Consider the following 112,237-nt stretch of genomic DNA (forward strand, 5'->3'; position numbering starts at 1 on the left):
AAAATACAGCAGCTTCAAACGATCGCCACGCTTGCCGCGAAAGGCGAAGACCGCGCCGCCAGTCGGCTTCTGACGCAAAACATCCTGCGCAAGCGCGGCAAGGCCTTCTACTCCCTTGCGCATGTCCGTGATCCCGCACGCAAGATACACCCGAACGCCGGTCCCAGGCCCAATCATGCTGCTTCCACTGCCCGGATAATCTGCGTCAGGACATCGGGAGCCATAGAACTCTCGAAACGAAGCGTGCGGCCGCAGATCAATCGTAGCTCAATCATCCCGGAGCAGCTCTCCCTCAATTCAGGGGCATCGTTCTGCACGGCATTCAGATCGACGGGAATGAACAATGCATTCGAAGACACCGGGAGCAGCCCCTTCTTCTTGAGCTCGCTACGCCAGGCGTATATCTGCTGCCGCGTTACATCATGACGATGAGCAATCTCTGTGATCGTGGCTCCAGAAACCCCAACCGACATGACAATCGCAAGCTTGTCGTCTTCGCGCCACCGCCGTCGACGTTCCTGCCCAAGAATTTCAACGCGCATCGCAATCCTCGCCTAAGACACGTCGCTAACGACGTCGTTAAACACGTGTCTTAGGCCATCAGGGCGCTAGGCGGCAGGCGGTGCCAATCGGGCGGTTACACAAAAACTCGGAAAGTGAACGCCAAGAGCTTGTGACTCGGTTTTTCATTTACAGTGATCGGTACAACGATTTTTCGCACGACGTTCGCAAGTTTCTCGATCGACATTTTAGAGAATTTAATAGTCAACTCACTAATGCGGAGCTAGCTGCCAAGTCTTCCGAGTTCGATACCGTGATGAATTTCATTCATGCGGTGGCACCACGTGCATTCTTCAGACCAGGTAATAGTAAGCAAGTGCCAAGAGTACGGTTCGAAGCTATTGCTGTAGGGACATGCCTTGCTTTGCGGCTAGGGCCAAATTTGAAAGCTCAGGCATTCGATTGGCTTGATGATCCGGAATTTCTTCAAATGATTAGGACAGATGCCAGCAACAGCGGCCCCCGTCTCCGTAGTCGGGTGGAATTTGTCAGAGACAAGTTGCTAGGTGCCATATGAGTGCTCTCCCTGAATTCAATCGCCGTTTCGCGGACATTAAACAAATTCTTGAAACGCTTAGAGACATGGAAAAGCGTTTAAAGGGAAATCCGCGTTCGCATTTGCAGCGGAGCCGTCTGGTGGCATCCTCGCGTGCTTCAGCGTATGTGATGATGTATAATGCTATCGAGTCTGCCATGAGGGAAGTATTCAACTCTATGCGGAGTGCTATCGAGGCCGAGCAGCTCCAGCCTCACTCAGTTTCGGAGTTTTGGCGTCTTGACATTCTGCAATCAAAATTCTTGAGAAAGATGCAAGACGGTTTCAGTCATGGAACTGTCTTAACAAATATTGTTCCCGTTGTATCCGATACTTTGCAGTGGACAGAGGCTGAGCGCGGACGCTTACCATTCAGCGGCAACTTCGGGCAAGACCACGTCTTCCGTTTCAAGGATGTACTCGGAATCGTATGGAGCGCGCCACCCGGTACTTTAGGCGGGGCCGATCTCGAAAACATTCGTAAGCGAAGGAACGCCCTAGCGCATGGACTAGAGACTTTCGAAGAGGCTGGAGCTTCTGTTACTGCCAAGGAGCTGCTCGACACACTCTACCGCGTCAACCGATTCATGGCATCTTATATCTCTGCGCTTGAAACTTATCAGAGCGGAAGAGGATATGTTAACCTGGTTCCTCTGCCTGCAGGGCTGTCCGCAGGTCTCTTAGAAAGTCGGGATTCTTCCTAAGTGGAGCGACTTCAAGCCTAGAGGTAAAGCCCGCTAGAGCTCTGCGGGAGACTGCTTTGGACGCTTTGAAGCCAAAGTCACTCAACGTTACAACAAGTGAGTCGGAAGGTCCTTCTCGGGTAGGATCGAAGAATTGCCGTTGTTCACCCTGTATCTTTTTACCAGCTTTCGTGAACTCACGCGAGACTTCCTCAGGATGCCCGTCTTCCGTCCGTTGTGCTGTGGCGGCAGTCAGCTTCTTTCCAATCCACTCTACTACTGGGACGCTGACTGCATTCCCGACCAGCATCCATCGCTTTCTTTCGCCTTTCGGTAGCGAGGCTGCCGCCCCCGTCCAGCCTGGCATGAATCCTTGAAGGCGTTCTGCGTCCTCAATGCCGGGTTGGTAGAAGTTTCCGTTATCCCGATCCCATACCGCGGGCGGTGAAGGGATACCCACGGACGAGCCGCCCTTGAGGGGGGGGATTGCATCTGGAGACCATCCAGTGCCTCTATTCCCCTCGGTCCAATAGAAGCCAACTTGCTTGGCATCGGAGTTTGGTTCAAGTTTAGGCGCAGACACTCCATCAAAGAGAATGTCAGAAGGATCGCCGACTAGCGATGCTAGAACGTAAAGCCGTCGTCTTCTCTGCGGCAGGCCGAAGAGCCGAGTATCCAGAATCCTATAAGCCCAATTGTAGCCGAGCTGCTCAAAGCGCATGGTGACGTATCTAACGGCCTCAGCTTTCTTGAGCTCAACTGCGAAAGCGACATTTTCTAATAAGACAAACTTCGGCTTTCGCGCCGTACACTCCAGCAGCCTGAAAACATCCTCGATCAGTGAAGAGCGTTTGCCTGAAAGTCCCTCGGTCGATCCCGCCAAGCTTATATCTTGGCAGGGCCAGCCAGCTGTGACGACATCGCAATCCGGGAGGTTCTTTAGGCGAGTAACGTCGGGATGTAATTCGATACCGGGGAACCGATCGCGCAATACTTCTTGCGCGAAGGGATCGCTCTCGCACATGAGGACCGTTTGATGTCCGGCTCTGTGTAAGCCTACTTCGAACCCCCCAATCCCGCTGAACAAACTCGCTACGCGGAGGGGGGGTGCTCTTCTGGTGGGGGCGCATATTTCATGCGAGACTACTAGCGTAAAACATCCATAAACTCGAGGCTTTTTTTATCCTATCAACACCAGATAGGGCGGAGGCCCTATCTAGGATATATTACTCTTGGCGTTTATCCGACAGTCGCGCTCGCGTGAGGCTGCGAAAAAGAATCATGGTGGGGAATGCGAGGACCAGAATCCAACTTGCAGAGTATGGCGACCGGTGGGAACCCGACCCTGGCAGCTCACGCCTTCAAGTTTGACATAAAGAAAATCACAAGAAAAAGAAGAAGAAATGGTGCCGCTTGCAGGACTCGAACCTGCGACCCCATCATTACGAATGATGTGCTCTACCACCTGAGCTAAAGCGGCCTCTCGCGGCCGAAGCATGCGGCCTGCGATTTGCATGGCGCTGATACAGGCATTGTTGGAAGAATTCAAGCACCCTGTCATGGCTTTGGCAAAAAAGAGGGGAGGGGCGGGAAGGCGCGCCTCAGAGTGCCAGCCTGGCGCGCGCTGCCCTATATTCGGCTTCCAGCCGGTCGACGAGTTTGGCCACCGGCTCGACGGCCTTCATGGCGCTGATGCCCTGGCCGCTGCCCCATATGTCCTTCCAGGCCTTGGCGCCGCCGACAGCCTGCTCGAAATCCATCTTCGAGACATCGGCTAGGGGCAGGTTGTCCGGGTCCATGCCGGCAGCCACGATCGAGGGCTTGAGATAGTTGCCGTGCACGCCGGTGAAATAATTGGAATAGACGATGTCGCTAGCGGCACCCGCGACGATCGCCTGCTTGTAGGCGTCCGCGGCGCGGGCCTCTTCAGTGGCGATGAAGGGCGAGCCGATATAGGCCATGTCGGCGCCCATCGCTTCTGCGGCAAGGATGGCGCCGCCGGTGGCGATCGCGCCGGCCAGCAGAAGAGGCCCGTCGAACCATTCGCGGATTTCCTGGACGAGCGCAAAGGGCGACAGCGTGCCGGCATGGCCGCCGGCGCCGGCGGCGACCGCAATTAGCCCGTCCGCACCCTTGCGGATCGCCGAATGGGCGTGGCGGTTGTTGATAATGTCGTGCAACACGATGCCGCCATAGGAGTGCACGGCGGCATTGACCTCCGGCACGGCGCCGAGCGAGGAGATGACGATCGGCACCTTGTATTTGACGCAGAGCGTAAGGTCGTGCTCCAGCCGCTTGTTCGACATGTGGACGATCTGGTTGACGGCAAAGGGGGCGGCCGGCCGCTCCGGATGGGCGGCGTCGTGGCGGGCAAGCTCCTCGGTGATCTCCGCCAGCCACTCGTCGAGCTGGCTTTCCGGCCGGGCGTTCAGCGCCGGAAACGCGCCGACGATGCCTGCCTTGCATTGCGCCAGCGTCAGCGCCGGGTGCGAGATGATGAACAGCGGCGAGCCGATGACCGGCAGTCTCAATCTGTCCTTGAGGATCCGGGGCAGGGCCATGGTTCGTCGGTTCCATTGACGTTTACGAAAACGTCAATCTCATAACAGAGATGACAAGGCGATAAAAGAGCGGCTGCCATGCCTTCGTCGATTTCAGCCCGAATATATACGTCCGAGAAAGCTAATAGAATAAGGCCCGCAAGCGGTGAAACCTGCCGATATCCCTGCCGATCGATGGCGGCCCACCCTCGCAAGGCTTGCGGTTTGCCGCACTTGACGCTACCGAATTTTGATGGAGAACGGCGGGGATTGCAGTCCGATGCCGAATTCAAGGTGAAGGACTGAATGTGAGCGGATTAGAAACGGCCATCAGAACTGCGCTCGAGAATTCCGATCGCGATAATCCGGAGGTTCGAGCGAGGATCTATCAGTCGGCCCGCCAGGCGCTGGAAGCCGGGCTGCGCAAGCAGGATATCACCGACACCGAGGTCGTCGCCCATCACCGCCACCGCCTGGAAAGCACCATCCACGCCATCGAAGGCGAGGAGCGCGACCGCCTTCATCCCCGCCAGAGACCGCCTGAAGTGCCCGTGCCGCCGGTCGTGGAAATGCCGGCGCCGCCGGTTCACCAGGCCGAAGCCGATGAATTCGACGGCCCGATGGTGTCAGGCGAGACCCGCGCGCCTGAGGTTATGCACCGCGGCGACGAGTCCAGCCTCGACGACGTGCATGCCGGCAATACAGATCATCTGGCTGCCGCCCCCGTCGGCGAGGAGCGCCTTGCCCGTGGTCAGCGCGCCACCAATATGGATTTCCGCCCGGAGCGGGCGGCGGGCCGCCGCAAGCCGCGCAAATTCTTTTCGAGGCTGCTCGTCTGGTGCGTCCTGCTGGCCTTCATCGGCATCGGCGCCTGGTGGGCGCATACGTCAGGCCTGCTGATGACGGCGGCCGAGCGCGACACCAGCGTCGCCAATCCGCCGGCAAGCACGCAACCGGAGGATTTTACCGGCAATGACGACAGCGCCGGCAATGCCGCTTCTCACACCGATGAGCCGGTGACCATCGATCCGCAGAACAGTTTCTCGGCCGATTGGATCCCGCTGTTCAAGCCTGAGGACGCCGACAAGATCCAGAGCGGCCCGCGGGCGCGCACCGAAAAAATCGCCGAGAATGACGGTCCTGCCGTACGGCTGATTTCCGAAAGCGGTGCGGCCGATGGCAATGTCTCGATCAGCGTGCCGCCATCGGTGCTGCAGCAGCTGGCCGGAAAATCCTCGACGATCGCGCTGACGCTGCAGTCCACCACCGACGAGCCGACGCAGATCACCGTCGAATGCAATTTCCAGACGCTCGGCAATTGCGCCCGTCACCGCTTTACCGTCACCCGGGAAAAGTCGGATGCGCTGCTGCAGGTGAAGTTCGACCGCTCGCTGGCGCCGAATTCGCCGGGCACGCTGACGATCAACAGCGATCTCGACGGCAAGGCGCGGGGCATCAACCTCTTCGCCATACGCATCCTGCCGGGGCAGTAAGGCCGGTCCCGGCGGAGCCGGTGACGATTGCGGGCCAGCCTGTTCGGAAAGCCCTATTTCAGGAAGCCTAGCCCTGAGCCGATGATCTCCTCGTCGACCGTGCCGAGCGCCTTTTTGTCCTTGCCGTCATAATCCATCTTGTTCAGCATGTGGCGGATGAGTTCGAGGCGCGCCCGCCGCTTGTCATTGGCGCGGATCACCGTCCAGGGCGCGAAATCCGTATGGGTTTCCTTCAGCATCCGGTCGCGCTTTTCGCTGTAGTCGCCCCATTTGGTCAGCGCCGCGATATCCATCGACGACAGTTTCCAGACTTTCAGCGGATCGTGCCTACGGTCGTGGAAACGTTTGAGCTGCATCTCGCGGCCGATATCGAGATAGAATTTGAAGAAGAAGATGCCCTCATGGGCGATGATCTTTTCGAGCTGCGGCGTCTGCTTGAGGAAATCCTCATATTGCTGCGGCGTGCAGAAACCCATGACCGGCTCGACGCCGGCGCGGTTGTACCAGGAGCGATCGAACAGCACGAATTCGCCAGCGGTCGGAAACTGCGCCACATAACGCTGAAAATACCATTGCCCCTGTTCGCGCTCGGTCGGCTTTGTCAGCGCCACGACGCGCGCAAGGCGTGGGTTCATATGCGCCGAGGAGGCCGAGATCGCGCCGCCCTTGCCGGCCGCATCGCGGCCCTCGAACAGCGCCATCACCCGCTTGCCGGTCGCCTGCAGCCAGAACTGCACCTTGACTAGTTCGATCTGCAGCTTCTCCAGCTCCTCCAGATAGTCCTCTTCCTTGAGCTTCTTCTTGTAAGGGAAGTCGCCGGATTCCAGCGCGTGCTCGTCCACCCAGTTCGGCAGGGCGGGGTCGTCGACATCGAAGGTGCGTTTCTTTCCGCGGATCTCCAGCTCCACGGCCCTGTTTTCGACGTCCTCGTCCATATCAGCCTCCTCAGCCCGATCGCTTCTCGTCCTCCAAGCGAACATATTTACCGTTGAAAATCAAATCTCTCGCGGCCGGCCGGCCATTTTTCATGGGTTTCGGCTGCTGCCTTTCGCTTGGGACGCGGCAACCCGAAAACTTCTGTCATGAATTGCCGCTATCAGGCAGAGTTCAATATAACGAAAAACGAATCGACGCCGCGAGGGCACTTGCCAGACGAAACTCCATGGAGAAAAAGCCTGTTGGCGCGCATAAGGCGCGAACGGCCGGTGCTGCTTGCGGCGATCCTCAGCGCGCTGGCGGCGCTTGCCGCCGGCATGAACAAGTGGGTTGTGCTCGCCCTGCTGCTTATGATGATCCTCACCGCGCTGTTCAATGAGGCGCCCGTCATCGAGGCAGAACCCGCCCTGCCGGTGGAAATCAAGCCGGAGGCGCCGCCAAGCCGCCTGCCGGAAGTTTCCGCCACACTTTCGGGCCTCGATATCCCCGTCATGCTGCTGTCGGAAGACGCCTCGGTGCTCTTCCAGAACCGCGCTGCCGAAAAGGCCTTCGGCGAGGTGGCGCTCGGCGCCCATATATCGGCCCGTATGCGTTCGCCCGGCGTGCTCGACATGGTGCGCGAAACCATCGCCACCAACGCGCCGAACCAGATCGAGCATTCCGAGCGGCTGCCCTCCGAGCGCGTTTATATCGTGCGCAGCGCCCCCATTGAATTCGCCGCTGAGGACGGTCCACGTGAGCGCTATTTCATCCTCTCCTTCCGCGATATATCGGAGGTCCGCCGCATCGACCGCATGCGCTCGGATTTCGTCGCCAATGCCAGCCATGAGCTGCGCACGCCGCTTGCCTCGCTGCGCGGCTTCATCGAGACCATCCAGGGGCCGGCGAAGAACGATCTGAAGGCGCAGACGCGTTTCCTCAATATCATGCTCGATCAGGCGACGCGCATGAGCAGGCTGGTCGACGACCTGCTGTCGCTCTCCCGCCTGGAATTGAAATCGCACATCGCGCCTGATGAGAAGATTGACCTGGTGCCGCTGCTCGGCCATGTCCGGGATTCACTGGTGCCGCTGGCAAAGGATGTCGGCGTCGACATCAACCTGCATTTGCCGGAAGGCAAGGTCGAGGTGCTGGGCGACCGCGACGAACTTGTCCAGGTCTTCGAGAACCTGATGGAAAATGCCTGTAAATACGGCCAGGAGGGCGAGATCGTCGATGTCTGGCTGAAGAACGGCACCGGCCAGCCGGTCGAGGTCAGCATCGTCGACAAGGGTCCGGGCATACCGGCCGAGCACGTGCCGCGCCTGACCGAGCGCTTCTATCGCGTCAGCATCGAGGATAGCCGCTCGAAAAAGGGCACCGGCCTCGGCCTTGCCATCGTCAAACACATCCTCACCCGCCACCGGGCGCGACTGATCGTCGAGTCGGAAGTCGGCAAGGGCACCGATTTTACCGTCCGTTTCTGACAAGCCTGTCCCCCTCTCCCCGTAAAAGACGGGGTGAGGGGATGTGCCACGCGAGAGCGAAATGGGAACGGAGATGTTGCGGCATATCCCCTTCGCCCCGCGAGCGGGGTCCGGAGGACGGGTCGAGACCGATGGCTCGACCCCGGTCGGTGGCGGTAGCCGGATGAGGGGCAATCACGCGGAACGACTTTGATGGAAGGCGCAAGCGGAAAGTGCCCGCAACCGATCGCTTATCTATAGACAATCTTACAACGCGAGGTGGATTGACCACCGAACTTTGCTGGTCGCCCGACACGATCGATTGGCTTGTTTAAAATATAATATTATATATCAACAACTTAAACTGTCACAAATGTTTCACGGCTTTGACATAAAAGGACGGTGCTTACAGCGCTAAGAGAGTCTCGCCGATGAAAAAAGGCAATGCGAGGGCCTCTCTAAGGCCGCACTCACACAAGCCCAAATGCCGGGAGATTTACATGAACACCTTCAAGCTCACCGTTGCCGCACTCGCCGCAACTGCTGCTTTCGCTGGCGCTGCCGTCGCCCGCGACCAGATTCAGGTTGCTGGTTCGTCCACCGTCCTGCCTTACGCAAAGATCGTTGCCGAGTCCTTCGGCGAAACCTTCACCAACTTCAAGACGCCGGTCGTTGAATCCGGCGGCACGGGCGCTGGTCTGAAGGAATTCTGCAAGGGCGTTGGCGAAGACACCATCGACGTTGCCAACGCCTCGCGTCCGATCAACAAGAACGAAGCCGAAGCCTGCAAGGCTGCCGGCGTTACCGACATCCAGGAAGTCAAGATCGGCTACGACGGCATCGTCTTCGCAACCGACGCTTCCAACCCTGACGTCGCCTACGTTCCTGCCGACATCTACAAGGCCCTCGCAGCCCAGGTCGTCGTCGACGGCAAGCTCGTCGCCAACCCCTACAAGAAGTGGTCGGAAGTCAACCCGAAGCTTCCGGCTGTTGATATCGCTGCCTACATCCCAGGCGAAAAGCACGGCACCCGCGAAGTCTTCGAACTGAACGTTCTCGCTGCCGGCTGCAAGGCCGCTGGCGCTCAGGAAGTCATCGCCAAGGAAGTTGCCGACAAGGCTGCCCAGGCGAAGGCCTGCGTCGCAGTCCGCAAGGACGGCGCTGCTGTCGACATCGACGGCGACTATCCGGAAACCCTCGCACGCATCGCCGCCAACAAGACCGGCGTCGGCGTATTCGGCCTTTCCTTCTATGAAAACAACGCCGACAAGCTCAAGGTTGCGAGCATGAGCGGTATCGTTCCGTCCACGGAAACGATCGCTAACGGCACCTACCCGGTGTCCCGCCCGCTGTTCTTCTACGTCAAGAAGGCACATCTCGGCGCCGTTCCGGGCCTGAAGGAATACGTCAACTTCTTCGTATCCGACCAGATGATCGGCCCCGACAGCCCGCTCGTCGAATACGGCCTCGTTGCCGCTCCGGATGCCGAGCGCGAAGCGATCCGCAAGGAAGTCGAAGCAGGCAAGTCCATGTAATGATGATCTTGCCGGCGCGGTGCCTTTTGGCCCGCGCCGGCATTGCTTATGTCCCTGCGCCGGCATGTCCGCTGCAGGGTTGAATTCCTTCTCCATGATTGGAAGCCGAAGGCAGGCTGATGAAGCTGCCGGGCTTTTTGGGGGCTATGGGCCTGGGGACGTAACGAATGAGCACTTCCATCATACTTTTGTGCCTTGTGGTGATCGGTGCCGCCGCCTATCTGGTCGCGCGCAGCCGTGCCACGGCGCTTGCCGGAGGCCGATCCTCCGCATTGCATTCACGGCCGGCCTATTACGGTGCCTATGCGGCGATCTGGGCAGTTCTTCCCGCCCTGCTCGTCCTCTGCCTCTGGCTCTCCATCAGCCCCGGCATCATCCAGTCCTCGGTTCGCGGCGCGTTTCCCGACGATATCAAGGCGCAAGCCGCAGTCGAGCAAGATCTCGGCTATTCGACGGTGGCGACGGTTGCCCGCGGTATGACAATGCTGACCTCGGATGAAACTGCCGCAGTCGCCAACGATCCGGCTGCGCTGCAGGCCAAGCTCCTCGAAAAGGGCGTGCCGCTTGCCAGCCAGCCGCTGCCTTACATGCTCGACGCCGCCAAAAAGCTCAACGCCATGAGCATGACCAGCCGCATCGCCATGACGGCTGTTGTCTTCGCACTCGCCGTTGCCGGCGCCTTCTATGCGTTGCGTTCCATCGCTCCGCGCTTCCGCGCCCGCAACCGGGTCGAGCGCGTCATGCTCTGGGGCCTGCTGCTTGCCTCCTCGATCGCCATCCTGACGACGATCGGCATCGTCTTCTCCATGCTGTCGGAAGCCGCCCGCTTCTTTGCGGCCGTTCCCGCCATGGACTTCTTCTTCGGCACCGTCTGGGATCCACGCTTTGCCGGCGCCGGCAGCTCGTCCTTCGGCCAGTTCGGCTTGATCCCGCTACTGCTCGGCACGGTCTATATCGGCCTGGTCGCCATGCTGGTCGCCGTGCCGGTCGGCCTCTTTGCCGCCATCTACATGGCCGAATACGCCTCGCCGAAGCTGCGCGGCGTCGCCAAACCGCTCCTCGAAGTGCTCGCCGGTATTCCGACGATCGTCTACGGCTTCTTCGCGCTCGTCACCGTCGGCCCGTTCCTGCGCGATTTCTCAGCCCAGATCAGCGGCCTGCTCTCCGGCAACTACAGCAACTTCATCCAGGCGCAGAGCGTTCTGACGGCCGGCATCGTCATGGGCATCATGCTGATCCCTTACGTCTCTTCGCTGTCGGACGACATCATCACCGCCGTGCCGCGGACCTTGCGTGACGGTTCGCTCGGTCTTGGTGCCACACGCTCCGAAACCATCAAGAAAGTGGTCTTGCCCGCAGCCCTTCCCGGCATTGTCGGCGCATTGCTGATGACGGCCTCGCGCGCCATCGGCGAAACCATGATCGTCGTGCTGGCCGCCGGTGTCGCCGCCCGCATCCAGATCAACCCCTTCGAGCCGATGACGACGGTGACCGTCAAGATCGTCAACCAGCTGACCGGCGACCTTGAGTTCACCTCGCCGCAGACGCTGGTTGCCTTTGCCCTTGGCATCACCCTGTTCTGCATCACGCTTTGCCTCAATATCTATGCGCTCTACATCGTGCGCAAATACCGGGAGCAGTACGAATGACGGATATTGTTTCTCCCACATCAGGCGTCACCGTTTCCAAGGCGCCAGTGCGCCGCGATATCGGCATCAAGCGCCGCTACGCCGCCGAGCGCCGGTTCCAGGCCTATGGCATCGCCGCCATCACCTTCGGTCTCGTCTTCCTGTTCATCCTGCTGTGGACGGTGATCGGCAAGGGCTACACCGCCTTCCAGCAGACGGCGATCACCCTGCCGATCGAATTCTCCGAGAAGACGATCGACCCGAACAACAAGCGTGCGACCGACCCTTCGGTGCTGATCGCCGCCAACTACCCGGTTCTGCTGCGCGACGCGATCGTCAAGCAGCTGAACGTCAATGCCGCAAGCCGTCCCGACGTGCGCGATGCATCCGCCATGCTCTCCAAGGGTGCGCCGGTCCAGCTGCGCGACATGGTCGTTGCCGATCCGTCGATCATCGGCAAGACGGTCAATGTCACGGTGCTCGCCGACGCCAATGTCGACAGCGCCAATAAGGGCCAGATCGATCTCTCGGTCGATGAGAAGAACCGCAAGGTCAACGATAAGCAGGTCGGCTGGATGAACGAGCTGAAGGCGAGCGGCGCTCTCCACAAGCAGTTCAACACCGGCCTCTTCGTCAACGGCAACTCCAGCCGTCCGGAGGCCGCAGGCCTCGGCGTCGCCCTCATCGGCTCGCTCTACCTGATGCTGATCGTCCTCGTGCTCGCTCTGCCGATCGGCGTTGCCGCCTCGATCTATCTCGAGGAGTTCGCGCCGAAGAACAAGCTGACGGACCTGATCGAGGTCAACATCAACAACCTCGCCGCGGTCCCTTCGATCGTCTACGGCCTGCTTGGTCTGTCCGTCTTCATCAACTTCATCGGCCTGCCGCGCTCGGCCTCGCTGGTCGGTGGCCTGGTGCTGACGCTGATGACCCTGCCGACGATCATCATCGCGACGCGCGCCGCCCTTCGCGCCGTGCCGCCGTCGATCCGTGCCGCAGCCCTCGGCCTCGGCGCTTCGAAGATGCAGATGGTGTTCCACCATGTGCTGCCGCTCGCCATGCCCGGCATCCTCACCGGCACGATCATCGGCCTGGCGCATGCGCTCGGCGAAACCGCGCCGCTGCTTCTGATCGGCATGGTCGCCTTCGTCGCCAACGCGCCGACGACACCGCTCGATCCCTCGACGGCTCTGCCCGTACAGGTCTATATGTGGGCCAACGAGGCCGAACGTGCCTTCGTTGAGCGTACTTCGGGTGCCATCATCGTCCTGCTCCTGTTCCTGATCGTCATGAACATGGGCGCCATCCTCTTGCGTCGTCGCTTCGAGCGCCGCTGGTAAACGGAGTTACAAGATCATGAACATGTTGACGGAAGCTGCAGTTGAAAAGGCGCTGGATCACAAGATGAGCAACGTCCCGTATAAGATGATCGGAAAGGATGTCTCGGTTTACTACGGCGAAAAGCGCGCGCTATTCGATGTGAACCTGAACATCCGCGAAAACACCGTAACCGCCCTGATCGGCCCGTCCGGCTGCGGCAAGTCGACCTTCCTGCGCAGCCTCAACCGCATGAACGACACGATCGACGGCTGCCGCGTCACCGGCAAGATCACGCTCGACACCGACGATATCTATGATCCCGATATCGACGTCGTCGAACTTCGCGCCCGCGTCGGCATGGTCTTCCAGAAGCCGAACCCGTTCCCGAAGACGATCTATGAAAACGTCTCCTACGGCCCGCGCATCCATGGCCTCGCCAAGTCGAAGGCCGATCTCGACCAAATCGTCGAGACCAGCCTGCAGCGCGCCGGCCTCTGGAACGAGGTCAAGGACCGCGTGCACGAGTCCGGCACCGGCCTGTCGGGCGGTCAGCAGCAGCGCCTCTGCATTGCCCGTGCCGTCGCCGTCAGCCCGGAAGTGATCCTGATGGACGAGCCCTGCTCGGCGCTCGACCCGATCGCCACCGCCAAGGTCGAGGAGCTGATCCACGAGCTGCGCGAGAACTACACGATCGTCATCGTCACCCACTCCATGCAGCAGGCCGCGCGTGTTTCGCAGCGCACCGCCATGTTCCACCTCGGCAATCTCGTCGAGGAGAACGACACCGACAAGATGTTCACCAATCCCGACGATCCGCGCACCCAGGACTACATCATGGGTCGCTTCGGCTGATTTTGGCGTCACCAAGCCTTTCCGTTATTCGAGGATAAAGCCCCATGGCATCGACACATATTTATTCTGCCTATGATGATGATCTGAAGTTCCTGTCCAGGCGGATTTCCGAAATGGGCGGCCTGGCCGAGCAGATGGTCGCCGAAGCCGTGCGGGCGCTCGTCAACGGCGATACCGCGCTGGCGCAGAAGGTCATCTCCGACGATGTGATCCTCGATCACGCCGAACGCGAAATCGGCGACAAGGCGATCGTCACCATCGCCCGCCGCCAGCCGATGGCCGCGGACCTGCGCGAAATCATGGGTTCGATCCGCATCGCCGCCGATCTCGAACGTGTCGGCGACCTCGGCAAGAACACTGCCAAGCGCGTCATCGCCGTCCAAAGCACCGGCGTTCCCCGCAAGCTCGCCCGCGGCCTCGAGCATCTGTCCGAGCTGGCGCTCGTCCAGCTCAAGGAAGTGCTCGACGTCTACACCAATCGTTCCGCCGACAAGGCGAATGCGATCCGCGAACGCGACAACGAGATCGACGCGATGTACACCTCGCTGTTCCGCGAGCTCCTGACCTACATGATGGAAGATCCGCGCAACATCACCAGCTGCACGCATCTTCTCTTCTGCGCCAAGAACATCGAGCGCATCGGCGACCACGCCACCAACATCGCCGAGACGATCTATTACATGACGACAGGCGCGCAGCCGGAAGGCGATCGGCCGAAGGACGACAGCGCCAACACCGTCGGCGCGGTCACCGAATAACTGCCCACACCCCGCCGCTTGCGTGCGCGCCCGTCCGGGCGCGCAAAGAGGTCGCAGCCAATTTTTAAATTTGCGCAGGATGCATTGCTTAAATCACCCTGGTTTAAGGATCATGCGCGAGGAGACCGACACGCATGATCCCGAGAGTTGCAGTTGTTGAAGACGAAGAAGCCCTCAGCGTGCTTCTTCGCTACAATCTCGAAGCGGAAGGCTTCGAGGTCGATACCATCCTTCGTGGCGACGAAGCCGAAATGCGGCTTCAGGAGCGCACGCCCGATCTTCTCATCCTTGATTGGATGCTGCCCGGCGTCTCCGGCATCGAGCTCTGCCGGCGCCTGCGCATGCGGCCGGAGACCGAGCGTCTGCCGATCATCATGCTGACGGCGCGCGGCGAAGAGAGCGAGCGTGTCCGCGGATTGTCGACGGGCGCCGACGACTATGTCGTCAAGCCCTTCTCGACCCCCGAGCTCGTTGCCCGCGTCAAGGCGATGCTGCGTCGCGCCCGTCCCGAGGTGCTGTCGACGGTGCTGAAATGCGGTGACATCGAACTTGACCGTGAGACCCATCGCGTCCATCGCAAGACCCGCGAAGTCCGCCTCGGCCCCACCGAATTCCGCCTGCTGGAATTCCTGATGTCGTCGCCGGGCCGGGTCTTCTCCCGCTCACAGCTGTTGGATGGTGTCTGGGGCCACGATATCTATGTCGACGAGCGCACCGTCGACGTCCATGTCGGCCGCCTGCGCAAGGCGCTGAATTTCTCCAACATGCAGGACGTCATCCGCACCGTCCGCGGCGCCGGTTATTCGATGGAAGCCTGAGGGCTTTTTCGTCATGCTCGGGCTTGTCCCGCTGCTGTCCGGTTCGCGGCGATGGACTGCCCCTCATCTGGCTGCCGCCACCTTCTCCCCGTAAACGGGGCGAAGGGGATATGCCGCGACCTCTCCGTTCCCCACAACCTCGTGCAGGGCACGTCCCCTCGCCCCGTTTACGGGGAGAGGGTTAGGGTGAGGGGCAGCCATCCCCGCAATGAGCGCTTCCATCCGCGCATAAAAAAACGGGCCACTTGGCCCGTTTTCTGCATTCTAACGATGGTCAGCCCGTTCAGCTGGCCCGCGCCGCTGCCCGGCGGCGTTCGTTCACCGGCTGGTAGGCGAGCTTCTGGTGATAGCTGCAATATGGCGAATTGTCGGGGGATTCGCAGCCGCAGAAATGGAAGTCGTCCTTCAGCGGATCGCCGACCGGCCACTTGCAGGTGCGTTCGGTCAGTTCCGTCAGGCCGAGGCGGCGGGAAATCGGCACCACCACATTGCCTCTCGGCACGTATTCCATTTCCTCGATCGTTTCGATCTCGATCTCTTCCTTCAGCATCGTCGCGCCCTGCTGGCGGGTAACGGTGCGGGTGGTGATCCGAGAGGCGAAGTTCGGCGCGCGCGGCGCCGATGTATTGCGCTTCGGCGTTCGCGCCGCGGTGTTGGTGCCGCCGGCCTTGGCACGGCCGGGAAGGCACAGCCGGTGCACTTTACCGATGACCGCGTTTCGGCTGACACCGCCAAGTTGTGCCGCGATCTGGCTCGCGCTCAGTCCTTCGGCCCAAAGCTTCTTGAGTTTCTCGACCCGCTCGTCTGTCCAGTTCATGCCCTGTCTCCACCTTTTGCGTTGGTGATGGCAGAATCCCTCACCGTTGTCCCGGGAGCTCCGAAACAAGAAACGCTTGATCAATTTTGGTGACTAGTTCCGCCGCATGCAGTCTAGTAATTGATCTTTAACCTAGTGTGAGCCTGACTCCGTGACAAGAGTCGCATGAATCCGGATGAATCGAATTCGTAGTTTTCCCCAACTTGCTGTCCCTGCGTGGCATTTCTGCAATAATGCCTGTTGAAGACTGAAAATGCCGCTGTACACCCGTGCTGCATACGCTAAGGGCGCCGTTTTGTTGACATTGCAGCGCGAAAGGGAAATAGTGCCACTCGCCGCCGCAAGGCGGCATTTTTGATTTTTCGGGCCTGGTTTCCTTAGCCGGAGTCATTGCCCGGCAACTTTGATGGAGATCGCGCCATGGCTGAAGCCGCGCCGCTTTATGACACCTATTCTCGTGCCCCGCTGCGGTTCGAGCGAGGCGAGGGCGTATGGCTGATTACCGAAACTGGCGAGCGATATCTCGATTTCGGCGCCGGCGTCGCCGTCACCTCCGTCGGCCACAGCAATCCGCATGTGGTCGGCGCGCTGAAGGAGCAGGCCGACAAGGTCTGGCACCTGTCGAACATCTACGAGATCCCCGGACAGGAGCGTCTGGCTAAACGCCTGACCGACGCCACCTTCGCCGACAAGGTGTTCTTCACCAATTCGGGTGCCGAGGCGCTTGAATGCGCGATCAAGACGGCGCGCCGCTATCAGTTTTCCAAGGGCCATCCCGAGCGCTTCCATATCATCACCTTCGAAGGCGCCTTCCACGGACGGACGCTGGCGATGATCGCCGCCGGTGGCCAGGAAAAATATCTCGAAGGTTTCGGCCCCAAGGCGCCGGGTTTCGATCAGGTGGCTTTCGGCGATATCGAAGCGGTCCGCGCCGCGATCACCGAGGCGACGGCCGCCATCCTCATCGAGCCGGTGCAGGGCGAGGGCGGCGTCCGTCCTGCCACGCCTGAGTTCATGAAGGCGCTTCGCCAGCTCTGCGACGACAACGATCTGCTGTTGATCCTCGACGAGGTCCAGACCGGCGTCGGCCGCACCGGCAAGCTCTTCGCCCATGAATGGTCGGGCATCACACCCGACATCATGGCGGTCGCCAAGGGCATCGGCGGCGGTTTCCCGCTCGGCGCCTGCCTTGCCACATCAGAGGCCGCCTCCGGCATGAAGGCCGGCACCCATGGTTCGACCTATGGCGGCAATCCGCTTGCCATGGCCGTCGGCAGCGCCGTGCTCGACATCATCCTGGCCGATGGCTTCCTCCAGCAGGTGCGCGACGTCGCGCTTGTCTTCCGCCAGGGCCTCGCCTCGCTGAAGGATCGTTATCCCGATGTGATCGAAGATGTGCGCGGCGAGGGGCTGTTGCTCGGCATCAAGGCCGCCGTTCCCTCAGCCGAACTGCTGCAGGCGATCCGTGCCGCCCATCTGCTCGGCGTGCCTGCCGGCGATAATGTCATCCGCCTTCTTCCGCCGCTCGTGGTCACCGCCGAGGAAGCCCGTGAGGGCCTTGCCCGCGTCGAACGCGCCGCCGAGAGCATTCGCGCCTCCAAGGTCAAGAAGACGGCTTGAAGAGATTGCCGCCTTCGGGCGCAGCACAGGTAAGAAGACGATATGAGCCCTAAACATTTCCTCGATCTTTCGGCAGTCACATCAGCCGATCTCAGAACCATCATGAACGATGCGCTTTCCCGTAAGCAGGCTTTCAAGGCAGGCCAGGGCGACAAGCCGCTCGCCGGCAAGATGCTGGCGATGATCTTCGAAAAGCCATCGACCCGCACCCGCGTCTCCTTCGACGTCGGCATGCGCCAGCTCGGCGGCGAAACGCTGTTCCTCTCCGGCACCGAGATGCAGCTCGGCCGCGCCGAGACGATCGGCGACACCGCCAAGGTGCTGTCGCGTTATGTCGATGCGATCATGATCCGCACCACCGAGCATTCGCGGCTGGTCGAGCTGGCTCAGCATGCGACCGTGCCTGTGATCAATGCGCTGACGGATGACACCCATCCCTGCCAGATCATGGCCGATATCATGACCTTCGAAGAGCACCGCGGCCCGATCAAGGGCAAGACCATCGCCTGGACCGGCGACGGCAACAATGTGCTGCATTCGCTGGTCGAGGGTGCCGCTCGCTTCGGCTACCGCATGAACATGGCCGTGCCCCTTGGCTCGGAGCCCAAGGATCACTATCTGAACTGGGCCCGCAATGAGGGCGCCGAAATCATGCTTTGCCATGATGCCGACCGTGCGGTCGCCGGCGTCGATTGCGTGGTGACCGATACCTGGGTCTCCATGAATCAGGAACATCGGGCCCGGGGTCACAATGTCTTCCAGCCTTATCAGGTCAACGCGGCCTTGATGGCGAAAGCCGGCAATGATGCATTGTTCATGCATTGCCTGCCCGCTCATCGCGGTGAGGAAGTGACGGACGAAGTGATCGACGGTCCGCAATCCGTGGTCTTCGATGAGGCGGAAAACCGTCTTCATGCGCAGAAGTCGATTCTTGCTTGGTGCCTGGGCGCGATCTGAACCATAATCGGACGTCGCGAGAGACAGACTCGCGACCGCGTGAGCGAAGGGCACGCTGGCCCATCGCTCTGAAACTAGGAGTTAAAAGCCATGGCAGAAGCTGCAGCCGCCCTCGGCCAGTTTGATTTCGCCGGCGATGACCATGTCGTCCCCTTCCAGGTGGAAGGGCTGGATGTGCGCGGCCGCGCCGTCCAGCTCGGCCCGATGCTCGACGCGATCCTCGAGCGTCATCATTATCCCGCACCCGTTGCTCGGCTGCTTGCCGAAGTCGTCGTGCTGACGGTGCTGCTCGGCACCTCGCTGAAGTTCGACGGCAAGTTCACGGTGCAGACCAAGGGTGATGGCCCGGTCGATCTTCTCGTCGCCGATTTCTCGACGCCGGAAAATGTCCGCGCCTATGCCCGTTTTGATCAGGCGCTGCTCAACAAGGCGATCGAGTCAGGCGAAACCGAGCCGGAGCAATTGCTCGGCAAGGGCATTCTCGCCTTCACCATCGACCAGGGCAAGTTCAGCCAGCCCTACCAGGGCATCGTTCCGCTCGACGGCACCACGCTGGAAGACATTGCCGGCGTCTATTTCCGCCAGTCGGAGCAGATCCCGACGCGCGTCCGTCTTGCCGCGGCCGAACTCTTCGACCGTGACGATGCGGGCAAGCCACGCCATCGCTGGCGGGCCGGCGGCCTCGTCGCCCAGTTCCTGCCGGAAGCGCCAGAGCGCATGCGCCAGCCGGATCTCCACGGCGGCGACGGCGACACCGGCAGCCGCCCGCATGGCGAGGACGACGCCTGGCTCGAAGCCCGTTCACTGGTCGAGACCATTGATGCCGATGAACTGACCGATCCGCTTGTTGGCACCGAGCGGCTGCTGTTCCGCCTGTTCCACGAGCGCGGCGTGCGCGTCTACGAACCGCGCGCCGTCTTCGACCGCTGCAGCTGCTCGCGCGACAAGATCAAGGGCGTGCTCAAGGGCTTTTCGGCCGAGGAGATCGAGGCCAGCCAGGAAGATGGCGAAATCGCCGTCACCTGCGAATTCTGCTCGACCACCTACCGCTTCGAGCCGGCCGAACTTCAGCCGGCGGAATAGGCGCGGTTAAGGACACGCACAGCGAACAATAAAAGATTAGCGATGATGCAGCACGGTGACTCGACTTCGCGTAGTCACTGTGCACCTATTCTGTTTCATTGGTTCTGGCCTAAGAAAGCGGATGGGGCGTTGATGCGACTTTTGTTTTTTGTACTCGCGCTCATAGCTGCGATGCCACCAGTGAGCTTGGCTGATGACCAGACAGTCCCATGGAAAGAGGTCGGGGGCTGGAGCGTGGCTGTCGACCCGACTTTAGACAATGGCTGTTTTGTTCTGACTTCCTTTGATGACGACACCATTTTTCGTCTTGGCTTCAATTTCCGCAAAAAGGACAACCCTCTTTACATTCTGCTCGGAAACCCAAACTGGAAATCCTTGGAGAAAGGTAAGCATTATCCCATCGAACTCTCGTTCGACCAGTCTAAACGGACGGCTGATGGGAGAGGTCTGGATCTCGATGGCCTCAAATCATTATGGATTGATTTCGAGGATCCCGACTTGATTGAGGAGTTCGCTGGTAAACTGAGTTTCCGCGCCAGCTTTGGAGGAAAGCAGATTGTGGCTCTCGGTTTGAAAGATTCCGCCAGTGCAGCGGATGAGTTGCTCGCCTGCCAAAAGGCGGTAAACGATGCGGTCGCAAAACATCCGGCGCCGCCACAATCAAAAGATCCGTTCGAAGCAAAGCCAGGCACCCAGGCCTCGGATCCTTTTGACCTTTAGTAGATTGATGACTGGGCAAGCCCGAGGATCTACGACCGAGGGTACGGCGTCCATGCTGGTACTGACTGGAAGGCTGTAGCCGGCCGGATCCACGCGCCGTGCTTGCACCGACGAAACGACCGCGAACCTACGCTCTCAATTAAGCACGCGCAGCAGCCCAGGTGAATCCAGCGAGAAGGCGGGGATGTCGACATCGAACATCTCGCCGTCGTCCGTTTCCATCTGGTAATGGCCGAACATCAGCCCGGAGGGTGTGTCGAGTGGGCAGCCGGAGGAATATTCATAGGTGTCGCCGGGGCTGAGCCGCGGCTGCTCGCCGACGACGCCGGGGCCGGTCACCTCGTCCACCTGTCCATTCTGGTCGGTGATGTTCCAGTAACGATTGACCAGTCGAACGGCTATGCCGGAATTGTTGCTGATAACAATCCGGTAACCCCAGACATAGCGATCGTCGTCCGGATCGGATTGCTCCTCCAGATAGAACGGTTCGACGACGACTTCGATGTCTCTTGTGAGGGCGCGATACATGCCTTGCACCTTAGTCAAGATATCTTACCCGTATCTTATAAGAGGCCCTGTCCGTCAAGAAACGGAACAATTATCATCGCTGAAATGGCTGTGATCCGAAGGGTTTTCGATCGTTAAGCCTAATTGTCAGTGTTAATTCCGTTTCGGAACGCCGCGGCGGGCAAACTTGTTCCCCCGGTCTCACCTTGGTGAGATCCGGCCTCACCTTCCAGCACGGCCGAACCCCGAGCATGTCGCGCAAAGATCGCGACGCGCTTTAGTGAGATCCGGCCGAACCCGGGTGGGGTCCGGCCGCTCTGGCTGTCGATCAGGCCAAGACCTTGTCAAGCGCCTTGGCGAAATCTTCGATCAGGTCGTCGGTATCCTCGATGCCGGCCGAAAGGCGGACCGTGCCCGGGGAAATGCCGAGTTCGGCGCGCGCCTCATCCGTCAGGTTCTTGTGCGTCGTCGTCGCCGGATGGGTGATCAGGCTCTTGCTGTCGCCGAGATTGTTGGAGATCTTGACGATATCGAGCGCGTTCTGCAGCGCAAAGGCCGCATCCTTGCCGCCCTTCAGCTCGAAGGCGACCAGCGTCGAGCCGCCGGTCATCTGCTTGGCGATGATATCGGCCTGCGGATGGTCCTTGCGGCCGGGATAGATCACCTTGGCGACCTTGCCCTGCTCGGCCAGGAAATCGGCGATCTTTGCCGCATTCTCGGTCTGCTGGCGCACGCGCAGCGGCAGCGTCTCGATGCCTTTCAACAGTGTCCAGGCATTGAACGGCGACATGGCCGGCCCAGTATGGCGGAAGTAGTCGTGCAGGTTCTCGTCGATCCATTCCTTGTCGGAAAGAACGACACCGCCGAGGCAGCGGCCCTGGCCGTCAATATGCTTGGTGGCGGAATAAACGACGATATGGGCGCCGAGCTCCAGGGGCTTCTGGAAAAGTGGCGTGGCAAAGACATTGTCGACGACGACCTTGGCGCCGACCTGGTTGGCGAGCTTGGCGACGCCAGCGATATCGATCACTTCGAGCGTCGGGTTGGTCGGGCTTTCCAGGAAGAACACCTTGGTCTTCGGCGTGATCGCCTTTTCCCAGTTCGCCAGATCCCGGCCGTCGATCAGCGTGCAGTCGATGCCGTATTTCGGCGCCAGCGTCTCGACGACCCAGCGGCAGGAACCGAACAGGGCGCGCGCGGCGACGATATGATCGCCTGATTTCAGCTGGCAGAGGATCGCCGCGGTGACGGCGGCCATGCCGGAAGCGGTGGCGCGGGCGTCTTCGGCGCCTTCGAGCATGCACATGCGCTTTTCGAACATGTCGTTGGTGGGGCTGCCGTAGCGGGCGTAGATGAAGCCCTCCGTCTCGCCCTTGAAGCGGGCTTCGGCCGCCTCGGACGTTTCGTAGACGAAGCCTTGGGTGAGATAGATTGCCTCGGACGTCTCGCCATATTGCGAACGCAGCGTGCCACCGTGGACGAGTTGGGTTGCCGGGCGCCAGGTCTTGCTCATGCCATCACCTTCACATAACAAAAAAACCGGTCGCAAAAGCAGACCGGTTTCAACCCGGTCTTTTTAGCCACTTGTTTAACGTGGCTGCAAGCCGACCGGCCAAATCACCACGGGATAATTCTGCAATACTGCTGTTAGCTGCTTGCGTCAATTCCCCGAGTTTGGTTTTGTCGGCGGCAAATGATGGATGAGGCATGATGGCTCGCGAAACGGGAATTCTGGCGGATCGCGCGATCTCCGCGCTGTTCGAAACGGGGCGTCTGATCTCCGAGCGGGAGCTGGACCGCGACCAGATCCAGCCGGCAAGCCTCGACCTGCGCTTGGGCGGCAAGGCTTTTCGGGTGCGTGCCAGCTTCATGCCAGGCCCCTCGCATCTGGTGTCCGACAAGCTTGACCGGCTGAGCCTGCACGTGATCGACCTCTCCGAAGGCGCGGTGCTCGAAACGGGCTGCGTCTATATCGTGCCGCTGATGGAGAGCCTGGCGCTGCCGGCCGAGATGTCGGCCTCGGCCAATCCGAAGAGCTCGACCGGGCGCCTCGATATCTTCACCCGCGTCATTACCGACTACGCCCAGGAATTCGACAAGATCCCATCAGGCTATTCCGGCCCGCTCTATCTCGAAATCAGCCCGCGCACCTTCCCGATCGTTGTGCGCCGCGGCTCGCGGCTGTCGCAGATCCGGTTCCGCGTCGGCCAGGCGCTGCTCGGCGAGCCGGAACTGTTGAAGCTGCATGAGAGCGAGACGCTGGTCGCCAGCAAGCTGCCGAACGTTTCCGGCGGCGGCATCGCCCTGTCGATCGACCTCGCCGGAGACAAGGACGGCCTGATCGGTTATCGCGGCAAACATCACACCGCCGTCGTCGACGTCGACAAGAAGGCCGAGCACGACCTCTTCGATTTCTGGGAGCCGCTCCACAGCCGCGGCCGCAACGAGCTGATCCTCGATCCCGATGAATTCTATATCCTCGTCTCGCGCGAGGCGGTGCACGTGCCGCCGGATTACGCAGCCGAAATGACCCCCTTCGATCCGCTGGTCGGCGAATTCCGCGTCCATTATGCCGGCTTCTTCGATCCGGGCTTCGGCCATGCGCCTGCCGGCGGGCGCGGCAGCCGCGCGGTGCTCGAAGTGCGCAGCCACGAGGTGCCCTTCATCCTCGAAGACGGCCAGATCGTCGGCCGCCTCGTCTACGAACACATGCAGGAAAAGCCCGCCAGCCTCTACGGCTCCGGCCTAGGCTCCAATTACCAGGCCCAGGGCCTGAAGCTCTCGAAGCACTTCCGCATCTGAGGCTTCCCGGCGGCCGCGACTTGACAGCGGCCCCTATCTGTTGGAAATCTCGCTTCATCGCGGGTGTAGCTCAATGGTAGAGCAGCAGCTTCCCAAGCTGAATACGAGGGTTCGATTCCCTTCACCCGCTCCATTCACCCTCAGGCCGTTCGCCGCCTTTTGAAGGCGCTTCGTGATCTTTTATGAAAAGGGTTGCGCGCAGGCATCGGCTCCTACAAGGACACAGATGGCGCCTCGGCCGCGCGCAACCCCTAGCTTCGCCTTTATCTGGTCTTACTGACGCTCATCTCAATTCCCCCCAATTGAGACCTCACGTAGTCGCCGCGGCGAAGCTTTGCGAATTCGTCGGTGGCTTGTGCCGGTGCGCTCTTGAAAACGTACCATTCACCGTCCGGTTCGCGTTTCTGATAGATCAGGCCGCCCTTCTTGCGGTGGCTGAAGCAGGTGATTGCCGTCGCCGTTCCGGTCTTGGCGTGCCAGTCGGCGTTGAAGCAGAGTTTACCCGTTTCCGTGATGAACCAGCGGCCCGTGCCGAAGGACGGCGAGCCATTTTCCCGCGACCAGGCGGTAAAGCGACGCGCCTTTGCGGAGAAGTAGCCGGCGCCGGCTTTCCACATCCAGGAATTCTGGTTGTAGAGCCGATAGATTTCCGCGCTGCTCATCGGTTTTGCGGTCTCGATCCCCGCAGGCTCATTGGTTCCGGCAGCGGACGCGGCCGTGGCGATACCGCCGGTCAGGACCACGGCCAGGAACATTTTTTGAAGCATGGACATGTTCAGGTTCCTTCTTGTTCAATTGATGCTTTCGCGGACGATCCGCCAGTCGGGGCGGCCATAGCCGTCCGGCCACGGATAGACTTCACGGTCGTTGAAGTAGACAACGGCGCTCAGCGCCGGGAACTGGGGATAGCGTTTCGTTACGCTCTCAGCCCAGTTTCGCACGAAGGAATCGCCGCCTTCGTATCCGAGTTCGGCAACCATGATGGGCTTGCCGTAACCGGCGACACGGGCGTATCCGGGCGCAAGGTGCTCGGCAAACGTCTGGTCGCGGCCAGTCTTGTCCCTGTCGTATTGCTCCAGGCCAAAGACCGAGAGCCCGATGAGATCGACGACATCGTTGCCGGGATAAAAGGCTTGAAGCCCCTCATTGCCCTTCGGTGACCACATGTATTTGGCCGTCTTCAGGTGGACCTTGCAGACCTCCACCATCCGGCGATAGGCCTTGGCATAATCGTCGCCCTGCCAATGCGACCAGGAGAACTGGCTGTCGGTTTCGTCCATTTCCTGTCCCCAGCGAATGATGACCGGACTTTTCAGCTTGGCAGCAGTCGAGCAGACGGCGGCCATGTTCGCATCGCGCGAACCGTTGAGGATGCTGTGCAGCAGTTCCTGCGAGGTTTGGCGCGAACCGGTCGACCAGGTCCAGGGCTCGACCGAGATCAGCAGGGTGCGGCCACGCGCTTGCGCATAATCGTCGGCGAGGGCGAGCGTGCGCAGATCGACATCTTCCCAGGGCAGGAAGAGGTGTTCGATCTTCGAATCGGGCGAGGCGCCTAAATCTCCGTACGGATCATAGGCGCCGAACGTGATCGACTCCTTCGTGACGACCGGCATTTTGGTCGGCGGCGCAATGGACGATGTCGTCATTGCAAGCGGCTGCCCTTCGGCAGAACTGCCCAGAGCGGTCGGCAGGACCGCGACTCCCGACAGCAACAGGCCGGTTAACGACAACAGGGCTATTTTGGATGGGCTATGCATTGTGTACTTCCTCCACGCTCGGCCGCACATCCGGGTGAGCGGCATCCGTTCTCAGTTGGATTTCCTCCGGATCGGAAATCCATCGTGGTTTGAAGAAGATCGTGCGCAGGGCGGTCCCGCCCCGGCCTGCACCGGAGGCGGCGTAGCGCTCTTCGAACAGCTGAAGGCGGCCGCTGCCCCAGGCGAGTGCCTCGGTCGCATCCTTTCCGCGCATGATGGTTGCAGCCCCCGGCAACGCGACGAGCGCCAGAAGCACGGTCGCCATCGCCGGACGGTACAAACGCGGGGCCGCCGCAACAGTATTCTCCTTCGAATGACGCCCGACGATGACCAACAGCAGCGCGCAGTAGATTGCGGCGTTCAGGATGGTAAAGAAGTAACCGCCCTTGGAGGCGCCGGCATCGCCGATTGCCAGGGCAGGCAATACCGCCATGAGCGCCAGCACAGCGTAGGGCGCCAGGACACGCACCGGCAGCAGATCGACTTCGGACCGGCCTTTCGGCGTGACGCGGAAATCGACGAAGGAGCCTGTCACAAAATCGTGCACCGCAGCCAGCGTGCCGGCGAGCGCCCAGGGCCAGCGGGCGAAGAGAAAGAGCATGCATTCCCAGCTCAGGATCTTGGCGTCGTAGGGGCGGAACGAGCTGCTGGCGCGCCAGCGATAAGCCATCACCACGAGAGCGATAGAAAGCGGTGCGAAATGCGCCAGGAAATCGGGATAGGTCACGGTCACGAAATTCTGGCCGCGCACGAGCGCGATGATCGGCAAAGCAAACATGAGCAACATAAAGAACGCAAAAAGCGGATACCAGAGTTGCGAAAAGAGGAACTGGAACTTGAGCCGGGCCGGCAGCCGGCCGAGGAGGCTCGGCGAGTACCGCAACAGCACCATGACCAGGCTGCGCGACCACTGGAATTCCTGCGTCACGAGATCGCTGAAGGTTCTGGGGCCGTCACCATGGGCGATGGCATCCAGCGCATGCACACCTCGCCAGCCGCCGGCATTCATCATCAATGTCGTCGAATGGTCTTCAGCCAACTCCGGACCGAGGCCGCCGATCTGTTTGAGGGCGACGGTACGTACCGCGTAATGCGACCCTATGCACATCGGCGCCAGGCCGCCATTGTAACCGGCTTGGAGCGAACCATGCATGCTGGCCTCGGCATAGAGCCTTCCACGTGCCGACCAGCTTTCGGAAGCGTTCTTGTCGCAAATGCTGGGGGCCGAGACATAGCCGACCTTTGGATCGCCGAACGGACGCAGCATGTGGAAGAGATAGTCGGGCGCGGGAACATGATCCGCATCGAGTTGCGCCACGAAATCGTAGCGGCTGTAGCCGTAGTGGTCGTAGAAGAAGGCGAGGTTGCCTTCCTTGCACCGCGTGCGTCGGGGCCACGACGTCCGATGATAATCGGATCGCCCCTTGCGGGTCGAGACGAGGACCCCGTGACGGGAGCACCAGTCGAGAGTCTCGGGGGAAGGGTCTTCGTCGGCAAGCCAGGTGTCGTGTTCCACCTCCTGGGCAAGCATTGCCAGCAGGGTTTCACTGACGACCGAGAAGGGTTCGGCCGGCGCCTTGGTCACGACCATGGCCACTCGACTGCCCGCCGGCAGGCGCAAGGGACCGTTCGGTCTTGCCGCCCGATAGAAGACGACGATGAAATAGGCCGGCAGCGCGGTAACCCAGGCAAGAACGAGGCTCACCGTAATTGTGCCGAAAGCATCGACGTGATGGCGCGGCTCCAGCCACCAGATCCAGAAATAGGCGAAGGCGCAGGCCCATACGGCCGCCGAGAACAGATATTCGGTCCGCCGATGTCCGGTCAGAACCGGGACAAGAAGCGGCTCGTGGGAGGGTTCCGGAGCGTGCGTCGCTTGGATAATCGCAAGTTCGGTCACGCGCGCACCTCCAGTCCGAAGAACGGAGCCGCCGTCCGCACGATGGTTTCGAGGTCGGAATATCGAGGCTGGAAGCAGAGCGTCTCGCGGGCCAGGCTGGCGTCGGCGTAGAGGCTGGGCGGATCGCCCGGACGGCGTGGATGGATGACGACCGGGACTTCGCAGCCGGTCGTTTCCTGGATCACGCGCAGGACTTCCCTGATGGAATAACCCCGCCCGGTGCCGAGGTTGACAGCGAGGTTTGCTCCGCCTTTGGCGAGATGGGTGAAGGCCTGAACATGGGCGCGCGCGAGATCTGCGACGTGAATATAGTCCCTTATGCAGGTCCCGTCAGGGGTATCGTAATCATCGCCGAATATCTCCAGGTGCGGAATCCGGCCGGCCGCGGCCAGCAGCGCCCGCGGAATGAGATGGGTTTCCGGAACGTGCCATTCGCCAAGCTCGCCGTCCGGATCGGCTCCACAGGCATTGAAATAACGCAGGGCAACATACCGCAGGCCGTAGGCCGCCGCATAATCGGCGAGCATATGCTCGAAGATCAGCTTGGTCTTGCCGTAGGGATTGATCGGAGCCTTCGGCAACGTCTCATCGATCGGCAGCACGGACGGGACGCCGTAGACGGCACAACTCGATGAGAAGATGACGTTTTGAAGCCCCGTCTGCCGGCAGGCATCGATAAGCGACAATGCACCGCAGACATTGTTGTTGTAATATTTCGCCGGGTTTTCCACGGACTCGCCGACGTAGGCCGAGGCGGCAAAGTGGATGACGGCATCGGGAGCATATTTCTCGATGACCTCGATCAGGCATGACGTGTCGAGGACGTCACCTTCGACGAAAGGCCCCCAGCGCACGGACGAACGGTTTCCGGTCGTGAGATTGTCGTAGACGACAGGCTCAATCCCCTCCGAGCGGAGGAGCTTGGCGGTGTGGCTGCCGATATAGCCGGCACCGCCCGTGACCAGGACCCGGGGCGCATCCATCAGACCGCCTCCAGCTCGCGTGCCGGACGGGTGAGAACGCCATCGAAATAGTCGATCGTCTGACGCAGGCCGCTCGACAAGTCGATCTTCGGCCGCCAGTCGAGTTCCTGCATGGCAAGCGAAATATCGGGGCGACGCTGACGGGGATCGTCAACCGGCAGAGCGCGATGGATGATTTGCGACCGGGAACCGGTCAATCCGATCACCTGCTCGGCCAGTTCCCGGATCGTGAATTCGCCCGGATTGCCGAGATTGACAGGCCCCGTCAGCGACGACGGTGAGGCCATCATGCGGACCATGCCGCCGATGAGATCATCGACGAAACAGAACGAGCGGGTCTGCGAACCGTCGCCATATATCGTGATGTCTTGCCCCGTCAGGGCCTGGACGATGAAATTCGAGACGACGCGGCCGTCGTCCGGACGCATCCGCGGGCCGTAGGTGTTGAAGATGCGGATGATCTTGATCTCGACGCCGTGCGTGTTGTGGAAGTCGAAGAACAGCGTCTCGGCGCAGCGCTTGCCCTCGTCATAGCAGGAGCGCGGCCCGAACGAATTGACGTTGCCCCAGTAGCTTTCGACCTGCGGGTGGACGTTCGGGTCGCCGTAGACTTCGGAGGTGGATGCCTGAAGGATACGTGCGCCGGTGCGCGCGGCCAGCTCCAGAAGGTTGAGGGAGCCCAGCACGCAGGTCTTTGTCGTATGGATCGGATCGGCCTGATAATGCGGGGGCGATGCCGGGCAGGCGAGGTTATAGATCTCGTCGACTTCCAGATCGAGCGGGTGGACGATATCGTGGGCGACGACATTGAAGCGATCGACTCGCTTCAGATGGACGATATTGCGCCGCATGCCGGTGGAAAAGTTGTCGAGGCAGATCACCTGGTGTCCGGCGGCCAAAAGCGTCTCGCAGAGATGCGATCCGAGGAAACCTGCACCGCCGGTGACAAGAACTCTCTTGGGAGCGCGATGTATTCCGGAAGGACAATTTGCATCACGAGCAGAAACTTGTACAGAGCGCGCACGAATCTTACCAAGATAGTTCACGACTACCTCCCGTGTTTTCAGATGTTGCTATGGGATATTCGATATTTACTTCGACATATCGCGAAACCAAGTCGTTCGATCATGCGAATGTTTTATTCGTCCGGTTTTTCTTTTGGAATGAACCGATGCTTATTTAGATACAGCTAAGAAAGGCAATTGTCGTTATCCTCACGTCCTGGAAATTATCGCTCCGTACATTTCAGAGCGAAAAGGAATATGATAAACAACTTATGGAGGAGACTCTTCGGGCACTTCCGTTTTTCCAAACGGAGTTCTGCGGAGATTTCCGCCGCAAAAACAATTGCTTTTCTCAATTTCCATGGCTCGGGTCGGGTTATGCGCTGGAGGCATTGGATGGCTACAGGGTCTGAATCCGACGATGATCCTGCCGCGAAACAGGAACGGCCGGCGCATATGGAGCGGCGGCGCTGGCCGCGTGAACCGGCCATGCGCAAGGAACGCCCGCCCCATGCCTCCCCTGCACTCGTGCCGCTGCGATTCTCGACGCAGGACCTACCACCGGCAGAACAATTCCAGGCCTGGCGGGCACATATGGCGCCGCTCGTGGATGTTCATCTGCCGGAGGGAAAATCACCGGAAGACGGGTTCCTCGCGGAGCAGATCGGCTGGCATCTCGGCGATATCCTGATCGTCCAGCAGCGCGCGCATGCCCACAGATATGTCCGCGATCAGGCCATGCTTCGATCGAGCCCTATCGACCATTGGAACGTCGGCCTGCAGCGCAGCGGCCAGGCCTGGACCGAGGTCAACCGTCGTGTCACCGAGACCGGTGCCGGCGAGATATTTTTCATGTCGCTCGGCAGCCCCTATCGCGGACGGACGACCGATACCGAAGCTTTGCTCGTGTTCCTGCCGTATGAGATGCTGGCTCGCGATGCGAGCCTTCTCCAGAGCGCCGGCAACACGGTTCTTTCGGGCAGCCACGCCGAGTTGCTCACGGGCTATCTCACGGGCCTCGAAACGAACCTCGGCAATCTGACGATAGAGGAAGTGCCCCGGATCATCCAAACCATCGGCGATATGGTCGTTGCGGGCGCCGCATCGTCCACAAGGACTGATACCGGTCAAAACCAGGCCAACATGGGACTGATGGAGCGGGCGCACCGCTACATTCACGTCAATCTCCATTCGGAAAACCTGACACCGGACGTGATGTGCCGCGCGTTGGGGATTTCGCGTACGCGGCTTTATCAACTGTTTGAGGCGAGCGGAGGCGTGCTCAATTATATTCGCAAGCGGCGATTGCTGCAGGCCTATGCGGATCTCAGCAATTCGGCCGACCACAGGCCGATTTCAGAAATCGCAGAAGCCGCCGGTTTCGAGGTCGCCGCCAATTTTACGCGCGCCTTCATCCACGAATTCGGGCTGAGCCCGCGTGAAATCCGAAGGACGGTGGCAACCCAGCAGCGGCCGGCTCCGGCCATCCGCTCCACGCAGCGTTACGGAAAAACGATCGGTGATTGGCTGGCCCTGACGGGTTGATCCGGCTCGGGCTGAAATCCGGACTCGAAGTCCGTTAAGCGGCGGTCGACGCTTTTGCCGAAGACACAGCGGACTTGATCCAGACCCATGGCCTCTAAACCGCCTGTTGCGGTCTATGATGCCTGCTCCGCTCCTTTTCATCTCTGACCAGGAAAGGCTCTAATCCCCGAAAAACCGGATCGGCTTGTATTGCCGATGCGCGATGATCAGGCTCCGGTCGGGCTGGATGATGTAGGTTTCTTCCACCTCCCGGCCGTACTGGTCGATGAAGTCATGCGGGAAGGCGGAGCCGGGGGGTGATTTGGTGAGCTTGCTGCGCGGCTGGCCACTATAGGTGATGCTGCCGGGGATGGGTTCGAGGCCCGGTCCGCTGTAGCTGACGGTGTTGCATCCCGCCAGAACGAGCGTGCCGACGAGGCCGATGATTGCAGGTTTCATGTCCATCCCTCCCAATGCGTTGAATAATATCACTCTACACCTCGTCGGATAGGGCTCACGACACGAATGCTCATGCCGCGCTTCAATCCTTCGGGAAGCGTCGCCGGGGACGCCGTGATCGAGCGCCGGCGGGACGACATCCACCTATGGATGTTAGGGTGAAAATCCCGATCCTCCAGGCGCGATGACCCCTCCATTGCCGAAACCGGTGTCGTCTGCTAGATCGGCATCGTCGAAAAAGGCAGGATCGGTTGAGGTAAGCCCGGTCCCTTCCGTTCGAGCGTCAAGCGCGCTCTCACGGAAGCTCTGCTCCGTGCCATGGCACGAGAACCCGCGACGTGATCCGCATGAAGATGCGGGATCCCGGCGGCGTGCGGAGAGGGCAAATAGGCAGTCCCGGGATTTTTTCGAACGGAGACTGTCATGCGCTTGAACCATCTCGATTTCCACGTTCCCGATATCGCTGCCACGGCGGATTTCTTCATCCGCCATTTCGGTCTGAGGCTTAAGGATATGCGCGGCCAGAACGGCCTGGCGATCCTCGAAGACGATACCGGCCTCGAAATCGTCCTCAGCCACGCAATCGCAAAATTCGGCACCGCCGATCAGGTGGAGATGGGACGCCAGACCTATCACATCGGCTTCATTCTGCCCGAGAGGGCGGATGTCGATGCGGTCCATGCCGGGCTTGCTGCTGCCGGTGCTGCGCTGTCCGGTCGGCCGGCCGCCATGCGCGGCGGCTGGCTGTTTTATTGCACGGCTCCCGGAAACATTCTCGTCGAGATCGGCTGGCGGCCGGGTTAGACGATACCCAAAAGGAAAGGGCGGCCGCCGCCGTCCGCCCCTCATCCGGCTGCCGCCACCTTCTCCCCGTAAACGGGGCGAAGGGGGGTATGCCGCGACCTTTCCGTTCCCCATTGGCCTCTTGCATGGCACGTCCCCTCTCCCCGTTTTTACGGGGAGAGGGTTAGGGTCATATGCGCTAGGTTTAGCCCTGGACATAAGGAATCTGGTTGTGATTCAAGCTTTGGATGAAGATTCGTCCTGAGGTTTTGGATCATTGGCCGGAAGTGCGCGAGCGGCTTCCGGCGGGTTTTGACTTGGAAGCAACGGCGCGGTTGCGCGGTGCTTTTACGCGGGTGCGGGAAATCAAGAATGCCGAGACGCTGTTGCGGCTGGCACTTGCCTATGGCGGCCTTGGCATGTCGCTACGCGAGACCTGTGCATGGGCCGAAGCGGGCGGGATCGCCCGTTTGTCAGACCCATCGCTGCTTGAGCGGCTGTGCAAAGCGGCGCCTTGGCTTGGCGACATCGTGGCCGCGCTGATTGCCGAACAGGCCAAAGTGCCGACGGGGCGCTTTGCGGGATATCGCTTGCGTGTGCTCGATGGAACGTCGATTTGCCATCCAGGCGCTGACCGCACGACATGGCGGTTACATGTCGGCTACAACTTGGCAACGGCTCAGGTCGATCAGCTTGAGTTGACCGACATCCATGGTGCCGAGAACCTTCAGCGCCTTACCTACGCACCCGGCGATATCGTGCTGGCCGATCGCTACTATGCAAGACCGCGCGACCTGCGGCCGGTGATCGACGCCAGTGCAGACTTCATCGTGCGGACCGGCTGGAACTCGTTGCGCCTGTTGCAGACGAATGGCGAGCCCTTTGATCTGTTTGCCGCACTCGCCGCTCAGCAAGAGCAGGAAGGCGAGGTGCAGGTTCGTGTCCACGAAGGCATGACGGGGACGCCGCCACCACCGCCGCTGGCCCTGCGCCTCATTGTCCGACGCAAGGATCCGCAACAGGCCCAAGCCGAGCAGGAGCGTCTGCTCAAAGCCGCCCGCAAGCACGGCAAAAAACCCGATCCGCGCAGTCTCGAGGCGGCGAAGTACATTCTGCTGCTGACCTCGCTGCCGGCCACCACCTTCCCGCCGGCCGATATCCTCACCCTCTATCGCTTCCGCTGGCAAATCGAGCTGGCGTTCAAACGGTTCAAGAGCCTGGCCGGCCTCGACAGCTTGCCGGCCAAGAAGCCGGAACTGGCCCGGGCATGGCTCTACGCCAGACTGATCGTCGCCATCATCGCCGAACAGATTGCCGGGCAAGTCCCGGACTCTCCCCCCTCTGGATGTGGCAACCCCACTGGCTAGCCCCCCATTGGCAAGCCCATCGCGCTGGCGTCTCATGAAGATCGCCCTGGCCACCATTTGCGCCGCCATCCGCGGACCACTTCTGTGGCAGGCCGTCTGTAATCTCGTCACGCGAAGTCGTCGCCACCTCTGTGAGCCGCCGCGACGACGCCGAAAACAATGCGACGATCTACACGCTCGCTTAACCTAGCGCATATGAGGGTTAGGGTGAGGGGCAGCCGCGGCGCGAACCGGACAGCCGCGCCTCGTGCCGAGGTCGGCTCAGAATTCCGTCCAGTCGGGATCCTGGCTCGGCGATGTGCTGCTGCCGGCGCCGAAGGCGTTGGCGATCTTCTGGCCCAGCGCTCGGGCCGGCGAGGCGGCCGGGCGGGCGGTGCCTTCGCGGGCGACGCGGATCGGGGCTGCCCTGGCTGCCGGGCGGGCGGCAGCGCGAGGTGCTGCGGCGATTGGCGCGCTCGTGGTGAAGCCGCCGGTGCCGGTCAGCCTGAATTGGCCGAGCAGATTGTTGAGCGCTGACGCTTCCGTAGCCAAGTTATGGCTGGCGGCTGTCGATTCCTCGACCATCGCCGCATTCTGCTGCGTGCCCTGGTCCATGGTGTTGACGGCGGTGTTGATCTCTTGCAGCCCGATCGATTGTTCGCGGGAGGCTTCGGCGATCGCGTGGACGTGCTGGTTGATCTCCTGCACCTCTTGGACGATCGAATCGAGCGCCTTGCCGGTTTCGCCGACCAGCGAGACGCCGGTCTGCACATGCGAGCCGGAGGTGCTGATCAGCGCCTTGATCTCCTTGGCGGCCTTGGCCGAGCGCTGGGCGAGCTCGCGCACTTCCTGGGCGACGACCGCAAAACCCTTGCCGGCATCGCCGGCGCGGGCGGCTTCGACGCCGGCGTTCAGAGCCAAAAGGTTGGTCTGGAAGGCGATGTCGTCGATGACGCCGATGATGTTGGAGATTTCGCCCGAGGACTTCTCGATCTGCTGCATGGCGGAGACGGCCTTGCGGACGACCTCGCCGGATTTCTCGGCGCCGAGGCGGGTGCGGGCGACGAGTTGGCTTGCTTCCTCGGCCCGCTTGGCGGCGTCGCGCACCGTCGTGGTGATCTCCTCCAGCGCTGCTGCCGTTTCTTCGACGGAGGCTGACTGCTGTTCCGTCCGCTGGGAAAGCTGGTCCGCGGAGGAACGAATCTCGTTGGCGCCAGCGCCGATCGCCCGGGCATTGGCGCCGACCGTATGCAGGGTTTCGTTGAGCTTCTCGACCGAGTTGTTGAAATCCTCACGCAGCGCATCGAGATGCGCGACGAAGGGCTCCGCGATATGCGAGGCGAGATCGCCGGCGGCGAGGCGGCGCAGGCCGTCGCCGAGTGCGGTGACGGCGCGGTCGAGTTCCGATGCTTCGCGGGCCTTCTGCGCCTCGCGGTCGCGGCGCTCGCTGTCGCTGACGTCGCGGTCTGTTTCGGCGCGCGCCTCGATCCGGGCACGCTCGATCGCATTGTCGCGGAAGACCGAAACCGCCTTTGCCATCTGGCCGACTTCATCGCCGCGGTCGAGGCCGCTGACATCGCTTGTCGTATCGCCCTCGGCAAGCCGGGTCATGCGCAGGCGCAGCTGCGTCATCGGGCCGGCGATGCCCTTCTGGGCGACGACCACGCTGAAGCCGACGGCGGCGAGAACGGCGATGCCGATCAGCACGAAACAGAAGACGATCCGCCCGTTGACGGAAGCCGAGAGCGCGTCGCCGCCATCGTTGAGCATCGCCATCATCGCATCATTGTTGGCGATCATCTTCGGCGTCAGCGCATCGAGCTTGGCATTGATCAGGGCAACATTCGAAAGCGCGCCGGCGCTGTCCTTGGCTTTGCTCTGTTCGATGATCTTGTTCGCCAGGGTTTCGATCTCATCGATGCCGGCCTGAATCTCATCGATCGCCGACTTGCGGCTGGGCACCAGCGCCAGCGCCTGCTTCATGCGGTCACGCGCCTGCGGCAGCTTGCTCGGTGTGGCGAGCGCCGTCTGGAATGCCGGCGTATCGGGCTTCATGTCGGCAATCAGGGTGACCTGCAGCACCGAGGCCACCGCCGATGCGCTGGCGCGCGCGCTCAGCATCGAGGCCTGCGCTTCATGATCGATGAAGGCGCTGTAGGCCGCATCCGCACGGCGGAATTCGGAGATGACATAGATCAGCCCGGCCATCGTGATCAGCCCCATGAGCGCCACGACCGATATGATTTTTGTGCGGATTTTCAGATGTTTCAGCATGGAAATGTCACCCGATTGACGGGGCGTGTCGCGCCCGGTGCTTTTGAAATCAATTGTTGCAGAAAACGCTGCTTCAATATCGCGTTTAGGGATTACGTTTGGGCTGACGCTTGCATCATGCGATCGGCTGGCGGGGTCCGATGTCGTCGCAACAAATAAGAGGCGATATTCTTTAATTCCGCGCTAACACGAGGCGGGGGATGGCTGTGATTTTTTGGGGCTGAGAGGTTGCAGTCACCTAGCGCGTATGACGGGCACCGAGATCAAGCCTCGGAGCGCCGGCATTCAAGAGAGCCTCATCCTGAGGTGCCCCGCAGGGGCCTCGAAGGTCGAGGCGGGCATTCCGCGTCGGATAATGCAAGGAGCAGCGTTGCGGCGTGTCCTTCGAGGCTCCGGCCTTTGGCCTCCGCGCCTCAGGATGAGGGACGTCAGAGGGTGGCGCGCTGTTACGAGGCCGATGAGTTCGTGACCGTCATCCGCTCCCCTCACTCCCACACATATTCCCCACCAAGCATGACTCTGATACATCTCGCCAACGCCACAATGCTTCGCGCTTAACCCAGAGATCACAATCACGATGATGCAATCCAAGCTGGCATCCCTGACTCTGAAGGGTTTTCTCGCGTTCGGCCTGTTTTTCGGCGTGCTTTTCTCAAGTTTGGCCGCATCGGCCCAGCAGGTGTCCCCCTCGCTGCCGTTGCTCTTCGATGCGCGCGAACGTCTTGCCAGGCCCGATCTCTCCTCGCTGGTGCGATTGCGCTTCCTGACGTCGGTCGATTTTCCGCCCTTCAATTTCACCGATCAGAACGGCAAGCTCTCCGGTTTCAATGTCGATCTCGCCCGCGAAATCTGCAGCGAGCTGGAAATATCGGACAAGTGCCAGATCCAGGCGATCCCCTTCGCCGACCTCAGGGATGCGCTCGCCGCCTCGCAGGGCGATGCCGTCATCGCCGGTTTTGCTGTGACGCCGGAACTCCGCCGGCAATTCGTCTTCTCCAGACCCTATCTGATGCTGCCGGCGCGCTTCGTGCGCAATCTCGCCGTGCCGCTCGACGGAAAGACGGCTTCCGCCCTTTCCAGCCACCCGGTCGGTGTCGTCAGGGGGACGGTGCACGAGGCGATGCTGGCCGCCTTTTTCCCCACGCTCAAGGCCGAGCCGTTCGACACAAAGGACGCCCTGCTGGCGGCGCTCAGAGACCGCAAGGTCGATGCCGCCTTCGCCGATGCGCTGCAGCTTTCCTTCTGGGTTTCTTCGCCGGCGTCAGCCAAATGCTGCGCGCTGTTCGACGGCCCCTATCTTTCCGAGCATTTCCTCGGCGAGGGCATGACGATCATGCTGCGGCAGAAGGACAGCGTGCTGACGTCAGCCATCGACCACGCACTCGCCACGCTGTCGCGCAACGGCCGCCTCCAGGAAATCTATCTGCGCTACTTTCCCTACGGGCTTTATTGAAGCCGCTAAAAGCACGGGACGCGTTTTAGCTTTTAGCCCTTGCGGAACCGGGCAATCGCGCTGCGCTCGATCGCCGCACAGGTGAGCTTGTCGAGGCCGAGCCGGTCCCGCAGCAGGCTGAGCAGCCGCAACTCCTCCGCCTTGACCGAGAGATCGGCGGATGCCACCTCGACGGCCAGCGCATAGGCCGTGTCGTAGAGCTTTGCGGGGAGGGTGTCGCGCACGGTTTCGAGAACGACGTCGAGACCTTCCGGACCTGCAAGCAGCGAGGCGCAGTCGCGCGCCACCGCAATCAGTTTGTCGTCATCGAAATCCCGGAAAACTGGCAGGAATCCGATCAACTGGCCGATCCTTTCCATTTCCCTGTCGTTCATCGTGCTGTCGACGGCGGATGCCATCACCATCACGTAGATCAGCGCATCATGGGCGGAAAGCGGCTTGTTCATCTCTGATTCCTTTTTCGATCAGCCGAGATTAGGAATTGGCGGCAGCCATTACAAGGGATCGGCCCGATCCGGGACTGTCCGATCGCTGTCATGACTGCCGGTTTAATGGCGGCGCGGGTCGTCGCCGTAAAGGCCTTTTCCTGCTTGCCTGGCCTTTTCGGCGGCCGCCGTAAGCGGCGAACCCACTGCTGCTTCCGCCCAGCCGTTTTCGGCGAGCCATGCGCCGAGATCCTCTGTGCCGAGCCGGCAGGCAGTCGTTACTGTGTCCTTCCATTCCACCGTCTCGAGATCGCAGCTGACGCTGCGGTTGCGCAACAACAGGCGCAGCGCCGTCTTCGCCATCATGCCGCAGGGCCATTGCCGGCCCGCCGGCCCGCATATCCTGTCGACCGGCGTCGGCACGATCCCGGCAAGCTGAAGCCGACGCTCGCCAAAGGAAAGCATGCCGGCATTGTCGACCATCGGCCGCGCCAGCTCCACCGCCTTTTTCGCGCTCGGACTCGCTGTTTGCCCGGCCGCCGTGTCGGCTTGTTGCGGTAGATCGGCCGGTTTGGATGTCACCCCGTCGCCTGGCGCCGGAGAGGGCGAAGCCGCCGGTTCCGTTGAGCGAGCGATCATTTCGGCACGGTCGTCCGAGATCGCCGCACCTTCGTCGGCGTCGGAGGCAGCATCCACCGCTGCGGTTGCCGTCTCCTCCGCGGACGCCGTCTCTTCGCCAGCCGTGCCGCCGCCAAGCCTTGCTTCGCCTGCCAGCAGCAGGCCGGTCACCACGACCATCCCCGTGATACCTGTGATGAAGGCGGCAGGGCGCATGGAATATCTTCCTATTGGCTGGCCCAGATGATGCGGGCGATCCAGTCGACGTCGGAAAGCTCGAGGGTGCGGTTGGGATGTTCGGGATTGAGAGACAGCAGCTCGATCGACCGCGGGCTCTGGCGCAGCAGCACCTTGGCCATCACCTCGCCCTCGTTTGTGCGCACGACGACGCGGTCGTTGCGGCGCACCTGCGCCCCCGGCTCGACGATCAGCACGTCGCCGTCGCGATAAAGCGGCATCATGCTCTCGCCCTGCACCTCCAGCGCATAGACGCCGGCCTTTTGCGACGGGGCGGCCGGAAATTCCACCACGTCCCAGCCCTGGCCGGCCGGAAAGCCGCCATCGTCGAAGAAACCGCCGGCGCCCGCCTGGGCGAAGCCGAGCAGCGGAATGGAGCCGCCTTGCGGCGGAAACGCGTTTTCCTGCTGCCCGGCCGGCTGCTTGGAAAGACCGGCGTCCGGCCGCATGAAAGCCATAAACTGTTCCATGCTCGCCCCTGTGGCGTCGAGCACCTTGGCGATCGATTCCGTCGAAGGCCAGCGCAGCCGCCCATCGGCGGAAAGCCGTTTCGATTTGTTGAAGGAGGTCGGGTCGAGGCCGGCGCGGCGCGCAAGTCCGGATGGCGTCAGCTCGTGCCGTTCGGCAAGCCTGTCGAGCGCTTCCCAGATCTGGTTGTGTGACAGCATGCGCGCGATTCCGTCGCGGCATTCAACGCCGCGCTTCAACCATGTCGAATATTAATCGACCGTGCCGTCTGAGTAAAGATGAAAGAGGAATAAAATCCTGTTTCCAAAGGGAAATGTATCGTTCAGGCGACCATCGCCATATTGATCTTGCCGAGCTGGATGACGGCCTGCGTCCGGCTGTCGACGTCCAGTTTCAACAGGATCGCCGAGACATGCGCCTTGATCGTCGCTTCGGAGACGCCGAGTTCGTAGGCGATCTGCTTGTTCAGCAGCCCTTCGCCAAGCATGGTCAGCACCCGGCTCTGCTGCGGCGTCAGCGTATGCAGGCGGTGGATCAGGTCGGCGACATCGGGATCCTGCTCCTGCCCGTCGCGATAGCTTTCCGGCGTGGCGATGTCGCCGGCAAGCACCGTCTGGATGCCGCGGCGAATGTCGTCGATACCGGAGGATTTCGAAATGAAGCCTGAAGCGCCGAGCTCCAGCGCCCGGCGGATGGTCGTCGCGTCGTCGGTTGCCGAGACGATGACGATCGGCAGGCTGGCAAATTCGGAGCGCAATGCCATCAGGCCGGAAAAGCCGCTGACGCCGGGCATGGCGAGATCGAGCAGCATCAGATCGGCATCCGCATGGGCGCCGGCGGCCCGGCGCGCGGCAGCGAAATCGCCGGCCTCGACGATCGATTGCCGGCCTTCCATGCCGATCACCGCTTGGCGCAGTGCGTCACGGAAAAGCGGATGATCGTCCGCAATGATGATGGTCTGTTCGTGCATCGAAAACTCCCTCCCAAGAGCCCGATCATGCCTTGCATGCGACGCCATCCCTCCGCGTTGCATGCCGGCTTGCTCATATCGACTATATCAGATCAGGTCTTCTGCGGAAGGGGATTGGTGTTTTCCTCGGCCTGGAACTCCTTCACCATCCCCATGAAACTCTTCATCATCCGCTCCATGATGCTGATCGAACGGTCGACCTCGGCGTCGCTCGGCAGCGCGCGCTGGGCGACATTGCCCTGTTCGAGCGCCGTCACCCGCTTTGCCAGCCGGTCGAGTTCATCCTCATAGGCCGCCCGCTCGTCGGCCGCCATCCGGCAGACGAGGGCGCCGTCCTTGTCCTGGCAGATCGACATTGCCCCGCTCTGCCGGTCGAGCCGGATGAAATGATCGCCGCTCTTCTCCAGCTGGAAGCGGCCGGCATCGGCTTCGGCCGCCGCGGCCGCCAACGGCATGAAAAAAACGCCAAGCGTGATAACGAATGCCTTCATCGTCTTATCCTCCGAGTCGGCGTAAAATCTGAATCCTGTTCTGCCGGTCCCGTTTTTCGGCGCCGGGGCGTGGACATCGCCGCCTCTTTCCGGCAAAGCCCTGGTGACCAAGGAACAGCCCATCGTGAGGCCATGATGACCCTGACACCGACCCTTTACAAGATCGTGACGGAAACGCTCTGGCAGCAAGCCAGACAAACCGGCACTTTTCATGGCGCCGGCATCGATCTCCAGGACGGCTTCATCCATTTCTCGACGGCAGACCAGGTAAAGCAGACCGCCGCCCTGCATTTTGCCGGCCAGTCCGGCCTGCTGCTGATTGCCGTCGATGGCAGCCGTTTCAGTGACAAGCTGGTCTTCGAACCCTCGCGCGGCGGCGATCTCTTCCCGCATCTCTACGCCGATCTGCCGCTTGCAGCCGTGCTCTGGGAGGCGCCGCTGCCGCTCGACGAAGCCGGCGCCCATGTCTTCCCGGAGCTGCAGCCATGATCGATCCCTTCAAGCGTCTCGCCCGCAAGGGTCTCTTCCTGTTCGATCCGGAAACGGCGCACGGCATGTCGATCGCCGCCTTGAAATCCGGTCTCGTGCCCGCCTGCCAGATCACCCCCGATCCGCGCCTGCGCCAGACCGTTGCCGGCCTTACCTTCGAAAATCCGCTCGGCATGGCCGCCGGCTACGACAAGAATGCCGAGGTGCCGGAGGCGCTGTTGAAGCTCGGTTTCGGCTTTACCGAGATCGGCACGGTGACGCCGAAGCCGCAATCCGGCAATCCGCGCCCGCGCATCTTTCGCCTGGTCGAGGATGAAGCCGTCATCAACCGCCTCGGCTTCAACAATGAAGGCCATGATGCTGCTTTCGGGCGCCTCGCCGCGCTAACGGGCGGGGGCATGATCGGCGTCAATATCGGCGCCAACAAGGACAGCGAGGATCGCATCGCCGATTATGTCGCCGGCATCCGCCGCTTTTATTCCGTCGCGCGCTATTTCACCGCCAACATCTCCTCCCCGAACACGCCTGGCCTGCGCGACCTGCAGGGGCGCGAAAGCCTTGCGGTGCTGTTGTCATCAGTGCTTGCGGCGCGTGACGAGATGGCGGCGACATCCGGCCGGAAGATCCCGGTCTTTCTGAAGATCGCGCCTGATCTGACCGAGGAAGGCATGGACGATATCGCCGCCGAGGCGCTTTCGCATGCGCTCGATGGCCTGATCGTCTCCAACACCACGCTGTCGCGCGACGGCCTTAGGGATCAGCGCCAGGCGAAGGAGGCGGGTGGCCTCTCCGGTGTGCCGCTTTTCGAAAAGTCGACGGCGGTGCTCGCCAGGATGCGCAAGCGCGTCGGCCCTGATCTGCCGATCATCGGCGTCGGCGGCGTCTCCTCGGCCGAGACCGCGCTGGAAAAGATCAGGGCGGGCGCCGATCTCGTCCAGCTCTATTCCTGCATGGTCTATGAGGGCCCCGGTTTGGCCGGCGATATCGTCCGCGGCCTGTCGAAACTCCTGGACCGCGAAAAGGCCGCCTCGATCCGCGAGCTGCGCGATAGCAGGGTCGATTACTGGGCAGGGCGAAAGGTCTGATCGGCCCGTCGCTTGACGAGCATCGCCAGGAAGAAGCCGCGGAAGAGCAGGAAGGCGTTCATCGCCAGCCACAGGCCATGATTGCCGAAGAGCGGCACAAAGATCGCGAGCATCAAGAGATAACCGGCAAAAGAGATCAGCATGCGGTTGCGCATGTCGGCCGACCACGTGGCGCCGATGAAGACCCCGTCCATCACGAAGGCGAGCGCGCCGGTCAGTCCGGTGACCGCCGCCCAGGGCAGATAGGTTTCGGCCGCCTGCCGCACATCGGGTGAGGTCGTCAGCACCGAGATCAGCCAGGGGCCGGCGAGGAAGAAGAAGGCGGAGCCGAGCGCCGCCAGCCCGAAGGACCACAAGGTCGTGAGCTTCAGCCCCCGGTCGAAGGCCAGCCGGTAATGCGCGCCGATCGCCCGGCCGATGATCTGTTCGGCGGCATTGGCAAGCCCGTCGAGGTAATAGCCTGATAGTAGGAAAAAATTCATCACCACGGCATTGGCGGCTAGCGTCACCGCGCCGAAGCTGGTGCCGATCCGCGTCATGATGGTGAAGGCGCCGATCAGCACGAAAGTGCGGATCAGGATGTCGCGGTTGAGCGCGAAAAGCTCGGCCAGCCGGTGGCGGGAAAAGACCTCGGACCATGCCGGTCGCGCTGCCTTGCCGAAGCCGCTGAGCACGATGAAAAGCCCGGCGAGCGCGCCGACGCTTTCGCCGGCCATGGTCCCCCAGGCGACCCCCGCCACGCCCCAATCGAGCGTCAGGCCGAGATAGATGGAAAGCAGGATGTTGATGCCGTTGATGATCGCCTGCAGCAGCAGCCCGATCTTGCCCTGTCCGCGCCCGAGCACGAAGCCGAGGATGGCATAATTCGCCAGTGCCGCGGGTGCTGCCAGCATGCGGATCGAAAAGTAGGTGCTGGTTGCCTCGGCGATCGCTCCTTCCGCCCCCATCAGCCTCAGCCCGCCGGTGATTAGCAGCGGTGAAAGACAGAGCAGCGCCAGTCCGCAGCCGAGCGCCGAAATCATCGCCCGGGAAAAGACCGCCTGCTGCTCGTGCTGGTCATGACGGCCATAGGCCTGCGCCGTCAGCCCGGTCGTCGAGGCGCGCAGGAAGTTGAAGCTGCCGAGGATCAGATCGAAGAGCATCGCGCCGATCGCCAGCCCGGCCAGCGCTTCCGCATTGCCCATGCGGCCAACGACGGCGGTGTTCGTCAGCCCGAGCAGCGGCGTCGTCATGAAGCCGAGCGTCATCGGAAGGGCGATCGACAGCACCATCCGGTGCGTCACGTCGAATGCGAGCGCGTTGCGATTGCTGCGTGTATCCATGCCGGCCTCGTCGCGACGGCACGACGCGTCGTTTCAGACGCGCAACCGACGCTGCATCACTTGAACTGCTGCCGGCGGAATCACCTCAGCTGGAAAGCACCATGGCCCAATAGGGCAGGTTCCTGGAAGATGTATTGTGGGCGACGGCGACGCCAAGGCCGCCATAACGTCCGAGCATGTTTTCCAGGTGATGCGGCGAGTTGATCCAGGCCGTCACCACGGCATCGACGCTCTGTTGGCCCGACGCGATGTTTTCGGCCGCCGGCAACCGCACGCCGCTCGCCTTGACGCGCGCGCCGAAACTGTCGGTCATACCCATGAGATGCGCCATTTTGCCCACACTCGCCATGCGTTTTGCCTGGAACAAGGCGGCAGTACTCGCCGCCGGATCGACGGTAAGTGGCGGCAGGCCGTTTTTGGCCCTGAGCTGGTTGACGAGCGGCAGCACGCTCGCCGTCTCGTCCTCGCCGTCCGACGGCGTGCCGGCCATCCGCGGGGTCGTGGTGCAGCCGGCGATGCCGGCGGCGAGCGCAAGTCCGGAAAGGCGCAGCAGGCCGCGCCTGGAAAGATCGATGGATGTCATGTTACCGGCGGTAGCTGAAAAGACGAAGGATGATGAAGAGCGGGATGACGATCGTCGCACCGAGGAGGAGATAGTCGCCGACGCGCCCAAGCGCCGAGAAGCCGCGGTACCAGATCTCCAGGATGAAATCGCGTATGCCGTAGATGATGCCCCACGGCGTCAGGCCGAAGACGGTCATGACGAAACCGACGATCAGCGACACCACGATAAGCTTTATCAATGTGCGGCCGATCGAATCACCGAGGAACCTGTTCGCCTGATCGGACATAAGCCATCTCCTGTTTGCCCTTGGAATAAGGTCGCGGCGCGGCGCCCGCAAGCCCTTTCCGGAATTGGCCGCTTCGCCTCTGAAATAGGACTTGAGTTTTTTTGTGGCCGCCGCCAAATGCGGGCCAATGGATGTCGCCCGGAAGTGTGCAGCGGTTCCGGGAAAACGACATGCATAAAAGAAAGAGCTACAGGCCCATTGATGCAGCCCCACCAGCTTTCCTCAGGCGATGTCATCGCCGACCGCCGCGCCGATTATGCCCGGATGCTCGAAGAAGGCGGCGAGCCGGAAGCGGCCGCCGAGCTGATGGAGCAGGCCCTCGAGCTCGTGCCTGCCTGGGCCGCCGGCTGGTATCGCCTCGCCACCTACCTGGAAAAGGCGGGCAGGGGTGAAGCCGCGATCGATGCCTATCGCAGGACGCTTGCTCTCGGTCCCGATGACATTTTCGGCGCCGCCCTCAAGCTCGCCCTTCTCGGTGATGGCGCCGTGCCTGACCGGCCGCCGAGCCGCTATGTCGAGCGCCTCTTCGACGATTATGCCGACCGTTTCGAATCAGCACTTGTCGAAAAGCTCGACTACAGCGTCCCGCAGAAACTGGCCGCGCTTATCGCCTCCACCGGCAGGCGCTACGAACTGGCCGTCGATCTCGGCTGCGGCACCGGCCTGCTCGGCCCGGAGATCCGGGCCAATGTCGACCGCCTCGAAGGCTTCGATCTCTCGCAGAACATGCTGGCGAAGGCCGCCGAGAAACATGTCTATGACAGTCTCGCCCAGGCCGATCTCTCGCTCGCGCCCGATCTCTCCGTCGTCTTTGCCGATGCCGCGCGCCATCGCGCCGACCTGGTGACGGCAGCCGATGTGCTGATGTATCTCGGCAATCTCGAGAGCGTCTTTGCCATCGTCGGAGAACTCGCCGCATCAGGCGCCGACATCGCCTTTTCCGTCGAGGATGCAGGTGAGGGCGACGGCTTTCACCTCGCTCCCTCTCTGCGCTACGCCCATTCGGAAAGCTATGTCAGGATGTTGCTTGCCCGTCACGGCTTCCAAATCCTCAAGACCGTCAAGTCGGTCATTCGCAAAGATGGCGGAAAACCGGTTTCCGGCATTCTGTTCCTTACGCAGAAGCCGGCGTGAGCGAACATTTCTTGCGATTTTTTAATAGGTCAGCATTGCTTACCTATCTCGCTTGATCGGAAGACCGAAAAACCCGATACTGCACCGCATCGGCAGAGAGCCCGGCAATATTACGCCGAGGCGCTCGTGCTCCTTTCATGATCCAAAATTCCGTCGCGCCCGGGTTTTCCCAAGCGCGTTCTTGAACTCGTCTGCCGTGGAGACTGGCGACATGACACAGCTCATCAATGCCCTTGGCTTCTGGAATACGACTGCGACGCGCCACACGCCGATCGAAGACGTGCAGGGCATATTCTCCGGCAGCCTCGTTGCCGCTCTCGGCCTCTACGTGCTCGCCAGCGCCGGCCTTCTCACTGGCAGCACGGCCGGCGTCGCTTTCCTCCTGCATTATGCCTTCGGCGTCAATTTCGGGCTTGCCTTCTTCCTGCTCAACCTGCCGTTCTTCTATCTCTCCTGGAAGCGCCTCGGCATGGCCTTCACCATCAAGACCTTCATCGCCATCGGCCTGACCTCGGTGATTGCCGACGTGCAGTCGCGCTTCCTGTCCATTTCGAGCATCCATCCAGCCTGGGCGGCCCTTCTCGGCGGCCTGCTGCTCGGCTTCGGCCTGCTGGCGCTCTATCGCCACCGCGCCAGCCTCGGCGGTGTCGGCATTCTCGGTATCTACCTGCAGGAGCGGTTCGGCATCCGCGCCGGCCTCGTCCAGCTCGCCATCGATATGTGCGTGCTCGCCGCCGCCTTCTTCGTCACCACGCCGCCTGTCGTCTTTTATTCGGTTCTCGGCGCCGTCGTCCTCAACCTCTTCGTCGCCATCAATCACCGCGCTGATCGCTACATCGCGCTTTAGTTTTACGCCTGTCGTTGTAGCAAAACCGCCGCACACTTTTGCGCGACATGCTCTAACATTACCAATCGGTAAGCCATTCTAAATAAAACGTAACTTGCCTGTCATCGGTCTTGGCGCGAAACTCATCTCGCGCGGGATTTGATGAGGTGAGTTATGTCAGATTTGGAAAAACTTGTCAGACGCCGTATGCAGGAAGAATACGCCAAGGGCGCTTCCGCAGAAGAAATTGCGAAAGTCGTCCGAGACCTATTCAATAGCGTCGACCTCTCTGGCAATCGGTTTGACGCCGTTGCCGTACGGGCCACCAGGGATCACGAGTGACCCGATATTCGACCGACCCGAGATTTTCGGGTCGGTTGCAAGGATGATTTCCTCTCAGCAGATATCTCAGGCGGCCTTCGCTGCTGCATCAATCGGATGCTGCGAGCGGAAGCCGACGGCAAGCCGGTTCCAGATGTTGATCGCGCCGATCGCCACCGTGATCTTCATCATTTCTTCTTCGGAGAAATGCGCCTTCAGCGTCTCGTAGTCGGCATCGGGCGCCCCTGTTTTGGCGATATTGGTCACTGAATCCACCCAGCCGAGCAGCGCCCGTTCGCGGGCGTCATAGACAGGCGATTCCCGCCAGACGCACATCAGGTTGATCCATTGTTCGGAGAGTCCATCATGGCGGGCTTCTTTCACATGCATGTCGACGCAATAGGCACAGCAGTTGATCTGCGAGGCGCGCAGCTTGATCAGGTGGATGAAGCGGCGCTCCAGCCCGGAGGACTGGACATATTGCTCGAGCGCGGCGACTGCCTTGTAGGCATCGGGAGCGGCTTTGGCGAAATTGAAACGTGGTTGCATGCTCTTTCTCCTTTGTTATGGCTCAACGAGCCGTCTTGCGTTCATGGATTTCAAGGAAGGCGCAGCCCCTAGCTGCGATCGATCCGTCGTCGACGGCGGCAAGTTCGATGCCGATATCGGCCAGGCTCGTCTTGGCGAGTTCGGCGCGATAGACCCGTTCGGCTTTCAGCATCACCGCGTTGATGGTGCAGGGATTGGCGAACAAGCGATCGGAGACCGGGTTCGGTCCGCGCTGGCGGATTTCGGCGCAGCGGAACGCCGGCGCAGACCCCTCGACCGCGAGCACGATGTCGAGCAGCGAAATCTCCTTCGGCGCTTTTGCCAGCCGATATCCGCCCTTCGGCCCCGGTACGGTATCGAGGATGCCGGCGCTCGACAGCGCCTGCAGATGCTTCAGCAGATAGCTCGTCGAGACGCCATGGAATTCCGCCAGCGCGGCCGCCGAAAGCACGCCGCCTTCGGAGAGGCCGGAAAGCATCGCAACGCTGTGAATGGCCTGCTCGACCCCATCGCCCATCTTCATGCACATGGCCTCCTCAATTCGTGGATAAAAAATATCCATGATTATGTCAGCTGTCAAGAGGTGTCCTCTCTGCTGCCACTTGCCTTTATCCTGACCGCGGATAGAAGACGGAAACGCAGACAGGGGAACACCATGGCATCCAACGCTTTTGCAGGCCTTCTGAATTCCAGCGCCGACCGTCATTCGCTCTTCGACGACGCCCAGGGCATCGTTGCCGGCAGCATGCTCGCCGTGCTCGGCGTAACGCTTCTCTCCAGCGCCGGGCTGCTTGCCGGCGGCACGGCGGGCCTTGCCTTCCTCGCCCATTATGCGACGGGCTTCAGCTTCGGCCTCTGCTTCTTTGTCGTGAACTTGCCCTTCTATTATCTCGCCTTCCGCCGCTTGGGCCTCGCCTTCACCATCAAGACCTTCGCGGCCATCGCGCTGACCTCGGTCCTGTCGGAATTCATCTCGGGCTTTGTCAGCATGGCGCATGTCGATCCCATCGCCGGCGCGCTCTTCGGCGGCCTCGTCATCGGCGCCGGCATGCTGGCGCTCTTCCGCCACCGCGCCAGCCTCGGCGGCATCGGCATTCTCGCCCTCTATATCCAGGATCGCTTCGGCTGGCGCGCCGGCTTCGTCCAGCTCGGCTTCGACGGTATCATCCTGGCGCTCTCCTTCTTCGTCGCTAGCCCCTTCATCATCGCCTGCTCGGTGCTTGGCGCGATCGTTCTCAACCTGACGATTGCCATCAACCACCGCAAGGACCGCTATATCGCCATGTGAATTGCTAAAGCGCGTCGCGATCTTTCAGATTCGCTCCTCGCGCTTTAGCTCTTTATTTTTACGCATGTCGTTATCGCAAAACCGCTGCACACTTTTGCGCGACATGCTTTGGCCGCTCTTCTCTTTCCCCGGCGTTTCACTACTTTCAGGGCGTGGACCAGATCGATTCCGAAGCCCGTACCCTGCTTCCTGCCGCCTTTACCCGCTGGTTTGCGGAAAAGGGCTGGCGCCCGCGCGCCCATCAGCTGGAACTGCTCGCCCGCGCCGAGGCCGGCGAAAGCACGCTGCTGATTGCCCCGACCGGCGCCGGCAAGACGCTCGCCGGTTTCCTGCCCTCGCTCACCGATCTCACCCGCCGCGGCCGGATCCCGCCCGGCTCCGCCTTCACCGGTATCCATACGCTCTATGTCTCGCCGCTAAAGGCGCTTGCCATCGATATCGAGCGCAATCTGATGAAGCCGGTCGAGGAGATGGGCCTGCCTGTCACCGTCGAAAACCGCACCGGCGACACGCCGAACGCCAAGCGCCAGCGCCAGAAGCTCAACCCGCCGGATATTCTGCTGACGACGCCCGAACAGGTCGCCCTGCTTCTGGCAAACCGGGAGGCCGAGCGCTTCTTCAAGGACCTGAAATATATCGTCCTCGACGAGCTGCATTCGCTGGTCACCTCCAAGCGCGGCCATATGCTTTCGCTCGGCCTTGCCCGCCTGCGCCGCCTTGCCCCCGGCCTCAAGACCATCGGCCTGTCGGCCACCGTCGCCGAACCCATGGATCTGCAGAAATGGCTGGTCGGCCAGGAAGAGGGGAGCGAACATCATGCCGGCCTCGTTGTCGTCGAAGGCGGCGCCAAACCCGATATCTCGATCCTGTCGACCGAAGAACGCATTCCCTGGGCCGGCCATTCCGCCCGATATGCCATTCCCGATGTCTACAACAAGCTCGTCGAACATCGCACGACGCTGCTTTTCGTCAACACCCGCAGCCAGGCCGAAATGCTTTTCCAGGCGCTCTGGACGATCAATGACGACAACCTGCCGATCGCGCTCCATCACGGTTCGCTCGATGTCGCCCAGCGCCGCAAGGTCGAGGCGGCGATGGCCGAAAACCGGCTGCGCGCCGTCGTCGCCACCTCCACCCTCGATCTCGGCATCGACTGGGGCGATGTCGATCTCGTCATCCATGTCGGCGCGCCGAAGGGCGCCTCGCGTCTTGCCCAGCGCATCGGCCGCGCCAATCACCGCATGGACGAGCCCTCGAAGGCGATCCTCGTGCCGGCCAACCGTTTCGAGGTCATGGAGTGTCAGGCAGCCCTCGACGCCAATTATATCGGCGCACAGGACACCCCGCCGGTCGGGCGCGGCGCGCTCGACGTGCTTGCCCAGCATGTGCTCGGCATGGCCTGCGCCGAACCTTTCGAAATGCTGGAACTCTACGATGAAATCATCAGCGCCTCGCCCTATGCCGATCTGAGCTGGGAAACCTTCGAGCGCATCGTCGATTTCGTCGCGACCGGCGGTTATGCGCTCCGCACCTATGAGCGTTACGCCCGTATCCGCAAGACTGCGGAGGGCCGCTGGCGCGTCTCCAATCCGGCGGTCGCCCAGCAATATCGCCTCAACCTCGGCACCATCGTCGAAAGCCCGATGCTGAATATCCGCATGGTCAAGCGCGGCGAGGGCGGCAGGATCGGCCGCGGCGGCGCTACCTTGGGCAAGGTCGAGGAATATTTCCTCGAGCAATTGTCGCCGGGCGATACTTTCGTCTTCTCCGGCAAGGTGCTGCGTTTCGAGGGCATCCGCGAAAACGAGTGCTTGGCGTCGCAGGCCTTTTCGCTCGATCCGAAGATCCCCTCCTATAATGGCGGCAAGTTTCCGCTGTCGACCTATCTCGCCGAGCAGGTGCGGGCGATGATCGCCGATCCCGATCGCTGGCGCCGCCTGCCGGATCAGGTGCGCGACTGGCTGTCGCTGCAGAACGACAAGTCGATGCTGCCGAAGCGCGACGAGTTCCTGATCGAAACCTTCCCGCGCGGCAGCCGCGGCTATATGGTCGCCTATCCCTTCGAAGGCCGTCTCGCCCACCAGACGCTCGGCATGCTGCTCACCCGCCGGCTGGAGCGGATAGGCGCCAAGCCCCTCGGTTTCGTCGCCACCGATTATTCCCTTGCCGTCTGGGGCCTCGAGGATATGGGCCTGATGATCCGCAATGGCCGGCTCAACCTCTCCGACCTCTTCGACGAGGACATGCTCGGCGACGATCTCGAAGCCTGGCTGGACGAATCCTTCCTGTTGAAGCGCACCTTCCGCAATTGCGCCGTGATTGCAGGCTTGATCGAGCGCCGCCATCCGGGCAAGGAAAAGAGCGGCCGCCAGATCACCGTCTCGGCCGATCTGATCTACGACGTGTTGCGCAGCCACGAACCGGATCACATCCTCCTGCAGGCGACGCGGCAGGATGCGGCGACGGGACTTTTGGATATTGGCCGTCTTGGCGATATGCTGAGACGAATCAGGGGCCACATCACCCACCGCGCCCTCGACCATATTTCCCCGCTCGCCGTGCCGGTGATGCTGGAAATCGGACGCGAGGCGGTGCCGGGCGAGGCCCATGATACACTGCTCGCCGAAGCGGCGGACGATCTGATCGCCGAAGCGCTCGCTTGACGAGAATTGGGCCTGACTGACGTATTTGGGAATAAGAGAAGTGATGAACCGCCTGGCGCTCGCGCGCGACATTTCAGGACTGGCCGCGATACCAGGCATCGAGACATCGGTCCATGGCATTGCCGCCGTCTGCGATCCGCTCGGCGCCCTCTATCTGCCCGATGCCGGCCTGCTCGTCGTCTCCGACCTGCATCTGGAAAAGGGCGCAGCCTTCGCCCGCCGCGGCATGATGCTGCCGCCTTACGATACGCTGGCAACGCTGACCGTCCTTGCCGCCGTCATCTCGCGTTATGATCCGAAGCTCGTCATCTCGCTCGGCGACAATTTCCACGACCGCATCGGTTCCAAGCACCTGCCGGAGAATTTTCGCGTTCTGATCGTCGAGATGGCGCGCGGCCGCGAATGGATCTGGATCAATGGCAACCATGATCCGGATGGCATCGTCGACCTGCCGGGCACATCTGCCGACGAGATGTATTATGCCGGCCTGACCTTTCGGCACGAGCCGAAGAACGGCTTGCAAAGCGGCGAGATCGCCGGCCACCTGCACCCGTCGGCGACGGTCCGCCGCCGCGAGAAATCCGTCCGCCGCCCGTGCTTTGCCACCGACGGCGCCCGCCTGCTGATGCCGGCCTTCGGCCTCATGAGCGGCGGTCTGGATCTCGGCCATCAGGCGATGAAGGGCCTGTTCGACAAGGCTTTGCTGGTGGCGCATCTGCTGGGGCGGGATCGGATTTATTCGGTCAGATATGGGAACTTGAGGGGGTAGTGCCCTCCATATTTGGACGGCACCACCTAAGCTCAATCGCACTCCTGCAGCTGCCGCTGATACGTCCCTGCCATCCGCGCAAACTTCTGCGCCGTCTGCTGCAACTGCCCGTTCGAGCGCCAGTCGCCGCGTTTGTATCCCGTCGGCCCGGAATAATAGGCGAGATAGAGATTATAGGCATCGTTCAGCGGAATGCCAGTCTCCACGCTGTTCTGATAGTGATACCAGCCAATGAAATCGATCGCGTCGGCGAAGTTCGCCCGCCGCGCGGTCCAGTTGCCGGTCTGCGACTGATAGTGATCCCAAGTCCCGTCGAGCGCCTGAGAATAACCGTAGGCGGTCGAAGGCCGGGTCCAGGGAATGAAGCCGAACAGCTTGGTGCGCGGTGGCCGCGCATAGGGCTGGAAGCCGGATTCGGTATACATCGTCGCCATCAGGATCGGCACGGGCACGCCGTATTTCTTCTCCGTCCGCTCGGCGGCACTCTGCCAGCTGGAGAAAAGCCCGTCGCGCTCGTCGAAGACGGCACAGATGTTCCTCGTCTGCTTCGGCGCCGTCGCGCAGCCGGCAAGCAGCGCGAGACCCACGGCCGTCAGAACGATACGAGTACGCATGACAAAACCTCTCGTTTCCGAGAGATTACTAACTCGTAAATGTTAAAAACCGGTTTTTAGTCGAATGCGAACTTCCGCGGCTGCCTCCTTGTGTGGCCAGGGATGGATACCCTGGCCTGACCACCGGGCCGGCATCGCATCAAAATCCCTACGCCTTGACGGGCTCGTAGCGCAGGATCACCGCGCCGCCCTCCGTTGTCGAGGATTCGATGAGCTTCAGCGGCAGCTGGCCCTCTGCCTGTTTGAAAAGCGGATTGCCGCCGCCGAGGATCACCGGCACCAGGCAAACCCTGACTTCGTCGATAAGCCCCGCTTTCAGCAGGCTATCGGCAAGCTCGGCGCTGCCGAAGATCAAGATCGTCTTGCCATCCTCCTGCTTCAGCCTGGTCAATTCGGGGATCGGATCGCTGACGACGCGGGCATTGTTCCAGCCGGGCTCGCTCATCGTCCGCGACACGGCGATCTTGGCGATGCCGTTCATATAGGTTTTGATCTCACCTTCGCCCTCGGCGGTCGGCCAGTAGGAGGCCATGCCCTCATAGGTCTTGCGGCCGAAGACCAGCAGATCGCTTTCCCTACCGAACTGTTCGGCATAGCGCTGCAATTCAGGCCCCCAGGTGAGATTGTGGAAGTCGATATCCCACGGCTTCGTGCCTTCGAAATAACCATCGAGCGTCATCAGGTTCCAGACGATAAGCTTTCTCATTTCCATCCTCCTTCTGAATCGCCGTCCGTTAAAACTGGTTGCGTTTAACAACTGGTTGAAATTTAAGTCGACTGATAGCGGAATGCAAGCGGTTTTTTTGAAGCAGAACATTCGGGCAAGCAGCTGCTGCCGCAGGCCTTCGCGCTCAGCGTCTTTCCGAGCCTAGTTTCGGGAAGAAATCCTGAGCGCCTTGGCTGTGGATCAGTCCTTGCGGAAGATCAGGCTGGCACCCCAGCCGGTGATCACGGCGAGCAGCACTGCCGCAAAGCCGTAGAGGATCGGCTGATCATGCGCCGCATCGGTGATCGTCTGCTCGATGCCGGTCTTGATGACCCGCAGCGGCAGCGATTTCTCGGTCACGAAAAGGCCGCTCTTGAACAGATAGGCGCGCACGCTGTGCACCCCGTTCGGAATGTTTGCCGGCAGGCGCAGGCTGGCCTTGAAGAGGTTGGAGGAAACGAACCGTACGCCGCTCGGGTTGCGGTCATAGAGCCCGCCGCCCTGCTGCAGCCGCCGGAAGGCCTCGCGGAACTCGCCGAGATTGCTGCCGTCGCCGACGAAGCCGACCGGCGTCAGCGGAATGTGGTCGATGCCGATCCCCTGATCGGTCAGGTCAAGCGGCGTCACGATGTCGTCGATCATGCGCGAACTCGACATCGAATAGGAGTGCGGCACCGCTTCGAAGGTCATCGAGCGGGTGTTCACCCAGATGCCGAAGACGCGTTCCTTCTTGCGCACCGTCGCATCCTCGCGCGGGCCTTCCAGCACTACGACCACGTCATATTGGCCGACAGCGAGCAGCAGTTGGTCGGTGTTCGAGAGCGCTCCGAAGATGGTCAGATCCGCGCCGTGGAAATCCGAGGTGATGGCGATTTCGCTGGTCGACGTGCCGATCTCCAGCCCTTCACGCACCGCTTCCGTTGCCTGCCCCGGCAGCCACTGCGCTCCGGCAGAGGCCGGCAGCAGGCAAAGCAACGCGATGAAAGCGGCAGCCAGGCGCATCAATTGCCCGCTCCCATCACCACCGAATAGACGTCGGCCGGCGTCACCACCAGGGCGATCGCAAGACGCACGCCGACGGCAAGCACCAGCAGGCCGAGCAGGGCGCGCAGCTGCTCGCCGCGCAGCTTCTGGCCGACCCGCACGCCGTATTGCGCCCCAATGACACCCGCCACCATCAGGATGAAGGCAAGCACGATGTCGACGGAAAAGTTCGTCGCTGCCTGTACGATCGTCGTATAGGCGGTCACGAAAATGATCTGGAACAGCGAGGTGCCGACGACGACGTTGGTCGGGATACGCAGCAGGTAGATCATCGCCGGCACCATGATGAAGCCGCCGCCGACACCCATGATCGAGGTGAGGATGCCGATTGCAAAGCCGAGTGCGACGATCGGAATGACGCTGAGATAGATCTTCGATTTCTTGAAGCGCACCTTCAGCGGCAGCTTGTGCACCCAGTGCTGGTGGCCGGGCTTGCGCGGTGCGGGCGGCTCGTTGCGCGCTGCCCGCCGCATGGCATTGATGCTTTCGAGCAGCATCAGTCCGCCGACGGTGCCGAGGAAGACGACATACATCAGCGAGATGATCAGATCGAGCTGGCCGATGGCGCGCAGCAGCGAGAAGATCCAGATGCCGACCGTCGCACCGGTAAGACCGCCGACCAGCAGCACCGTGCCGAGCTTGACGTCGAGCGAGCCGCGCCGGAAATGCGTGATCGCGCCCGATATCGACGACGCCACAACCTGGTTGGCGCCGGTCGCGACCGCGACGACGGGCGGGATGTTGTAGAAGATCAACAGCGGGGTGATGAGAAAGCCGCCGCCGACGCCGAACATTCCAGACAGGAATCCGACGGCCGCCCCCATGCCGAGAATGATGAAAATGTTCACCGACAATTCTGCGATGGGCAGATAGATTGTCACAGCCGACCCCGAATGATGACCGCTCCTGCCGGGCGGTTTCTTGTCACGTCCCCGTTCGAATGCGCACCATACTGTGAAATCGTTGCCAGAGGCTTTCGATCGGCCCCATGATTAGCCATAGAGATTGGCGGAGAGATCGGTGGCAGAGGATTCGCCGAATGCGCGGATCGATATGTCCGGCATAATCCGGCTTTTTTCAGGTTTTGTGACAGGCGACGTCAAAATTGGAAAAAGCCTTGCGGCATAGTGCCGCCAGGCGTTTTTCATTGCCCGGAAGAAAGGGTCGAGACGATCCCGCGTCGATGCGACGCGCTTCAGATCGCTTTGCCGGCCTGCTTGTTGCGTTCGAGCAGCGCCTTCACGGTCGCATCGGTCACCTTGCCGTCCGGCTCCTGGCCGACCGACTTCTGGAAGTTCTTGATCGCGGTCACGGTCTTCGCGCCCATTTCGCCGTCCGGCACGCCGGCGTCGAAGCCGTTATTGTTGAGGATCGCCTGGATGTTGCGGACCGCCTTCTTCATGTCGACGCTCGCCGTCTTCGCGCCGGTGCCTGCCCATTCGTCGGGAATGTCGATGGCGTTCGTGCGGTGGTCGACCGGCTCCGGTTTCCAGAGATCGACCTTGGCGCGCGCCCGTTCGAGCTGGTCGGGTTTCATGGCTTTGGCCACTTCGTCGCGCTTCTGCGCCGCATCCTTGTCGCCGCCCTTGGCGGCGATCGCAAACCACTTGTAGGACTCTTCGAGATCCGCCGGGACTCCGTTGCCGCGGGCGCAGAGGATGGCCAGGTTGAACTGGCTGTCGGTGATGCCGAGGTTCGCTGCCTTGGTGAACCACGCGGCGGCCGTCGCATAATCCTGCTGGCCAAGCGCGCCGGAGGCGTAGAGCACGGCGAGATTGTGCATGGCGCTGGCATTGCCCTGGTTGGCCGCCTGTTCGTAGAAGCCCTTCGCCTTGGTGATGTCGCGTTCGACGCCGTTGCCCTTCTCGTACATGCTGCCGAGCCGGTATTGCGCGGGCGCAAAGCCCTTATCCGCCGCAAGCTGGTACCAGCTCGCCGCCTGCTTCTGATCGACCGTCATGCCGTTGCGGCCGTCCGAATAACGCGCGCCGATCTCGAACAGCGCCAGCGTATCGCCGCTGCTCGCCGCATCGGCAAGCGATTTCGGCTGGACGGTGTCGGGAATGGTGATGGCCGGTGCGGGTGCCGCCGCAGCCGGGGCGTTCGGAACGAAGCCCGATGTCTCCTGTGCCGCGCCCGACGGACCGGGAGGGGCAAGGGTCGCAGCCCCTTCGCCGTCAAGCGGCGCCACGTCGGTCAGATGCTCGCCGGCGTCAGGTGGGGTTGCTTCCGGCTGCGCCTGTTCGGCGGCGGGCGGTACAGCTTCCGCTGCCGGAGCGGTCGTTCCGAGAGCGGCGGCATCCGGCTGGGCAGGTGTCGCTTCAGGCAAGGGCGGCGCCGGGTTTTCCGCAGCACCCGTCAGCGCCGAGACTTCGGCTGGCGGCTGCGGCGCGCGCTCGCCGCTCGTCAGCGTTCGGGCGAGCGGAAAGGCCATGATGGCGAGCAGCACGGCGCCGACGGCCAGCAGGATCGGCCGCCGGTAGCGCGAAAAGGCGCTGGTCTTGCCCGTCTTGTCGGAAGTCTTGCCGGCCTTGTCGGCGTTCGCGCCCTTTTTCTCGGCCTTAACGGCTGCCTGCTTCGGATTGGCATCCACCTCCATCGCAGCCGCCTGTGCCGCACGGCGCGCAGCAGCGATGTAATCGGCGCGATCGGTTTCGCCGGCAGGCTTGCCGCGTGCCGCACTCTGGCTGGCGCGAACCCGTTCAAGGATCTTCTTCACGTCAGGCGCGCCCGAGCCCGGCTCGAGCAGTTCGTTTGCCGCATCCGTCGGCACCACGTCGGTGGGATCGATCGACGGCGCGGGGTCGATCATCGGACGCTCGGTCGCCCTGCTCTCGGCTTTCTTGCCGGGCAGCAGCCGCTTGCCGAGGCTGGCGAGCAGGCTGGCCTTCGCCGGGGCCTGTGCCCGTGCGGCTGTCGCAACTTCCGTCGTCCTGGTCGCGGCTTCGATGGCGATCGCGCTCGTTCCGCTCATGGCGGTGGCTTGCGCCGGGGCGGCAGGTTCGGCGGCGACCTCGGCCGTGCGAATAACAGGAGAAGCCTTCGCTGTCTGGGCAGTGGCCGGCGTCCTGTTCAGCTCGGCTTCGGCCACCATCAGGGCATAGGGATCGACATCGAAATCGACGTCGGCGACCGGCATCTGGGCGAGCGGCCGGCCGCGATCTTCCATGCCGTCGAGCCGATCGGCGATATGCACCAGCGTCTCGTGCAGCGCCTGGAAAGTCTTGTGCGTGCGTTCCTCGCTGTCGCGGCTGAGATCCTCGAGGTGGCGCAGATCCTCGGCCAGCGCCGTCAGCGCCGACATGTCGGCGGCCGGCATGACACCCTGCGGGCCGCCATGACGCGAATAGGCTTCGACCACGGCCTCTGCCGCCTGGCGTGCGGCCTCGATGATATATTCGTCGCTCGTCGCCATATAGTCTTCGATCGCGCCCATGCGCTGGTCGAATTCGGGGGGTATTACAGCGCTCTCGCGCGGCGCGCTCATCAGCGCCGACAGATTGGCGATCTGGTCTTCGAGGTTCTTCAGCGCCCGCGGATCGGTCGGCGCTGCCGATGTGCTTTCCTCCAGGCGGGCGGCAATGTCGCTCAGCCGTCCTTCGAGACGCAGGAAGGCGCTGTCGTCGGCTACAGCAGCAGGCGCCGGCGCCTGCTGCTGATGGGCCATCTCGTCGATACGCCGGGCAAGATGGTCGAGCCGCTGCGCCAGCACGTCGTTGACGGCGCCGTTCTCAAGCGCGTCGATCTTGCGGGAAATGTCGGAAAGCGTGCCGGTGAGGTCGGCCTGCGGCGCCGTCTCCTGCGTGCGCTCCAGCAGATAGGAGAGATGTTCCAGCCGTTCGTCCAGCCGCGACGTCGCTTCCGCCTTCGTCATCTCCTCGACGCGTCCCGTCAGCGCCTCCAGCCGCATCGCCAGCTCGTCGGCCGGGTTCACGCGGCTGGCCGCATCATGGCTCATCAGGTCGATCTGATCGGCCAGCGCCTCCAGCCGATTTTCCAGCCGCTGCATAAGGCCCGGATCATTCGTGGTGGCCGTGCGCCCGCTTGCAGCGATTGCCCGGCTGATCTCGTCGAGCCGCATATCCATGGCGGCGAACTGTTCGGACATCACCCGGTCGTGCGGCTGGATCATATTGCCGAAATGCTCCATCGCCGTGGCGATCGAGATCAGCTTGTCTTCCAGCGCCCGAACGGCCGGGCTCTCGCCCATGCCGCCGATATGGCGCTTGATGTCGTCGAGCCGATAGGCGAGCGAAACGAGCTCTTCCTGCAGCCCCTCGGTATCGAGCGCCGCAAGCCGGTTTTCGAAACCGTCCCAGCGGTTTTCCATATGGCGCAGCGAATCCTCGCGCGCCAGCCCGTCCATCAGCGAGCGCAGCTCTTCGAAATCCTCGCGAAGGCCGGTGGCCTCCGGTGCGACGGAGCGGCCGGTCAGTTGGGTGATGCTCTGGGCAAGGCGGCCCATATCGGCGCGCATGTCGTCGGCGAAACGGCCGTCTCCGGCATTTGTTTTGATTTCGCGCAGCTCGGCGCGCAACGCGTTCATCTCGCGGGTGACGCCCTCGGAAATGTCGCGCTTCAGGTCCTGCCGCAGGTTGACGAGCGCCTGGGCGATCTCCGTCATCGTGTCGTTGCCGGCGCGCAAGGCCGGCGCCGGCACTGGGGCAGCGGCGCGAGGCGCAGGTTCACGAAGCTGCGGGGCCTGTTCGCGTGCATAAGGCCGCTCGCGGCTAGCTTCAAGCGCGCGCTGGCGTTGACGGATTTCGGCGAGCGGATCCGGCCGCGGCTCGGGCGGGGCCTTTGCGGGCCGGGGAGCATGGGAAGCGGCATAAGGATCGCGCTCGGCCGCTGCCGTGCGCGGCCGCTGTTCGCGCCCGCTGCCCATCAGCCCTTCGATGCGCGCCTCCAGCCCTTCGATCGTGCGGTTCAGCGCATCGAGCGAGGTCCTGTCGGACTGTCGGGAAGGATTTGATCGCGATCCGTTCATCTTCTTGCTCGCTTCGACTGCTCGACCCCTCGTCAGAGCTCGATCTTTGGCTTTTCGTCTGCTGCCCGCTTTACGCGGACCTGAGCGCACCATTCATAAGACGATAGTCAATTAGACTTTCCTCAAGCTGAACGATGTAGCGGCATCCTAAGGGAACGCGAGACTGGGAAAAGGAATGCGGATCGCTACTGCTCAATCCGCACCTTTCACGAAACGTGGTAAACAAGCCGTTAATGTCGATGGGAATTTTTTAACGTTTGTGTTCAAAACGCCGTTTTTGGCGGCAATTGCCCCCGGACGCGTCACATCGAATGGCGACGCTGCGCTCAGGCGGGCCTGGGATATTGCAGCTCGATTTTCACGCCTTCGGGGCCATAGACGAAGACCTGGCCGAGATCGGTGTCGGGAATATCGTAATATTCGTAGCGATAGCCGGTCGCCTTGATGCGTTCCAGCGCCGGCTCGAATTCGTAAAGGCTGAAGGCGACGTGGTTGAAGATGCCGGGCGGAAAATCGGTGCTGCGTGATGTCAGGCTGAGATGAATGACCGGGCACTCGTCGAGATAGAGCCAATGGCCGGGCGAGGCGAAGGGTGGCCGATAGCCTTCCCTGACGCCGAGCAAGGTTTCCAGAAAACCGATCATGACGGGGGCATCACGGGTTTCGATGGTGACGTGGTCCAGGCGCGGCATTGGTGTCCTCCCAGCCAGCATTGACGGCAAAGTCTAGCCTGTTTGAAGCCGCCGCGAAAGTTGCTGTATCCGTCTATAGCAAGAGCTCAGAAGCTCTCCGTCCAGGGCCGGACTTCCACCTCCAGCGACCATGCGCTGCGGTGCTGGCGAAGCACGTCGATATAGGTCTGGGCGATGGCCTCCGGCAGCAGCGTGCCATCCGGCTTCTCCACCCGGTCCGGCCGGATCTGCGAGCGCACCGCGCCGTCGATGACGAAATGCGCGACATGGATGCCCATCGGCCCGAGTTCGCGGGCTGCACTCTGGGCAAGGCCGCGCAACGCGAACTTGCCCATCGCGAAGGGGGCTGATTGCGCAAAGCCCTTCACGCTTGCCGACGCGCCGGTGATCAGAATGGCGCCGCGGCCGCGCGGGATCATCCGCCGCGCTGCCTGCTGCACCACCAGGAAACCGCCGAAAGCGGAGGTCGCAATCGCCTTCTCGACATCGGCGGGATCGAGTTCTGCGAGCGGGCCGCGCTGACGAGCGCTGGCATTGAAGATCACCACGTCAGGCCCGCCGATTGCGGCGGCAGCCTCTTCGAAGAGTGCTGCGACGCTCGCAGGTTGCGAGACATCTGTTGTAAAGGCGCTGGCGCCGGTCTCTTCGATGAGCCCTTGCAGTTTCTCGATATTGCGGGCGGCGAGCCCGACCTTGACGCCCTGCGCCGACAATTGCCGGGCAAGCGATGCGCTGATGCCGGAGCCCGCGCCGACGATCAGCGCACTCTCATAGGGAAAGTCGGTCATGATGTCTTCCTCGATGAATCGTCCGAAAGACTTAGGAAGTCCGAACGACTTGCGCTACTGCCCGGCGGTGACTCCGTTGCGATGGACAAGCAAGATGAGATGGCGTTTGCTCCTTTCGGCGCTTTATGGCCCGCGGATTCATGCTCTCGAATTTTTTCAAGAAAAGACGGCACAAGTGCGGACTTTGACGTTTACGCAAACGTCAATATTTTGTAAGACAGTGCCCAAGGCCGGCGCGATCCGGTCAGTCGAATGGGAGGAATTTGAGAGATGCCAGTCTACAAGGCCCCGGTGAACGATACGCTCTTCGTCTTGAACGACGTGCTGGGTCTCGAACGCTACAACAATCTGCCGGGTTTTGCCGATGCGACCCCCGATATGATCGAAGCAATCCTCGGTGAGGCCGGAAGGGTTGCCGAGGAAGCTCTCTTTCCGTTGAACTATTCCGGCGATCAGGAAGGCTGCACGCGCCACGACGATGCCAGCGTCTCGACGCCGAAGGGCTTCAAAGAGGCTTATAAAGCCTATCGCGAAGGCGGCTGGATCGGCCTTGCGGTGCCGGAGGAATTCGGCGGGCAGGGGCTTCCCTATACGCTGCATACCGCCGTCGGCGAATATACCTCCGCCGCCAACATGTCGCTGATGATGTATCCAGGCCTGACACAGGGCGCGATCGCCGCACTCCTCGTCCACGGCTCCGACGAGCAGAAGGCCACCTATCTGCCGAAGATGGTGGACGGCACGTGGTCCGGCACCATGAACCTCACCGAGCCGCATTGCGGCACCGATCTCGGCATGCTGCGCACCAAGGCGGTGCCGCAGGCTGACGGCAGTTACAAGATCTCCGGCCAGAAGATCTTCATCTCCGCCGGCGAGCACGACCTGACCGGCAATATCATTCATCTGGTGCTGGCCCGCATCGAGGGTGCGCCCGAGGGCACCAAGGGCATTTCGCTCTTCATCGTTCCGAAATTTCTCGTCGGCAAGGACGGCGCACCGGGCGCCCGCAACGCTGTCTCCTGCGGCGCCATCGAGCACAAGATGGGCATCCACGCCAACGCCACCTGCGTGATGAATTACGACGAGGCGACCGGCTTCCTGATCGGCGCCGAAAACCGCGGCCTCAACGCCATGTTCGTGATGATGAACGAGGCCCGCCTGATGGTCGGCCTGCAGGGCATCGCCATTTCCGAGATCGCCTATCAGAACGCCGCCAGCTACGCCCGCGACCGCATCCAGGGCCGCTCGCTGTCCGGCCCCAAGGCGCCCGACAAGAAGGCCGATCCAATCATCGTCCATCCGGACATTCGCCGCACACTGATGACCATCCGCGCCTTCAACGAGGCCGGCCGCGCCTTCCTGCTCTGGACCGCGCTGAAGTCCGATATCGCTCACCGCGCCAGCGACGAGAAGGAGCGCCAGACGGCCGACGATATTCTCGGCCTCGTCACCCCGATCCTTAAGGGCGTGATGACCGACAAGGGCTTCGATCATGCCGTCATGGCCCAGCAGGTCTTCGGCGGCCACGGCTATATCGAAGAGCACGGCATGAGCCAGTATGTGCGCGATGCCCGCATCGCCATGATCTATGAGGGCGCCAACGGCATTCAGGCGCTCGATCTTGTCGGCCGCAAGCTGGCGCTGAACGGCGGCCGCGCCGCGATGGCCCTCTTCAAGGAGATCGGCGATTTCTGCGAGGAGAACCGCGGCAACGAAAAGCTCTCCTTCTTCACCAAGCATCTGAAGAAGGGCTTGAACGATGCCCAGGGCGCGACCATGTGGTTCATGCAGAATGCCATGGCCAAACCCGACAATGCCGGCGCCGGCTCGACCGACTACATGCACCTCTTCGGCCTCGTCATTCTCGGCTATATGTGGGCGAAGATGGCCAAGGCCGCCGAGGACGGCCTTGCATCCGGCGATGCCGCCCGCGAGGAGTACCTGAAGAACAAGCTGGTCACCGCCCGCTTCTTCATGGAACGCCTGATGCCGGAAACCGCGCTTCGCAAGGCCCGCATCGAAGCCGGCGCCGACACGATGATGGAACTGGCCGCCGAAGCGTTTTGATTGTGTCCCTCTTCTCCCCAGCGGGGGTCCGAAGGACGGGTCGAGACCGGTGGCTCGACCCAGGCAGAGGTGGCCCGCTGGGGAGAAGAGGGAAGAACGAAATTCACCGGCGCCGCCGCGCCGTCAGGGAGATGAGACAATGACCGAGGTTTTCATTTACGACCACGTGCGTACGCCGCGCGGCCGCGGCAAGAAGGACGGCGCCCTGCATGAGGTGCCCTCCGTTCGCCTCGCGGCAAAGACGCTGGAAGCGATCCGCGACCGCAACGGGCTCGACACGGCCACGGTCGACGACATCATCATGGGCTGCGTCGATCCGGTCATGGATGCCGGCGCCGTCATCCCCAAGGCCGCCGCCTTCGAAGCCGGTTACTCCACCAAGGCACCCGGCATGCAGATCTCCCGCTTCTGCGCCTCCGGCCTCGATGCCGTCAATTTCGGCGCCGGCAAGATCGCCCAAGGCGCCGACGATATTGTCATTGCCGGCGGCGTCGAAAGCATGTCCCGCGTCGGCCTCGGCATGTCCGGCGGCGCCTGGTTCATGGACCCTTCTGTGAATTTTCCGGCCTATTTCATGCCGCAAGGTGTCTCGGCCGATCTGATCGCCACCAAATACGGCTTCAGCAGAACCGATGTCGACGCTTATGCGGTCGAGAGCCAGAAGCGTGCCGCCCATGCCTGGGAAAAGGGCTGGTTCGACAAGTCGGTCATCCCGGTCAAGGACCAGAACGGCCTGACGATCCTGGCAAAGGATGAGCATATGCGTCCCGGCACCGATATGCAGGCGCTCGCCTCCCTCAATCCGTCCTTCCAGATGCCCGGCGAGATGGGCGGCTTCGAGGCCGTCGGCATCCAGGCCCATCCGGAGATCGAGCGCATCAACTATGTCCACCATGCCGGCAATTCCTCCGGCATCGTCGATGGCGCCAGTGTCGTCCTGCTCGGCTCCAAAGCCGGCGGTCAGAGCATGGGCAAGAAGCCGCGCGCCCGCATCAAGGCTTTCGCCAACATCGGCTCCGATCCGGCCCTGATGCTGACCGGGCCCGTCGACGTCACAGAGAAGCTGTTGAAACGATCAGGCATGAGCCTTTCCGACATCGACCTCTTCGAACTGAACGAGGCCTTCGCTGCCGTGGTGCTGCGCTACATGCAGGCATTCGACATCGACCATGACAGGATCAACGTCAATGGCGGCGCCATCGCCATGGGCCATCCGCTCGGCGCCACCGGCGCGATGATCCTCGGCACGGTGCTGGACGAGCTTGAACGCCGCGACCTCAACACCGCGTTGGTGACGCTCTGCATCGGCGCCGGCATGGGCACGGCAACGGTTATCGAAAGGGTCTGACGATGGGCTTCAACACCGGCACGATCGAAACCGAATATGCCGAGGTCAGCGAGCACTGGTCGCCCCGCGTCATCGCCGATCTCAACGGCCAGAGCGTCAAGCTCGCCAAGGTTAGGGGCCAGCTCGCCTGGCATTCCCACCGCGACGAAGACGAGCTTTTCCTCATCTGGAAGGGAGCGCTGACCATCGAATATCGCGACCGCCCGCATGTGCATCTCAAGAGTGGCGATTTTCATGTCGTGCCAAGGGGTGTCGAGCATAATCCTGTTGCTGAGGAGGAATGCTGGATCGTGCTTTTCGAGCCGTCGCTGACCAAGCACACCGGCGATGTCGTCACCGAAAAGACGAAGACCTTAGACGCGCAGCGCAGCCATTTGCCGGCCTGATCGGGGAGGAAACCCAATGACCTACACCAATTTCACGCTCGAAACCGACGCCGATGGCATCGCTCTCGTCACCTGGGACATGCCTGGCAAATCGATGAACGTCTTCACCGCCGAGGTGATGGCCGAACTCGACGCCATCATCGACGCTACGACCGCCGATGCCGCCGTCAAGGGTGTCGTCTTCACTTCGGGCAAGTCCTCCTTCTCCGGCGGCGCCGATCTGTCGATGATCAAGTCGATGTTCAGTTCTTATCAGGAGGAGAAGGCAAAGAGCCCCGAGACGGCGGTGCAGAACCTCTTCGGTCTGGTCGGCCGCATGAGTGGCCTGTTCCGCAAGCTCGAAATATCGGGCAAGCCCTGGGTGTCCGCCATCAACGGCACCTGCATGGGCGGCGCTTTCGAACTGTCGCTCGCCTGCCACGGCCGCGTCGCCTCCAATGCCAAGAGCGTCAAGATCGCGCTGCCCGAAGTGAAGGTCGGTATCTTCCCCGGCGCCGGCGGCACGCAGCGTGTGCCGCGGCTGGCGAACGCCCAGGATGCGCTGCAGATGATGACGACCGGCCAGTCGCTGACCGGCTCCCGCGCCAAGGCGATGAACCTCGTGCACCAGGTGGTCGAGCCGGATCAGCTCATCCCCGCCGCCAAGCAGATGATCAAGGATGGCCTGAAGCCGGTCGCCCCCTGGGACGAGAAGGGCTTCAAGGCGCCCGGCGGCGGCATCTGGACGCCGGCTTCCGCCCAGCTCTGGCCGGCAGCTCCGGCAATCCTGCGCCGGGAAACATCGGGCAATTATCCGGCGGCACTCGCCATTTTGAAATGCGTCTATGAAGGTCTGCAGGTGCCTTTCGACACCGGCCTGAAGATCGAGCAGCGTTATTTCACCGAGGTGCTGCAGACCCGCGAAGCCTTCTCGATGATCCGTTCGCTGTTCATCTCCATGCAGGAGCTCGGAAAAGGCGCCCGCCGCCCGGCGGGTCATGCGAAGACCGAGCTGAAACATGTCGGCGTCGTCGGCGCCGGCTTCATGGGCGCCTCGATCGCTTATGTCACCGCCGCCGCCGGCATTCCGGTGACGTTGATCGACCGCGACATCGAAGCGGCGACCAAGGGCAAGACCGTCTCCGAAGGCCTGGTCAAGGATTCTATCGGTAAGGGGCGTCTTACGCAAGATGAGGCAGCCGCATTGCTCTCCCGCATCACCCCCTCGGCAGATTATGCCGACCTCGCCAATGCCGATCTCGTCATCGAGGCGGTGTTCGAGGATCGCGAGGTGAAGAAAGCGGTCATCGAGGCGGTCGAAGCCGTGCTGCCGGAAGGCGCGATCTTCGCCTCCAATACCTCGACCCTGCCGATCTCAGGTCTCGCCAAGAATTCGAAACGCCCGGCCGATTTCATCGGCATCCACTTCTTCTCCCCTGTCGAGAAGATGATGCTGACCGAGGTCATCCTCGGAAGCGACACCGGCGACAAAGCGCTGGCCGTCGCTCTCGATTATGTTGCAGCCATCAGGAAGACGCCGATCGTCGTCAACGACACCCGCGGCTTCTTCGTCAATCGCTGCGTGCTGCGTTACATGTCGGAAAGCTACGATATGCTGATCGAGGGCGTGCCGCCTGTCATGATCGAGAACGCCGCCAAGATGGCCGGCATGCCGGTCGGTCCCTTGGCGCTGAACGACGAGGTCGCCATCGACCTCTCGCTGAAGATCCTCAAGGCGACGGTCGCCGATCTCGGCGAAAAAGCCATCGACCCCAGGCATATGGATCTCATCTCCAGTATGGTGGAAAAGGAGGGTCGTTTCGGCCGCAAGAATTCCAAGGGCTTCTACGACTACCCGCCGAAACCGGCGAAGAAGTCCCTCTGGCCCGACCTCAAGTCCTTCTATCCGCAGAAGCAGGCAGATGAGGTTGATGTCAACGTCCTCAAACAGCGTTTCCTCGTCACCATCGCGCTGGAAGCTGCCCGCACAGTCGAGGAAGGCATCGTCACCGATCCGCGCGAGGCGGATGTCGGCTCGATCCTGGGCTTTGGCTTCGCGCCCTATACCGGCGGGGCGCTGAGCTATATCGACGGGATGGGTGCGAAGGCTTTCGTGGAATTGGCGGAAAAGTTAGCAGGTACTTACGGAAAACACTTCAAGCCGACGCCGCTGCTGAAGGACATGGCCGCCAAGGGCGAGACGTTTTACGGTCGGTTCGACCCCTATGCGAAGGTGGGGAAGGCGGCTTAGGCCGTCTTTGAGTCGTGCAGCTCTTGTCGGGTTTCAAACGTTGAATGGGGCAGGTGGCGATGGCAATCTGAACCGTAAGCAACCCGCGCCTCGCTGTCACCCGGATCGGACCGCCCATGCAACCGTCAACCGACATCCTCGCCTTCGCCGATCCGATGGAGTGGGAATCCTGGCTCTGCCTGCATCACGCGGCATCGACCGGCGCCTGGCTGAAGATCGGTAAGAAAAATCCGAAACGAACTCTCATCACCATCGACGAGGCGCTGGATGTGGCGCTCTGTTACGGCTGGATTGACAGCCAGCGCAAGGGGTTTGACGCGCATTCCTACGTGCAGCGTTATTCGCCCCGGCGCGCCAAAAGTTCGTGGTCGAAGCTCAATGTCGATCGGGTCGCAGCACTCGCAGAAACCGGGCGCATGCGGCCCGCGGGCCTTGCCGAAGTCGCTGCCGCCAAAGCCGACGGACGCTGGGCTGTCGCCTACGCTCCGCAGCGCGATGCCGGCCTGCCGGACGATCTGGCGGCGGCGCTCGCTGAGAACGCTGCCGCCGATGCTGCCTTTGCGCGGCTCGACAAGACCGGCCAATATGCAATCGTCCTGCCGCTCCTGAAGGCTACCACCCCGGAAGTCCGGGTTGCCCGCCTCGGCAAGGCGATCACCAGGTTGGCGCAGGCCGAATAGGCGGTATTTCAGCTTCTGCAAAAAAATCTCGCCCTCGGTTTTCCGCGCCGCGCGGCAGGCAAAGACCTGTCCGCGGTGTCTGAAACGTCACCGATTTCCCTGGCTGCGGCCTTGTCACGGACACAATTTCCGATTACATATCCGCGCATCGATCTTGCTAGATGAACTTTGAAACGGCCTCGTGTCGTTCCTGGCGAACTTCCTCCAAAATCGGTTTTCATCGCCGTTCGGCATTTATCCGGGCTGCATTCTTCTATGAACGATTCGAAAAGGATATCGTCATGAGCACAGGTACCGTAAAGTGGTTCAACGCAACCAAGGGCTTCGGCTTCATTCAGCCGGATGACGGCGCAGCCGACGTTTTCGTCCACATCTCTGCCGTTGAACGCGCTGGCATGCGCGATCTCAAGGATGGCCAGAAGCTGTCTTACGAGCTCGTCCGCGACAACAAGTCCGGCAAGATGTCGGCAGACCGCCTCCAGGCGGCCTGAGCCTTCAAGGCTCTAAATATCATCTCCGGATCGTGACCACGGATGTACTGGCGCGGTTCGTTGAGATAGCAGGGAAGGTCGGGTTCACCCGGCCTTTTTTCGTTTCCGGCCGGTTGATGTTGTGCCCTTTCCCAAGAATTGCGTCCGCGACACCCCCCTCTGCCCTGCCGGGCATCTCCCCCACAAGGAGGGAGATTGGATGGGCTCGATGGTTTCCCCAAACAACTGGCCGTCACATGAATCGTAAATTGAGCGCGAGGCATGGCTTCTTGCCGATCTCCCCACCTGTGGGGGAGATGCCCGGCAGGGCAGAGGGGGGCGGCCACGGCACGACCTTAAAGAATCTTTCGTTTCGCCAAGCTGAGAGCGTAACCGGCGACAATAAGCCTCGTAAGACAGGTAAGTCCCTTAGCCGCCTTACGCCTCGCCACCTTCCAGCATCTCCATAACCCGCGCCATCACCACCCGTGCCGCATCGAGTTCCGCTGACGTGAAAGCAGCGCCCAGCCCGTCGGCCCATCCGGCTTGCGCGATCTCGATGACGCCGAGCCGCGCCGCCCCTTCTTCCGTCAATCGTACCAGCTTGGCGCGCTGGTGCTGCGGGTTGTCGGCATAGGCGATCAGCCCTTCATTCTCCAGCACATCGGCAAGCCGCTGCACGCCCTGGCGGGCGACGCCGAGCGCACGGGCGATCTGCGCCACCGACATGCCGCCGCGTCGCGCCGCCGCCAGCACCTGCCAGCGCGCGCTCGTCTGTCCTGCCGGCTTTGCCAACTGGTCGCCCGCCGCCGTCAGATGGCCGGCGAGGCGAAGAGCGGTGATTGCGAAAGCGGAAAAGGCATCCCCCTCCATCGTTCGCTCCGGTCGATTTTGTTTGACAACATGTTGTCGATTTTGTATCTCATCCATAATGACAACATATTGTCATATTTGGAGACTGAAGGCAACGCCGAAGGAGGAGATCGCCATGAAGAAAACCTACAGAGGAAGCTGCCATTGCGGCAAAGTGCACTACCAGGTGGACATGGACCTCGAGGAGGGCACCGGCCGCTGCAATTGTTCGATCTGCGCCAAGCGGCGCTATTGGGGCGCCAACGTCAAGCCGGAGGATTTCCGGCTGATGTGCGACCAGGCGGAAACGTCCGACTATCAGTTCAACACCATGAGCGGTCATCACCGCTTCTGCCGCACCTGCGGTGTGCCGGCCTATGGCGACGGTTATGTCGAACAAATCGGCGGCGCCTATGTCTCGATCAACATCGCCTGCCTTGACGATATCACCCCTGAGGAACTGGCAGCACTGCCTGTCCGTTATGCCGACGGCAGGCACGATGCCTGGTGGAACGAACCGGCGGTGACGAGTTATCTCTGACGCAATTCCAAAAGTGCGCAGTGGTTCTATCGCTGATGTCGGATCGTCGTCCTCCCCTTCGTCCTCTGTCCATAACGGAGAAGGAGAACGACCGTGAAAGACGAAGCGAATGCGAAGATCGAGGAAGAGGCGATCATCGCCATGCTGATGATGCGCGCCAAGGCGTTGGGTGAGAAGAACGCCAGCGACGCGCTTTCCTATGAGGCCGAGGATTCCGTCGAATTTTCACTGGCGCCGCGCTCGTCTACCACGGCCAGGACGAAGCGGGTCTGCAGGCCTGGTTCGATACTTGGGAAGGCCCGATCGGCGGCGAGGTGCGCGATGCCAGACTGACCGTTGGCGAGGATGTCGCTTTCTGGAGCGGCCTCACGCGCATGACCGGGACCAAGACCGATGGCACCGCGGTCGATCTCTGGTTCCGCCAGACCCTCGGTCTCGTCAAGCAGGACGGCCGCTGGCTAGTTGCCCACCAGCACGCCTCGGTGCCCTTCGCCATGGACGGCAGCGGCCGGGCGCTGCTCGATCTCAAGCCGTGAAGGAATGTCAGGCGGCACTCCCCGCGATCTTCCGCCGGTCGGCGCGAATGCTCATCAGTCCGACGCCCATCAAAAGCAGGATCGCCGTCGCATAGATATCCGTCGTCAGCGCGTAACCGGCCGATTTCGCCAGGAACCCTGCAAGGATCGCCGGCAGGCTGAAGGCGAGGTAGCTCTGGACGTAGAAGGCCGATAGCAGTCCGGCCCGCTTGCATGTTCAATTTGCACTGATTGTTGGATGATCGGTGCGCACTCCGGCGGATGGCCATCCGCCGGAGTGCGGACGGCCGGGACCGCAGGCCCCTTGGCTTGAACCGGGGATGAGATTGGTCCGGCCGTCCTCGCGTTTGTCCTGAACAGATGATGGGGAGCAAGTCCCGCATGCAAGGCAAGGTTTCGTTCCAAGAAGACGCGATGCCGGTAGTTTATGCCGGTGTGGACGTGAGTAAAGAGTGGCTCGATATTCATCTGCATCCGCTGGGCGAAAGCCGGCGGTTTAGCAATGACAAGACCGGCATCCGCCAGCTGAAACGGCTGCTGGCCAGGCATCGGCCCAAAAGCATCGTGATGGAGGCAACCGGCAAGTTCCATCGCCCCGCCCATCGCTCGCTTTGGCTCGATGGCTTTGCCGTCGCCGTGGTCGATCCGCTGCGCGCCCGCATGTTTGCCCGTGCCTGCGGCTATCTCGCCAAGACCGACCGTCTCGATGCCCGTTTCCTGGCGCTCCTGGCCGAGAGCCTGCGCCCGCCGGCCGACACGCCACCAAGTCCTCACGTTGAGGCCTTGCAGGAGCTGGTCAATGCACGATCGGCAGCCAAATGCGACATCACCGCCCTGCAGAACCGCAGCAAGACTGCCACCACCGCCCTTCTGCGCGGCGAACTCAACCGTCTCGTGCGTCGGCTGGAACAGCATGTCGAACGTCTCGACAAAGAGATCGAGCGACGTGTCGGCGAGGATCCGCAGCTCTACCGCAAGGCCGAGATCCTCACCTCCATTCCCGGCATCGGCCGCGTCACGGCCCTGGCATTGATGGCCGGCATGGACGAGTTGGGCAGTTGTTCGGGCAAGCAGGCCGCCATGCTGGCAGGGCTTGCCCCAATCGCTAACGACAGCGGTGCCCGAACCGGACGTCGTTCCATCCGCGCCGGCAGGCCCGCACCCCGGCGCGCGCTCTACATGGCCGCCTTGTCTGCCTGTCGCTACAATCCCACCCTTGCTCGTTTCGCAGACACACTCAAAGCCGCAGGAAAACCAGCGAAGGTCATCTTGGTCGCCGTCATGCGTAAATTGCTCGTTCTGGCAAACTGCCTTCTATCTCAGGATCGCCTCTGGACCCCAAATCCCCCTTGACAACCAACACAGATTCTCATCCGGTTTGGCGAGCGGCATGATGGTGCCGATCGAACCGAGGAAATTGGTGCCGAAACCGACGCCGGTAAAAATCGTGCCGACGAGCAGCAGCGGCACATTGGCAAGATGCACGCCGGCAACGACGGTCAGGATGCCGAGCGTCTTGGCCGACACGCCAAAAACCAGATTGGCCGATGCCGTCTTGCTGCGCCTGAGATAGACGGCGATTGCTCCGCTCACCATCAGCGCGGTGACGACGGCCCCGCCCGTCAGCGGCGCCCGGCTGCCGGTCGTGCTGGCGACCAAGGACGGGACCAGCGAGAGATAGAAGCCGGCAAGCGTCCAGTTGGCAATGTTGATCGGCGTCACCAGCGACAGCGGCCGCTTCACCTGCTGGGGAATGGTGACCCGCGGTATCAGCGAGCCGAGAGCCCCCGGCCGCGTGCCGCCGGTCTCGCCTGTCAGCCAGATGGCAACCGCCTGCAGCGTGAAGGCGACAAACAACAGCGCATAGACCAGATGCATCGGGAAGGGGCCGTATTGGATCAGGGCGCTGGTGCCCACTGCCCCCACCGCCATGCCGCAAAGCGGCGCGATCGAATTGACGATCTGTCCCTTTGCCCGGTCGACATCGACGAGCGCTGCTCCGATCGAGGCGCCGGCGATCCCGGTTGCCAGCCCCTGCACGATCCGCGCCGCGATCAGCCAGGCAGGACCGCTCGCGACGACGAAGAGGCCCATCGCGGCGATTTCGAGCACGAGGGCGAAAAAGATCACCGGCTTGCGGCCGAGATGATCCGAGATCGAACCGGCGATCAGCAGCGCCGCCAGCAGCGCGAAGGCGTAGACCGCGAAGATCACCGTGATCAGCACCGGCGAGACGGAAAAACTTTCCTGATAGATCCGGTAGAGCGGCGTCGGCGCCGCGGAGGCGGCGAAGAAGGTCGCGAGCGTCAGCGCATGAAAGCCGATCGAGGGACGCGGCGAATTCTCGGTGGATTTGGCTGCGGCGAACATATATAAGCCCCTTAAAGCTAAGCTGTTGCGTTAGCTTAAGTAGAGCGGGCACTTCGTAAAAGCAATTTATTTGCGTTAATAGGTCTATCAAAGATTTTGAACCAACGGTGTCAAAGGGCGAAAGTCGGGTTGCGCGCATGACAGTGAAAGAGAATCTCCGTCCGGGCGGCAGAAGCGCCCGGGTTCAGGCATCGGTGCACAAGGCGGTCCGTGAGCTGATGGCCGAGATGAGCCGCGCCGAGGTGACGATCCCGCTGATTGCCGGCAAGGCGGGGGTAACGCCGTCGACCATCTATCGCCGCTGGGGCGACCTGCAGGAGCTTCTTGCCGATGTCGCCGTCGATCGGCTGCGGCCGGATATGCAGCCGATCGATGCCGGCAGCGGCAAGGCCGATCTCGAAACCTGGGCCGAGCAATATGCCGAGGAAATGTCCTCCGGCCCGGGTCGCGAAATGATCCGGGACGTGCTGGCGGCGCAGGCGGGCGCGAATGCCTGTAAATGCGCTGAATTTACCCGCCAACAGGTCGACGTCATCGCCGAGAGGGCCAAGGCTCGCGGCGAGGCCTTTCCGGATGTCGACCGCGTCATGGACCAGGTCGTGGCGCCGATCATGTACAGCATCCTGTTCGGCGATGTGCCGGCGACAGCGCGTGTGCGCGATCTGGTTGCGCGTGTCATGAGCGCGACGGACTAAGAGCAATTCCAGCAAAAGTGTGTAGCGGTTTTGCGTCCGGAATTGCGTGAAAACAAAGAGATAGAGCATCTCCGTGATTCGGAGAAAAACGGAAATGCTCTGAGTTTTCTGTTACTCCGCGGCGGCGCGCTTGAGGCCGGAAATCTGGGTGATATAGGCGCGCAGCGCCGCCGGCCGCACCGGCTTGTGCTGGACGGCGATACCATCTCGCTCGGCCTCGCTGCGCACCTCCGGCGTGCGGTCGGCCGTGATCAGCAAAGCGGGGATATCGGCGCCGAACTGCCGGCGCAGATGCAGGATGGCGGCAATGCCGGTGCCGTCGCCGAGATGATAATCGGCGATGACGATATCAGGTGGTCCCTCCTGGCCGTCGAGGGCGGTGACGTCGGCGAGGCAATCCAGCGCCTCCACCTCGCAGCCCCAGCCGCTGATCAACAGCCGCATGCCTTCGAGGATCTTCGGCTCGTTGTCGATGCAGAGGATCTTCAACCCGCTCAGCGGCTGGCCGGGACGGTCGGCAGGCGTGATTGCCGCCGTGGCCGCGGCCGGGCGCGAGACGTCGAGCGGCATGGCGATACGGAATTCCGTGCCCTTGCCATGCGTCGACTGCAGCTCGACCGGATGGTTGAGCACGCGGGCGATACGGTCAACGATCGACAGGCCGAGCCCGAGGCCGGAGGCGGTTTTCGCGCCTTCGTCCAGCCGCGCGAATTCCTTGAACACGGTGCGGAATTTCGACGGCGGAATGCCGATGCCGGAATCGATGACCTGGATGATCACCTGGTTGCCGCGCCGTCGCGCGCCCACCAGCACCTTGCCGTTGATGGTGTATTTGATGGCGTTGGAGACAAGGTTCTGCACCAGCCGGCGCAGCAGGTTGGGGTCGGAGCGGACCCGCAATGAGGTCGGCATGATCACCAGCTTCAGCTGTTTTTCACGGGCGATCGGCGCGAAATCGGTCTGGATACGCTCCAGCAGGTCGGAGAGCGCGACGGAGGCGAGCCGCGGCCGCATGGCGCCGGTATCGAGCCTGGATATATCGAGCACCGCCCCGAGAATGGTCTCGACCGATTCCAGCGCGGAATCGATGTTGCGCACGATCAGGCTGTTCTCGGATTGCGCCATGCGCTCGACCAATGCCGAGGAATAGAGCCTGGCGGCATTGAGCGGCTGCAGGATATCGTGGCCGGCGGCGGCGAAAAAGCGTGTCTTGCCGATATTCGCCTCATCGGCGGCGGCGCGCGCCTCGCCGAGTTCGCGGTTGACCCGGGTAAGCTCGGCCGTGCGTTCGGCGACGCGCTGCTCCAGCGTTTCATTCGCCTGTTTCAGTGCCTGGTCGGCGCTGACGCGCTGGGTGATGTCGGTGAAGGTGGCAACGATGCCCTTGTCGGGCATGGCGTTGGAGCGCACCTCGATGATCCGCTCGCCGCCGCCGAGCACCAGCGAAAAGGGCTTGTCGAGCGTCAGGAAATGCCGCACCGTCTGGCTGAGATCGCCGGGCGCGATATCGCCGCGCTGGATAAGCGTGGTGACGATATCAGACAAGGGAAAACCGACCTGGCCGGCACTTTCCGGAAGATCCAGCAATTGCCGGAAACGCCGGTTCCAGATCGTCAGCCGATTGGAACTGTCGAAGACCGCAATGCCCTGGTCCATCTGCGAAAGCGCCGTCTGCAGCATGTCCTGGTTATATTGCAGCGCCTCGCTCGCCTGGTCGAGCAGCCAGGCGGTATCGGAAGAGGCATCCTCGATCTTCTGCAGGATCAATGACAGCACCAGCCTGGCCGAGGACGAGCCGATGGCGCTGCCGAGCAGCTGTTCGCTAAAATGGATGAGCGCCATGTCGGCCGGCTGCTCGTCTTCCAGCTTGCGGCCGGAGCTTTGTTCGTAGGTCGTCAACGAGCGCTGCATGCGCTCTTCGCCGAGATAGCGCGAGATCGCCGCCTTGAGATCGCCGACGCTAATGCGGGTCTTCCAGCCGCGCGTGGCAAATTGCGAGCGCGAATGCCGTTTGACAAAGATACCGGCCTGGATGCGCTCCAGCGGCTTGGCGTTGCGGGTGAGCGAGCCGACGACGAAGAAAGCGGTGTTGACGAGCAGGCTCATTGCCGTCGCATTGACCAGCGGATCGGCGTCGGGCGCGGTGAACAACGTCGTCCCGGGAAAGATGAAGCCGAGCACGGCGCTCGCCACATAGGAATAGTCGGGGCCGCCGAGCGACGGCAGGAACAGCAGGTAGATCCAGATGATGAAGCCGGAGGAAAGCCCGAGGATTGCGCCGCGCGCGTTCGCCCGCCGCCAGATCAGCCCGCCGAACAGTGCTGGGGCGATTTGCGCGATCGCGGCAAAGGAAAGAAGGCCGATCGAGGCAAGGCCTGCCGTGCTGTCGGTCGAACGGTAATAGGCATAGCCGAACAGCAGCACGGCGAAAATGGCGCTGCGGCGGATGTTGAGCAACGTCTTGGCGAAATTATCGCGCAGGCTGGCGCGGCCAGCGAGTTTGCGCCTGAGGAAGATCGGCATGATGATGTCGTTTGACACCATGATCGACAGTGCGACGGAATCGACGATGACCATCGCCGTCGCGGCGGAGAACCCGCCGATGAAGATGATCAGCGAAATGACGGGCATCTGGCCGGCAAGCGGCAGCGACAGCATGTAGAAATCGGCATTGCCGCTGCCGCCGAAGGTCAGCAGCCCGCCGATCGCCACCGGCAGCACGAAGAGATTGATGGCGATGAGATAGCTGGGAAACAGGATGCCTGCGAGTTTCAGCTGTTTCGGGGTTCGGTTTTCGACAACCGTCACGTGGAATTGCCGCGGCAGCAGGATGATCGCAAAGGCCGACAAGATGATCAGGGTGATCCAGCGGCTGATCGGCGTATGGTAGTTGAGCGCCGACATGACCAGCTCATTGTCGACGGTCTTGCGCCAGAGATCGGTCGGACCGTCGAACAGAAACCATATGACGCAGACGCCGGCCGTCAGGAAGGCGACGAGCTTGACGACGGATTCCATCGAAACGGCGAGGATGAGGCCATCCTGATGCTCCGTCGCATCCGTATGCCGTGTGCCGAACATGATGGCGAAACAGGCAAGCACCAGCGTTGCGACGAGCGGCAGGTCGAGAAAATAGAGATTGCCGCTGCCGATGCCGTAATCGGATGGATTGACCATGGCGCTGACGGTGCTCGAGATCGCCTTGAGCTGCAGCGCGATATAGGGAATGGCGCCGATCAGCGAGATCAGGGCGACGATCGTTGCGACCGTCGGGTTCTTGCCGTAACGGGCGGCGACGAAATCGGCAACCGAGGTGAGCTTCTCCGCCTTGGCAAGCTCGATGATGCGGCGAAGCAGCGGCATGCCGAGCGTGAAGACCAGGATAGGGCCGATATAGATGCCGGCAAATTCCAGGCCGCGCTGCGCCGCAAGCCCGACGCTGCCGAAATAGGTCCAGGAGGTACAATAGATCGCAAGGCTCAGCGCATAGACCACCGGCCATCCGCCCAGCGTTCCCGGGCTGAGGTTGCCCTGGCCACGGTTCTTGCGGTCGCCATAGCTTGCCACGGCGAAAAGCAGGAGCAGATAGCCGAAGGCAGACGCGAATATGACCCAGCCTGGAAGCATTGACCCTCCGCCGGCGGAAAACCCGCCGGGACCCTCCCGCAACATGGGTCAGCTTAAGTCATTTCAGACGCTTTGAAAATTCCTGGCTGTCTAGGCCTTAAGTCAAAGACCGCGGGGAGGTATCGCCGAATAATTGCGATTGCCGATTGATTAATTGCAATGAAGATGTAGCTAATAAAAACAATCGCATATCTTTGAAATGGATCAAAGGGAGACGGATCCGATGCTCAATGAGTTCAAGGCCTTTATCGCCCGCGGCAATGTCATGGATCTTGCAGTCGGCGTCATCATCGGCGGCGCCTTCGGTGGCATCGTCAAATCTTTGGTGGATGACCTTATCATGCCGATCGTCGGCGCCATTTTCGGCGGTTTCGATTTTTCGAATTACTTCCTCCCACTGTCGTCGGCCGTCAACGCACAGTCGCTCGCCGCCGCCCGCGAGCAGGGAGCGGTGTTTGCCTATGGCAGTTTCCTCACCGTGCTCATCAACTTCCTCATTCTCGCCTGGATCATCTTTCTGATGGTCAAGGGCGTGAACACCCTGCGTGCCCAGGTCGAACGCCAGGAAAAGGTGGCACCGGAAGAGCTGCCAGCGCCGCCGGCAGACGTTCAGCTGCTGACGGAAATTCGCGATCTTCTCGCCACGCGCCCGACGGCTTGATCCGGGCTGGAGCCCGTCCGCTTCGGTCGGGCTCATTCATCACCAAAATCGATATGCCATCACTGGATGTCATGGGATTTGCCGGCGCAAATCCGCTATGAAGGCGGAAACCGGAGATTTGCATGTCGATCGTTAGCAGCCTCAGCCCGCGCGCACTGGCGGCGCCCGAAAGCGGGATCGTCGAACTCGTCAACTATGCCCGTGGCCGCGAAGGCCTGCTGCCGCTCTGGGTGGGTGAGGGCGACTTGCCGACGCCTGATTTCATCAGCAGGGCGGCGATGGACGCGCTTGCTAGCGGCGAGACCTTCTACACATGGCAGCGCGGCATTCCGGAGCTTCGCCAGGCGCTTTCGGATTATTACGACAGACATTTCGGAATCCGGCTTCCGGTCGAGCATTTCTACGTCACCGGTTCCGGCATGCAGGCGATCCAGATCGCCGTGCAGGCGCTGACCTCGCCGGGCGACGAACTGGTTTACTTGTCGCCTTCCTGGCCGAACATTGCCGCCGCTCTCGAGATAGCAGGTGCGCGCTCGCTCAGTGTCGAGCTGCAGTTTGAAGGCGGCAAATGGGCGGTCGATCTTGACCGCATCGAAACCGCGATCACCCCGAAGACCAAGGGCATCTTCATCAACACGCCGTCGAACCCGACGGGCTGGACGGCCACGAAACAGGATCTTGGCGATATCCTGGCGCTTGCCCGCAAGCACGACCTCTGGATCCTGGCGGATGAAATCTACGCCCGCTACTATTTTGCCGGCGGCCGCGCGCCCTCTTTCCTCGATGTGATGGACGAGGGCGACAAGATCATCTTCGTCAATTCCTTCTCGAAGAACTGGTCGATGACCGGCTGGCGCGTCGGCTGGATCGTCGCCCCGCCTGAAATGGGCCAGGTGCTCGAAAACCTCATCCAGTATTCGACATCGGGGGTGGCGCAGTTCATGCAGAAAGGCGCCGTCGCAGCCCTTGATCAAGGCGACGATTTCGTCGCTGCCAATATCGCCAAGGCGTCCCGCTCCCGCGATACTCTCTGCGATGCGCTTGTCGCCACCAACCGCGTCGAGACACTGAAACCGGATGGCGCGATCTATGCTTTCCTGAAGATCGACGGCGTCGCCGACAGCCGCAAGGCAGCGCTCGACATCGTCGACAAGACAGGCGTCGGCCTTGCTCCCGGCACCGCTTTCGGACCGGGCGGCGAACTCTTCCTGCGCGCCTGTTTCCTGCGCGACCCCACGCAGGTGGCGATCGCCGCCGAGCGCCTCTGCGACTATATCCTCAAGCTCTGAGAAGCGTGGGCCAAGTCAATTTTGTGCCGGAATCGCCGGATCGATAAAACTCTAGCAAAGCCCGAAATCGGCCTCTAACCACGACTCCAAACATACCGGTTCAAAGGCCTTCCAAAGGCCGTTCGATAAGAAAATTGGAAAGAAAAACCGGCGCCTGATGCCCCTGCTTATAAAAACGAAAGCAGGGATGCGGGACATGGCGGTTTTGGTGACGGGCGGGGCCGGTTATATCGGCAGTCACATGGTTTGGGCGCTGCTCGATGCGGGCGAGGATGTGGTCGTGCTCGACCGCCTCTCCACAGGCTTTCGCTGGGCCGTGGCGCCGGCGGCGCGTTTCTATCTCGGCGACGTTGCCGATCCCGACATATTGAAAAAGGTCTTCATCGAAAACGACATCGAGGCGATCATCCATTTCGCCGGCTCTGCCGTCGTCCCGGTCTCGGTCGCCGATCCGCTCTCCTATTACGACAACAATTCCGGCAAGACCCGGGCGCTGCTGAGCGCTTCGGTCAAGGCAGGTATCCGCAACTTCGTCTTCTCCTCGACGGCGGCCGTCTACGGCCAGCAAAAGACCGACCTGCCGGTGAAGGAGACGGCCCCTCTCAATCCGGAAAATCCTTACGGCCAGTCGAAGCTGATGACCGAATTCATGCTGCGCGATGCCGCCGCCGCCTATGATTTCAACTATGTCGCGCTTCGTTACTTCAACGTCGCCGGCGCCGACCCGCACCACCGCGCCGGCCAGTCGACCTCAGGCGCCACCCACCTGATCAAGGTAGCCTGCGAGGCGGCACTCGGCAGGCGCGACAGTGTCAATGTCTACGGCATCGACTATCCCACCCATGACGGCACCGGCGTGCGCGACTACATCCATGTCAGCGATCTCACGGATGCACATCTGAAGGCGCTGCAGCACCTGCGCAGAAGCAAGGGTTCGCTCGTTGCCAATTGCGGGTATGGAAGCGGCTATTCCGTGCTCGATGTGCTGAACATGGTCACCCGCCTGCACGGACATTCCTTCAAGATCCACATGGCGCCGCGCCGCGCCGGCGATTCGGCAAGCGTCGTCGCAGACGCTTCGCTCGCAAGGCAGGTGCTCGACTGGAAACCCAGATACGATTCGCTGGAAACCATCGTCCAGAGTTCGCTCGATTGGGAACTGTTCCTGTCGAACAAGAACGTCGACGACCTGCACAGCATCCACCGGGCATTGGCCGCCGCTTCCTTCTGATCGGGGAACCCGTTTACCCCTCCGCGCCTGCGGGGGCCGCATGCCGTCATGTGAATAAGGAAAAACAAGCTTTCTCTGGCTGGCTCGGGCCAACGGAAAAGAGAAGATGAAGAACTTTCTGGCCTCATTGCAACTGCAAAAAGACAATCCGACGCTTCTGCTGGCGCAGTTCCGGGCCCTGTCGTCGCAGATTCCCATTCTCTATGTCCTTCTGGTCATCAACGCCCTTGCGGTGGCGATCACCCACCTCAAATCCGCCCCCCTTTGGCTCTCGCTCTACATTCCCGTGGCCTTGAGCGTCGTCTGTGTCTTCCGTCTCTGCTGGTGGGAGATCCGCGGCAAGGAAAACGTCACCGCCGAGCGGGCCTACAGGCTGATGAAGCTCACGATATCAGGGGCCGGCATCCTGGCCGTCGCTTTCGGCAGCTGGGCGATCGCGCTCTACCAATATGGCGATGCTTCCCAGCAGGGTCAGATCGCCTATTTCCTCGTCGTGACCGGGATATCCTGCATCTTTTGCCTGATGCACCTGCCGATGGCGGCAGCGCTGACCACGGTCATCACCTTCTCGGCCATGGTCGCGACCTTCTTGTTCTCGGGCAATCCCGTTTTCGTCGCGACAGCCATTAGCGGCCTCTTCCTGATCCTGCCCTTCCTCAGGGTGATCAACAGCTATTTCCAGAATTTCGTCGGTCTCGTGCAACTGACCGAAGAGCTGAAGCAGAAGCAGGCGGAAGCCGAGGAGCTGAACCTCGTCAACAGCCGCAATGCGCTGCATGACCAGCTGACCGGCCTTGCCAATCGCCGCAGCTTCTTTCTCTCGTTGGAAAAACGGCTGCAGAAGGATCCGTCGACGCCGCCCGTCCTCGGCATTCTCGATCTCGACGGCTTCAAGCCGGTCAATGACGTCTTCGGCCATGCCGCTGGCGACCTCGTGCTGAAGGAGACAGCCCGCCGCTTTGTCGCGCTGGTCGGCGAAGAGGGCATCGTCTCTCGTCTCGGCGGCGATGAGTTCGGTATCATCTTTCCCTGTTCGATGACACGCCAGGCGATTGCCGATCTCGGCCAGGCGCTCTGTGCTGTCGTCCGGGATCCCTACGAAATCCCCGACGGCTCGGTCCGCGTTTTCGGCTCTTGCGGCATCGTCTATCCCGATATTGGCACATACACCGCCGAGGATCTTTACGAGAAAGCCGATTTTGCCCTCTACCAGGTCAAGAGCAAGCGCAGCAGCGGCGTCGAATTCTTCTCGGCCGAGCACGAGAAGATCCTGACGCAGCGCCACCTGATCGAACTCGAACTGCAGGCAAACGATTTCGCCAAGGAATTGAAACTCGACTATCAGCCGATCGTCGAATTGAGGAGCGGCCGCGTCGTCGCCTACGAGGCGCTCGCCCGCTGGGACAGCGCCCGCTTCGGCCGTATCAGCCCAGACGCCTTCATTCCCGCTGCCGAGCGCACGGCGGTCATCGGCCGCATAACCCGCATCCTCTTCGCCAAGGCGCTCGAAGCGCTGGCGATCATTCCACGGCATCTCAGGCTGTCCTTCAATCTCTCGGCGCGCGATATCTGCGACCACGAGACCTCGATGGCGCTGCTCGCCATGATCACCCGTTCCGGCATTGATCCGAAGCGCATCGAATTCGAGATTACCGAGACCGCATTGCTCTCCGATTTCGACACCGCCGATCAGGTGATATCCATGCTGCGCGCTGCCGGCATCTCGATTGCGCTCGACGATTTCGGCACCGGCTATTCGAGCCTCAGCCATATTCATCGTCTCGGCTTCGACAAGCTGAAGATCGACAAGTCGTTCGTGATGAATTTCGATCGAGACGCCCGCTGCATGAACATCACCCGCTCGGTCGCCAATCTCTGCCAGAACCTCGGCATCGCCTCCGTCGCCGAAGGCGTCGAAAGCGAAGAGATTGCCGAGGGATTGAAGGCGATGGGCGTTCGTCTGGCGCAGGGCTATCATTTCTCGCGGCCGCTGCCGCTCGAGCTTGCCATCGATTACGCCGCCCGGTGCGAAGCTGCAGCCTCCGCCCGCAATTCGCTGTCTGCCTGAGCTACCTTAAATCGACTGGAGCGATGCGTCATCGTCGTCTATTCATGGTCGTAGTAGATGAGGTGAACCATGCAGGACGGCGAACGGCAAGACGAAGTCATCATTGAGCGGCGGGGGACTGCTGCTATCATCCGCCTCAACCGGCCGCGGGCGCTGAACAGCCTGACCCTGCCGATGATCCGGGCGATCACTGCGGCCCTTCACGACTTTGTCGGTGATCCCAAGGTGGCAAGCGTCGTGATGGTGGGGGAGGGCGAACGCGGCTTCTGTGCCGGCGGCGATATCCGCGCCCTGCATGAGAGCGCCCGTGCCGGCGATGGCCTCGCAGGTACCTTCTGGCGCGAGGAGTTCCGCCTCAACCATCTGATTGCCGCCTATCCCAAACCCTATGTCGCGCTGATGGACGGCATCACCATGGGCGGCGGCGTCGGCCTGTCGTCGCACGGCCGCCACCGCGTCGTCACCGAGCGCACGCGGCTGGCCATGCCCGAAACCGGCATCGGCTATGTCCCGGATGTCGGCGCCACCTGGCTGCTGCCGCGTGGCCCCGGCGAAGCCGGAACATGGCTCGGCCTGACAGGGCTTGATATCGGGGCTGCCGATGCGATCCACGCCCGCCTTGCCGACCTTCAGATCGCCTCGTCGCGGCTCGGCGAAGCGATCGATGCTCTCTCCGCCCTGCCGCGCGCCAGCTCATCCGGCGATGTCGATGCCGTGCTGCAGGCGCTTTCGGAGCCTCAGGGAGAAAGCCGGCTCAGGCAGAACGCAGCAATGATTGATCGCGCATTCCGTTTCGACAGCGTCGAGGAGATCCTGGCAGCGCTTGCCGAGGAGGAAGGCGAATTCGCCGCCGAGACGCGCCGGGTGCTGCTGACGCGTTCGCCGACCAGCCTGAAGCTCGCTTTGCGGCTGCTGCGGGCCGGCCGTCGCAGCGCCTCGCTTGCCGAATGCCTCGGCCGCGAACTCGGCGCCTGCCTGCAGATGCTTGATAATCCCGATTTCTTCGAGGGTATTCGCGCCGCCGTCATCGACAAGGACCGCAATCCGAAATGGTCGCCGGCGTCAGTCGATGCCGTGGAGTCAGCAAGGGTCGAATTTTTCCTGAAACCGGCCGAGCCGCCGCTTTCACTCTGAACTCTATCCGGTTATCGCCACATGCCGCGCATGCGGGCGCCGACATCGATGCGCACCTGCCGCGCTTGGGCTTGAGCGGCCTCCGATTTCCCCTGCGGCCAGCTGCAGGCCTCGAAGAACTGCAGCAGGGTCGCGGGAATGAAGCGGCTGCGTGAGGCATAGACGTGCCGGTCGCCCTGCGAGTTCTGCCCATAGGTGAAGAAGCGTTGCGGAACGACGAGGTCGAGACCATCCCGGGCGCGCGTCATGGCGACATAGAGCAGCCGGCGTTCCTCCTCGATTTCGGCGGTGGTGCCGACGGCGAGATCGCTCGGTATGCATCCGTCGACGACGTTCAGCATGAATACCTTCGTCCATTCCTGGCCCTTGGCGGAATGGATGGTCGACAGGATGAGATAGTCTTCGTCGAGAAGCGGCACGCCCGCCTGGTCGCTGGTCGCATCCGGCGGATCGAGGGTGAGCTCGGTGAGAAAGCGCTCGCGCGAGGCATAACCGCTAGCGATCTGCTCGAGCTGCAGCAGGTCGGCCTGCCGCGTCGCGGCATCCTCGTGCAGCCGTTCCAGATGCGGCGCGTACCATTGCCGCGCCAGGCCGATTTCCGCCGGCCAGCCGGCCTTGCCGGTCTTCAGCTCCTGCAGCATCGCAACGAACATTGTCCAGTCCTCGCCGGAGCGCGGCGGTGCCGGCATGGCGCCAAGAGCAGTAATCGGGCTGGCATCCTCGGCCATCAGGTCGAGCGTCTTCTGCGCCGTCGACGGCCCGACGCCCGGCAGGATCTGCATCAGCCGGAAGCCCGCCACCCGGTCGCGCGGGTTCTGCGCGAAGCGAAGGGCGGCCAGCATGTCCTTCACATGCGCGCTGTCGAGAAACTTCAGCCCGCCGAATTTGACGAAGGGGATGTTGCGCCGGGTCAGCTCGACCTCCAGCGGCCCGCTGTGATGCGAGGCGCGGAAGAGCACGGCTTGCTGCTTGAGCGTGAGGCCTTCCTCGCGGTTATCGAGCACCATGTCGGTGATGTAGCGCGCCTGCTCGGCCTCGTCGCGCACCGTGACCAGGCGCGGCCGCTCGGACGATTGCCGCTCGGTCCAGAGGTTCTTGGTGAAGCGCTCCGAGGCGAGATCGATGACGGCGTTGGCGGCGGCGAGGATCGGCTGCGTCGAGCGGTAGTTGCGGTCGAGCGTGACGATATTGGCGGCCGGGCTGAAGGCGGCGGGAAAATCGAGGATATTGCGCACCGTCGCGGCGCGGAAGGAATAGATCGATTGCGCATCGTCGCCGACGACGGTCAGCCCCTGGCCTTGGGGTTTCAGCGCAAGCAGGATCGTGGCCTGTAGCCGGTTGGTATCCTGATATTCGTCGACCAGCACATGGTCGAAGCGGCTGCCGATATCCTCGGCAATCATCGCTTCGCCGACCATCTGCGCCCAGTAGAGCAGCAGATCGTCGTAATCGAGCACGTTCTGGCTCTGCTTGGCCTCGACATAACAGGCGAAAAGTTCGCGCAGCTGTTTTTCCCACGTCGCGCACCAGGGAAAGACGTCGCGCAGCACGAGGTCGAGCGCGGTTTCCGAATTCACCGCCCTGGAATAGATGGCAAGGCAGGTGCCCTTGGTCGGAAAACGGCTTTCCGTCTTCGAGAAGCCGAGGTCGTGCCGGATCAGGTTCATCAGATCGGCGCTGTCTTCGCGGTCGTGGATGGTAAACCCAGGATCGAGACCGATCTGCTCCGCATAATCGCGCAGCAGCCGGGCGCCGATGCCGTGGAAGGTGCCGGACCAGGAAAGCGCATCCGCCATGACGCCGGCATTCGCACCAAGCACATCGCGGCAGATGCGCTCGACGCGTCGCGCCATCTCGGCGGCTGCCCGGCGCGAGAAGGTCATCAGCAGGATGCGGCGGGGATCGGCGCCCTTGACGATCAGATGGGCGACCCGATGCGCCAAGGTATTCGTCTTTCCGGAGCCGGCGCCGGCAATGACCAGCAGCGGCCCGGCAATATGGCTGCCGTCGATGAGCGTGCCGTGCTCGACGGCCATGCGCTGCTGCGGATTGAGCTTTTCGAGATACATCCAGCCGTCCGGTCGGGCTCCCGCAGAATCACTGGGGAAAGATTAGATGTTCCTTGAATGTTCGCGATTGCTGTCCCTGTCAAGCGATCTGGCGCGCGAGCAACATCTCAGTCGGGGAAATCCGGACCGATCTCGCGCCGCACCAGCCTCAGGCTGCGGTCCGGCTGAAGGATATAGGTTTCCTCCACACGCTGGCCCGTCCCGTTGTAGAATTGGTTGTAGACGGCGCTGCCGACCGGCGACTTGCTGAGCTTCGTTCGCGGCTGGCCGCCATAGGTAATGCTGCCGGGGATGGGTTCCAGCGCCGGCGTATCGGCCGAGGAGCAGCCGGCAAGCATTGCCCCGGCAAACAAGGCAGGCAAAAGCGCTTTCATCGTCATCATCCCTTTCGACTGCAGCCAGATATGGAAGCCGCGGCGCCTTTCGCCAAGGGGTGCCCATGCCACCGCGCAAGTATCGCTGTCGAACAGGCTCTTCTTTTCCGGGGGACGCAACGAAATGCGTCGCAGCGGCGTTAACAGACATCAACCAACATCAGGAAACGTTCACGGTGCTCGGCTTTCCAGCATTCACGGGGCATGGCGAGCCCGGCCGGCAGGGCCACAGCGATGCCGCAACGCGTGCCTCGGTGGAAAGCGCCCTCCATGCGGCCGCCGATTTCGAAGCCGGCGAAATCACCGTCAGCATATCGGGCTCCTATGTCATCCTGGAAGGTTTCGTGCGCCGGCGGGGCGATGTCGAGCGGGCGATCGAGATCGCCGAGGGCGTCGTCGGCCGGGGCTATGTGCGTGCTCGCTTGCTGCGACGCTAATGCATGTCGCCTAAAAGTGTGCAGCGGTTTTAGGACAACGACATGCATCAAATAAAAGTCCGGCGCCGGGCTCGCGCTCATCTCTTTGCGATGCATGAAGGGAACCAAAACGCTCTCTCGCGTGTTGAAAGGCCGGACCTAAACGCTGGAGACTCTCATGCAGTTGCTTCCTCGCCTCTGGGCAACGACCTTGATCGTGGGTTGCGGTGTCTTTGCCGGCTCCGCCCATGCCTCGCTGGAAACCGGCACGAATTATTCCGCTTTGCCGAAGGACCAGATCGCCCTCAACGAATATACCGGGACCGTCGCCTGCCAGCCGGTAGAGCCTCACTATCTCCCCTCCTTCATCCGCGCGGCAGATGGCACCATCATCGGTGTCGGTTATGTCGAGATCGAGAATGAGAGCGGCGCGGATTGCTGAAAAAAGGCGGTCCTGCTCGGACGAGGCTCGCCTGCGTTTCCGCAGAGGGTACGAGCCTCTAACCATCATCATGATGGCTGGTCATCTTCTATTGATGCACCTGTATCGGGCGCAACGCCCTTTGCACCAAAACCCGGCACGCACTTGTTGCAGGGTTAAACCAAAATTAAAGCCCAAAATTAAAGCATTGTCCCGTTCCGGCACGCTTGCGCGCCCAGAAGGCGAAAATCGCCTGAAATTCCTTGCCGAAGTGCTAATGCAGCTTCAGCTTCGCCTCTTCGGCGGCCGCCAGGAACTCGGCTCTTGCTTCTTCCACGCTCTTGCGCCCATCGAGCGCCGCCCGGCAGGCGCTGCGGGCCTTGATATAACGAAGCCCACGCATACTCGGCCAGAGATCCGCCAGGCACTTCAGCGCATCGAACGGCCCATTGACCGTTCGCGCATCCGCACCTTCGAAACCAACCTTGACCGGGCTGTTCCATCTTTCAGTTGCCATCGACGCTCCTCCACGATTTTCGACAGCATCTCCCAGTTCCTCCGGGGAGACTTTGCGATAGTTAATACTCTAGCGAGATTTTCACCGTCAGCAATGGGCGGATCGTCGCTGATGCCGCCACGAATGGTTTCGCCTCGACCCATGACAGGAAAGCCTATGGACGGCAGTTGATGAGAAACGCCAACTTATGAGGTGTTTTCGCCGGGAAGGGTGGGGAGTCGAGATTGACTGTCTTTAAAAAAACTGGTGCTGCCGAGTGGGATTGAACCACCGACCTCACCCTTACCAAGGGTGTGCTCTACCACTGAGCTACGGCAGCAGGACCAGGACCCGTGCGAGCCGTGTGGCTCAATCGCGAGAACGGGGGGCTATTGCCACAGCTTGGCGGCAAGCGCAAGCCGCAAATTCCAACTTCGTATGGATTGAGGCAAAGGGCCTTTTGGATTGGCGCGAATTCGGCTAATCCTGTCGCATGAACGAAAAGACCGAAACCGGCCAGCAGAGCCGCAAACAGGCGATCGAGGCACAGGCGAAACTGCGCCGCGAGCGCGCCGCCGAAAAGCTCAGGGAAAATCTGGGGCGACGCAAACAGCAGGTCCGCGCCCGCCGTTCGGGCCAGGCCGACGAAACAAATGGGCTGCCCGCCGCAAAAATGGACGAATCGTAATGTTCCGTCCGACGCGAATTGAAGCGTGTCGAGAAATCCCCTAAACACCTCACTCCTTATTCCAAGGCAGAACTTTCAGGAAAGGCGGGCTCGGCCCGTAAGCGCACATGGATCGTATCAGAATCGTCGGCGGTAATGAGCTGAATGGCATCATTCCGATTTCCGGCGCCAAGAATGCCGCACTGCCGCTGATGATCGCCTCGCTTCTGACCAGCGATACGCTGACGCTCGAAAACGTGCCGCATTTGGCCGATGTCGAGCTGCTGATGCGCATCCTCGGCAATCACGGCGTCGACGTCGCCGTCAACGGCCGCCGCGAGCGCCAGGAAGACGCCTATTCGCGCACGATCCATTTCACCTGCCGCACGATCGTCGATACCACGGCATCCTATGAGCTGGTCTCGAAGATGCGCGCCTCCTTCTGGGTCATCGGCCCGTTGCTGGCGCGCGAAGGCCATTGCCGCGTTTCGCTGCCGGGCGGCTGTGCCATCGGCACGCGCCCCGTCGATCTCTTCATCGAAGGCCTGACGGCGCTCGGCGCCACCATGGAGATCGATGCCGGTTATATCAATGCCAAGGCGCCTGCCGGCGGCCTGATCGGCGCACGCTACACTTTCCCGAAGGTCTCCGTCGGCGCCACCCATGTGATGATGATGGCGGCAACGCTTGCCCGCGGCACGACTGTCATCGGCAATGCCGCCCGCGAGCCTGAGGTCGTCGACCTCGCCAACTGCCTGAACGCCATGGGCGCCAAGATATCGGGCGCGGGTACGGCGACGATCACCATCGAAGGCGTCACCTCGCTCTCCGGCGCCCGCCATCGCGTCCTGCCGGATCGCATCGAGACCGGCACCTACGCCATGGCGGTCGCCATGGCCGGTGGCGACGTCGTGCTCGAAAATACCGATGTGGCGCTGCTCGAAACCGCGGTGGAAACGCTGCGCCGCGCCGGCGCGGAAATCTCGTCGACCAACAATGGCATGCGCATCAAGCGCAATGGCGCCGGCATCAGGCCGGTCGATATCGTCACCGATCCTTTCCCGGGCTTCCCGACCGACCTGCAGGCGCAGTTCATGGCGCTGATGACCCGTTCTTCCGGCGTCTCGCATGTCACCGAGACCATCTTCGAAAACCGTTTCATGCATGTGCAGGAGCTTGCCCGCCTCGGCGCCAGGATCTCGCTGTCCGGCCAGACGGCGAAGATCGAGGGTGTCCAACGCCTGCGCGGCGCGCCCGTCATGGCGACCGATCTGCGCGCCTCCGTCTCGCTCGTCATCGCCGGCCTTGCCGCCGAGGGCGAAACCACGGTCTCCCGCGTCTATCACCTCGACCGCGGTTTCGAACGGCTCGAGGAGAAGCTGACCCGCTGCGGCGCCATCGTCGAGCGCATCAGCGAGTAAGCACCGTTCATCCCGGTTGCGTAATTGGTCGCCGCGCCTTATTTCCCTTGTCTGACGCATCGCCATTCCGGCGGTGCCCGGCCTAGGCCGGTAATGGGATTGAGACTGAATGACCGACCTGAAACTTGTTGCGCTCGATAACGAGGATCTTGCGATCATGTCCGCGCATATGCAGGACAGTGTCTTCAAGGTCGGCGACATCGATTGGTCGCCGCGCGACGCGCAGTTCGCGCTTGCCGCCAATCGTTTCGTCTGGGAAGGTGCCGAGCGCAAGCGCAAGGGTTTCGAGCGCCGCCGTGCTGCCCTGGTTTTCAAGCGCGTGCTTGCCGTCCGTTCGCTCGGCATCGATCGCGGCAAACGCGACGAGGTGCTGTCGCTGCTGGCGCTGCGCTTCGAGCAAAAGGGCGAGGGGCCGGAGGGCACGATCGAGCTGTCGCTGTCCGGCACGGCCTCGATTGCGCTCGATGTCGAATGCATCGAAGCCCAGCTGGCCGATATCGGCGGCGCCTGGGAGGCTTCCTCCAAGCCTCGCCACCGCTGACATGACGCCGGAAGTTTAGATATCGCAGTTTCGAGTTGGGAAGGAATATCGACCTTGGCAATCTGGCTGGATCAGGCATCGGAAGGTTTCGAGCAGCATTTTGCCGCCTTTCTGACGACGAAGCGTGAAGTCTCCGAGGATGTGAACATCGTCGTTCGCGCCATCATCGATGACGTGCGCGCCCGCGGTGATGTGGCGCTGGCCGAATATTCGCTGAAATTCGACGGCATCGATTACGCCACCGTCCCGATGCGCGTCACAGCTGAAGAGATCGACGCCGCCGTCGAGGGGGTGCCTTCGGAAGTGCTGGGGGCGCTGAAGCTCGCAGCACTGCGCATCGAATCCCACCATCGCCGGCAGCTGCCGAAGGACGATATCTACGAGGACGACATGGGCGTCAGTCTCGGCTCGCGCTGGACGGCGATCGAAGCGGTCGGGCTCTATGTTCCGGGCGGCACGGCGAGTTATCCGAGTTCGGTGCTGATGAATGCGGTGCCGGCCAAGGTCGCCGGCGTCGATCGCATTGTCATCGCCGTTCCTGCCACAGGCGGCGCCGTCAATCCGGCGGTGCTTGCCGCCGCCAAGCTTGTCGGTGTCACGGAGATTTATCGTGTCGGCGGCGCCCAGGCGATCGCGGCTCTTGCCTATGGCACCGAGACGATCGCTCCGGTCGCCAAGATCACCGGCCCCGGCAATGCCTATGTCGCCGCCGCCAAGCGTCATGTCTTCGGCACCGTCGGCATCGATATGATCGCCGGCCCCTCCGAGGTGCTTGTCATTGCAGACAAGGACAACAATCCGGATTGGATCGCAGCCGACCTCTTGGCCCAGGCCGAGCACGATGTCAGTTCCCAGGCGATCCTGATCACCGATGATGCCGCATTTGGCAAGGCGGTGGAGCAGGCGGTCGAACGCCAGCTGAAGACGCTGAACCGGGCCGAGACGGCGGCGGCAAGCTGGCGCGATTTCGGCGCGGTCATCCTGGTTGCCGATCTGAAACAGGCCATTCCCTTGGCAAACCGTATCGCTGCCGAGCATCTGGAGCTCGCCGTCGCCGATCCGGACCGGTTGCTCGACGGCATCCGCAATGCCGGCGCGATCTTCATCGGCGCCCATACGCCCGAGGTGATCGGCGATTATGTCGGCGGTTCGAACCATGTGCTGCCGACGGCGCGTTCGGCGCGCTTCTCATCCGGCCTTTCGGTGCTCGATTTCGTCAAGCGCACCTCGATCCTGCGCCTCGGCCCGCAGCAGCTCCGCACCCTCGGCCCGGCGGCGATCGCCCTTGCCGTTTCCGAAGGCCTCGATGCCCATGCGCGATCGGTCGCGATCCGCCTCAACCTCGAAAGGTGAGGGCATGGCGAAGGGCGAATTCCGGCTTTGCGACGTCGTCCTTGACGATACGATCGGCCGTTCGACGCCCGATGTCGAGCATGAGCGCGCCGTCGCCATCTTCGATCTGATCGAGGAGAACAGGTTCGAGCCGCTCGGCCATGCCGGCGGGCCCTACCGGCTGAATATCTCGCTGGTCGATTCGAAGCTGGTATTCGCCATCACCACCGAAGAAGGCGGCGGCGTCGCCACCCATATCCTGTCGCTCACGCCCTTCCGGCGGATCGTCAAGGATTACTTCATGATCTGCGAGAGCTATTACGAAGCGATCCGTTCGTCGACGCCGAGCCGCATCGAGGCGATCGACATGGGCCGGCGCGGCATCCACAATGAAGGCTCGCAGACGCTAAAGGATAGGCTGGCCGGCAAGATAGAGGTCGATTTCGATACCGCCCGGCGCCTTTTCACGCTGGTCTGCGTGCTCTACTGGCGCGGATGACGGCAATGGAGCGCGCCGCCGATGTCGAGGAGGGAAAGCGGCCGGGCGCCATCCTCTTCATGTGCGGGATGAATGCCATCCGCTCGCCGATAGCCGAAGCGATCGCCCGTAGCATTCTGCCAGCCAATACCTATATCAGGTCTGCTGGCGTTCGCGCCGGCGAGCGCGATCCCTTCGTGGATGCCGTGCTCGATGAAATCGGGCTTTCCCTCGGGCGCCGCCAGCCGCAGACGCTGGAAGAACTCGAGGACGATTACTTCGATCTGATCATCACGCTGTCACCGCAGGCCCATCATGCAGCACTCGAGCTGACCCGGTCGAGTGCGGTCGATGTGGTCTACTGGCCGACGATGGATCCGACGGTTGCAATCGGAACACGCGAGCAGATTCTGGAGAGCTACCGCGAGGTCCGCGATCATCTGGCCGGCCTCATCGAAAGCCGGCTACTCAAACGAAATGGCATTGCCGCGCAATCGGCATGAAAACAAATAAAGGAAAGCCTGATCAACGAGGTTCACAAACCTTCGTTGATTGTGTAGTTTCCGCCCAAATTTTAAAGGCGCGCGCTGCGCTGCCTATTCAACCCACAGGAAGAAAACACTTATATGCCTAAAGAAGAAGTCCTCGAATTCCCGGGAATCGTCACCGAACTTCTGCCGAATGCGACGTTCCGCGTGAAGCTCGAAAACGAACACGAGATCATCGCCCACACCGCGGGCCGCATGCGCAAGAACCGCATCCGCGTTCTCGCCGGCGACAAGGTGCTTGTGGAAATGACGCCCTACGATCTGACCAAGGGCCGTATCACCTACCGTTTCAAGTAAGTTTGCCCGAAGGTCCCCGCAAGGGTTTTTGCTCCCGTCTGACGATGGTCGAGGTTCCATGGCGCTGAAATACAAGCTCATTCTGGCCTCGGGCTCGCCCCGTCGCGTTGACCTGCTCAACCAGGCCGGCATCGAGCCTTCGCGCCTGATGCCGATGGATATCGACGAGGCGCCGAAGAAGTCGGAGCATCCGCGTTCGCTGGCCCGCAGGCTTTCGGCTGAGAAGGCGGAAGCGGCTCTTGCCGCCATCAAGGGCGATATCACCTGGAAGGGCAGCTATATCCTGTCCGCCGATACGGTGGTCGCTGTCGGCCGGCGCATCCTCGGCAAGGCTGAGTTCGCCGACGAGGCGCTGAGCTCGCTGCATCTTCTGTCGGGGCGCAACCATATGGTCTACACCGGCGTTTGCCTGGTGACCCCGGATCGCAAGATCCGTCAGAAGATCGTCGAGACCAAGGTACGCTTCAAGCGTCTCTCCGGCTTCGAGATCGAGAACTATCTGGCCTCCGGCCAGTGGCGCGGCAAGGCAGGCGCCTACGGCATCCAGGGCCTCGCCGGCACCTTCGTGCAGAAGATGGTGGGCTCCTACACCAATGTCGTCGGCTTGCCGCTTTATGAAACGATTCTGCTTTTGACCGGCGAAGGCTTCGATGTGCATAGCCGGTGGCCCGAGGGCTGAGCCCGACGGCCGATGCTTAAAGCGCGCCACGATCTTTCAGATCCGAGCGTCGCGCTTTAAGGCTTTATTTTCTCGCATGTCGTTGTCGCAAAACCGCTGCACACTTTTACGCGACATGCTTTAGGACGGACTGATATGCCTGAAGACAAGAAAGCGGCCGCCAAGGTCGAACCGCTGCGCAAGACGCGCCCTTGCCCCGAATGCGGCAAACCCTCCCACCGCGAACATTACCCCTTCTGCTCCAACCGCTGCCGGGAGGCCGATCTCTCCCGCTGGCTGACCGGCGCCTACGCCATTCCGGTTGCCGACGACGAGACGAAGGCCGATTATCCGGATGAAGAAAATTAAAGATTTCCGCCCGCGAAGCTCTTATTTTTCCTCATGAATCCGCAAAGCCGGCAAGACCGTCAAAAAAGAGTCATTTGACGCTTGCCATGGCCGAACAAGATGCTATAACCCCGCTCGCTTCCGGGGTGAACCAAGGCCCCGCGGTTCCTTTTTCTGAAAGGGACCATCGGAAGCAGGTTAGCCCAGGTAGCTCAGTTGGTAGAGCAGCGGATTGAAAATCCGCGTGTCACTGGTTCGATTCCGGTCCTGGGCACCACTCAATCCACGATGTTTTCATTGCATTTTCTTATCCGCATTATCGATGCGCGCGGGCATCCGATTGAAAGAACCTGCAGAATTTAGCAAGTATCGCCACTGGCAATATTATTGTAGCGAAATAGTTAGCTATCAGCTATATTTGCTCATGAAAAGGATCACCTACAGCAAGGCCGCCACGAAGGCACTCCGCAAGATGCAGCCGAAGCGCGCCGCGGCGATCATCGCCAACGGCCAGCCGGTCGACCTCAAGACGCTGCAAGGCAGCGAATTTTTTCGAATTCGTGTCGGGCAGGACCGCGTCATCATCGACGATCAGACCATGCAGGTTCTCGTCATCAAGGCAGGCCCACGCGGCGACATCTATAACGATTAGGGGACCGCCATGGGTGAAATCCAGAAACTGACCATCGACGGCAAGGGGTACGTGCTGCTTTCCGAAGACGACTATCAGGACCTTGTCGACGTCAGCGACGCGCGGGCCGCAAAGGCGCGTATCGACGCTGGCGAAGAGACCTGGCCTGAAGACGTCGTCAAGGCGCTGATCGCCGGCGAAGATCCTGTCCGGGTGTTCCGTAAGCATCGCGGCATGAGCATCAAGGAACTGGCTGAAAAGTCCGGGCTCTCCCAGCCCTATCTTTCCGAAATCGAGACCGGAAAGAAGGAGGGCTCCCTGGACGCACTCAGGTCGATCGCCAGCGCGCTGGACGTCGACCTTGACGATGTGGCTTGATGTATACGCATCCCAAGGCGGCCATGCTGTGATCGAGCTTGCTGCTTTTAGAGCCGTATCCCTTTGCCCCACTTGAGGAGGCTCCCTCGTCCAAAAATATGATGCCGGGCTCCTGATATGCGGGGCCAGAAGGCGGCCGACAAAGCCCTCTGTTTAGAGGTTAGTGTCGCCCTTTCAATGTTTTCGCCAGCATCTCGCTCAGTGTTGCCGCCGAGAGCATGGATTCGGCCAAAAGCTTCTTGAGCTTCTGGTTCTCTTCCTCCAGTGCTCTCAGCCTTTTGGCATGGAGACCGACATTCCCGAACTGCAGGGATTGCCACCGATAGAAGGTCGGCTCGCTGATACCGTGCTTGTGGCAAACATCTGCCACAGTCACTCCGGCTTGGTGCTCCTTCAGAATACCGGTAATCTGGTCGTCGTCGAATTTTCGCTTGCCCATCACCGCCTCAGTCCTCGCGAAATGCTCTGTTGAAACTGTCGAGGAGTGGTCTGACGGCATAGAGCGCCACGCTGCTTTTGCCCGTTTCGATCAGTATCTGCGCGGGCATGCCCGCGACCAGTTCGACATCTTTCATTTTCGCCAACCGCTCGTCCGTTACACGGATCGTCGCGGCAAAGTAGGGCTGGCCGCTCTGCGGATCGGTGAGACGGTCCGCTGATACATACTCCACTCGACCTTTCAGGAGTGGAACGCGCCGCTGATTATATGGAAGGAGGTGGACCTGTGCCTCGAGCCCGGCATGGACGAGATTGATGTCTTCCGGTCTGACGTGAGCAGACACGACAAGGCGATCGGAGCGCGGCAGAAGATCGACGAGCGGTTCACCCGCGCCGATCACCCCACCTGATGTGTGGATGCGCAGGTTCATGATTGTTCCATCTTCGGGAGCACGGATATCGGTCCTTGAGAGTTGGTCGTCGATCGCTCGCAAACGCTCGCGCAGTTGCATGATCCGGCTCTCCGTATCGCGCATGCCCTGGGCGACTTCGCTCAACCGGTCGCTCTCAAGCTTTGCGAGATCGGCCTGTGACCCGCTGATCGCCTGGTAGGCGCGAGAGATCTGTGCCTCGACTTGACCCTGCTGGCCATCAAGGTCTGCTTTTTCCCGCTGGAGGTTGAGAAGTCTGCTTCTTCTTTCCAGACCTTTGGCGCTGAGGATCGTAACCTGATCCAGTTCTTGGCTCGAGATTGTCGCTCTGTCGGCCAGTGCTGCCTTCTGCGCGCCAAGTCCGACGATTTCCTGCCGCACCTGCGCGATCTTTTCATTGGCGATCTGAATTTCGGCCTGCATGACCCGGCGACGGGCTTCGAAGATTTTCTGTTGCCCAATCAGAATCGTGCTGACCGAAGGATATTTGTCCATTGCTGCCCTGAGATCCTCAGGATAGGCGATATGGTCGCCGCCCGTCTGCTCCGCAAGCAGGCGGGCGCGGCTTCCTTCGGCGTCCCAAAGTTGCCCTTGAATGCTGTCGCGCTCCGAGCGGGACTTCGTATCGTCGAGCTCTATCACGATTTGCCCGCCCATGACCGCATCGCCGTTTTTAACGAGTATCCGTCGGACAATTCCGCCTTCCAGGTGCTGAATGGTTTTGCGGCTGGACTCCGGTTCGACAACGCCGGATGCGATCGCAGCGCTTTTCAGCGGCGCCAGGACCGACCAGATTCCCAATCCGACGATGAACACCAGGATCAACAGGTTCCCCGTCCAGACAACACCTCTGAGCCCGGGCATGGGCGAAGGGGGGGCGGGTCCGCGCTGTTTCGACTCGATCACCGGCAAATAGGCCGTCTGTTGCCTGGCCGTCGCTGTCGATCGTGGAACCAACTGCTGACCCGTCCTTGACGAATTTGAAAATTTCGCCGGCGTTGCGTCCAGTTGAACAAGGGCCATGGTGTTTCTCCCTATGTTCCTGTTCGAGACGGTGGTTGAAGATAGGTTTCGTAAATCCGCTCGCTGTCGCCGAAGGCTGCCACCGTCCCGTTACGCATGATGGCAATCTTGTTGGTGACCGGCAGGATCCCCATCCGGTGAGTCATTATAACGACGGTCATCCCCCTGGATTTCATGCGCTCGATTGCCGTGAACAGCATGCGTTCGCCGTCATAATCCAGGCTCGAATTCGGATCGTCGAGAACGATCAGGGACGGATTTCCATAGGCCGCCCGTGCCAAGCCCAGCTGTTGGCGCTGCGCTCGAAGGAGCAGGTTTCCACCTTCACCGATATCGGTCTCGTAGCCCTGGGGCAGCCGCATGATCGCGTCGTGCAAGCCAACCAGCTTTGCGGCGTCGATCGCTTTACCGGGATCTCCTCCGTCCAGCCGGCCGATCACATCCTTGATTGCTCCGCCAAAGAGTTCGATGTCCTGCGGCAGGTATCCGACGTGGCGGGTCCCCCCGCAAAGGCGCAGAGCGGAGATATCGACCCCGCCGAGAAGAGCACATCCGCTCGTTGCTTGCACAACGCCTGCTATGACGCGACCGAGTGTCGATTTCCCTGATCCCGACGGACCGATGAGCGCTATGCAATCGCCGGGCGCGAGGCGCAAGGTGATGCCTGTCAATATCGGCCGATCGGCGAATGGTTTGATATAGCTGACATTATCGAGAACGAGGCCATTGGGTTCCGGTAACGGCACCATTCGAGCATCGTGTTCAGATGCAACTGATATCAGCATTCTGTTCAAGCGATTGAAGGCTTTGCGCGCAAACGTAAAGGAGCGCCATGCACCTATTGCGCCCTCGATTGGTGCAAGCCCGCGTCCGAGCAGCAGGCTCGCAACGAAGATGATCCCGGCACTGCCATTGTTTGCGAGCACCAGCCAGGTGGCGGATCCCATCATCAGGATCTGCGCGAGGGTGCGGATCGATTTGGAGAAACCAAGAATGATCTCCGTCCGATGCATCGCGATGTCCTGCGCCCTTCTTGCCATTTCCGCATCGCGATAGACGATCAGCGCTGCGCCATCCTGCATGCCCATTGCCCGGATCACCTCGATGTTTTTGAGGGCGGTCGCAAACCGGATATAGCTCCTCGAAAGGGCAAGATTGGCGTAGGCAAGCGGCTCTCTCGTCGCCAGTTCCGTCAGGAACGCAAACAGCAGAAGTGCAAGCGCGCTCAGAAGACCGATGGTCCCAAGCAGCGGATGAACAAGAAAGAGCAGGAACAGGAATACCGGTGCCCAGGGAACATCAAAAAAGAGCGAGCTAGCCGGTGAATCGAGGAACTGGCGTAGTGCGGCCAGGTCCCTGTAGCATTCCGTGGCGGCTCCCGTATCGGCGCGAGCGGCATATTCGAACGATGCCGTCAGCACCATGGGCCGCAGCCTGTGGTCCAGCCAACTGCCGATGCGCGAAAGAGCTGCTCTGCGCACGATATCCAGCGTGGACCCGACCATCACGCCGATGGCGATGATCATCGTCAGCATCAGCAGCGTGTCAGCGCTTCGGCTCGACAGGACCCTGTCGTAGATCTGCAGGAGATAGATCGAAGGCGCGAGAAGAAACAGATTGTAGCCGCAGCTATAGAGGAAGACCAGCCCGAAGGCTCCGGCACAAGCCCGGAGCGCAACAACAAGCTGTGTCGGCGGGCGCGGTGGCTTTATGGAAATTGTTGTCATTATCAGATCTCGCTGCACTTGATACTGACAAGAAGAGGCTGCTTACCTTGAGGGCCGCCGGCCGAAACCAGCGGCCCTTGAGGTCTGAGTTCAGGAGCCGAGATGGTCGACGTCGATATGGCCGAAGGCGTTTATGAAGTGATCGAGAGAATTGTTCACCGTCGTCGTTTCGGGATCCGTGTGAACCAGAGCTGACGAGATATCGCCGCCCAGAGCGTTGTTTCCGTTGCCGCCGTTGCCGCCGACGCCTGCGAGGATGGTCGCATGCTGATCGGCCACAAGCTGCGTATATTGGGTCGCGGTCGTCGCCGCATTCACGGTAGCCGTGTCGCCGCCGCTCGAGTTTCCTTGGCTGCCGTTGGAGTGGGAATCTCCCCCCGCGCCGCCGTCGCCGCTGTTCGTGACCGCCGCCAGGAAGCCGTTCTTGGCCTGAGCAAAGCCACCGTCTCCGCCACTGCCGGCGTCCCAACCTGCCTTCTGCCAAACGTGATCGCCGTTGTGCAGATGGGTATCGGCCCCGTAGACCGTTTGCACTGGGTCTACATATGCAACCGGGTTGTAGTTGATGTTCCCATCGTTGTGGCCATCTCCGCCGTTGCCGGCATTCGCGTCACCCGCATCCGGGTTGTTGAGATGAATCGTGTCGGATATCTGTGGAATAGGCATTGATGTCACTCCTTCTACTTCGTTTCATCAGTGTTGCTTTTACGGCGTGAGTATCAAGCATGTCACCGCCAGCCAATACAACCGCAGGCAAATAATGCCTGCGATTTAATCTGTGAACCATCTAGATATTCGGTGACATTCATTCGGATGTATACTTCGAGGCGGCGAAGCGTTATTTGAATTGGTACTTGGTGCTTTGGCGTCGGATGGCATGGCCACGATCATGTCTGCGACCTCGTCGAAGCGGCGCCGCTTTTTGAAGCAACGCCCGCCGAAGAAAACCGCCTGTATCCGGGGTTCTCATCAGGTTTGCGCTTGGCAAAGACGATCCTGTTCGGGGCTGAAAACGTTTATGTTCCGCCGCGAGAAAGATGCAGGACCTCTGATCCAAGGGCGGATTGGTGCTCGCAAACTCGCACAACGGGCGCTGCGGTCATGACAGCCAAATGGCTACAGTCCTAGCCGACGGGATGTAGACGAATTGCAGGCTCCGCTTTTCTTCCGTTCAGAGGCACAATGCCTGAACAATTCAGGCTGCATGGCGCCGCACGCTCGGTGGACGTGCGGTTGACCGCGGATGGAGACGGCAATGGCGGAAACTCGTTCCTTAGTGGAAGACTTGCCCAAGGCGGGCACCGATCAACACCTCGCCTCCAATGTGGCCGCGGGACATCTGGCGCTGGTGCCGACTTGGCTTCCATTGGATGTCGCTTCCGGTCCAAGCTCTAATTCAGCCGGCAGCGGTGGTGACGGGATAAGCGAAGGCGTGATCAGCAGCAACGCGTTGGCCGTTTTCATGCCGTCCAATGCCGCTATTGCGGGACCTCATTCGGGTGCCGACGCTTTCCAGGGCAATGATGCGCTCATCAATCAGCATCCCACCGAAATGGCCGGGATAGGTGGGAATGGCGGCAGCGGCAATGTTGCCATCCGCAGCGGCGATGGCGCCAATCATGCCGGCACGGGGGGCAATGGGCTTTTCTACGGCGGACTCGTGAGCACCGAAGTCGCACTGTTTGCCCCCGTCAATACTGCCGTGGCTGCAGGCCCCGGCGCGACGGCTCACGCCGAGCAATCGAACAACGCCCTGTTCCTGCAGGGCGCAACCCAGATCGGCGGCATGGGCGGCTCGGGCGGAGACCATAACGTCGCGAGCCACGGCTCGTCGATGAGCCCGGGAACTGCGCTCACATTGACCGGCGACTTTTATGCAGGTCATGGCGGCGATGGATATTTCGTCGGCACTATGGTCGACGTGAGTATCGCCATCTTCTCGCCGATCAATATCGCCATTGGCGCCGCGGGCGGCTCGGCGGAGGCCCATCAGACAAACAATGTCATTTTCGATCAGGGAGCTGTGCAGATCGCAGGCATCGGCGGCAATGGCGGTGGCTTCAACCTGTCGTCAGACACGATTTTCACCGGCAACCATGCGCTCGGCGGTGGCGGTGACGGAGTCGGATCGTCAACCGGCAGCATGGTCGATGTCAATTTCGGCTATTTCCATCCCATCAACATTGCCGTTCCCGCCGGTGGGACGGCGGACGCCCAACAGGTCGATCATGTTCTCTATGATCAACATGCGCTCCAGTTGGCCGGCATCGCGGGCCACGGCGGAGACGGTAACCTCACAGACGCCCATTCGGCTCTCGTAGACGACATTCTGAGCTTCATGCATGGCTAGAGCCTTTCCATTTTTCTTCGAAGCACGGAAATGCTCTATCTCTTTGTTTCCACGCAATTCCGGACGCAAAACCGCTACGCATTTTTGCTGGTATTGCGCTAGCGCATAGCCTCCCCACTTGCATTGCGGAGGCTCAACTGCACGAAACCGTTCTTTGCGCGATCTTTCAAGCCATGTGTTGAATTGTTTCCTCCGCCCGGCATTCGGCTCCTTGGGCCGATATGACACTGAACGGCGGGCTCAGTGAGATCCCGAACATTCCACAATGACCTCATCCGCATTGTCGCCGATTTCGGCCGACTGGGGCCGTGACCTCCGGCCGCTATCGGTCGGTGCCGGCGCAGTGCTGTTTGCGGGAGAACAATGCTAACTGGTATTAATGCGTCATTAGAGCACAGTTTCACTAATCATAAGGGGTAGTCAGCGATCTCAGGCTTTTGTTACTTTTCGCGTTTGTCATTTTGTTGTCGGGTCTGCGACTGCTTTGAATTGAGATATGGAAACAAAGCCGAGCCGATCGGCAACTCGTTATATCCAATGGCGCTTTCCGAAATGGGTCGGTAGCAGATCAGTTGCCTTTTCAGTGCCTTTGAAAGCTTTGTTGACCCGCTTGCCGTACGTGAATTCGGCGAAGGCTGGAAAGTCTGCAGCGACAAGTCGAACCAGCAGGCATTCATGAAAAATCTCTTCAATGTGCTCTGCAATCCCAGTTATCTATCATTGATATTTTATAAACTATAAGAATTATCATGAGAGGTAAGACTATTAATATCAGAAATACACTCACTTTTTCTCATGACATGTAGTGAGAACAGGAATAATATGAACAGCTGTTGCGTTGCAAATATTCTTGGGGAGCACGCAAGTGTCCGACATTACTGGAACTAGGCGCCGTATCGGGCGCAATGCACCAACTGTGATCATCATCGAGCATTCTACATTGGCGCGCACCACCGTGGTGAAGCTTCTTGAGCGTGAACTCGCCGGATGGAACGTTATAGATTTGATCTCGACCGAGAGTCTCGAGAGTGCTCTCGGAGCTGAGGTGCGTTTGATTGTATTGGGTCTGGCTGGCAGAAGTGTTGAGAGCACCAGCCTGCGTGACGATCTCGCGGCGATTGCTGCACGTTTTCCTGAGGCTCCTGTCACGTTGCTCTCAGGTACGGATGACGCCATCATAGCCCGTCAGGCACTCAAGATGGGCCTCCGCGGCTTATTCTCGACTTCACTTCCCATTGACATTGCCCTTGCCGGTCTTCGTCTCGTTCTGGCTGGAGGAACGTTTTTCCCGCAGCTATTGGGAGCTGTTACAGCAGTCCCAAACGATCATACGCCGGTCAGAAATGAGGCCGAAAAGAGTTTGGATGAGAGGACGCAGTATTTGGCGATCGCTGATTTCACTCCCCGGGAAGCGGATGTCCTCGCAGAGCTGCAATGCGGCTGTTCAAATAAGGTCATTGCAGGAAAACTTAATTTGTCGGGGCATACGGTGAAGATGCATTTGCAGCACATAATGCGCAAGTTGCAGGCGCAGAACCGCACAGAAGTGGTTGCCCGCTTAATTCAAAGAGCCGCCGGTGGGCCTGACGTCTCGCCGAGTTAGGCGGCGTCGCCAGTACCGGGGAGTATCGGCGGGGCGTTCGTTTCAACGGGTCTCATATCGTGATGCCTCGATCGGAACCGCGAGTCCGGCCGTCCGTTACCCTTTGAGGAACGGAGGATATGGACATGCGCAAGAGAAAAGCCATCGTCGAGGCGGCGCTCGAGTCCGAGTACGAGCGCCAGGCACTGGGGATCATGAATACCGAGCAAGCTCTCAAGCTTGAGGATTCCGACGGTCTTGTCTTCAGTCATCCGGATAAAGAGGCCGGAGTGACGGACCATTTTGTCGATCAAGATGAGCTGCGCCGATTGGTGCGGCGGTCAACGCCGCCGCTTTCCCGATTGCAATCGCAGCCTCGTACGACGCGTTCGTCCTGAACTTCAAGCAATCATATAACCACCGTCCACCGGCATCGATATCCCGTTCACCATGGCAGCCTGATCGGACAGCAGGAAAAGAACAACCTCGGCGATATCTGCCGGCTCGGCGAAGCGACCGACGGGAATTCGCTTCATCATCCCCGCGGCTTTCTCGGGATCGCTCCATGCCTTCACCGCCATTGGCGTCAACGTCACCGTTGGATGGACGCCGTTGGCGCGGATGCCGTGCGGCGCAAGTTCCTTGGCCATGACCCGCGTCAAGCCATCCAATCCACCCTTCGATGCACAATAGGCCGCGTGGTCGGGGATGCCGACGAAGGAGGCGACCGACGAGACATTGACGATGGCGCCCTTGCGGCCCTCCTTGATCAGCGAACGGGCATATTCCTGGGCGACGATCATCGGAGCGCGCGTATTGACCGCGACAAGACGATCGAACGCTTCGACGGTCGTCTCCAGGAACGGCTGGAGCTCGGTCGTGCCGGCGCAGTTGATAAGGAAATCTGCGGGAAGGGCAGCGATCGCCGCCTCTCTGGTCGCATCGGCGTCCGCGAGATCGACCTGGATTGCCCGGCAGCCGAATTCCCCTCGCAACGCTTCGACGTCGGCAGCACTACGCGTCAGCGCGACGACCTGCGCACTCCGTTCGACGAGCATCCTTACAATTTCGCGTCCGATACCTTTGCCGGCGCCGGTCACGATCACCGTCTTTCCTCTGAACTCCATGGGTCGATCTCCTAAAGTCTCTGGCCTGTTTCCCGATCGAAGATATGCGCACGTCGGGGATCGATGTGGAAGTACATCGTCCGTCCGGGGTCGACCTCGATACGCTCACGGATCAGCGCGTCGATCGGCACGCCTCCCGTGCGGCCGAAGATCAACGTCTCGGAACCCGTCGGCTCGAACACCGAGACTTCGACCGGAACGCCTTCCTCGCCGATCGTGATGTGCTCCGGTCGTATGCCGTAGGTAACGGCTCGTCCTTCATCCGCATTTGTGTCCGCCATCGGAAGGGCGATGCCCTGGTCGGTGACGACGATCTTCCTGCCGTCGCGGGTGGCTATGCGGCCCTCAAGGAAGTTCATCGATGGGCTGCCGATGAAGCCGGCGACGAAGAGGTTGACGGGGAAGTCGTAGAGATCGAGAGGCTTGCCGATCTGCTCGACCCTCCCGTCACGCATCACCACGATCTTGTTGGCCATCGTCATCGCCTCGATCTGATCGTGCGTGACGTAGACGGTGGTGGTCTTCAGCCGCTGGTGAAGCTCCTTGATCTCGACGCGCATGGTGACGCGGAGTTTAGCGTCGAGGTTCGACAATGGCTCGTCGAATAGGAAGACCTTCGGGTCTCGGACGATGGCACGACCCATCGCCACGCGTTGACGCTGTCCGCCCGACAGTTGCTTCGGATAGCGGTCGAGATAACGCGTCAGATCGAGGATCTCGGCCGCCCTGCCGACCTTCTCGTCGATCTCCGCCTTCGGACGTTTGGCCATCTTCAGCGGAAAGCCCATATTCTCGGCGACCGTCTTGTGGGGATAGAGCGCGTAGCTCTGGAAGACCATCGCGATGTCACGCTCCTTTGGAGGAGCGTCGGTGACGACACGGCCGCCGATCCGGATGTCTCCGCTGCTGACCGTCTCCAGCCCGGCGATCATCCGGAGCAGGGTGGACTTGCCGCATCCGGAGGGACCGACCAGAACGACGAATTCCCCGTCCTCGATGTCGACGCTCACGCCATGCATGACCTGAAGAGAGCCATACTTCTTGGTGACGTCGCTAACCTGTACGTTTGCCAATGTCGTTCCCCCTAAAGCAGCCCAGTTTGTGTTTTGATGTCATTGACGGAATTCATCGGTTCATCCCTTCCAGACGACATAGGCGCCAAGGACCGCCGAGATTGCCGCCGCGAACCATACCGAAGGCCCGAACGGCTCGATGAACCGCATCCAGAACAGCGAGAGCGCGACCCAGATCACGATCGAGATGAAGAGCCGGTCGAACCAGTTCGTTTCGATCGGCAGAAATCCCGGCTTGCGTTCGTTATTTCCTGATTGAGACGTCATAGTTTCATCCTTTCACGGCGCCGAAGGTCAGGCCGGCGACGATGTGACGCTGGACCACCGAAAAGACGATGAGCGCCGGAACCAATGTCAGCATTGAGATCGCGGCCATGATGCCCCAGGCCGTTCCCGTCGTCGTCACATATTCAGACAAGCCGGTGGTCAGAGTCCGCGCGTGGAAATTGGTGAGCGTCGCTGCCAGCAGGTATTCGTTCCACGCAAACACCCAGGTCAGGATTAGCGTCACCGCAAGTCCGGGCCGTGCCAAAGGAAAGATGATATCATAGAGGACGGTCCATGGGCTCGCGCCGTCCATGTAGGCCGCCTCGTCCAATTCCTTCGGAATGCCTTCCACGGTCGGACGCAGCGTCCAGATGGCGAAGGGAAGGTTGAAGGAGCAATAGACCAGGATCATGCCCAGCTTGGAATCGGCGAGCGAGAAGTCGCCGATCCTGTAGACCTGCGTCAGTAGCAGGAAAAGCGGCAGCAGGAAGACCGCCGGCGGCGCCATGCGGTTGGTGATCGTCCAGAAGAAGATGCTTTCCTTGCCGGCGAGGTCGAAGCGCGTCAGGGCGTAGCAGGCAAGGAAGCCGAGCGTGGTGACGAGCAGCGCGTTGCCTGACGAAATGATCATCGAGTTGAGCATGTATCCGCGCAAGGTCGGATTGGTCAGCACGTCCTGGTAGTTCTTCCAGAAGAAGCTCCGGACAATGACATCGGGCGTCGAGAACAGGTCGAAGGGCTGTTTCACCGATATGACGAAGAGCCAGTAGATCGGGAAAAGGGTCGCGAGGCTTATCAAGGTCCACAGGACGACCGGAAGCCAGGGAAAACGGGTCTTCTTCATCGCTTCAACCTCTCTTCACGCGGGGCGCAATCAAACCGACGTAGAGCAGCCAGCAGACGACGATGGTGAGATAGAGGACGATGACGGAGATCGCCGAACCGTAGCCGTAATTCGTCTTGGGAAAGACTTCCTTGAAGATATGGACGCCGATGTAGCGCGTCGATGAACCCGGACCGCCGCCGGTCAGCATCAGGACTTCGTCAACGGTGCGCAGCGCATCCATCAGCCTGATGAACACGGTGGCGAGCATGGCCGGACGGATCAGGGGCAGCGTGATGTGCCAGAAGATCTGGCTTTTGCCCGCGCCGTCGATCTGCGCCTGCTCGAACGGGTCTGAAGGAAGTGAGACGAGTGCGGCGATCAGCGACAGGGTGACGAGCGGCGTCCAGTGCCAGATGTCCATGATGACAGTGACGGTGAAGGCCGCGACGGCGCTCTGGCCGATATTCAGATCGTAGCCGAACCAGCTCCTCAGAAGATAGGGAATGATGCCGATGGAGGGGGTGGTCATCAGCTTCCAGACTGAGCCGACGATGATCGGCGCCATGATCAGCGGCAGCGTATGGATCGTGCGAAACACCGCTTTTCCGGGAAAGTCCTTGAGCAGCGCCTGGGCGAGGATGTAGCCAAGGACCAGCTCCGACACGACCGCGAAGAAGACGAATGTCAGGGTGATGCCGAGTGATGCCAGGAACTGCGGGTCGAAGACGAGCCGCCGATAGTTCTCAGCCCAGTTGAAAATCATGCCCGGATTGGCCGCGAACGGGTTCCATGAATGGAAAGAGACCCAGAGGACGTAGATGAAAGGAAAGATCCCGAACAGTCCGAGGATCACTATGGTCGGTGACAGCAACAGCCACCCGAGCTTCTGCGAATGCATCGCCTATCCCCCATTGAACGTTATGTGGACGTCCGCTCCATCTGGGAACGGAAGATGACGGGTCGTCGGAACGACCCGTCAAGTTGGGGAGGATGTTTTATTTGCGATAGCCGAGCGAGGTGAGCTCTTCTTCGGCCTTGGCCGCCATCTGGTCGAGGCCTTCATCGGGCCCGATCTTGCCGGTCAGGATGTCGTAGAAGATAGGAGCGGTCGCTTCACGCACCTGCGCATGGAAGGGATAGGGGGGAGCGCCGGCGAAGAGCTTGCCGTCGTCCTTCAGCATCGTGTAGAAGCCGCCGAGCTTGACGTCCATCTCCTTCACCTTCGGATCGTCGAACGTCGCCTTGTTGGTGATGCGCGGTGCGGCGATCGCCCAATCGGGCTGCACTTCGTTCTGGCCGATGAATTCGAGGAACAGCAGTGATGCTTCCTTGTTCTTGGACGTGACCGGAACGCCGAAGGCGCCGCCATCGTAGTAGCCGATATAGCCCTTTCCAGCTTTCGCGTCGTCCAATACGCCCGGCTCGAGCGGCGGCAGAGCGAAACCGACCTGGCCGACCACCTTCGACTGCGCCGGATCGCTTGCGATCCACGCGGCGTTCTCACCGTAGATCAGGCCCTGGGCGACGCGGCCCGCGGCGAAGGTCGTTGCGGTTTCCGTCCAGGTTGACTGCGTCGATTCCGGAGGAGCGATGTCGCGCAGGTGCAGCCAGTACTTCAACGCGGCCTTGGCCTTGTCGCCGTTCATTGCGCCGCCATGTTCGACCGTCGCCGCATAATTGTTCTTGGCGTCGATGCCCCAATTGTAGACGCCGAAAGTCGGCGCGATGGACTCGAAGAATTCATACCAGGACGCCGGATGGCCGGTATGTGCCTGAGCGGTGGTGCCCCAGAGCTCCATACCGTTGTCCTTGCCGTACTTCGTGAAGAATTCGGCGATCTCGGTGTATTCCGCGTGTGTGGTCGCCGGCTTCAGGTCCTTGCCGGTTTCCTTCTTGAAAGCTTCCTTGATCTTCGGATCTTCGAACAGGTCCTTACGATAGAGATACGCCTTCAGGAAGGCTTCCATCGGAACGCCGAAGAGATCGCCGCTCGCGTCCTTGAAATAGTCGGCAAAGCTGGTGAAGTTCGCATCGTCGTAGGTCGGCGCCTTCAGATCCGGCTGGTCTTTAAGCGTCTTGGTGATGTCGACGAGGAAATTCCTGGCGAGATAGGAGTAGATGATGTCCTGCTCGATGTAGACCATGTCATAGATACCAGTCTTGGCTTCCATGTCCTTGATGGCCTTGTCGTACATCTGATCCCAGGACGTCGTCTCGATGTCGACCTTGATGCCGGTCTTCTTTTCGAATTCCGGAGCAAGCACATTCCTGATGTAGTTCGATGGCGGGGTGCTTTCGGTGACGCCGTGCAGTGTCACGCCCTTGAATTTGGCGCCGGCGTCGGACCAGAAATCAGCCCAGGCAGGCGAAGCAGTGGCGGCGAGGCTGAGCGTCAGCGCAAGCGCGCTAGCCTTCAAAGCATAGTTCATTTTCAATCCTCCCAAAGTGCAGCGAGATCATTTCGCCGGTCCTTTGTGTAGGCCAAAAAAACCACCGGCGCAACATTTGTTGTCTAAACATGCAAATAGAGGATCTATCCTATTGATTTTCGCAGAAACTAATTTCCGACGGAGGGTTGAATGCAATGGGCGCAAGCTTAAAATGTTGCATTGCAAGGTATTTTTGCAAAGCAGCAAAAGATTTTAAGCCAAAATTATTTGTTGTCTTGCCAAACTAAATGGCATAGCACTGTTCGCAGCCAAAGGCATTTTTTGGAGGAAAAGGCTATGCGTCGATTGGGTATCCATTCATTTGTATGGACAGGCGGCCAAACGCAGGAAGGGCTGGAGATGGCCCTCAACAAGACGGCCGAACACGGATATCGCACCATCGAATTTGCCTATCTGCGCCCCGAGAAATTCAATCTCGATCGACTGGCAAAGCTTGCGCAGTCGCTTGACGTGGAGATTGGCGTGACGATGGGCCTGCCGCTCGACAGGGACGTATCGAGCGAGGATACCTCAGCTGTGTCCGCCGGCAAGCAGACGCTGGCCGACGCCGTTCGGGCGGTCCGTGACATCGGCGGCAACAAGCTCGGCGGAATTCTCTATTCCGCGCACACCAAGTACAATCGCCAACCGACGAAGAAGGGCTGGGACAATAGCGTCGCCGCGATCGCCGCAACCGCCGAAGTCGCCAGACAAGCGAACGTCGACCTCGTCCTGGAGGTTGTCAACCGGTTCGAGACCAACCTGCTGAATACGGCAGCGCAGGGGCTGAAGTTCGTCGCCGAGACGGGATCGGAGCATGTCCGTCTCCACCTCGACACATTCCATATGAACATCGAGGAAGCCAATCCGGCCGCGGCGATCCGCTTGGCCGGCGACAAGATCGGCTACTTCCACATCGGCGAGAGCAATCGCGGTTACCTCGGTGACGGTGTCATCAACTTCGATCTGATCTTCGACGCTCTGCTCGACATCGACTACAAGCGCGACATCGTGTTCGAAAGCTTCTCGACGACGGTCGTGGACGAAGGCCTGTCGCTCGCCTGTGCGATCTGGCGCGACACCTGGGAGGATAATGATCCGCTTGCGGCGCACGCGAAGCGCTACATCGAGCTGAAATATGACGAGGCCAAGCGCCGCCGCGCCACAAACGCGCGGCCCTGATTATCCCTCTGACAGCCTGTTCCAGTCGTGTAAGGGTTGGGCCGACTGAAGGGAATTGAAACATGAACGACACCGTCTCCATCGGAAGTTCGCCGCGCAGGATCCGACAGAACAATATCGTCGCCGCCTTGCAGACGATCTATGCCCACCGAAGCCTCAGCCGGGCGGATCTCGCCCGGAAGCTCGGGATGAATCGCTCGTCCTCGGGAGAGATCGTCGCCGAGCTGACGGAAGGCGGGTTTGTTCAGGAGTCGGACGAGAGCGGCAAGCAGCGCCTGGAGCATTCCCGTGCCGGGCGTCCTGGTATCATGCTCGAACTGGTCCCCGATGCCGCATTCTTCGTCGGGATCGAGATTGGCGTCGAGCATATATCGGCTGCAGTTGTCGATCTCTCCGCCGAAGTCCGGGCATGTCGGAAAATCGCGTTCGACACCATGTCGTCGACCGTGGAGGAGGCCGTGGCGCGGGGTGTCGAGCTGATCGTCGGCGCGATGGCGAAGGGGATGATCGGACGCTGCAAGGGTCTCGGCATATCGGCGCCGGCCCACATCCGGCCGGACGGAATTGTCACCCTCGCACCCATCATCGGCTGGCGGGAGGTGTCGTTGAAGGAGATTGGCCGATCCGCCTTCCTGGCCGCCTTCCCGGCCGCCGTCCCGATCGCAGTTGAAAACGACGCCAACGCGTTTGCGATCGGCGACAGCTATCGTCACGGCGTCTCAGGCGTGACCCTGTTCCTGCTGATGGAAACCGGCGTTGGTGGCGGCATCATGATCGATGGCAAGCTGTTCCGGGGCGGCCACGGCCTGGCGGGAGAAATCGGTCACACCCTGGTGCCGGGAAGCGGCGGTCAGAAGTTTGAGCAACTGATCGGTCGCGAAGTGCTGATCAGGCAGTATCGCGAGGCTATTGGACGTAAGCACGTCGATCTGCAGGAATTCCTTGGCGACGTTCATGACCGTGTCCCGGCCGCGGTCAATATCGCCGAAACCTGGTCGCGCCATCTCGCATATGCATTGCTGCAGGCCTGTCGGCTGCTCGACCCCGACAGGATCGTGCTGGGTGGCTCTGTGGCATCCCTCTACCCGATGGTGGCCGCCCGGGTGGCGGTCCACATGTCGGAGGGCCAGAGTATACCTTTCCCCACGCCGGAGATCGTCGTGGACGATGATGCGGAGTTCGGCTCCGCCTTCGGGGCGGCGTGCATGTTGCACCAGCGCTTTCTGTCATTGGAGAGCGAGGAGTTCGGCGGCGAGGACGGTGCGCCGATCCAGTCGGCGACGAGTTGACGACAAGAACGATCGAAAGCAGGATTGCAAATGACTTCAGTACTGGCTCCGGACCCGCTTGGTCCCACCGTTTGCGTAGGGGAGATCCTCGTCGAGATCGTCGCCACGACGGTCGGAGACGGTTTTCTCAAAGCCCAGCCGCTCGTCGGTCCGTTCGCGAGCGGAGCGCCGGCGATCTTCATCTCGCAATGCGGGCGCCTGGGCGGCAAGGCCGCAATGGTCGGCGCCGTCGGCGATGACGATTTCGGTCGTGTCAATACCGATCGCCTCAAACGCGACGGCGTCGACGTTTCGACGATCTCGATCGATTCGGATTACCCCACAGGCAGCGCCTTTGTCCGCTACCGCAAGGATGGCTCCAGGGATTTCGTCTATAACATCGCCACATCAGCAGCTGCGCGCTTCGGCTGGTCTCAAGCGGTCGGCGATCTCATCCATCGGAGCGGACATCTTCACGTGATGGGTTCCGCCCTGTCGGTCCCCAGTGCGCGCGCTGTGATCGACAAGGCGGTCGACATCGTCAAGGCGCGGGGCGGAACCCTCTCAGTGGATCCGAACATTCGCAAGGAATTGAAGCTGGATGATGATACCGAGCGCCGCTTTTCCAAGCTTGTCGCTGCCGCCGATCTGCTTCTGCCGTCCGGAGAGGAGCTTGAGCGTGCCGCCGGCGTCGAAGGCGAGGCAGAGGCGATCCGCCGCTTGTTCGAGATCGGCGTCAAGGAGATCGTGCTGAAGCGCGGCGCCGAAGGCGCAACCTATTTCGGCAGGCAAGGAGACCGCATCGACGCATCGGCATTTGTCGTTCAAGAGGTCGACCCCACCGGCGCCGGCGACTGCTTTGGTGGCGCCTATCTCACCTGCCGGCGGCTCGGAATGTCTCCGCAGCAAGCTCTGACCTATGCCTCGGCCGCCGGCGCCCGCAACGTGATGGTCTTGGGTCCGATGGAAGGTGCCGGCACTCGGCAAGAGCTCGATGCGTTCATCGCTTCAACGGAAAGGCGGTCGTGATGCAGGTGCATCTCAACGAACTGGCCAGGCTGAGGATCGAAGGCCACCCCAGAGGCGTGACCTCCGTATGCTCCGCCCACCCCATCGTGCTTCGCGCCGCGCTCCGACATGGACGGCAACACGAGAGCACCGTCCTCATTGAAGCGACCTGCAACCAGGTCAACCACCTCGGCGGCTACACCGGAATGACGCCAAGCGACTTCGCGTCCCGCGTTCGCCAAATAGCAGTCGAGGAGGGATGCCCCGAAAATCTGATCGTTCTCGGCGGTGACCATCTCGGCCCCAATCCTTGGCGCGATCGCCCGGCCGAAGAGGCCATGGCCGAGGCGGAGAAGATGGTTGCCGCCTATGTCGAGGCCGGGTTTCGCAAGATTCACCTCGATGCCTCGATGGGCTGCAAGGGCGAGCCAGTGGCGCTCGACGACGAAACCACCGCCCATCGCGCCGCCCGGCTCGCGGCGGTCGCCGAGGCCTCGGCGAAGAAGAGCGGCGGCGCAATGCCGGTTTATGTCATCGGCACCGAAGTGCCACCGCCAGGCGGGGCCGATCATGCCCTGACAACCATCGATCCGACGGCGGCCGCAGCGGCGCTGAAGACGATCGAAGTCCACCGCCGGATCTTTGCGGAGGCAGGACTCGGCCAAGCGTTTGAACGGGCCATCGGGCTGGTCGTTCAGCCGGGCGTCGAGTTCGGCAATCAGAATGTCATCCTTTACGACCGCAGCAAGATAGACGCGCTGAAATCGGTGCTCACCGAGGAGCCGCAGTTCGTCTTCGAAGCGCATTCGACGGATTATCAGGGAACCCGGCCCTTGACCGCGCTGGTGGAGGACGGCTTTCCCCTTCTAAAGGTCGGTCCCGAGCTGACCTTCGTCCTGCGCGAAGCGCTCTATGCGTTGGATGCGATCGCGTCGCACCTCTTGCCCGATTACGGCGAACGTCCGCTCTATGCGGCGATGGAAGCGGTGATGCTCGATCAGCCCGGCAACTGGAGCCGCCACTACCACGGGACAAACGCCGAGATGCGCTGGCTGCGGCATTACTCGCTGTCTGACCGCATTCGCTATTATTGGGCGTCGGCTGAAGCCCAAGAGGCCGTCGGGCGCCTGTGCGAGGCGCTTCGAGGGCAAATTGTACCGCTGCCCTTGTTTTGGCAGCATATGCCGGCCGCACAGGAATTCGCAGATGCGCCGCTCGATCCGGAACAGGTTTTGATCTGGAGGGTGACGAAGAGTCTCTCGGACTATCACGCCGCCTGCGGTGTCGGGAAAAATTGACAATCAGGATCAAGACAGGAGGAAAATCGATGACGGAATTGAATGGGAAGATCGCGGCGGTCACGGGTGCTGCGTCCGGAATTGGACTCGCTTCGACGGAGGCAATGCTCGCCGCTGGCGCGACGGTCGTGCTGGTGGACCGCGATGAGAAGGCCCTTGAGACGGTTTGTGCCCGGCTTGGCGAGCGCGCTATTCCGCTCAAGATCAACTTGCTGGATCCGGGCGAGTGTGCGGGACTGCTCGATGGCATCCTGTCGAAGACCGGCAAGCTCGATATCCTGCATGCCAATGCAGGCACCTATATCGGCGGCGACCTGATGGAAACCGACCTCGATACCATCGATCGGATGCTCAATCTCAATGTAAACGTCGTCATCAAGAACGTTCGAAGCGTCATTCCGCACATGATCGAACGCGGCACCGGCGACATTGTCGTCACCAGCTCCGTCGCTGGACACTCGGCGATTCCATGGGAACCTGTTTATTCGTCATCGAAGTGGGCGATGACGTGCTTCGTC

General features: G+C 61.2%; 106 protein-coding genes, 4 tRNA genes, 4 pseudogenes and 1 riboswitch (2 of these 115 running past the window's edge). Of the genes and pseudogenes, 63 read left to right on the forward strand and 51 right to left on the reverse strand.

The window, feature by feature from the left end; genetic code table 11:
* Together tnpB and tnpA are read right to left on the reverse strand one after the other, a co-directional pair.
* Positions 1-123: the start of an IS66 family insertion sequence element accessory protein TnpB gene (gene tnpB, locus AC245Y_RS00860; RefSeq protein WP_130665924.1), read on the reverse strand. The gene continues 171 nt to the left of window position 1, outside the view; the window shows 123 of its 294 coding nt (coding positions 1-123); its start codon is at positions 121-123; the stop codon falls past the left edge of the window.
* Between the two features lie 50 nt (positions 124-173).
* Positions 174-542, reverse strand: a complete 369-nt coding sequence (gene tnpA / locus AC245Y_RS00865; RefSeq protein WP_003557134.1) for an IS66-like element accessory protein TnpA — start codon at positions 540-542, stop codon at positions 174-176.
* A gap of 532 nt (positions 543-1,074) precedes the next feature.
* Here tnpA and AC245Y_RS00870 point away from each other — a divergent pair.
* Positions 1,075-1,800: a HEPN domain-containing protein gene (locus AC245Y_RS00870; RefSeq protein WP_157628317.1), complete on the forward strand. Its 726-nt coding sequence runs from the start codon at positions 1,075-1,077 to the stop codon at positions 1,798-1,800.
* On the opposite strand, the gene AC245Y_RS00875 is transcribed toward AC245Y_RS00870, so the two are convergent.
* The 3 genes from AC245Y_RS00875 to AC245Y_RS00885 all read right to left on the reverse strand — a co-directional run bounded on the left by AC245Y_RS00875 (position 1,736) and on the right by AC245Y_RS00885 (position 4,340).
* Positions 1,736-2,866, reverse strand: a complete 1,131-nt coding sequence (locus AC245Y_RS00875; protein WP_026157237.1) for a DNA cytosine methyltransferase — start codon at positions 2,864-2,866, stop codon at positions 1,736-1,738. The genes AC245Y_RS00870 and AC245Y_RS00875 overlap by 65 nt on opposite strands.
* A gap of 317 nt (positions 2,867-3,183) precedes the next feature.
* Positions 3,184-3,259 (reverse strand) — tRNA-Thr (locus tag AC245Y_RS00880).
* Between the two features lie 121 nt (positions 3,260-3,380).
* A complete protein-coding gene (locus AC245Y_RS00885; protein WP_017992837.1) occupies positions 3,381-4,340 on the reverse strand; it encodes an NAD(P)H-dependent flavin oxidoreductase in 960 nt (319 codons plus the stop codon).
* 287 nt (positions 4,341-4,627) lie between these two features.
* On the opposite strand from AC245Y_RS00885, the gene AC245Y_RS00890 reads away from it, so the two are divergent.
* On the forward strand, positions 4,628-5,812 hold the full coding sequence (locus tag AC245Y_RS00890) for a hypothetical protein (RefSeq protein ID WP_012755906.1): 1,185 nt from the start codon (positions 4,628-4,630) through the stop codon (positions 5,810-5,812).
* A 53-nt stretch (positions 5,813-5,865) separates the two neighbouring features.
* Here the strand turns inward: AC245Y_RS00890 and ppk2 are convergent, their stop codons facing one another.
* On the reverse strand, positions 5,866-6,747 hold the full coding sequence (gene ppk2, locus AC245Y_RS00895; RefSeq protein WP_017992838.1) for a polyphosphate kinase 2: 882 nt from the start codon (positions 6,745-6,747) through the stop codon (positions 5,866-5,868).
* Positions 6,748-6,990: 243 nt separating this feature from the next.
* On the opposite strand from ppk2, the gene phoR reads away from it, so the two are divergent.
* The 7 genes from phoR (at position 6,991) to phoB (ending at position 15,104) form a co-directional block, all read left to right on the forward strand.
* Positions 6,991-8,214 (forward strand): phosphate regulon sensor histidine kinase PhoR, encoded by a 1,224-nt coding sequence (gene phoR, locus AC245Y_RS00900; RefSeq protein ID WP_017992839.1) that lies wholly within the window; start codon positions 6,991-6,993, stop codon positions 8,212-8,214.
* A 479-nt stretch (positions 8,215-8,693) separates the two neighbouring features.
* On the forward strand, positions 8,694-9,728 hold the full coding sequence (locus tag AC245Y_RS00905; RefSeq protein WP_017992840.1) for a substrate-binding domain-containing protein: 1,035 nt from the start codon (positions 8,694-8,696) through the stop codon (positions 9,726-9,728).
* Between the two features lie 167 nt (positions 9,729-9,895).
* Positions 9,896-11,377 carry a phosphate ABC transporter permease subunit PstC gene (gene pstC, locus AC245Y_RS00910; protein WP_026157238.1) on the forward strand — a complete coding sequence of 494 codons (1,482 nt, stop codon included), beginning with the start codon at positions 9,896-9,898 and terminating at the stop codon, positions 11,375-11,377.
* The gene (pstA, locus tag AC245Y_RS00915) at positions 11,374-12,696 is read left to right on the forward strand and encodes a phosphate ABC transporter permease PstA (protein ID WP_003556196.1); all 1,323 of its coding nucleotides are present in this window, start codon (positions 11,374-11,376) and stop codon (positions 12,694-12,696) included. The genes pstC and pstA overlap by 4 nt, the downstream gene beginning before the upstream one ends.
* Before the next feature lie 16 nt (positions 12,697-12,712).
* Positions 12,713-13,528, forward strand: coding sequence for a phosphate ABC transporter ATP-binding protein PstB (gene pstB, locus AC245Y_RS00920; protein ID WP_003556197.1), 816 nt, complete (start codon positions 12,713-12,715; stop codon positions 13,526-13,528).
* 44 nt (positions 13,529-13,572) lie between these two features.
* The gene (gene phoU, locus AC245Y_RS00925) at positions 13,573-14,286 is read left to right on the forward strand and encodes a phosphate signaling complex protein PhoU (protein ID WP_012755910.1); all 714 of its coding nucleotides are present in this window, start codon (positions 13,573-13,575) and stop codon (positions 14,284-14,286) included.
* Positions 14,287-14,420: 134 nt separating this feature from the next.
* Positions 14,421-15,104, forward strand: coding sequence for a phosphate regulon transcriptional regulator PhoB (phoB, locus tag AC245Y_RS00930; RefSeq protein ID WP_003545181.1), 684 nt, complete (start codon positions 14,421-14,423; stop codon positions 15,102-15,104).
* 283 nt (positions 15,105-15,387) lie between these two features.
* On the opposite strand, the gene AC245Y_RS00935 is transcribed toward phoB, so the two are convergent.
* Positions 15,388-15,921, reverse strand: a complete 534-nt coding sequence (locus tag AC245Y_RS00935) for a GcrA family cell cycle regulator (RefSeq protein ID WP_003545183.1) — start codon at positions 15,919-15,921, stop codon at positions 15,388-15,390.
* Between the two features lie 420 nt (positions 15,922-16,341).
* Between AC245Y_RS00935 and AC245Y_RS00940 the strand changes: the two genes are divergently transcribed.
* The 4 genes from AC245Y_RS00940 (at position 16,342) to AC245Y_RS00955 (ending at position 20,301) form a co-directional block, all read left to right on the forward strand.
* Positions 16,342-17,541 (forward strand): aspartate aminotransferase family protein, encoded by a 1,200-nt coding sequence (locus tag AC245Y_RS00940; protein WP_026157239.1) that lies wholly within the window; start codon positions 16,342-16,344, stop codon positions 17,539-17,541.
* Between the two features lie 42 nt (positions 17,542-17,583).
* Positions 17,584-18,498 carry an ornithine carbamoyltransferase gene (gene argF / locus AC245Y_RS00945; RefSeq protein WP_003545186.1) on the forward strand — a complete coding sequence of 305 codons (915 nt, stop codon included), beginning with the start codon at positions 17,584-17,586 and terminating at the stop codon, positions 18,496-18,498.
* Between the two features lie 90 nt (positions 18,499-18,588).
* Entirely contained in the window at positions 18,589-19,581 is a 993-nt protein-coding gene (locus AC245Y_RS00950) for an Hsp33 family molecular chaperone (protein WP_011650339.1), read from the forward strand.
* 132 nt (positions 19,582-19,713) lie between these two features.
* On the forward strand, positions 19,714-20,301 hold the full coding sequence (locus tag AC245Y_RS00955) for a hypothetical protein (RefSeq protein WP_012755915.1): 588 nt from the start codon (positions 19,714-19,716) through the stop codon (positions 20,299-20,301).
* A gap of 135 nt (positions 20,302-20,436) precedes the next feature.
* Here AC245Y_RS00955 and apaG read toward each other — a convergent pair whose 3' ends face one another.
* Both apaG and AC245Y_RS00965 read right to left on the reverse strand, forming a co-directional pair.
* Positions 20,437-20,829 (reverse strand): Co2+/Mg2+ efflux protein ApaG, encoded by a 393-nt coding sequence (apaG, locus tag AC245Y_RS00960; protein WP_026157240.1) that lies wholly within the window; start codon positions 20,827-20,829, stop codon positions 20,437-20,439.
* Between the two features lie 307 nt (positions 20,830-21,136).
* Positions 21,137-22,321 carry an O-succinylhomoserine sulfhydrylase gene (locus AC245Y_RS00965; protein WP_012755917.1) on the reverse strand — a complete coding sequence of 395 codons (1,185 nt, stop codon included), beginning with the start codon at positions 22,319-22,321 and terminating at the stop codon, positions 21,137-21,139.
* Between the two features lie 42 nt (positions 22,322-22,363).
* Positions 22,364-22,442: riboswitch (SAM riboswitch) on the reverse strand.
* 73 nt (positions 22,443-22,515) lie between these two features.
* On the opposite strand from AC245Y_RS00965, the gene AC245Y_RS00970 reads away from it, so the two are divergent.
* Entirely contained in the window at positions 22,516-23,610 is a 1,095-nt protein-coding gene (locus AC245Y_RS00970) for a 2'-deoxycytidine 5'-triphosphate deaminase (protein ID WP_012755918.1), read from the forward strand.
* A 59-nt stretch (positions 23,611-23,669) separates the two neighbouring features.
* Positions 23,670-23,743 (forward strand) — tRNA-Gly (locus tag AC245Y_RS00975).
* Between the two features lie 130 nt (positions 23,744-23,873).
* Here AC245Y_RS00975 and AC245Y_RS00980 read toward each other — a convergent pair.
* The 5 genes from AC245Y_RS00980 to AC245Y_RS01000 are packed head-to-tail and all read right to left on the reverse strand — an operon-like array spanning position 23,874 to position 29,296.
* Positions 23,874-24,383 carry a DUF995 domain-containing protein gene (locus AC245Y_RS00980; protein ID WP_012755932.1) on the reverse strand — a complete coding sequence of 170 codons (510 nt, stop codon included), beginning with the start codon at positions 24,381-24,383 and terminating at the stop codon, positions 23,874-23,876.
* A gap of 18 nt (positions 24,384-24,401) precedes the next feature.
* On the reverse strand, positions 24,402-25,340 hold the full coding sequence (locus tag AC245Y_RS00985) for a glycoside hydrolase family 26 protein (protein WP_017992844.1): 939 nt from the start codon (positions 25,338-25,340) through the stop codon (positions 24,402-24,404).
* A 19-nt stretch (positions 25,341-25,359) separates the two neighbouring features.
* Positions 25,360-27,267 carry a glycosyltransferase family 2 protein gene (locus AC245Y_RS00990; protein ID WP_017992845.1) on the reverse strand — a complete coding sequence of 636 codons (1,908 nt, stop codon included), beginning with the start codon at positions 27,265-27,267 and terminating at the stop codon, positions 25,360-25,362.
* Complete coding sequence (galE, locus tag AC245Y_RS00995; RefSeq protein ID WP_012755935.1) at positions 27,264-28,250, reverse strand: UDP-glucose 4-epimerase GalE; 987 nt, start codon at positions 28,248-28,250, stop codon at positions 27,264-27,266. Before galE (AC245Y_RS00995) ends, AC245Y_RS00990 begins: the two co-directional genes overlap by 4 nt.
* Positions 28,250-29,296, reverse strand: a complete 1,047-nt coding sequence (locus tag AC245Y_RS01000) for a UDP-glucuronic acid decarboxylase family protein (RefSeq protein ID WP_012755936.1) — start codon at positions 29,294-29,296, stop codon at positions 28,250-28,252. Before AC245Y_RS01000 ends, galE (AC245Y_RS00995) begins: the two co-directional genes overlap by 1 nt.
* 354 nt (positions 29,297-29,650) lie before the next feature.
* Between AC245Y_RS01000 and AC245Y_RS01005 the strand changes: the two genes are divergently transcribed.
* A complete protein-coding gene (locus AC245Y_RS01005; protein WP_017992846.1) occupies positions 29,651-30,799 on the forward strand; it encodes a helix-turn-helix domain-containing protein in 1,149 nt (382 codons plus the stop codon).
* A gap of 159 nt (positions 30,800-30,958) precedes the next feature.
* On the opposite strand, the gene AC245Y_RS01010 is transcribed toward AC245Y_RS01005, so the two are convergent.
* Positions 30,959-31,237, reverse strand: coding sequence for a hypothetical protein (locus AC245Y_RS01010; protein WP_012755938.1), 279 nt, complete (start codon positions 31,235-31,237; stop codon positions 30,959-30,961).
* Positions 31,238-31,660: 423 nt separating this feature from the next.
* Between AC245Y_RS01010 and AC245Y_RS01015 the strand changes: the two genes are divergently transcribed.
* Complete coding sequence (locus AC245Y_RS01015; protein ID WP_012755939.1) at positions 31,661-32,041, forward strand: VOC family protein; 381 nt, start codon at positions 31,661-31,663, stop codon at positions 32,039-32,041.
* Between the two features lie 296 nt (positions 32,042-32,337).
* Positions 32,338-33,387: an IS4 family transposase gene (locus AC245Y_RS01020; RefSeq protein ID WP_245273995.1), complete on the forward strand. Its 1,050-nt coding sequence runs from the start codon at positions 32,338-32,340 to the stop codon at positions 33,385-33,387.
* 261 nt (positions 33,388-33,648) lie between these two features.
* On the opposite strand, the gene AC245Y_RS01025 is transcribed toward AC245Y_RS01020, so the two are convergent.
* Positions 33,649-35,640 carry a methyl-accepting chemotaxis protein gene (locus tag AC245Y_RS01025; RefSeq protein WP_017992848.1) on the reverse strand — a complete coding sequence of 664 codons (1,992 nt, stop codon included), beginning with the start codon at positions 35,638-35,640 and terminating at the stop codon, positions 33,649-33,651.
* A gap of 577 nt (positions 35,641-36,217) precedes the next feature.
* Here AC245Y_RS01025 and AC245Y_RS01030 point away from each other — a divergent pair.
* Positions 36,218-37,093 (forward strand): transporter substrate-binding domain-containing protein, encoded by an 876-nt coding sequence (locus tag AC245Y_RS01030; RefSeq protein ID WP_012755942.1) that lies wholly within the window; start codon positions 36,218-36,220, stop codon positions 37,091-37,093.
* A 32-nt stretch (positions 37,094-37,125) separates the two neighbouring features.
* Here AC245Y_RS01030 and AC245Y_RS01035 read toward each other — a convergent pair whose 3' ends face one another.
* From AC245Y_RS01035 to AC245Y_RS01055, 5 genes are all read right to left on the reverse strand, one after another.
* The gene (locus tag AC245Y_RS01035) at positions 37,126-37,539 is read right to left on the reverse strand and encodes a tellurite resistance TerB family protein (protein ID WP_012755943.1); all 414 of its coding nucleotides are present in this window, start codon (positions 37,537-37,539) and stop codon (positions 37,126-37,128) included.
* Between the two features lie 102 nt (positions 37,540-37,641).
* Complete coding sequence (locus AC245Y_RS01040; protein WP_012755944.1) at positions 37,642-38,352, reverse strand: thermonuclease family protein; 711 nt, start codon at positions 38,350-38,352, stop codon at positions 37,642-37,644.
* Between the two features lie 11 nt (positions 38,353-38,363).
* Positions 38,364-39,041, reverse strand: coding sequence for a S24 family peptidase (locus AC245Y_RS01045; RefSeq protein WP_012755945.1), 678 nt, complete (start codon positions 39,039-39,041; stop codon positions 38,364-38,366).
* Positions 39,042-39,163: 122 nt separating this feature from the next.
* Positions 39,164-39,811 carry a response regulator gene (locus AC245Y_RS01050; protein WP_012755946.1) on the reverse strand — a complete coding sequence of 216 codons (648 nt, stop codon included), beginning with the start codon at positions 39,809-39,811 and terminating at the stop codon, positions 39,164-39,166.
* Between the two features lie 92 nt (positions 39,812-39,903).
* A complete protein-coding gene (locus AC245Y_RS01055) occupies positions 39,904-40,302 on the reverse strand; it encodes a hypothetical protein (RefSeq protein ID WP_012755947.1) in 399 nt (132 codons plus the stop codon).
* A 135-nt stretch (positions 40,303-40,437) separates the two neighbouring features.
* Between AC245Y_RS01055 and AC245Y_RS01060 the strand changes: the two genes are divergently transcribed.
* Together AC245Y_RS01060 and AC245Y_RS01065 are read left to right on the forward strand one after the other, a co-directional pair.
* The gene (locus tag AC245Y_RS01060; protein WP_026157242.1) at positions 40,438-40,791 is read left to right on the forward strand and encodes a DUF952 domain-containing protein; all 354 of its coding nucleotides are present in this window, start codon (positions 40,438-40,440) and stop codon (positions 40,789-40,791) included.
* On the forward strand, positions 40,788-41,876 hold the full coding sequence (locus tag AC245Y_RS01065; protein ID WP_017992851.1) for a quinone-dependent dihydroorotate dehydrogenase: 1,089 nt from the start codon (positions 40,788-40,790) through the stop codon (positions 41,874-41,876). The genes AC245Y_RS01060 and AC245Y_RS01065 overlap by 4 nt, the downstream gene beginning before the upstream one ends.
* On the opposite strand, the gene AC245Y_RS01070 is transcribed toward AC245Y_RS01065, so the two are convergent.
* The 3 genes from AC245Y_RS01070 to AC245Y_RS01080 form a co-directional block, all read right to left on the reverse strand.
* Positions 41,852-43,198, reverse strand: a complete 1,347-nt coding sequence (locus AC245Y_RS01070; protein ID WP_017992852.1) for an MATE family efflux transporter — start codon at positions 43,196-43,198, stop codon at positions 41,852-41,854. The two genes, AC245Y_RS01065 and AC245Y_RS01070, sit on opposite strands and share 25 nt — an antisense overlap.
* 85 nt (positions 43,199-43,283) lie before the next feature.
* Positions 43,284-43,781 (reverse strand): CAP domain-containing protein, encoded by a 498-nt coding sequence (locus AC245Y_RS01075; RefSeq protein ID WP_017992853.1) that lies wholly within the window; start codon positions 43,779-43,781, stop codon positions 43,284-43,286.
* Position 43,782: 1 nt separating this feature from the next.
* Positions 43,783-44,049 (reverse strand): DUF6460 domain-containing protein, encoded by a 267-nt coding sequence (locus AC245Y_RS01080; RefSeq protein WP_003545236.1) that lies wholly within the window; start codon positions 44,047-44,049, stop codon positions 43,783-43,785.
* A 201-nt stretch (positions 44,050-44,250) separates the two neighbouring features.
* Between AC245Y_RS01080 and AC245Y_RS01085 the strand changes: the two genes are divergently transcribed.
* Positions 44,251-45,183 (forward strand): class I SAM-dependent DNA methyltransferase, encoded by a 933-nt coding sequence (locus tag AC245Y_RS01085; protein ID WP_026157243.1) that lies wholly within the window; start codon positions 44,251-44,253, stop codon positions 45,181-45,183.
* A 211-nt stretch (positions 45,184-45,394) separates the two neighbouring features.
* The gene (locus AC245Y_RS01090) at positions 45,395-46,030 is read left to right on the forward strand and encodes a YitT family protein (RefSeq protein ID WP_012755954.1); all 636 of its coding nucleotides are present in this window, start codon (positions 45,395-45,397) and stop codon (positions 46,028-46,030) included.
* Between the two features lie 387 nt (positions 46,031-46,417).
* Here AC245Y_RS01090 and AC245Y_RS01095 read toward each other — a convergent pair whose 3' ends face one another.
* Entirely contained in the window at positions 46,418-46,879 is a 462-nt protein-coding gene (locus tag AC245Y_RS01095; RefSeq protein WP_487762860.1) for a carboxymuconolactone decarboxylase family protein, read from the reverse strand.
* A 22-nt stretch (positions 46,880-46,901) separates the two neighbouring features.
* On the reverse strand, positions 46,902-47,402 hold the full coding sequence (locus AC245Y_RS01100; protein ID WP_020486909.1) for an RrF2 family transcriptional regulator: 501 nt from the start codon (positions 47,400-47,402) through the stop codon (positions 46,902-46,904).
* 132 nt (positions 47,403-47,534) lie between these two features.
* On the opposite strand from AC245Y_RS01100, the gene AC245Y_RS01105 reads away from it, so the two are divergent.
* The 3 genes from AC245Y_RS01105 to pdeM all read left to right on the forward strand — a co-directional run bounded on the left by AC245Y_RS01105 (position 47,535) and on the right by pdeM (position 51,599).
* On the forward strand, positions 47,535-48,167 hold the full coding sequence (locus AC245Y_RS01105) for a YitT family protein (protein ID WP_017992860.1): 633 nt from the start codon (positions 47,535-47,537) through the stop codon (positions 48,165-48,167).
* Between the two features lie 152 nt (positions 48,168-48,319).
* Positions 48,320-50,830, forward strand: a complete 2,511-nt coding sequence (locus tag AC245Y_RS01110; protein ID WP_017992861.1) for a ligase-associated DNA damage response DEXH box helicase — start codon at positions 48,320-48,322, stop codon at positions 50,828-50,830.
* A gap of 43 nt (positions 50,831-50,873) precedes the next feature.
* Positions 50,874-51,599, forward strand: coding sequence for a ligase-associated DNA damage response endonuclease PdeM (gene pdeM / locus AC245Y_RS01115; protein WP_032996226.1), 726 nt, complete (start codon positions 50,874-50,876; stop codon positions 51,597-51,599).
* A 32-nt stretch (positions 51,600-51,631) separates the two neighbouring features.
* On the opposite strand, the gene AC245Y_RS01120 is transcribed toward pdeM, so the two are convergent.
* From AC245Y_RS01120 to AC245Y_RS01150, 7 genes are all read right to left on the reverse strand, one after another.
* On the reverse strand, positions 51,632-52,213 hold the full coding sequence (locus AC245Y_RS01120; protein ID WP_003545252.1) for a transglycosylase SLT domain-containing protein: 582 nt from the start codon (positions 52,211-52,213) through the stop codon (positions 51,632-51,634).
* A gap of 148 nt (positions 52,214-52,361) precedes the next feature.
* Positions 52,362-52,919, reverse strand: coding sequence for a dihydrofolate reductase family protein (locus AC245Y_RS01125; RefSeq protein ID WP_017992863.1), 558 nt, complete (start codon positions 52,917-52,919; stop codon positions 52,362-52,364).
* A 201-nt stretch (positions 52,920-53,120) separates the two neighbouring features.
* The gene (locus AC245Y_RS01130) at positions 53,121-53,921 is read right to left on the reverse strand and encodes a TIGR02186 family protein (RefSeq protein ID WP_012755962.1); all 801 of its coding nucleotides are present in this window, start codon (positions 53,919-53,921) and stop codon (positions 53,121-53,123) included.
* Positions 53,921-54,844 (reverse strand): sulfite exporter TauE/SafE family protein, encoded by a 924-nt coding sequence (locus tag AC245Y_RS01135; RefSeq protein ID WP_003556284.1) that lies wholly within the window; start codon positions 54,842-54,844, stop codon positions 53,921-53,923. The genes AC245Y_RS01130 and AC245Y_RS01135 overlap by 1 nt, the downstream gene beginning before the upstream one ends.
* Positions 54,845-55,158: 314 nt before the next feature.
* Complete coding sequence (locus AC245Y_RS01140) at positions 55,159-58,950, reverse strand: peptidoglycan-binding protein (RefSeq protein WP_017992866.1); 3,792 nt, start codon at positions 58,948-58,950, stop codon at positions 55,159-55,161.
* A 326-nt stretch (positions 58,951-59,276) separates the two neighbouring features.
* Positions 59,277-59,642 (reverse strand): VOC family protein, encoded by a 366-nt coding sequence (locus AC245Y_RS01145; protein ID WP_012755964.1) that lies wholly within the window; start codon positions 59,640-59,642, stop codon positions 59,277-59,279.
* An 86-nt stretch (positions 59,643-59,728) separates the two neighbouring features.
* Complete coding sequence (locus AC245Y_RS01150; RefSeq protein WP_012755965.1) at positions 59,729-60,430, reverse strand: SDR family NAD(P)-dependent oxidoreductase; 702 nt, start codon at positions 60,428-60,430, stop codon at positions 59,729-59,731.
* A gap of 270 nt (positions 60,431-60,700) precedes the next feature.
* Between AC245Y_RS01150 and AC245Y_RS01155 the strand changes: the two genes are divergently transcribed.
* From AC245Y_RS01155 to AC245Y_RS01180, 6 genes are all read left to right on the forward strand, one after another.
* On the forward strand, positions 60,701-62,497 hold the full coding sequence (locus AC245Y_RS01155) for an acyl-CoA dehydrogenase C-terminal domain-containing protein (RefSeq protein ID WP_012755966.1): 1,797 nt from the start codon (positions 60,701-60,703) through the stop codon (positions 62,495-62,497).
* A 139-nt stretch (positions 62,498-62,636) separates the two neighbouring features.
* A complete protein-coding gene (locus AC245Y_RS01160; RefSeq protein WP_012755967.1) occupies positions 62,637-63,845 on the forward strand; it encodes an acetyl-CoA C-acetyltransferase in 1,209 nt (402 codons plus the stop codon).
* Between the two features lie 2 nt (positions 63,846-63,847).
* Complete coding sequence (locus AC245Y_RS01165; protein ID WP_012755968.1) at positions 63,848-64,231, forward strand: cupin domain-containing protein; 384 nt, start codon at positions 63,848-63,850, stop codon at positions 64,229-64,231.
* A 16-nt stretch (positions 64,232-64,247) separates the two neighbouring features.
* Entirely contained in the window at positions 64,248-66,461 is a 2,214-nt protein-coding gene (locus AC245Y_RS01170) for a 3-hydroxyacyl-CoA dehydrogenase NAD-binding domain-containing protein (RefSeq protein WP_012755969.1), read from the forward strand.
* 116 nt (positions 66,462-66,577) lie between these two features.
* Positions 66,578-67,141 carry a YdeI/OmpD-associated family protein gene (locus AC245Y_RS01175; protein WP_017992867.1) on the forward strand — a complete coding sequence of 188 codons (564 nt, stop codon included), beginning with the start codon at positions 66,578-66,580 and terminating at the stop codon, positions 67,139-67,141.
* Between the two features lie 281 nt (positions 67,142-67,422).
* Positions 67,423-67,632 carry a cold-shock protein gene (locus tag AC245Y_RS01180; protein ID WP_003545273.1) on the forward strand — a complete coding sequence of 70 codons (210 nt, stop codon included), beginning with the start codon at positions 67,423-67,425 and terminating at the stop codon, positions 67,630-67,632.
* 417 nt (positions 67,633-68,049) lie between these two features.
* Here AC245Y_RS01180 and AC245Y_RS01185 read toward each other — a convergent pair whose 3' ends face one another.
* Positions 68,050-68,541 carry a MarR family winged helix-turn-helix transcriptional regulator gene (locus tag AC245Y_RS01185; protein ID WP_026157244.1) on the reverse strand — a complete coding sequence of 164 codons (492 nt, stop codon included), beginning with the start codon at positions 68,539-68,541 and terminating at the stop codon, positions 68,050-68,052.
* 58 nt (positions 68,542-68,599) lie between these two features.
* On the opposite strand from AC245Y_RS01185, the gene AC245Y_RS01190 reads away from it, so the two are divergent.
* Together AC245Y_RS01190 and AC245Y_RS01195 are read left to right on the forward strand one after the other, a co-directional pair.
* Positions 68,600-69,004, forward strand: a complete 405-nt coding sequence (locus tag AC245Y_RS01190; RefSeq protein WP_012755972.1) for a GFA family protein — start codon at positions 68,600-68,602, stop codon at positions 69,002-69,004.
* 93 nt (positions 69,005-69,097) lie between these two features.
* Positions 69,098-69,540 (forward strand): annotated as a pseudogene (locus AC245Y_RS01195) (YybH family protein).
* Between the two features lie 7 nt (positions 69,541-69,547).
* Here the strand turns inward: AC245Y_RS01195 and AC245Y_RS01200 are convergent.
* Positions 69,548-69,751: pseudogene (locus AC245Y_RS01200) on the reverse strand (MFS transporter); the annotation flags it as partial.
* Positions 69,752-69,921: 170 nt separating this feature from the next.
* Here AC245Y_RS01200 and AC245Y_RS01205 point away from each other — a divergent pair.
* The gene (locus tag AC245Y_RS01205; RefSeq protein WP_017992870.1) at positions 69,922-70,893 is read left to right on the forward strand and encodes an IS110 family RNA-guided transposase; all 972 of its coding nucleotides are present in this window, start codon (positions 69,922-69,924) and stop codon (positions 70,891-70,893) included.
* Here AC245Y_RS01205 and AC245Y_RS01210 read toward each other — a convergent pair.
* Positions 70,891-71,910, reverse strand: a pseudogene (locus AC245Y_RS01210) (MFS transporter); the annotation flags it as partial. The gene AC245Y_RS01205 and the pseudogene AC245Y_RS01210 sit on opposite strands and share 3 nt — an antisense overlap.
* A 137-nt stretch (positions 71,911-72,047) precedes the next feature.
* On the opposite strand from AC245Y_RS01210, the gene AC245Y_RS01215 reads away from it, so the two are divergent.
* Complete coding sequence (locus tag AC245Y_RS01215; RefSeq protein ID WP_026157245.1) at positions 72,048-72,605, forward strand: TetR/AcrR family transcriptional regulator; 558 nt, start codon at positions 72,048-72,050, stop codon at positions 72,603-72,605.
* 111 nt (positions 72,606-72,716) lie between these two features.
* Here AC245Y_RS01215 and AC245Y_RS01220 read toward each other — a convergent pair whose 3' ends face one another.
* On the reverse strand, positions 72,717-76,232 hold the full coding sequence (locus AC245Y_RS01220; RefSeq protein ID WP_017992873.1) for a PAS domain-containing hybrid sensor histidine kinase/response regulator: 3,516 nt from the start codon (positions 76,230-76,232) through the stop codon (positions 72,717-72,719).
* Positions 76,233-76,455: 223 nt separating this feature from the next.
* Here AC245Y_RS01220 and mscL point away from each other — a divergent pair, with 223 nt between their 5' ends.
* The 5 genes from mscL (at position 76,456) to AC245Y_RS01245 (ending at position 82,615) form a co-directional block, all read left to right on the forward strand.
* Positions 76,456-76,893 carry a large conductance mechanosensitive channel protein MscL gene (gene mscL / locus AC245Y_RS01225; RefSeq protein WP_012755977.1) on the forward strand — a complete coding sequence of 146 codons (438 nt, stop codon included), beginning with the start codon at positions 76,456-76,458 and terminating at the stop codon, positions 76,891-76,893.
* Between the two features lie 122 nt (positions 76,894-77,015).
* Positions 77,016-78,182 carry a pyridoxal phosphate-dependent aminotransferase gene (locus AC245Y_RS01230; protein WP_017992875.1) on the forward strand — a complete coding sequence of 389 codons (1,167 nt, stop codon included), beginning with the start codon at positions 77,016-77,018 and terminating at the stop codon, positions 78,180-78,182.
* 196 nt (positions 78,183-78,378) lie between these two features.
* Complete coding sequence (gene galE / locus AC245Y_RS01235; protein ID WP_026157246.1) at positions 78,379-79,413, forward strand: UDP-glucose 4-epimerase GalE; 1,035 nt, start codon at positions 78,379-78,381, stop codon at positions 79,411-79,413.
* Positions 79,414-79,519: 106 nt separating this feature from the next.
* Positions 79,520-81,481, forward strand: coding sequence for a putative bifunctional diguanylate cyclase/phosphodiesterase (locus AC245Y_RS01240; RefSeq protein ID WP_017992877.1), 1,962 nt, complete (start codon positions 79,520-79,522; stop codon positions 81,479-81,481).
* Between the two features lie 69 nt (positions 81,482-81,550).
* Entirely contained in the window at positions 81,551-82,615 is a 1,065-nt protein-coding gene (locus AC245Y_RS01245) for an enoyl-CoA hydratase/isomerase family protein (protein WP_017992878.1), read from the forward strand.
* 11 nt (positions 82,616-82,626) lie between these two features.
* On the opposite strand, the gene AC245Y_RS01250 is transcribed toward AC245Y_RS01245, so the two are convergent.
* Both AC245Y_RS01250 and AC245Y_RS01255 read right to left on the reverse strand, forming a co-directional pair.
* Positions 82,627-84,684, reverse strand: a complete 2,058-nt coding sequence (locus AC245Y_RS01250; protein WP_017992879.1) for an ATP-dependent helicase — start codon at positions 84,682-84,684, stop codon at positions 82,627-82,629.
* A gap of 107 nt (positions 84,685-84,791) precedes the next feature.
* Positions 84,792-85,058, reverse strand: a complete 267-nt coding sequence (locus AC245Y_RS01255) for a hypothetical protein (RefSeq protein ID WP_026157247.1) — start codon at positions 85,056-85,058, stop codon at positions 84,792-84,794.
* Positions 85,059-85,234: 176 nt separating this feature from the next.
* Between AC245Y_RS01255 and AC245Y_RS01260 the strand changes: the two genes are divergently transcribed.
* Together AC245Y_RS01260 and AC245Y_RS01265 are read left to right on the forward strand one after the other, a co-directional pair.
* Entirely contained in the window at positions 85,235-85,495 is a 261-nt protein-coding gene (locus tag AC245Y_RS01260; RefSeq protein ID WP_012755984.1) for a BON domain-containing protein, read from the forward strand.
* Between the two features lie 157 nt (positions 85,496-85,652).
* Positions 85,653-85,916 (forward strand): hypothetical protein, encoded by a 264-nt coding sequence (locus AC245Y_RS01265; protein ID WP_012755985.1) that lies wholly within the window; start codon positions 85,653-85,655, stop codon positions 85,914-85,916.
* A gap of 253 nt (positions 85,917-86,169) precedes the next feature.
* Here the strand turns inward: AC245Y_RS01265 and AC245Y_RS01270 are convergent, their stop codons facing one another.
* Together AC245Y_RS01270 and AC245Y_RS01275 are read right to left on the reverse strand one after the other, a co-directional pair.
* Positions 86,170-86,412 carry a DUF982 domain-containing protein gene (locus AC245Y_RS01270; protein ID WP_011650393.1) on the reverse strand — a complete coding sequence of 81 codons (243 nt, stop codon included), beginning with the start codon at positions 86,410-86,412 and terminating at the stop codon, positions 86,170-86,172.
* Positions 86,413-86,656: 244 nt separating this feature from the next.
* Positions 86,657-86,731, reverse strand: a tRNA-Thr gene (locus tag AC245Y_RS01275).
* A gap of 153 nt (positions 86,732-86,884) precedes the next feature.
* Here AC245Y_RS01275 and AC245Y_RS01280 point away from each other — a divergent pair.
* The 12 genes from AC245Y_RS01280 to AC245Y_RS01335 all read left to right on the forward strand — a co-directional run bounded on the left by AC245Y_RS01280 (position 86,885) and on the right by AC245Y_RS01335 (position 93,690).
* On the forward strand, positions 86,885-87,079 hold the full coding sequence (locus tag AC245Y_RS01280) for a hypothetical protein (RefSeq protein WP_003556333.1): 195 nt from the start codon (positions 86,885-86,887) through the stop codon (positions 87,077-87,079).
* Between the two features lie 107 nt (positions 87,080-87,186).
* Complete coding sequence (gene murA / locus AC245Y_RS01285; RefSeq protein WP_017992881.1) at positions 87,187-88,479, forward strand: UDP-N-acetylglucosamine 1-carboxyvinyltransferase; 1,293 nt, start codon at positions 87,187-87,189, stop codon at positions 88,477-88,479.
* A 109-nt stretch (positions 88,480-88,588) separates the two neighbouring features.
* The gene (locus AC245Y_RS01290) at positions 88,589-89,020 is read left to right on the forward strand and encodes a DUF2948 family protein (protein WP_003556337.1); all 432 of its coding nucleotides are present in this window, start codon (positions 88,589-88,591) and stop codon (positions 89,018-89,020) included.
* A 54-nt stretch (positions 89,021-89,074) separates the two neighbouring features.
* On the forward strand, positions 89,075-90,373 hold the full coding sequence (hisD, locus tag AC245Y_RS01295; RefSeq protein WP_017992882.1) for a histidinol dehydrogenase: 1,299 nt from the start codon (positions 89,075-89,077) through the stop codon (positions 90,371-90,373).
* 4 nt (positions 90,374-90,377) lie between these two features.
* Positions 90,378-90,851 (forward strand): UPF0262 family protein, encoded by a 474-nt coding sequence (locus AC245Y_RS01300; protein ID WP_011650397.1) that lies wholly within the window; start codon positions 90,378-90,380, stop codon positions 90,849-90,851.
* Entirely contained in the window at positions 90,848-91,333 is a 486-nt protein-coding gene (locus AC245Y_RS01305) for an arsenate-mycothiol transferase ArsC (protein WP_017992883.1), read from the forward strand. Before AC245Y_RS01300 ends, AC245Y_RS01305 begins: the two co-directional genes overlap by 4 nt.
* A gap of 123 nt (positions 91,334-91,456) precedes the next feature.
* Positions 91,457-91,675, forward strand: coding sequence for a translation initiation factor IF-1 (infA, locus tag AC245Y_RS01310; protein WP_003545338.1), 219 nt, complete (start codon positions 91,457-91,459; stop codon positions 91,673-91,675).
* A gap of 58 nt (positions 91,676-91,733) precedes the next feature.
* On the forward strand, positions 91,734-92,354 hold the full coding sequence (locus AC245Y_RS01315; protein WP_012755992.1) for a Maf-like protein: 621 nt from the start codon (positions 91,734-91,736) through the stop codon (positions 92,352-92,354).
* Positions 92,355-92,489: 135 nt separating this feature from the next.
* Positions 92,490-92,702 (forward strand): DNA gyrase inhibitor YacG, encoded by a 213-nt coding sequence (gene yacG / locus AC245Y_RS01320; RefSeq protein WP_012755993.1) that lies wholly within the window; start codon positions 92,490-92,492, stop codon positions 92,700-92,702.
* A gap of 180 nt (positions 92,703-92,882) precedes the next feature.
* Positions 92,883-92,958 (forward strand) — tRNA-Phe (locus AC245Y_RS01325).
* A 147-nt stretch (positions 92,959-93,105) separates the two neighbouring features.
* A complete protein-coding gene (locus tag AC245Y_RS01330) occupies positions 93,106-93,333 on the forward strand; it encodes a type II toxin-antitoxin system RelE family toxin (protein WP_017992884.1) in 228 nt (75 codons plus the stop codon).
* A gap of 9 nt (positions 93,334-93,342) precedes the next feature.
* The gene (locus AC245Y_RS01335) at positions 93,343-93,690 is read left to right on the forward strand and encodes a helix-turn-helix domain-containing protein (RefSeq protein ID WP_003545376.1); all 348 of its coding nucleotides are present in this window, start codon (positions 93,343-93,345) and stop codon (positions 93,688-93,690) included.
* Between the two features lie 175 nt (positions 93,691-93,865).
* Here the strand turns inward: AC245Y_RS01335 and AC245Y_RS01340 are convergent.
* The 4 genes and pseudogenes from AC245Y_RS01340 to AC245Y_RS01355 all read right to left on the reverse strand — a co-directional run.
* Positions 93,866-94,129, reverse strand: a pseudogene (locus AC245Y_RS01340) (transposase); the annotation flags it as partial.
* 7 nt (positions 94,130-94,136) lie between these two features.
* Complete coding sequence (locus tag AC245Y_RS01345; RefSeq protein WP_017992885.1) at positions 94,137-95,582, reverse strand: HlyD family type I secretion periplasmic adaptor subunit; 1,446 nt, start codon at positions 95,580-95,582, stop codon at positions 94,137-94,139.
* Between the two features lie 11 nt (positions 95,583-95,593).
* On the reverse strand, positions 95,594-97,309 hold the full coding sequence (locus tag AC245Y_RS01350; RefSeq protein WP_017992886.1) for a type I secretion system permease/ATPase: 1,716 nt from the start codon (positions 97,307-97,309) through the stop codon (positions 95,594-95,596).
* A gap of 90 nt (positions 97,310-97,399) precedes the next feature.
* On the reverse strand, positions 97,400-97,975 hold the full coding sequence (locus AC245Y_RS01355) for a hypothetical protein (protein ID WP_012755996.1): 576 nt from the start codon (positions 97,973-97,975) through the stop codon (positions 97,400-97,402).
* A gap of 589 nt (positions 97,976-98,564) precedes the next feature.
* On the opposite strand from AC245Y_RS01355, the gene AC245Y_RS01360 reads away from it, so the two are divergent.
* From AC245Y_RS01360 to AC245Y_RS01370, 3 genes are all read left to right on the forward strand, one after another.
* Positions 98,565-99,659 (forward strand): hypothetical protein, encoded by a 1,095-nt coding sequence (locus tag AC245Y_RS01360; protein ID WP_017992887.1) that lies wholly within the window; start codon positions 98,565-98,567, stop codon positions 99,657-99,659.
* An 838-nt stretch (positions 99,660-100,497) separates the two neighbouring features.
* Complete coding sequence (locus AC245Y_RS01365; protein ID WP_017992889.1) at positions 100,498-101,262, forward strand: LuxR family transcriptional regulator; 765 nt, start codon at positions 100,498-100,500, stop codon at positions 101,260-101,262.
* Between the two features lie 119 nt (positions 101,263-101,381).
* Positions 101,382-101,639 carry a hypothetical protein gene (locus AC245Y_RS01370; RefSeq protein ID WP_017992890.1) on the forward strand — a complete coding sequence of 86 codons (258 nt, stop codon included), beginning with the start codon at positions 101,382-101,384 and terminating at the stop codon, positions 101,637-101,639.
* A 3-nt stretch (positions 101,640-101,642) separates the two neighbouring features.
* On the opposite strand, the gene AC245Y_RS01375 is transcribed toward AC245Y_RS01370, so the two are convergent.
* The 6 genes from AC245Y_RS01375 to AC245Y_RS01400 all read right to left on the reverse strand — a co-directional run bounded on the left by AC245Y_RS01375 (position 101,643) and on the right by AC245Y_RS01400 (position 106,963).
* Positions 101,643-102,368, reverse strand: a complete 726-nt coding sequence (locus tag AC245Y_RS01375; RefSeq protein WP_012756001.1) for an SDR family oxidoreductase — start codon at positions 102,366-102,368, stop codon at positions 101,643-101,645.
* Between the two features lie 11 nt (positions 102,369-102,379).
* Positions 102,380-103,441 (reverse strand): ABC transporter ATP-binding protein, encoded by a 1,062-nt coding sequence (locus tag AC245Y_RS01380; RefSeq protein ID WP_017992891.1) that lies wholly within the window; start codon positions 103,439-103,441, stop codon positions 102,380-102,382.
* Between the two features lie 60 nt (positions 103,442-103,501).
* Positions 103,502-103,708 carry a DUF2160 family membrane protein gene (locus AC245Y_RS01385; protein ID WP_003556377.1) on the reverse strand — a complete coding sequence of 69 codons (207 nt, stop codon included), beginning with the start codon at positions 103,706-103,708 and terminating at the stop codon, positions 103,502-103,504.
* 4 nt (positions 103,709-103,712) lie between these two features.
* Complete coding sequence (locus tag AC245Y_RS01390) at positions 103,713-104,552, reverse strand: carbohydrate ABC transporter permease (RefSeq protein ID WP_017992892.1); 840 nt, start codon at positions 104,550-104,552, stop codon at positions 103,713-103,715.
* 4 nt (positions 104,553-104,556) lie between these two features.
* Positions 104,557-105,432 carry a carbohydrate ABC transporter permease gene (locus AC245Y_RS01395; protein WP_012756005.1) on the reverse strand — a complete coding sequence of 292 codons (876 nt, stop codon included), beginning with the start codon at positions 105,430-105,432 and terminating at the stop codon, positions 104,557-104,559.
* Between the two features lie 97 nt (positions 105,433-105,529).
* Positions 105,530-106,963, reverse strand: coding sequence for an extracellular solute-binding protein (locus AC245Y_RS01400; protein WP_012756006.1), 1,434 nt, complete (start codon positions 106,961-106,963; stop codon positions 105,530-105,532).
* Between the two features lie 297 nt (positions 106,964-107,260).
* On the opposite strand from AC245Y_RS01400, the gene AC245Y_RS01405 reads away from it, so the two are divergent.
* The 5 genes from AC245Y_RS01405 to AC245Y_RS01425 form a co-directional block, all read left to right on the forward strand.
* Entirely contained in the window at positions 107,261-108,145 is an 885-nt protein-coding gene (locus tag AC245Y_RS01405) for a sugar phosphate isomerase/epimerase family protein (protein WP_017992894.1), read from the forward strand.
* 62 nt (positions 108,146-108,207) lie between these two features.
* Complete coding sequence (locus AC245Y_RS01410; protein WP_017992895.1) at positions 108,208-109,434, forward strand: ROK family transcriptional regulator; 1,227 nt, start codon at positions 108,208-108,210, stop codon at positions 109,432-109,434.
* A gap of 30 nt (positions 109,435-109,464) precedes the next feature.
* On the forward strand, positions 109,465-110,442 hold the full coding sequence (locus AC245Y_RS01415; RefSeq protein WP_017992896.1) for a tagatose kinase: 978 nt from the start codon (positions 109,465-109,467) through the stop codon (positions 110,440-110,442).
* On the forward strand, positions 110,442-111,719 hold the full coding sequence (locus tag AC245Y_RS01420) for a D-tagatose-bisphosphate aldolase, class II, non-catalytic subunit (RefSeq protein ID WP_026157248.1): 1,278 nt from the start codon (positions 110,442-110,444) through the stop codon (positions 111,717-111,719). Before AC245Y_RS01415 ends, AC245Y_RS01420 begins: the two co-directional genes overlap by 1 nt.
* 29 nt (positions 111,720-111,748) lie before the next feature.
* A protein-coding gene (locus tag AC245Y_RS01425) for an SDR family oxidoreductase (RefSeq protein ID WP_012756011.1) crosses the window boundary here: on the forward strand, positions 111,749-112,237 show its 5' portion. The gene runs 237 nt beyond the window's last position; the window shows 489 of its 726 coding nt (coding positions 1-489); the start codon lies at positions 111,749-111,751; its stop codon lies off the right edge, out of view.

The sequence above is a fragment of the Rhizobium sp. SRDI943 genome, from assembly GCF_057653695.1.

Bases quoted from the DNA above. Each gene is read 5' to 3' on its own strand.
- tnpA (WP_003557134.1), bottom strand. From the start codon at position 542: ATGCGCGTTGAAATTCTTGGGCAGGAACGTCGACGGCGGTGGCGCGAA.
- AC245Y_RS00870 (WP_157628317.1), top strand. From the start codon at position 1,075: ATGAGTGCTCTCCCTGAATTCAATCGCCGTTTCGCGGACATTAAACAA.
- AC245Y_RS00885 (WP_017992837.1), bottom strand. From the start codon at position 4,340: ATGGCCCTGCCCCGGATCCTCAAGGACAGATTGAGACTGCCGGTCATC.
- ppk2 (WP_017992838.1), bottom strand. From the start codon at position 6,747: ATGGACGAGGACGTCGAAAACAGGGCCGTGGAGCTGGAGATCCGCGGA.
- AC245Y_RS00905 (WP_017992840.1), top strand. From the start codon at position 8,694: ATGAACACCTTCAAGCTCACCGTTGCCGCACTCGCCGCAACTGCTGCT.
- pstC (WP_026157238.1), top strand. From the start codon at position 9,896: ATGAGCACTTCCATCATACTTTTGTGCCTTGTGGTGATCGGTGCCGCC.
- pstA (WP_003556196.1), top strand. From the start codon at position 11,374: ATGACGGATATTGTTTCTCCCACATCAGGCGTCACCGTTTCCAAGGCG.
- pstB (WP_003556197.1), top strand. From the start codon at position 12,713: ATGAACATGTTGACGGAAGCTGCAGTTGAAAAGGCGCTGGATCACAAG.
- phoU (WP_012755910.1), top strand. From the start codon at position 13,573: ATGGCATCGACACATATTTATTCTGCCTATGATGATGATCTGAAGTTC.
- phoB (WP_003545181.1), top strand. From the start codon at position 14,421: ATGATCCCGAGAGTTGCAGTTGTTGAAGACGAAGAAGCCCTCAGCGTG.
- AC245Y_RS00935 (WP_003545183.1), bottom strand. From the start codon at position 15,921: ATGAACTGGACAGACGAGCGGGTCGAGAAACTCAAGAAGCTTTGGGCC.
- AC245Y_RS00940 (WP_026157239.1), top strand. From the start codon at position 16,342: ATGGCTGAAGCCGCGCCGCTTTATGACACCTATTCTCGTGCCCCGCTG.
- argF (WP_003545186.1), top strand. From the start codon at position 17,584: ATGAGCCCTAAACATTTCCTCGATCTTTCGGCAGTCACATCAGCCGAT.
- AC245Y_RS00950 (WP_011650339.1), top strand. From the start codon at position 18,589: ATGGCAGAAGCTGCAGCCGCCCTCGGCCAGTTTGATTTCGCCGGCGAT.
- AC245Y_RS00955 (WP_012755915.1), top strand. From the start codon at position 19,714: ATGCGACTTTTGTTTTTTGTACTCGCGCTCATAGCTGCGATGCCACCA.
- apaG (WP_026157240.1), bottom strand. From the start codon at position 20,829: ATGTATCGCGCCCTCACAAGAGACATCGAAGTCGTCGTCGAACCGTTC.
- AC245Y_RS00965 (WP_012755917.1), bottom strand. From the start codon at position 22,321: ATGAGCAAGACCTGGCGCCCGGCAACCCAACTCGTCCACGGTGGCACG.
- AC245Y_RS00970 (WP_012755918.1), top strand. From the start codon at position 22,516: ATGATGGCTCGCGAAACGGGAATTCTGGCGGATCGCGCGATCTCCGCG.
- AC245Y_RS00980 (WP_012755932.1), bottom strand. From the start codon at position 24,383: ATGTCCATGCTTCAAAAAATGTTCCTGGCCGTGGTCCTGACCGGCGGT.
- galE (WP_012755935.1), bottom strand. From the start codon at position 28,250: ATGGATGCGCCCCGGGTCCTGGTCACGGGCGGTGCCGGCTATATCGGC.
- AC245Y_RS01005 (WP_017992846.1), top strand. From the start codon at position 29,651: ATGGCTACAGGGTCTGAATCCGACGATGATCCTGCCGCGAAACAGGAA.
- AC245Y_RS01010 (WP_012755938.1), bottom strand. From the start codon at position 31,237: ATGAAACCTGCAATCATCGGCCTCGTCGGCACGCTCGTTCTGGCGGGA.
- AC245Y_RS01015 (WP_012755939.1), top strand. From the start codon at position 31,661: ATGCGCTTGAACCATCTCGATTTCCACGTTCCCGATATCGCTGCCACG.
- AC245Y_RS01025 (WP_017992848.1), bottom strand. From the start codon at position 35,640: ATGCTGAAACATCTGAAAATCCGCACAAAAATCATATCGGTCGTGGCG.
- AC245Y_RS01030 (WP_012755942.1), top strand. From the start codon at position 36,218: ATGATGCAATCCAAGCTGGCATCCCTGACTCTGAAGGGTTTTCTCGCG.
- AC245Y_RS01035 (WP_012755943.1), bottom strand. From the start codon at position 37,539: ATGAACAAGCCGCTTTCCGCCCATGATGCGCTGATCTACGTGATGGTG.
- AC245Y_RS01040 (WP_012755944.1), bottom strand. From the start codon at position 38,352: ATGCGCCCTGCCGCCTTCATCACAGGTATCACGGGGATGGTCGTGGTG.
- AC245Y_RS01045 (WP_012755945.1), bottom strand. From the start codon at position 39,041: ATGCTGTCACACAACCAGATCTGGGAAGCGCTCGACAGGCTTGCCGAA.
- AC245Y_RS01050 (WP_012755946.1), bottom strand. From the start codon at position 39,811: ATGCACGAACAGACCATCATCATTGCGGACGATCATCCGCTTTTCCGT.
- AC245Y_RS01055 (WP_012755947.1), bottom strand. From the start codon at position 40,302: ATGAAGGCATTCGTTATCACGCTTGGCGTTTTTTTCATGCCGTTGGCG.
- AC245Y_RS01060 (WP_026157242.1), top strand. From the start codon at position 40,438: ATGACCCTGACACCGACCCTTTACAAGATCGTGACGGAAACGCTCTGG.
- AC245Y_RS01065 (WP_017992851.1), top strand. From the start codon at position 40,788: ATGATCGATCCCTTCAAGCGTCTCGCCCGCAAGGGTCTCTTCCTGTTC.
- AC245Y_RS01070 (WP_017992852.1), bottom strand. From the start codon at position 43,198: ATGGATACACGCAGCAATCGCAACGCGCTCGCATTCGACGTGACGCAC.
- AC245Y_RS01075 (WP_017992853.1), bottom strand. From the start codon at position 43,781: ATGACATCCATCGATCTTTCCAGGCGCGGCCTGCTGCGCCTTTCCGGA.
- AC245Y_RS01080 (WP_003545236.1), bottom strand. From the start codon at position 44,049: ATGTCCGATCAGGCGAACAGGTTCCTCGGTGATTCGATCGGCCGCACA.
- AC245Y_RS01085 (WP_026157243.1), top strand. From the start codon at position 44,251: ATGCAGCCCCACCAGCTTTCCTCAGGCGATGTCATCGCCGACCGCCGC.
- AC245Y_RS01090 (WP_012755954.1), top strand. From the start codon at position 45,395: ATGACACAGCTCATCAATGCCCTTGGCTTCTGGAATACGACTGCGACG.
- AC245Y_RS01095 (WP_487762860.1), bottom strand. From the start codon at position 46,879: ATGCAACCACGTTTCAATTTCGCCAAAGCCGCTCCCGATGCCTACAAG.
- AC245Y_RS01100 (WP_020486909.1), bottom strand. From the start codon at position 47,402: ATGAAGATGGGCGATGGGGTCGAGCAGGCCATTCACAGCGTTGCGATG.
- AC245Y_RS01105 (WP_017992860.1), top strand. From the start codon at position 47,535: ATGGCATCCAACGCTTTTGCAGGCCTTCTGAATTCCAGCGCCGACCGT.
- pdeM (WP_032996226.1), top strand. From the start codon at position 50,874: ATGAACCGCCTGGCGCTCGCGCGCGACATTTCAGGACTGGCCGCGATA.
- AC245Y_RS01120 (WP_003545252.1), bottom strand. From the start codon at position 52,213: ATGCGTACTCGTATCGTTCTGACGGCCGTGGGTCTCGCGCTGCTTGCC.
- AC245Y_RS01125 (WP_017992863.1), bottom strand. From the start codon at position 52,919: ATGAGAAAGCTTATCGTCTGGAACCTGATGACGCTCGATGGTTATTTC.
- AC245Y_RS01130 (WP_012755962.1), bottom strand. From the start codon at position 53,921: ATGCGCCTGGCTGCCGCTTTCATCGCGTTGCTTTGCCTGCTGCCGGCC.
- AC245Y_RS01140 (WP_017992866.1), bottom strand. From the start codon at position 58,950: ATGAACGGATCGCGATCAAATCCTTCCCGACAGTCCGACAGGACCTCG.
- AC245Y_RS01145 (WP_012755964.1), bottom strand. From the start codon at position 59,642: ATGCCGCGCCTGGACCACGTCACCATCGAAACCCGTGATGCCCCCGTC.
- AC245Y_RS01150 (WP_012755965.1), bottom strand. From the start codon at position 60,430: ATGACCGACTTTCCCTATGAGAGTGCGCTGATCGTCGGCGCGGGCTCC.
- AC245Y_RS01155 (WP_012755966.1), top strand. From the start codon at position 60,701: ATGCCAGTCTACAAGGCCCCGGTGAACGATACGCTCTTCGTCTTGAAC.
- AC245Y_RS01160 (WP_012755967.1), top strand. From the start codon at position 62,637: ATGACCGAGGTTTTCATTTACGACCACGTGCGTACGCCGCGCGGCCGC.
- AC245Y_RS01165 (WP_012755968.1), top strand. From the start codon at position 63,848: ATGGGCTTCAACACCGGCACGATCGAAACCGAATATGCCGAGGTCAGC.
- AC245Y_RS01170 (WP_012755969.1), top strand. From the start codon at position 64,248: ATGACCTACACCAATTTCACGCTCGAAACCGACGCCGATGGCATCGCT.
- AC245Y_RS01175 (WP_017992867.1), top strand. From the start codon at position 66,578: ATGCAACCGTCAACCGACATCCTCGCCTTCGCCGATCCGATGGAGTGG.
- AC245Y_RS01180 (WP_003545273.1), top strand. From the start codon at position 67,423: ATGAGCACAGGTACCGTAAAGTGGTTCAACGCAACCAAGGGCTTCGGC.
- AC245Y_RS01185 (WP_026157244.1), bottom strand. From the start codon at position 68,541: ATGGATGAGATACAAAATCGACAACATGTTGTCAAACAAAATCGACCG.
- AC245Y_RS01190 (WP_012755972.1), top strand. From the start codon at position 68,600: ATGAAGAAAACCTACAGAGGAAGCTGCCATTGCGGCAAAGTGCACTAC.
- AC245Y_RS01205 (WP_017992870.1), top strand. From the start codon at position 69,922: ATGCAAGGCAAGGTTTCGTTCCAAGAAGACGCGATGCCGGTAGTTTAT.
- AC245Y_RS01215 (WP_026157245.1), top strand. From the start codon at position 72,048: ATGACAGTGAAAGAGAATCTCCGTCCGGGCGGCAGAAGCGCCCGGGTT.
- AC245Y_RS01220 (WP_017992873.1), bottom strand. From the start codon at position 76,232: ATGCTTCCAGGCTGGGTCATATTCGCGTCTGCCTTCGGCTATCTGCTC.
- mscL (WP_012755977.1), top strand. From the start codon at position 76,456: ATGCTCAATGAGTTCAAGGCCTTTATCGCCCGCGGCAATGTCATGGAT.
- AC245Y_RS01230 (WP_017992875.1), top strand. From the start codon at position 77,016: ATGTCGATCGTTAGCAGCCTCAGCCCGCGCGCACTGGCGGCGCCCGAA.
- galE (WP_026157246.1), top strand. From the start codon at position 78,379: ATGGCGGTTTTGGTGACGGGCGGGGCCGGTTATATCGGCAGTCACATG.
- AC245Y_RS01240 (WP_017992877.1), top strand. From the start codon at position 79,520: ATGAAGAACTTTCTGGCCTCATTGCAACTGCAAAAAGACAATCCGACG.
- AC245Y_RS01245 (WP_017992878.1), top strand. From the start codon at position 81,551: ATGCAGGACGGCGAACGGCAAGACGAAGTCATCATTGAGCGGCGGGGG.
- AC245Y_RS01250 (WP_017992879.1), bottom strand. From the start codon at position 84,684: ATGTATCTCGAAAAGCTCAATCCGCAGCAGCGCATGGCCGTCGAGCAC.
- AC245Y_RS01255 (WP_026157247.1), bottom strand. From the start codon at position 85,058: ATGAAAGCGCTTTTGCCTGCCTTGTTTGCCGGGGCAATGCTTGCCGGC.
- AC245Y_RS01265 (WP_012755985.1), top strand. From the start codon at position 85,653: ATGCAGTTGCTTCCTCGCCTCTGGGCAACGACCTTGATCGTGGGTTGC.
- AC245Y_RS01270 (WP_011650393.1), bottom strand. From the start codon at position 86,412: ATGGCAACTGAAAGATGGAACAGCCCGGTCAAGGTTGGTTTCGAAGGT.
- AC245Y_RS01280 (WP_003556333.1), top strand. From the start codon at position 86,885: ATGAACGAAAAGACCGAAACCGGCCAGCAGAGCCGCAAACAGGCGATC.
- murA (WP_017992881.1), top strand. From the start codon at position 87,187: ATGGATCGTATCAGAATCGTCGGCGGTAATGAGCTGAATGGCATCATT.
- AC245Y_RS01290 (WP_003556337.1), top strand. From the start codon at position 88,589: ATGACCGACCTGAAACTTGTTGCGCTCGATAACGAGGATCTTGCGATC.
- AC245Y_RS01300 (WP_011650397.1), top strand. From the start codon at position 90,378: ATGGCGAAGGGCGAATTCCGGCTTTGCGACGTCGTCCTTGACGATACG.
- AC245Y_RS01305 (WP_017992883.1), top strand. From the start codon at position 90,848: ATGACGGCAATGGAGCGCGCCGCCGATGTCGAGGAGGGAAAGCGGCCG.
- infA (WP_003545338.1), top strand. From the start codon at position 91,457: ATGCCTAAAGAAGAAGTCCTCGAATTCCCGGGAATCGTCACCGAACTT.
- AC245Y_RS01315 (WP_012755992.1), top strand. From the start codon at position 91,734: ATGGCGCTGAAATACAAGCTCATTCTGGCCTCGGGCTCGCCCCGTCGC.
- yacG (WP_012755993.1), top strand. From the start codon at position 92,490: ATGCCTGAAGACAAGAAAGCGGCCGCCAAGGTCGAACCGCTGCGCAAG.
- AC245Y_RS01330 (WP_017992884.1), top strand. From the start codon at position 93,106: ATGAAAAGGATCACCTACAGCAAGGCCGCCACGAAGGCACTCCGCAAG.
- AC245Y_RS01335 (WP_003545376.1), top strand. From the start codon at position 93,343: ATGGGTGAAATCCAGAAACTGACCATCGACGGCAAGGGGTACGTGCTG.
- AC245Y_RS01345 (WP_017992885.1), bottom strand. From the start codon at position 95,582: ATGGCCCTTGTTCAACTGGACGCAACGCCGGCGAAATTTTCAAATTCG.
- AC245Y_RS01350 (WP_017992886.1), bottom strand. From the start codon at position 97,309: ATGACAACAATTTCCATAAAGCCACCGCGCCCGCCGACACAGCTTGTT.
- AC245Y_RS01355 (WP_012755996.1), bottom strand. From the start codon at position 97,975: ATGCCTATTCCACAGATATCCGACACGATTCATCTCAACAACCCGGAT.
- AC245Y_RS01360 (WP_017992887.1), top strand. From the start codon at position 98,565: ATGGCGGAAACTCGTTCCTTAGTGGAAGACTTGCCCAAGGCGGGCACC.
- AC245Y_RS01370 (WP_017992890.1), top strand. From the start codon at position 101,382: ATGGACATGCGCAAGAGAAAAGCCATCGTCGAGGCGGCGCTCGAGTCC.
- AC245Y_RS01375 (WP_012756001.1), bottom strand. From the start codon at position 102,368: ATGGAGTTCAGAGGAAAGACGGTGATCGTGACCGGCGCCGGCAAAGGT.
- AC245Y_RS01385 (WP_003556377.1), bottom strand. From the start codon at position 103,708: ATGACGTCTCAATCAGGAAATAACGAACGCAAGCCGGGATTTCTGCCG.
- AC245Y_RS01390 (WP_017992892.1), bottom strand. From the start codon at position 104,552: ATGAAGAAGACCCGTTTTCCCTGGCTTCCGGTCGTCCTGTGGACCTTG.
- AC245Y_RS01395 (WP_012756005.1), bottom strand. From the start codon at position 105,432: ATGCATTCGCAGAAGCTCGGGTGGCTGTTGCTGTCACCGACCATAGTG.
- AC245Y_RS01400 (WP_012756006.1), bottom strand. From the start codon at position 106,963: ATGAACTATGCTTTGAAGGCTAGCGCGCTTGCGCTGACGCTCAGCCTC.
- AC245Y_RS01405 (WP_017992894.1), top strand. From the start codon at position 107,261: ATGCGTCGATTGGGTATCCATTCATTTGTATGGACAGGCGGCCAAACG.
- AC245Y_RS01410 (WP_017992895.1), top strand. From the start codon at position 108,208: ATGAACGACACCGTCTCCATCGGAAGTTCGCCGCGCAGGATCCGACAG.
- AC245Y_RS01415 (WP_017992896.1), top strand. From the start codon at position 109,465: ATGACTTCAGTACTGGCTCCGGACCCGCTTGGTCCCACCGTTTGCGTA.
- AC245Y_RS01420 (WP_026157248.1), top strand. From the start codon at position 110,442: ATGCAGGTGCATCTCAACGAACTGGCCAGGCTGAGGATCGAAGGCCAC.